This window comes from Anaerobutyricum hallii, from assembly GCF_900209925.1.
Lineage (GTDB): Bacteria > Bacillota > Clostridia > Lachnospirales > Lachnospiraceae > Anaerobutyricum > Anaerobutyricum soehngenii.
This window is the reverse complement of the sequence record NZ_LT907978.1, coordinates 1,376,888-1,492,230: the sequence shown is the minus strand read 5'-3', so window position 1 is coordinate 1,492,230 and position 115,343 is coordinate 1,376,888. Positions and strand designations below refer to the sequence as shown.

Here is a 115,343-nt window from a genome sequence, read left to right as displayed (position 1 = left end):
GCTGCTTTTAGGATTCCTGTTTGTCTGGTTTGGAAAAAAACTGTGGAACAACGCAGCTAAAAAAAATGAAGAATATCAGCAGCGTTACACAGGACATACCACATTGCGTGTAATCAGAGTAGAAAAAAATGAATGGGAAGAAACAAATTCAAACGAACAGGGACCAGAAAGCAGAATTTCTGTTACCTCTTATACTCCAGTTTACGAGTATAGGGTAAATGGTCAACGATATGAATATCATACCCGTATAGGAAGTTCTATCGATCAGTATCCTATCGGAAAAGAATACCCTGGATATTATAATCCAAAAAATCCAGCGGATGTAACAGAAACCTTAAACGATATAACAGGTGGAGGTAATCGTTTCTTTAGTTTGTTGTTTTTTGGAATCGGAGTACTGGCTATTATATTTGCACTGATAAGAATATCGGCAGTTATAACGATCCTATAAAAGCAAATGAAGGGAAGGCTTTGGAAATTCATTTCATAAAAAGGGGGAATTGAACATGTTAAACAAAAAAAGTGAACAGGAATTAAAGAATCTTTTATATTTCATCTTTGGAATCCAACGAATCTTTTTACTTATCCCACTTTTAATTCTGTGTCTGAGTTTCTCTGCTCCGGCACAGGCAAAAGGAACCTGGGATCCTAATTTACAAATGTGGCTTGATACGACCCGGATTGCTGATTTAAAAAATATGTATCCCGGTGATTACAATGTAATTATTGCGAAAATAAATGATCCAGATGTGCAGAGAGTCCCATCCTATAATGTACTAGTTACTTCCTCTGATCCTTCCGTTGTGGATATTTTTGGAGTAGACAACATGGATTTTGGTTCTTATGATCCTGATATGGATGTTGGTATTCAATTATCTGCAAAAAAAGTTGGAACGGCTGCGATAACTATTAAGTACAAAACGATTACTAAAGTTATCCATGTTACGGTAAAAAAGTCCATTGCTTCTTTTAGTGATAAAACGGGTACAATGACAAAGGGACAGAAATATTCTATCCGTCATTTTATTACATTTCGAGGAAACAAACCTGAGATAAAGAAAATAAAATCAAGCAATAAAAAAATTATAAAAGTATCTGGTGAAAAACTAATTCCTAAAAAAGCTGGAAAAGCAACAATCACTGCTACTATTAACGGAAAAAAACAGAAAATAAAAATTACTGTAAAAAAGGCGAAGCCAAAACCGAAATTCAGTCAATTAAAGTCGAAAAAGGCAGGACTTGATTACGGAAACTTACATGGAGAATCTACTGTAAAAATTAAACTGACAAATAAAACACAATACCCTATAACCAAAGTTAAGCTGTCTTCTACATTATTCTTTGATGATGTTTTAGATGATTGCCGCCCAAAAAAGACAAAAACACTTACTGTAAACCTAAAACCTGGTAAATCAAAAACTGTTAAAATCTACTTTGGAAAATATCCGGTAAGTAAACCGACAAGATGGACTTATAAGATTCTACAGTTTTGGTATAAACAATAATTCTGATTTGCTACAGGGAGAGTTCTTCATCTGAAGGCATAAATAAAAATTGCTGCGGGAAATCCAAAGATTTCCCGCAGCCTGTGCTTAGAACCGAACCTCCACACGCAGTTTCCCGCAGGTTTTCTACAAGGCTCTGTTAAAAAATTACACCCTTTTTATCTTTTCTTTGAACATAAAACCGATAACGAATAACTTATAACAGATACACTTTAACTCTAAACAAAAACTTCTTGAACCATTATCAATTTAAAGATGCCCTGTACGGAAAGTAATTTTAGATGTCTACTTCAAACTGTACTGTCTGATTGTATTTATCCAAAGCCATCTGCATTTCCATAATGGTCTTGGATACATTCTCATACTCCTGCTTTATTAATTCCAAATCGTAGTTAATATATCTGTACTCCGGAACAGTATTTCTGGATGTATAGGAATGTTGTTCCTGTCTTGATTTCGGAAGCTGTTTACGCATCTGATCCAGTACACCTTTTCTTTTATTTAACTGCGCCATCTTGATAAGAATGGTATCAATGCTCATTTCTGAGTTGCCTACCTGAACCTTTGCAGTTGCATTTGTTATATTTAATGCATGCTTGATGATCGCAATCTTTTCATCAATAGCTGTAATCATGGATGCCACTTCTGAATAATCATATTCTGGTATAACCGGATCTTCATTAATAGCAGCGACATACGTACTTGATGCTGCTTCTTTATTTACCCAGAAAGCCTTATCTTCTTCCAAACTCTTAAGCATTTTATTTGCGTAAGCTGATGTTATTGTCTGCATTTTTCATCCTCCATATCTGCTGTTTTCATTCTTTCTAAAAAAGCTTCTCATCAACATTCCACAGCAACTTTGATGACCCCATCTCTTTTATTTTCAAAGAGTTCATATGCTTCTTCAATCCTACTAAGGGGATAAGTATTTTTACGAGTTATATTCCGGAGATAGCTCGATTGAATTTTCGAAAAATTTATTTAATAATTTGTCCATTACTACAGTATAAACAGAAGCAAATACATTCGCTCCAATACGAAGAATTACTGCTCCAGTCATGCCAAACAGGTTAGAAGCAATAGACAATGCTCCAAAGGTATTAAATACTGTCTGCCATGCATATCCTGCGGAATAACCGACACCGATTCCTCCGATAATTCCAATATATGGATACATTGACTTTGGCAGTACAAGATAAAGGATTACAAAAATCAGAGAACCTAAAATATTATATGGTCCTCTTAGTTTCGCTCTTGCCACAAGATCACTGGAAAATGGCAGGCAAACGGACATACAGGCAATTCCTGCCCACATTGCACGTGGTAATCCTAATAATGACATAATTAGCAAAGCCGTAGAAACAATTACAGTCAGGCGTACATACCACCAGTTTCTTGCGGAACGAAGATTAAATTCTCGGAATAAATCAAGAAAAGTTCTGCGATATGGGCGGTTTTTCTGGTTTTTATAAAATACAGCCATACAAATGATCATTCCAATCAGTAAGCTGGCAATTCGTAAAATATATTCTTCGCCTGTCACATCATATCCTTGTAATAACAAATATCCTAACACAAAAGTCGAATGGTTGAACATAATGATATTATGGCAGCCAAGAATCATTAATAACATAATGAAGACCAGATTCATAAAGAATGCCGGTATCGGGGCTAAAGTGTTAGTAAGTCTTGGTCCTACAATAAGAATTCCAAATATCCCTGCAATGCACAAAAGACCATGTGTTGTTTTAATTCCGAAATCTGCCTGTCGAAGAACAAGTAATGCTAATAAGACAACTACACCAGCTACACTATTTCCGGAACCAAATACTGTGCTAAACAGCGTTACTAAGGCAAAACAGAAGGCTACGACAAGATATACCTTAACATTATAAATTAAGATGTGCCTTCTCTTTTCCTTTGGGTCTGTTGTCTTTTTAATTAATTCTTTTGAACCAGTTGAGCTAAGCTGCAGCTCTTGATAAAATGTCATAAATTTCCCACCTTTTCTCATTTCATAAAATGAATGTATTGTCAAAGTGGAATACAATATACCCCAAGCTACTATAATTTGTCAAGGAAAATTATATGAAAATTATACGATGCTATTATATTAACTCTATTTTTAATCGGTTTAACATTACTTAATATATTTTAATATCATTGGCATAAGCACATTTATATCAATTGGCTTTGCTACATGACCATTCATTCCTACAGAAATTGCCGTCTGTTTGTCCTCTGAAAAAGCATTTGCCGTCATGGCAATAATCGGAACTCTGCTTAATGCTGAATCATTGATTGCACGAATTTGGCGGGTAGCTTCGTATCCATCCATAACCGGCATCTGAATATCCATTGCATCCATGTAAAGTTCCAGCTGCTTTGCATGGATCTGTCCACCGATAATCGTCTTCAGATCGTGAAGCAGATCAGATAAATTGACTTCTGTTTCTTCTAAATGCATCTTTCCACTCTCAATACGGCTCATATCCAAAATATCATTGATAAGAGAAAGTAAATGATTACTAGATGAGAGAATCTTGCTTAAATAGTCCTGTACTTTTTCCTGATTCTTGATGTTACTTACTGCCAGTGTAGTAAAACCGATAATCGCATTCATTGGTGTGCGGATATCGTGGGACATATTGGAAAGAAATGTACTTTTTGCCCGGTTAGCAGTTTCTGCTGCACGTACAGCCTCTGAAAGCGCCTGATTCATTTTTTTATCAGCAGTACGGTCCGACATAACCAGAATATATTTCTTTTTACCTTCTACATTGCTGCCCATTGCAATAATATGAAACCATCGCCGCTCCTTGTTCTTCTGATGAATATATTCAAAATCCCGTTCACACTGTTCATCTGCTAAAAGATTTTCCAGATAATTTGACTTCTCTCCCTCAGAATCTTTCGGATGCAATTTTTCCAAAATACGAATATCCTTCTGAACTTCTTCTACTGTGATACCAAGCAATTTTTCGACATTCGGACTCACATAATCTACTTTCGATGTCTTTGCATCAAGCATAAGGAAAACATCGTCTACATTCATCGATAATTTCTGAAACAATTCGTCTCTGTACAAAATTTCTGTATCTTTTCTCTTCAGCCGCAATCTGTTTTCTTTTAGAATGATTATAATAATAATGACCGCAACACTGAATACAATACCGCCAATAATAAGCATGCTCCTAAACTGTAGATTATTCATACTCGCATTGACTACATCTGCTGGAACAATACCCAGTAATGTCCAGTTCATAATTTCTGCGGCTTCATAAATCAGATAGTATTTCTTCCCATCCAGATTTACAAGCATTGCACCACTGTTTTCCTGTTGAAATTTCTTCGCAAGAGCGAGGATATTCTCTTCGGAAAGATCAGAATGTTCTCTCAGAAATGCCAAAAAGTTATATACATCTTTTTGTGTATTTACAGCATGGTTAATCATGACACGTCCATCCGATTGAATGACATAACTGCTTGTACTCCCATCAAAGGCTGCGATATCCAGTACTTTTACAATATCAGAATTGTTATATGCAACTGCAATAGCATCATATTCAAATCCCTGATAAGTTCCAGAAACTTCAGGGCAGGCAAACACAAGTAACTGTGGCTTTCCAGGCAAGGTTGCGTTCATGATAATATCTTTCTTCTGTGTGATCTGATCTTCAAGATTTCCCTGTAATCCAAGATACCCTGTTTCCCCTGTCACCGTTTGATAATTTCCCTCGGCTGACAGAAAATAAAAGTTGGAAAACTCCGTCTCTTTCTGCGCTCTATCTATGTAATCACGAATTTCACTTTCACTTGAAGTATTCTGTAAATATTCACTCCACATATGGAGATACGTCAGATTTTTATTGACTAACTCATTTAATGCACTGTTTGATTGATGAAAAATCTCAGTCAAATGAGAAACACTTTCATGATAAACCGTCTGCGATACAAAATTAAAATACTGGATGCTGACCGTAACAATTCCAATAAGTAAAACAATAGCAGCAAATAAGGCTCCTGCTCGTTTGCTTTTGAACGGTTTCTTCATTTTCATACTATACTTCGTATCAGTCATCTTTATTCCCTCAAAGTAATATATTGTTCAGGCTCTGCAAGTACAGCATTACCTTGTAACACATAATTCACCCACGTATCTTTTACCCGTTGTTTCTCTTCTGTAAACCCATGGTTCTCATCTGTAAGAAAAGGAGCCATATTATTCTCTGTCGCAAGGCAAGTCACAGTAAATGTATCATCTTCTTTAATCTGCTTTCCGTCTTTCTTAATCCTAAGCAGCGTATACTTTCCATTCTTTTCCTTTACTTCAATAGAAACTCCACTGACAACAGGTAAGGAACCTTTATTAAAAGGCTGGAAACCTCCCTCTGTACCTTCCACAAAAGATTGAACTGTTTTTAATAATTCTGCACCATTCATTTTCTTTTTATAAGCACACAGACCATTCGGCATAATCATATTTCCTGCCATCTTTTCTGTATAATCTGCCTGAAGCACACTGCCGGTAAAACTATTACCGGTTGCAAGTAAGACATCACTTTTATAACATCCGCGCAGTGTATTAGCCATTACGGAATACGATTCATTTCCTCCGTCACTATGAAAATAATTAGAATATGATTTCGTGGAGTTCAAAACTACTTTTTCGTTAGAAGTATCTTCCGATTGCCGAAGCATGGAATCAAAAGCTTTGTATGCCTGCTGAGAGTTATATTCACCTGTAATCATCTTTGAAACCACATCTTGGGAAACACTGAAAAAATCATTAGAAGCAATACGAATATACATATGATTCTCTTCGATTACTGATTTTACATCCTTTAGATAATCTGTAAGACGAAGAGGCACATCCTGGCTGTAACTAAGCGTATCCTGTCCGTCAGCAATTATATTCTGTGCCTTTGCAGAAAGCATCACCTTAAGAACCTTCATCGCATTATCTTTGCGTGTCTCGTCTTTTTCCAATTCACTGTTTAAAGCAACCTGAAAATAAGGAGTAGTCATTATCCACTTTTCTCCATTCTGTTCAAAAAACGGCAGAAATACGGTATCTATTCCCTGATCTTTATACTTCTTAACTCCGGCAGAACTTCCAAAGTACATAGCAAGTTTCCCATTCTGGTATAAATTATCTACCGTATCATAATCAAGCTTAAGATCATCCGGTCCAAGTTTTGTATCTTTAATAAATTGTTCCATCCGATCAAAAGCATCCGGCCAGACAACATTATCAAGTCCAACTTTTTCTGTACTTGCCGGATCACTATATGCTGTTCTCCACTTGCGTCCATTTGTAGAGGAAAGTTCTGAGGCAGACAGTCCCTGCAGCGTTTCCATACAAGTATAATCATAAAAATAGTCAGCAGCAAATCCTCGAATTCCTACCTTCTCAAATGCCTGACATGCAGAAACAAAGCTTTTATAATCTGTAGGAAGAGGAATATTATATTTCTCAAAAAGTGCTTTATTAACAACAAAGCCATGCGCATCCGCACAAACCGGAAGCCAGTTCACGCTGCCATCCTCATTCATAAAGCTGTTAAGATAAGAATTATAGACAGCTCCTGCCTCATTCGTAGTAGACAGGTCCATCAGACTGTTTTGTAATGGCAGCGCATCATGCAGGGAAAAACGGCAGCAGGTAATAATATCTGGCATACCATCATTCTCCTGAAGAAACTGATAAAAATCAAGATCATTGTTTCCCACTACAAATTCAATATTTATATCTGGAAGCTGAGACTGGATATACGGTGCGTATTTCTCATACAGACTCGTACTCCATAAATACACCCGGATTGTTTCTTTATTTTCCTGTTCTGTGCTCTTTTTCCCACAGCCTGATAAAAGCGATGCTGCCATCACCGCTAACAACACTACAGCGAACACGCTGTTCCATTTTTTCTTTTTCATACATCGTCTCCCTTTATTTCTGAAAATACCCCTGCAAAAACAAAGATGCACTGTCTTTTCAGACAATGCATCTTAAACGTAGCAGCTTACTACCATGTTACAGGCCCTCTAGCTTTGCGTCTCAGACTTTCGACTGATCTGCCCATAATTCGTATTTTACTCATTATTAATTATACTCATTATACATTTTTTGTAGTTATCTGTCCATCTCTTTTCAGAAATATTTGGTAAAATTTCTGTTAAATATTATTTTTCTCCCCATTTTAACAATAATACTGAATTTATAATAATGATATTTTTATCATCTTCCCATTATTTTTCCAATTATACAATTTATAAAAAAGAGAATCAAATCAAGAATTACTATAGTTGCTCCTACAGGTGTAGAGCATAAAATAGAAAGCACAATTCCAAAAAATGCACCAATAACAGAAAGAATCGCTGCATAAACAACCACACCTTTGAAAGACCGGGCTACACGCATCGCAGAAAGTGCCGGAAATATAATAAGTGCTGATATTAAAAGGGAACCGACCAGACTCATTGCAAGTACAATGATTACTGCGGTAATTACTGCAATCATCAGATTATATCCTTCTGCATTTTTTCCAATCGCTTTTGTAAAGTTCTCATCAAACGTAACTGCAAAAATCCGATTATAGAACAAAATGAAAAATGCAACGACCAATACAGACATAATAATACAGCTAATCACTTCCCCTTCCGTTAATGTAAGAATCGTTGTAGAACCAAATAGCGTTGAACAGACATCTCCCGATACATTTGCCGATGTAGAAAAAATATTCATAACAAGATATCCTACTGCCAGTGCACTTACGGAAAGCATCGCTATGGCAGCATCACCTTTTATCTTCGTATTTTGCCCGGTCCTAAGAAGTAAAATCGCCGCAATGATCGTTACCGGCATAATAAAAATAGTATTATTTACCAGTTTAAAAATAGTAGCAATTGCCATAGCTCCAAAAGCGACATGGGAAAGTCCATCTCCAATAAAAGAAAAACGCTTCAACACAAGTGTTACTCCTAAAAGAGAAGAACACAATGCAATTAAAACTCCGACAATCAATGCATATCGCACAAACGGGTAGGATAGATAAAAAGAAAGCTCCTGCAAGATGTGTGTCATTTTTTCTCTCCCCCTATTCTGTCTTCTTCTGTGTTTTTAAATAACTTCCACTTATCACTGTTCATATATTCTTCTTTTGTTCCGTAAAAAGAATCTCTTTGATCCATATGAAGAATGTGTGTTGCATAAGTAAGTGCCTGCACATCGTGGGAAACCATAATAACTGCGATTCCCTCCTCATTTAAATCTTTTGTTACCTGGTAAAATTCCGCTGTTACCTTTGGATCAAGACCGGTAACCGGCTCATCTAATAAAATCACCTTACTCGTGGCACATAATGCTCTTGCCAAAAGAGTTCTCTGCTGCTGCCCTCCGGAAAGATTTCGGTAACAGGACTTCCGAAGATTCCAAACATCCATTTTTTTCATTTTTTCCTCTGCCATACGTTTTTCCACTTTACTGTAGAAAGGACGCCATCCGCATTTTGCAAGCGTACCGGAAAGAACGATTTCTTCTACAGTTGCCGGAAAATCTTTCTGAACAACTGTTTGTTGTGGCAAATACCCTACTTCGTAAGCTTTTAATCCGTCACCAGCCATCACTTCTCCACTGATCGCATCCTGTAGATGAAGAAGTGTTTTAATCAATGTACTTTTCCCTGTTCCATTTTCCCCTACAATACAAAGATAATCACCTTTTCCAACTTTAAAATTCAAATCTGATACAATGGCATGTCCCTCATATCCTAATGTTAAGTTTTTACATGTAAGATAAGCCATCTCTATCCCCTCTTTCCCCGAAGAATATTGCTTTTCTATTTTTTAATAGCAATATTTTGATACAATATTTACAACATTTCAATCTGCCTTTTTCAATTAAAGAATACTTCTTTATTTAATTTAATGCCTTTGATAAAACAGATAAGTTCTCACGCATTACTTTCAAATATGTGATTCCATCTAAAAGCTGTTCGTTTGTAACGGATTGCAAAGAATTCATTACCAGCATACTCTGATCTTTCTTTGCTGTATTCGCTTTGATTGATTCCGCAATCCGGCCATCCGAATTCTCTATTGTTAATATGACTGGCAAATGCAACGTATCTACCTTTTGAGCAAGAAATGTTACCGTTTCAAATCCTGCCATTGTCTCTGCACTACAGCCAGCAAACGCCGCATAATACTTTAGTTGATAATCATCCGCAAGATAGCGAAATGGGAAACGGTCTCCAAATAAAATTGCTTTATACTTTCCGTTTTTTATCGTAGCTGCGTATTGTTTATCCAAGTGAGCAAGCTTTTTAATATAGGAGTCCGCGTTTTTCTCATAAATTTCTGCATTTTGGACATCAATATTTGCTATTTCCTGCGCAATATTTTTAACAAGGATTTCTGCATTCCGGATAGAAAGCCAAATATGCTCATCATATTCTGGTTCTTCTTCCACATCATCTGTTTCTTCCCCTTCTTTATGAGAATGTCCTAAAAAGCCCTTTTCTTCCTGCATTCCTTCTACAACTTCCTCTTCCTTTACAGAATTGCCCAAAACATCCATAAGATTAATTGCTTTTAAATCTTTATTCTTCGCTTCTTTTAAAGCATCCCTAACCCATGCATCGGATTCTCCTCCGACATAAATAAAAAGATCTCCGGAACCGGCAATTGCAATATCACGTATCGTAGGCTGATAACTATGCATATCCACACCATTATCCAGTAATAATGTTATATCAAAACGCTTCTCTTGATTTCCGATAATGTTTTTCACCCAGTCATATTGTGGAAAAGTAGTACAGACAATTGAAATCTTATTACTAGAAACCTTCTCCATAACATCTTCTTCTGCATTGCTATCTTTTTTTTCATTGACAAAAATATTCGGAGTCTCTGCTGCGTTATTTTTTATCACAGAACAACCTACCGATAAAAAAAGACACAGAAAAAGACTCATCAGTAACAAAGAACTTGCAGATAACGTTCTTCTCTTTTTAAATAACCGTTTCATAAATTGCTTTCCCTTCCTGTCCTTTAACTAGCTTTTCTATAGTATTATCACTTTGTAATTCTATTTTTCCTTATAATCTCAAAAAACGCAAGTCGATTGCAATTTCATATTCTAGACATTTTCAAGAGAAAAGTCAAGAAGAAAATACAAATGAGTTGCGTTTTTATGTGAATCCTATTATTTTATTTTATCGATAGCTGGTATTCCATTTCCGTTTATTAAAGCTTTCTTTGCAAGCTGATCAACCTGTTCATTATAATAATCTCCGGAGTGTGCTCTTACTTTCTGGAATATAACTTCCATCTTCTCCTGCATATTTCTCATAAATGCAGCATATTTCTTCGTATGTGGATTCTTCGCACTCCATACACCCGTTGCCCATTTTTCAATTCCCTCATAATCATAATGAAGAACAATGGAAGAATAACCATTTTCAAATGCCCACTGTACTGCATACATTGCTCCATACATTTCTCCGGCCACATTACGAATAGCCAGAAGTTCTGGCTCCTCACCATTTCCGTATCGCTCGAGGATTCTTCCATCTTCCAGTAAAATAACACAGCCAAAAGAATATTTTTGAAGATTTACGTCGAAACTTCCGTCTACATAAACAACAAGCCGGTTAGATGTTGAGGTTGTCAATGGACTAGAATCTATCCTTGTTGCTGCTGTTGAAAAATTTTTACCAGTAGCTGTCTTAACAGCTCCAATATTTAAAAAATCTTCTGCTTCTTCCTTCGTTAAAAATCCCTTATATTCTGCTCCAGAATAGCCATGCACTGCTTTTTTACATTCATCCCATGAATAAAATAATCCTGTTTTATTTCCTTTTCTTACGGCGTAAATTTTCTTTTTTGCCATCATTCTTCCTCCATTTTTCCATTCTTACATAACTATATCGAGGAAAATTAGGAAAGTCAATCCATTGTTTTCTCAAAAAAACTGTATTTTTATCACATTTTATGGTATTTTATTTATAGAAATTTTTATCACAATAATAATTTTTCTGATTGGTAAATAATTATCAACTCCACTATAAAGATGTTAGGGTGAAAGGAACCGTTATGTTAGATTTACTTTATTCCTATAAAACCACTGTAAAGTTTTTAGGCAGCGTATTAGGCCCGGATTATGAAGTTGTTCTTCAGGACCTATCCAATAAGAATCATTCTGTAATTGCAATCGAAAATGGTCATATCAGCGGAAGGACTATTGGCAGTCCCCTTACAAGTGCTGTATTTCAGATGCTTTCCTCCAAAGTATATGAGGAGAATGATTTTGTTGCCAATTATAAAGGTGTTGCGGAAAATGGACATATTCTCCGTTCTTCCAGTATGTTCATCAAAGACTCTAACGGGAATCCGATTGGTCTTTTATGTATTAACTTCGATGACAGCCGATATATGGAACTGCATGAGAAGTTATTCTCACTGATTCATCCTGGGAATTTTGTTAAAAATATATCTTCGGGACTTTCAAATAGTACGGATAATATAAAAGATTTATCCAGCAGTATTACGGAAAACTTTGCAATAGACGTTGCAGCTCTACGAGAACAGATTTTCAATGATGCAACTACCAATCTTAACACTCCGGTAGATCGTTTAAACCAGAATGAGCGAAAAGAGATTATGATAAAGCTTCATGAACAAGGTTTATTTCAATTAAAAGGCTCCATACCTTTTGTCGCAAAAAGATTCTCCTGTTCACAGGCAACAATTTACAGATACTTAGGAGAAATAAATAATTAAATCCTGATTTGTAGATTTGGTAATAGACGAAAAAAGAAACAAATAATACATCCCATCTGCTCTGTAGTCGCTGTATTTAAGATGCTCACCCGCATCTTAAATACGCTCCCAAGCCGCATCTGGGATGTATTATTTGTTTCTTTTTTCTGACTATTCTAAATCTACAGTTTAATAACATGGACTACACCAGAAGCTTATGACATTCCGGGAAATTAATTTCTAAAGGACTGACATTTAAATTGTTCTATGTTGCTGAATTGCATTAAGGTATCTAAAGAAAAGAAAATTTTTATAAGTTTGATTTTGTTCCGTTGCGCCAAACGCTCCATTTTTCCTCAAAAAACGAGGGGATTCTCCAAAAGTCTACAATTTCTATTCGAATGGAAAACTCCAGAAGAATACGTCAATCCTTTAGACTTTAATTCCCAGAGAATCCATAACCTTCTGAAAAATCCCCATTCTCGCCAACTGTAGATTTAGATAGCCAGAAAAAAGAAAAAATGATATATCCCAGATGCGGCTTCGGAGCGTATTTAAGATGCGGACGAGCATCTTAAATACAGCGACTACAGAGCAGATGGGATATATCATTTTTTCTTTTTTCGTCTATACGAAATCTACAAATCAGGATTGTTCTGATTTTGGTAATACCAGATTTAAAAATACTGCGGTGATTGTTGCTAATACTACCGGGGACTTTCCAAAGATTGTTGTTACCCATTCCGGGAAGGTTGCCAGTGCCGCATTAGCCTGTGTCACACCCATTCCAAGGGCAATTGATAAACCAACTACCGTTGTATTTCTAAAGTCCATCGGAGCTGTAGTAATTAACTTAATTCCTGTCATTGCAATTGATGCAAATACAGAAACGGTTGCTCCACCGAGTACGCAGTATGGGATTGTTGTCAGTACTGAAGAAAACTTCGGAATTAATCCTGCGATAAGGATAATAATTGCAGAAGTTTCAAATACTCTTTTTGCAACAACTTTTGTGGAACCTACGATACCTACATTCTGACTGTATGTAGCTGTTGGAAGACCACCAAATACCGCACAGAAAATATTGCTTAAACCATAGCCTACGATACCACCGCTTAATTCTTCATCTGTAGGCATACGGTCAAGCCCTCCTGTCGTTGTCGCAGAAAAGTCTCCGATTGCCTGAATAGAGTTGATTGCAAATAATACTCCAATTGCTACACAAGAAGAAGGTTCAAACGTAATACCAAAATGCATTGGTTTTGGTAACGCAAACCAGGATGCATTTACTACGGCAGAAAAATCAACCATTCCAAAGAATAATGAAATGATATATCCTGCAATAATTCCAATTAATATGGATGCCAGTTTCCAGATTCCTTTTCCATAATGATTGAGTACCGTTACGATACAGAGTGTAATAATGGCTACAAGCCAGTTCTGCCAGGAACCATAGCTTTCATTACTTGCTCCACCAGCCATGTAATTAATTGCTGTCGGATATAACGAAAGTCCAATAGCAAATACAACTGTACCAGTAATTAATGGTGGAAAAAACTTACGAATTTGTTTGATAAAAATACCAACGATAACCGCTACGATACCTCCGACAATCTGCGCTCCTAAAATGGTTGCAATATCAAAGGTTCCTGCAATTGCCTGCATTGTTGGCACATAGGCAAAACTGATACCCATAATAACCGGAAGCCCGGAACCAATCGAAACTTTACCTGTTCTAAGTAGTGGGACTACCTGAATAAGTGTTGTGATTGCTGACATTGTCAGGGCTGCCTGAATTAAGATAACCGAATCCTGTTCGGATAATCCACCTACACCAGCTACAATAATTGCCGGTGTAACACATCCTACAATCATGGCCACCACATGTTGCAGGGCAAGCGGAAGGGTTTCACCAACTGATGTCTTTCCATCCACTTTGAATAGTTCTTCTGACATATTGTTCGTCATTCTACTCATATTACCTCCTAATGATTTTCTATTATCTTGCTGTTTACTATATTATTTACAGATTGTTTTATACCTTTACTTATAAACATATACATATAAGTGTAGATTAGTGAAATTGCCTTCTTTATTATAAATTATAAAAATTATGCTCTGATTATGCAATTTATCTGCTGTATACCTGCATAAATAATAGAAAAATTAATATTTTACCGCATTTATCTTAACATTTTCTGTCGAAAAATGCAATTCTTAATCCTTAGGAGTATATAAAGTTTTAAAAGTAATAGCATTTACATGATTTCTTCCACAGTCTTACATCGCATGAAACCACTCATTATACATGCTCCCGCTGCCCCTGTCTTCCTGACGGACTCAATGTTCTGTGAAGAGATTCCTCCAATTGCATATACCGGAATTCTAACCGCTTTGCAGATTTCTTCTAAAAAAGAAAGTCCTCTTCCCGGTAATCCTTTTTTACAGTCAGTGAGGAAAATGTGTCCGGCAGTAATATAGGTACACCCTAAATCCTGTGCTTCCTTTGCTTCTTCTAAAGAATGACAAGAAGCTCCAATTATTTGAAAATGTGATTTTTCTTGCGGTGTCATTTTTTGAAGTAATGGTAATGGCATATGCACTGCCACTGCCCCAAGTGCACTTGCTACATTAGAAAAACTATGGAGGACACACTGTGTTCCATGCTTCTGACAAATTTGCATTACCTGTCTGGCTAATTGCTCATATTCTTTCTCAGAAAGATCTTTCTCTCTTAATACAATAGCTTTTGGATGCGCACTGGCAATCATTTCTATCTGGTCTAAAAAGTTATTGCTACAAAGTTTCCTGTTTGTGATACATATAAGATCAGACATAAAGGTAATCGTTTAAGACCGGCTGCAGACCTTCTTCTGAAATATCTTCGTACATTTTCTTAAAACTTCGTTCATCATTGATCTCAAACTGTTCATCGCCCTGCTCGCCGTCCTCCTCCTTTCCGGTATATTTACTTTCGTGGTCACCGATTCCTGTAGAAACTCCGGCGGATACTTTTGTTGCCGCAATCTTTACAATACCATTTCGAAATGTTTCACTTTCTCTGGAAGAAACCGTAATTCCGACAAATGGAAGGAAAATACGATAAGCGCATAAAACCTGACAAAGTTGTTTTTCTCCTACATCTAAAGGATTGATCTTGTCATTATTGATGATTGGACGAAGTCTTGGACAAGAAAGGGAGAGTTCTGCCTGTGGGTACTTTCTTTGTAGATAATAAACATGCAATGCACTTGCCAGAGCATCTTTTCGAAAATCGGATAAGCCAAGAAGAGCTGAAAATCCAGCACCTCGCATTCCTCCCATAAGAGCTCTTTCCTGTGCTTCAAAACGATATGGCCATACCCTCTTATGTCCCATCAAATGTAACGTCTCGTATTTATCGGAATCATAGGTTTCCTGAAAAACTGTAACATAATCTGCGCCACATTCATGCAGATAACGATATTCATCTGTATTTACCGGATAAATTTCGAGACCGACCATACGAAAATACTTGCTGGCAAGCTTACATGCTTCTCCAATATATTTGACATCACTTTTTGCCCTGCTCTCTCCTGTAAGTATCAAAATCTCTTCCATACCGGAATCAGCGATTACTTTCATCTCATGAGCAATCTGCTCCATATTAAGCTGCATGCGGTTAATATGATTATAACAGTTAAAACCACAATAAACGCAATAATTCTCGCAATAGTTTGCTATATAAAGCGGAGTAAAAAGATATACCGTATTTCCAAAATGTTTGCTTGTTTCTATCTTTGCTTTCTGTGCCATCTGCTCTAAAAATGGTGCGGCAGCCGGAGATAATAATGCTTTAAAATCTTCAATAGAACAGGTTTCATGTTCTAACGCTGCTTTTACATCTTTTGCTGTATACTTTTCGTAATCATAAGAATGCATCTGACTCATCACTTTATCCATGACATCTGATTTGATCTGTTCCATTCCTTCCATATATTCCATATGATTCTTTCTTGAGGAAGGGTCTGTTTCCAGGCGATGTTTCTTCTCTAGAGCTTCTTTCGATAAGTATTCTGAATCGATTAAAAACTGGTTTTCCATTATAATACCTCTTTTCCAGCAACGCTTTTAATGTAAAAATCCTGTCAGTGGGTCTGATGCAGCTGCTCCTCTTGTAAGTACACGTCCCAAACCGGATAAATATGCCTTTCTTCCTGCTTCGATTGCCTGACGAAAAGCTGCAGCCATCATCGGAAGATCACCGGCAGTTGCCAACGCAGTATTTGCCATAATTGCTGCTGCACCCATCTCCATTGCCTCACATGCCTGTGAAGGCTTACCGATTCCTGCATCTACGATAATCGGAAGATCAATCTCATCAATTAAAATCTGGATAAACTCTTTCGTAGCTAAACCTTTATTAGAACCAATTGGAGATGCTAATGGCATAACGCAGGCTGCTCCTGCATTCACAAGATCTCTGGCAGCATTTAAATCCGGATACATATATGGCATAACAACAAATCCTTCTTTTGCAAGAAGTTCTGTAGCTTTAATTGTTTCCTGATTATCCGGAAGCAGATACTTACTATCACGCATAATCTCTACTTTTACAAAATTTCCACAGCCAAGTTCTCTTGCTAATCGTGCGATCCGCACTGCTTCCTGTGCATTTCTTGCTCCGGAAGTATTTGGTAACAGTGTAACATCCTTTGGAATATAATCTAAAATATTTTCATGTTCTTTTGTATTCGCTCTTCGAACTGCTAACGTAATAATCTGTGCTCCGGCATCTCTTACCGCTGCTTCGATCAGTTTCATAGAATACTTCCCAGAACCGAGAATAAAACGAGATTCAAATTCATGACCGCCAATGATTAACTTATCTTCTTTCTGCATAATAAAACGCCCTTCTTTCTAAACTGGTTTGTGACTCTTCTAAACCAACCTGCATTAATAAATTGATTCTGTATAATTTCATCTCTTTTTTAATAATTCATAAAAATTATTAACATCCACCACCCATAAAACTGACGATTTCGACTTCGTCTCCATCTTTAAGAATGGTCTGACCATACTGTTCTTTTGGAATGATCGTAAGATTGTACTCCACAACAATATGATTTACATTATAATTCTCCGCTGCAAGATACTCTGCAACTGAAATCCCTGCCTTATCACAGTCCTGTCCGTTAATTTTTACCATGCCTTCACCTCCTGTAACATAAAAAAACGAGAAGTAACCGATTCGGTAACTTCCCGTAAAAATATACAAAAATATATATGCTTCCCTACGTTGGCATTATCCAAATCAGGTTAATGGGTCGAAGGTCATACCTTCCTCTCAGCCTGTAATACAAGCTCCCCTTTTGTTCAATTGTATTTATAATACGCTTATCTTAACAAAAATGCAAGACAAAAATGCTACTTCATTACAATTAGCTCATAATTTCTGCTTCCGAGATGAATCTTTTCTGCATGTTCCAGACAGGTTTTGTATTCAGACTCAGGTGTAGTATTTTCAAAATGATCATGATGATCACAGAACCCTTCCTTGTGCATATTTTCAAACAGCTGACTGTTTGGAAGCGGCTGCATCTTTAAGCAGGCATCTACACATGCCTGATCCAATGCTAATGGATCAAAAGATGCAAACATTCCGATATTTGGAAGAATCGGTGCATCATTTTCCGCATGGCAGTCACAGTTTGGGGATACATCAACAACAAGTGAAATATGGAAATTCGGTCTTCCATCAATTACTGCTTTTGTGTATTCTGCCATTCTGCAATTTAAATCTTTTGTTGCCGCCCAATTTTCAAATTCAATCGCATCAAAGTTACATGCGCCGATGCATCTTCCACATCCTACACAATTCGTTCCATCAATGTGCATCTTCTTTGTCTCTTCATCAAATACAAGACCATTATTCGCACATTCTCTCATACAGCGACGACATCCACGACATAATTCTTCATGAATCGTTGGCTGACCATTCGTATGCTGTTCCTTTTTTCCTGCACGAGAGCCACAGCCCATACCGATATTTTTAATCGCTCCACCAAATCCGGTTGTTTCATGTCCTTTAAAGTGACTTAAACTAATAAAAATGTCTGCATCCATGATTGCTCGTCCAATCTTCGCTTTTTCTATGTATTCGCCACCCTCAACAGGTACCTCAATATCATCTGTTCCTTTTAAACCGTCTGCAATTAAAATAGGGCATCCAACCGTCATTGCTGTAAAGCCATTCTCCCAGGCACACTGCAAATGCTCTAATGCGTTCTTACGGCTTCCCGGATATAACGTATTACAATCTGTTAAAAATGGCTTTCCACCTAATTCTTTTACTACATCAGCAACCGCTTTGGCATAATTAGGACGTAAAAAACTTATGTTACCAAGTTCTCCAAAATGCATTTTAATAGCTACAAATTTATTTTCCATGTCAATTTCGGAGATTCCAGCCTTTTTCAGAAGTCTTTTTAACTTCATTGGAAGTCCCTCTCCTAACTTTGCCCTAAAGTCAGTAAAATATACTTTTGATTTTTCCATGTTCATAATCCCTTTCTAAATTTAAATTTAAAATGAAATATTTTATCATTACAAATATACTTTATCTCTTTTTGGACATGATTTCAACCAAAATATTATTTTACAATTTAGAAATATTGGCTGTATATTCTTCAAAATAATTTAATGTTCATATATGATTTTTCCACCAAGCATCGTCATATCTACCTTAGCTTCTAAAATCTCTTTCTCTGAAACTTCGAACAAATTTCTGTCTATTACAATAACATCTGCCAATTTTCCTTTTTCCAGACTTCCCAATTCATTTTCTCTGCTATATGCTTTTGCTGCTCCATAAGTATATGCTTTTAAAGCTTCTGCCATACTGACTTTTTCCCATGGATTGTAACTTGCTGGACTTCCATCCTTATTTTTTCTTGTTACTGCTGCATATATATTTTCAAACGGATTAATTTCAACTACGGGATAATCTGTACCAAATGCCATTTCATGACAATCATCTAAAAGTGTTTTTACCGGCCATTCATATTGTATTCGTTTCTTTCCTATTCGATTAATCTTTCCATGTGCATCTAAAATTAAATGTATCGGCTGCATCGATGGAATTACTTTTAATTCTTTAAAACGATGAATATCCACAGGATCAATATTTTCAATATGCTCGATTGTATTTGCTAAATTATTTTTATTAACTTTTGCTGATTCTTCAAATGCATCTAATGCCATCCTTACAGAACCATCTGCGATACAGTGAATTCTTACCGGCAAACCGGCTGCATTTGCCTTAATCACAGAACGGTTTAGTTCTCTCTGTGATTTTACAGGTACTCCAATCCCTCTCGTATCTGGATTATCTGTATAAGGTTCAAGAAGTAATCCTGTATATGTTTCTGTTACCCCATCAATAAATCCTTTTACTCCGGAAATCCTCATATAATCGGAATCAAATTCTTTTTGTAATTTTAATGCCATATCATAATTTTCACAATCATAAAGTTTAGGAAAAATATGGAGTCTTATATTAAAATTTTTTTCTTTTTCAAGCTCTTTTATAATAGTATAACGTACATAATTTTCTTCATTATAATCTGCTGGCATCATCTCGCTTAAACTTGTAATACCATTCGCCGCCGTCTTCTTAATAAAATTTATATAGATATCTTTTTGTTCTTCTTTTGTAAAAGATCGGTACATTTTATCAGCTGGTTGTAGCGCCTCTAATTCTACCAGCATCCCACTGAGCTCTCCATTTTCAAGTTTTCCTATATACCCACTACTCACCTCCATATCTTTTGTAATCCTGCACTCCTCTAATGCTTTAGAATTACACCAGTAACTATGGCAATCCGCTGCCTGCAGATATACTGGAATATCTGGAAAGGCTTTATCAAGACTTTTCTTTGTTGGAAGTGGAGCATCGCCCCAGTTTGTAATAAACCATCCTCTTCCTCGAATTCGTTTTTCTTTTGGATGAGCCTTTGCATATTGAAGGAGCATTTTTACGCATTCTTCTTCAGAAACTGAATTTACAATATCCTCGCATACATGCTCACTTGCTGATAATGCTCCTGAGAAAAAATGAGTATGCGCATCTACAAATCCAGGCATGATCAACTTATTTTTATAATCTAAAACAATAGTATTTTCATCTATAAATTTATCCTTCATTTCAAAAGGAACCACATCTATAATGCGGTTCTTTTTAATCAATATGCATGCCTCTTTTGTTTTTTCCTCGATTCCTGTAAATACTGCTGAACTTTTTAAACAATAATCTGCTTTCACCTACAACACTCCTTCCCCTCTCTCACCTGTTCTGATACGAATAGCATCTTCAATATCACGAACAAAAATTTTACCATCTCCCACATTTCCCGTAGGTATTTTGTCACAGATATCCAAAATAATCTCATTTACTGCTGCATTTTTTACAACAACATCTACCCGGATTTTCGGAAGAAGATTAATGCTTGTATGCATTCCTTTGACAACACTGCCTCCGTCTGCATATCCTAATTGTGTTCCACATCCCATTACAGTAGAAATAGTCATACCTCCACAATGATGTTTATCCGCAATCTCTTTAATCTGCTCTATTTTTTCTGGTTTAATAATAATGGATATTTCTTTCATTTTGCTTTACCTCCAATAGCAGTATTTCAATGAACTAGGCTGCTTTTTTCATTTTTTTAATCTGAGACTGTGTATTCATACTAATGATAAAAATAATAATAAAAGTAATAATCGTTGAAAGCGCATTTACCTCCGGCGATACGCCATGTTTAACCATCTCGAGAATCTTTAATGGAAGCGTTGTACTTCCGGGACCACTGCAAAAAAAACTAATAATTACATCATCTAATGAAAGAGATAATGCAAGAGTTGCTCCTGATATCACTCCCGGCATAATTAAAGGGAGCGTAATTTTCATAAACGTCTTGAAACGATTTGCCCCAAGGTCCATGGCCGCTTCTTCTAGATTACCATCAAACCCAGACAATCTTGCCCTAACAGATATCACAACAAACGGAATGCAGAATGTAATATGTGCAATCGTCATTGTAGTCAATCCAAGTGGCACCTGTAATAATGTATAAATAGAAAGCATTGCAACACCAAGTACAATTTCCGGTATAACAATTGGTACATATAAAAGCATATCTACAAGTTTTTTCCCTTTAAATTCATACTTCCCAAGTCCAACTGCACCTATAGTCCCAATAATGGTTGAAATAACAGTAGATGCTGCCGCAATAATCAATGAATTATAAAATGACTCCATTAACGTTCTGTTCTGAAAAAAACTACCATACCACTGAAATGTAAAACCTTCAAATACAATGTTCATTTTTGATGTATTAAACGAAAATAGTATTACTACGAAAATCGGTATATATAAAAATATAAACACTAAAGCAATACATATATTTTGGAAGGTATTCATTCTCTTTTTCTTTTTATCTCTCTTCATCTTCCTGCCTCCCTTTACATTCCGCTAAGGTCATCCATACTTCCGCCCGCCTTCCGATACATTTGTAGCATAAGCAACGTAATGAGCATTAATATAACCGACATTGCTGCTCCTAAAGGCCAGTTTCTTGCTGTAATAAACTGATTTTTTATAAGATTTCCAATAACAAGTGTTTTACTTCCGCCCATTAAATCTGTAATAAAGTACAGTCCCATAGATGGAATAAACACCATAACACATCCTGCAAAAATTCCTGGTTTTGTAAGAGGAAGTGTTACTTTTAAAAAAGAAATAACCGGCTTAGCACCAAGATCTTGCGCTGCTTCTAATAGAGAAGCATCCAATTTTTCAATAGAACTGTATAATGGGAGAATCATGAAAGGTAATAACATATAAATGAGTCCTATTAATGCTCCTGTCTGGTTATATACCAATTTAAATGGTCCAATACCAAATGTACTAAAAAAATTATTTATTACACCGTCTGTTCTAAGAATATTTACCCATGAAAATAATCGTATGATCATGCTGACACAAAATGGAATCATAATCATACTCATAAAAATTGTTTTCTGAATCTCTGTTTTCTGAGATACAAAATAAGTAAAAGGATATGCAATAATAAGACAGATCAAGGTGACAATGATAGACATACCAATTGATTTTGCAAAGGTCTGTAAATACAATGGATTTAAAATATCTTTATAATTTTGCAATGTAAAACCTGCAACAACTCCTCCATACGTTCCTTTATGCATAAAACTAATTGCAATAATATAAAGGAAAGGAATAGCTACTAATAAATACATCCATAATGTGATTGGTCCTATCATACAATATTTTGCCAAAACAGCACTCAAGCTTTTATGTTCTCTTTTTTTCATAGTATCATCACCTCTTTAGTCTCCCTGTGAAAAACTCATGTTTTCAATCACATTAAATACTTCATCACTTCGAGATTTGATAACTACTGCATCTTCCGGTTCCCAATAAAGATACACTTTTGAATTTTCTGCAATCATTTTATCATTGGAAAATGTATTCATTTTTATCTGGTTTCCATTTGACAACGAAATAATAGTTTTCGTTACTTGTCCCACAAAAACGTGTTCTATTACTTTTCCAGATAAAGAAAAGCCTTCTACTGGTTCAAAGGATATCCTGATATTCTCTGGACGCACTGAAACATATACTATTTCGTTTTCTTTTACCTGTTTTGATTTTGCCAAAATTGTTCCATTTTCAAGATTAATATTCAGAATTTGATTTTTCTGTTTTGTTACCATTCCATAGAATAAATTAGATTCTCCAATAAAATCTGCTACAAATTCTGTTGCCGGATGCTCATAAATATCTTTTGGAACAGACAACTGTTCTAGATTTCCTTTATGCATAATGGCAATACGATCACTCATCGTAAGTGCTTCTTCCTGATCATGCGTGACATATATAAAAGTAATTCCTAATTTTTTCTGAAGCCGTTTTAATTCAAACTGCATCTGCCTTCGTAATTTTAAATCAAGCGCTCCTAGCGGTTCATCTAAAAGAAGTACTTTCGGTTCGTTAATTAATGCTCTTGCTATTGCTACTCTCTGCTTCTGTCCTCCGGATAGCTGGTCCGGCTTCCGGGTTTCAAACCCGGAAAGCTGAACTAATTCAAGCATATCAATAACTTTCTTTTTTATTTGATCTTTAGGAAGCTTTTTCATAGTAAGTCCAAATGCTACATTATCGTAAATGGTCATATGTGGAAATAAAGCATAATTTTGAAATACTGTATTTACTTTTCTTTCATAAGGTTCCTGATTTCTGACATCATTTCCCTCGACATATATTTTTCCGGATGTGGGGATTTCAAATCCTGCAATCATACGTAATGTTGTTGTTTTTCCACATCCTGAAGAACCAAGAAGGGTTAAAAATTCACCTTTATAAATATCAATATTTAAATTACGTACAACATGATTGTCTCCATATGATTTATTTATATCTGCCAATCGTACTATAACTTCTTTTTCTGTCATCTGCATCTACCTCTTGTTCCTATTTGTTTTTATATGTCCTATCCCTTAATCTTCGTCCATAAATCAACAATCTTAGAAATATTATCTCCTATATCTGTTAATGTACATGCACGATTAATTACATCATCTGCAGGATTTGTTAAAGGATTTTCACTATATTCCGTTCCCAGTTTTTCAAGAGCTGCCTTATTTGGATTAATATATGGAAATTCTTCTGAAATCTTTGCACTGACATCACCATCCATAATATAATTCATCAGTTCATAAGCATTATCTTTATTTTGTGCATCTGCTGTGATCATTAAAGAATCAGAACCCAGATAAACACCTTCTTTTGGATAATAGCATTTAATTGATGAAACTTCTTTCTGCGCAAGCAGGGCTTCTGCGCCATAAATCAATCCGATTGGACATTCTCCATTGATCATTAATGTTTTCGGACTGTCACCATCAAATGCATGAATATTTGGCAATAATTTTGTCAGATAACTTTCTACTGCTTTTAATGTTTTATCACTCGTGTCATTAGCATCGCAGCCCTCTGCCATCGCAGCCATACTGTATACTGCTCTGGAATCTTCAATGATAACTATTTTATCCTTGTATTTACTATTTAGTAAATCAGCATAACTTTCAATCTTATCTTTAATTACATCGGTATTTACTGCAATCACTGCACTGGCAAACATATATGGGAAAGAATATGTGTTATCTGGATCATTTTCTCTTCCTAAATATTTAGAATCAATATTTGTATAATTAGGAATTTTATCTCGATCAAGTTTTTCAAGTAAATTCTGTTTACTAAAAATAGGAGCATAGTTTTCCGGAGCAATAATCAAATCGTATGTACCTGCCTTTGAACTTTGTACTTTTGCAAGCATATCATCTGGAGAAGTATAGGTTGTCATATTTACTGTGATTCCCTTCTCTTCTTCAAATGAAGAAATAACATCATCCGGAAGATATTCTGACCAACAAATTACATTTACTTCTTTTTTTGCAGAATCTCCTGATTTCGATCCGCATCCAGTTAATATTGTTGCTGCCATTAGACCACTTAATATAATTGCTGATAATTTTGTTAACATCTTTTTCATCATAGTATTTGTCCTCCTTTGCTGCTGTGGATATAAAAATGCAGATAATTTATAAACTAAATCATCTGCATCTTTGCAATTATCCGATATTATGCTATAAGTCTCTTTTTATAGAAAAAGAAATAAAAAGAGCACTGCTTTTCATCAACAGCGCCCTTACTTTTGATAAACAAACTATACCTTGTTTCTAAAAACATTACAAGTGAATCTTTTTACCATTTTAAATACTACTTTTATAGAACTTTATACTACTAAAGTAGTTCATTTTTACTTTTTTTAAATTATTTTTGTATTACCTTGCTTTATTTTCACTCAATTTTTTGTAGATTTCTTTTTCTACTTCTGACAATGAAATGTTCTTTTCTTTCGCGATTCTTGCCATATCTTCATATTCTGGTTTTTCCTTTACAATACCGTATCCGGAAGCAGCTTTGACATGAACCGTTCCATATATAGTTTCTATTTCTTTGATTTCTCTTTTCAGTCCATAGCGTTTACAGTTATATTCACGAACCCCCAGTGTGGTTGTATGTTTTAAAATAAGCGTAAGAAACTTCTCTCTGTCTTCTTTGGCACACATACAGGTAAGCATGATTGCCGGACGGTTTTTCTTCATCTGAATATTTGTCGTATAAACATCAAAAGCTCCTTCTTTCATCAAAAGTTCTGTGACAAATCCAATCTTTTCCGGAGTCATATCATCAAGATTACAACAAAGTTCTATAATGGAATCCATTTCCTGTGGTTCACCATGACACCCTGTATACTCTTGTTCTTCTATACTTTCTCCGATAATCGCACGAAGGCAGTTTGCATCAGTAAAGTCTTTCATTCCCATACCATAACCTGTCTTTTCTACAGACATCATTGGCATCTGACCAAAAGATTGAGCAAAATGTTTTAAAAGAGCTGCTCCGGTCGGTGTGCAAAGCTCTCCTTCAATTCTTCCACCATAAATAGGAATTCCCTGCAGAATATGTGCTGTTGCAGGTGCCGGGATTGGAAGAATACCATGAGCACAGTGAATCTGACCATAACCAACATGAACAGGAGAAGCTATGATCTGTTCCGGAGCAAGTTTATAAACTGCAAGACAAACCCCGACAATATCTGCTACTGCATCCATGGCTCCAACTTCATGAAAATGTATTTCCTCCACCGGACATCCATGAGCATGGCTCTCTGCATCTGCAATTAATTTATATACGGCAATCGCATCCTCTTTTACCTTTTCTGGTACATTCAGATGCCCGATAATATGCTCAATATCTTTCATACTCGTATGATGATGACTGTGTCCATGTGTGTGCTCATGTACATGGTCATGCCCATCGTGGTGATGTTCATGCACATGGTCATGCTCCTCATGGTGATGTTCATGCACATGATCATGTCCCGCATGGTGATGTTCATGTATATGATCATGATCTTCATGATGATGTTCATGCATATGCAATGGCACATCAACACTTTTTTCTTCTTCTCCATTTACGGTTACTTCCATATGCGTTCCCATAATACCGCATTTTGCTATTGTTGTTCGTTTAATCTTTACCTGAGGGATCTGTAAATCATTCAATTGCTGCACAAAAGCATCCGGATCAGGCATTAATTCCGTAAGTGCTGCCATAAGCATATCTCCGGCAGCTCCCATATTACATTCCAAATATAATGTCTTCATATTATAACTACTCTCCTTTACATTTCTATCTTTTATAGTAGGCTTTGTTTTTTATGAATGTTCATGTAAATGATGTGGCTGCATTCTTACGTTTTCTGGATTTTTCACAGAGACATGATTAATCATACTTGCCATATAACCAGCACCAAAACCATTATCAATATTGACAACACTGACTCCGCTTGCACAGGAGTTAAGCATTGATAAAAGAGCGGACAAACCTCCAAAAGAAGCTCCATATCCAACACTGGTCGGTACCGCGATAACCGGACAATCCGCGAGTCCTCCTACCACACTGGCAAGAGCGCCTTCCATTCCGGCAATAACAACGATAACCTGGGCACTCATTAAATCTTCGGAATAGGCTAACAGACGATGAATACCTGCAACACCAACATCATAAATTCTTACAACTTCATTCCCAAGAATTTCAGCAGTTAAGGCAGCCTCTTCCGCTACAGGCAAATCGCTTGTCCCACCCGTTGCAATGACTATTTTTCCATTTCCGTCTTTCTTCGGAAGTTCTCCTACAATACCAGTTTTACTAAGTGCATTATAATGCAACGGAAGACTTGCGCCCACAAGATCTGCCGCTTCCTGGCTCATTCTTGTAATCAATACGGCATTATCGCTTTTTTTTCGAAAAGCTTCTGTAATCTTTCGTATCTGTTCCGGAGTTTTTCCGGCACCATAAATTACCTCTGCCGCTCCCTGACGAATCTTTCTGTGATGATCAAGTTTTGCAAAACCAAGATCTTCAAACGGCTCTGTCTTCAACTCTAATGCAGCCTTTTCTACACTGATATCACCGGAAGCCACTTGATGTAATAATTCCGTTAATTTCGTATGTTCCATAATATTTCACCTCATTTACTCCCTAAAATCAATTTATACATGATGTAAATCTATCCATAAAATAAATTCAAGAATACCATGGCATTCTTGAATTTATTTTACTATTCTGCGGTACAAAAAAGAAGTAACAAATGTTATATCATCAGATATGAAATGACTACATCTATAGATAGCAAGAATGTCGCTAGTCACTAATCAATTCCTGTACAAAGGCATTTGCCGGATGGGAAAGAATCACTTCCGGTCTATCTAACTGTACAGCTCTTCCCTGATTCATGACAAGCACACGATCACCCAGTTTCATTGCCTCTCTGATATCATGTGTAATAAAAACGACAGTCAAACCTAACTTTTTATGAAGTGCCAGCAGTTCTTTCTGCATCATTTTCCGGGTAATTTCATCTAAAGCTCCAAAAGGTTCATCCATCAGCATAATTTTAGGTTTTGCAGCCAAAGCTCTTGCAATACCTACACGCTGCTGCTGTCCACCGGACAGTTCCGATGGACGACGTTTTAAAAGAGATTCTTCAAGTCCTACCAAATTTAAAAGTTCTAAAACACGCTTTTGGTTTTGCTTTTTATTTTTCTGTCCACTAATAGTTAAAACATAAGCGATATTATCTTCTACTGTCATATGTGGAAAAAGTCCCTTATTCTGAATCGCATAACCAATGCTTCTGCGCAAAGCTATATGATCTGTTTTGGTAATATCATGCCCCTGCACATAAACAGTTCCCAAAGAAGGAAGAAGAAGCGCATTGATCAACTTTAGCATCGTTGTCTTCCCACAGCCGGAACAGCCGATTACTGTAAGAAATTCTCCTTCTTTTACATGAAGATTAAAGTGATGCAGTACTTCTTTTTTTCCGTAACTATACGATACATCTTCCATTCGTATCACTGCGACACACCTCTCTTCTTTACATAATTTTCAAGTATTCCAAGCAATAAATCTGCAATCAGTGCAAGAAGGGCGATCAATACACTTCCGGCAAAAGTAAGCGCTGGATTATAGATTGTAATTCCTCTGTAAATGGCAACGCCTAATCCTCCGGCACCAATAAATGCCGCAATCGCTGTTACTGACAATGTCATAACCACCATGTTTCGGACACCGGCCAGAATAACACCGAGCGCTAAGGGAAGTTTAATTCTACACAAAATCTGGATATCTGTACTCCCCATCCCTCTGGCAGCCTGTATAATTTCCTGACTGACTCCACAAATACCGGTGTATGTATTTCGAATCATTGGCATCAATCCATATAGAGTCAAAGCAATGATCGCTGTTTTATCTCCGATTCCGGTAAAAGGTATTAAAATTCCTAATAAAGAGATAGATGGAATCGTATAGAAAATATTTGCCAGTGTTAAAATAACCGGAGCCATAAATTCTTTCTCCGCAATAAATATGCCAAGAAGTAAGCCCATAATACCAGCTAGTACTATAGCAATTCCCGCAATTTTGAGATGTTGTCCAAATAATTCCAGAAACCATTCTCTGCGTTCCATATAAATTTGCAAAATTTCTTTTAATAGTTCCATTATGTCGATCCTTTTATTCTTCTATCGCTGTCTGAGATTATTATTTAATAATTCCTTTTTCTGTAAGGTAATCTTTCGCTACCTGTACATCTTCTTTACCTTCCACTTCTACTTTGTAATTTAGAGAAGCCATTTCTTTGTCAGTAATCGAATTATCTAATTTCATAATCGCTTCTTCTAATCCAGGATGTGATTTTAATGTATCATTTCTTACAACATTAGAACAAAAATAATTTACCTGCAAATGCTTGTCATCTTCTAGAACACGAACATTATCATTACTTAACTGTGCATCTGTTGTAAAACCATTTGAAACATCAATATCTCCCTTTTTCAATGTTTCATATTTAAGACCAATATCAATATCTTTTACATCTTTAAATTTTAATCCATAGGTATCACAAAGAAGATGGAATCCATCTTTTCTTTCAATATAATCAGAATTACCACCAAAAACCAGCTCATCTGAAACATCTGCCAGTTGAGATGTTTTTGTCAGGTTATACTTTTTCGCAGCTTCTTCTCTTATAATAAGCGCATACGTATTGTTAAAACCATACTGACCAATCCAGGACATATCATATTTATCCTTATACTCTTTCTGAAGCTGTTTCCACATATCTTCATCACTTATGCCATCGGAATCATGTTTTAATACCATGATATATCCAGAAGAAGTATATTCCGGATATAAATCAAAGTCACCGGATTCCATAGCCGGCATAATATTATTTGTACCGCCTCCGATTCCTTTTGTAAGTTCCACAGAATAATCCGTAGTATCTTCAATAACTAATTTTAACATTTCGCCTAAAATAAACTGTTCTGTCATCGGTTTTGTTGCGATTTTGATTGGCGCAGCTGCCTCCTGTTTTTTCGCAGCTTCCGTTGTATTTTCTGAACCAGCATGTTTACTGTTACCACAACCAGCAATACCCGCCATCATACTAAAAGTCATTCCTAGTGCAACCCATTTTTTCCATGTTTTTTTCATTTTTTACACTCCTTTTTATGATATATTTTATATTATATCTTATTTTATGTCATTATTGTATCATAATCGATACTTTTTATGTAAAAAAATGAATATATTGCACAAAAAAGATTATGCAAAGTATACTATTACTTCAACTCCTGTATCATACTGTTTCTGGCTGACACAAATTTCTCTTTTTCCTTTTCTTATAAACTGGTATAATGGTTTTCGAAATCTACAGAAAGGCTATTTTATTATAAATGAAAAAAACATTTTTTTCTCACGATAAAAATTTTTATGCGGCATTATTTCCATTACTTATTATTATTTCGTTGCAGAATCTTATTTCTTACAGTGTGAATATGGCAGATAACATCATGCTTGGGGCTTACAGTCAGAATGCTCTTTCTGGTGCAGCTTTGGTGAATCAGATATTTTTCCTTATCCAACAGGCAGCGGTTGTGATCGGTGATGGGCTGGTTGTTATTTCCTCACAATATTGGGGACAAAAACGAATGGAGCCAATCCGGCAGATTACGGGAATGGTCTTGAAGATCGCACTAGGCTTGGGAATCTTTTTGATTATTTTATGCTCGCTGTTTCCAGAAGCAATGTTAGGCTTTTTTACGTCCGATGTGGCAATTTTATCTGAGGCAGGAAGTTATTTACAGATTATAAAGTATACATTTCTTTTGTATCTTGTAACACAGGTACTTCTTTCTGCACTTCGCAGTGTTGAAACGGTACGGATCGCGTTTGTAATATCGTGTGTTTCTTTAGTAGTCAATGTAAGTATTAACTATATTTTAATCTACGGACGATTTGGCTTTCCAAAGTTGGGAATTCGTGGGGCAGCAATTGGCACGATGCTATCGAGATGTTTAGAGTTCCTTATTGTACTTATTTATGTAGCAAAAATAGATAAAAAGTTGAAGTTATTTTCAGATAGAGCAGTATTTCACATTGATAGATTATTACGTTCAGATTATGTGAAGGTTGCTGTTCCGGTTTTTATATCTGGAATGTTGTGGGCGATTTCCGTACCGATGCAGACCGCAATTCTCGGGCATTTAAGTTCCGATGCGATAGCTGCAAATTCTGTTGCAAGTACATTTTATCAATATATGAAAGTTGTTGTGCTTGCTATGTCTTCCGCTTCTTCTGTCATGATGGGAAAAGCAGTTGGCAGGGGAGATTTAGATGAGGTAAAAGCCGCAGCAAGAACGCTCTCTGTACTTGATGTAGGTGTTGGAATAATTCTTGCTGCTATTCTTTACTTTACAAAAGACTTTCTTTTAGCACAATATACCTTAAGTCCAACCGCTTCTCAGCTTGCAGAGCAGCTTATTATCATTATGGCGGTAATCATGGTTGGTATGGCATACCAGATGCCCGTTGGCTCGGGAATCATTCGTGGCGCTGGAGATACAAAGTTCTCTCTTTATGTAAATATGATTAGTACATGGGGCATTGTACTTCCACTGTCTTTAGCCACTGCTTTTTGGTGGAGATGGCCAATTGCTGCAGTAGTTATCTGTTTACAGTCTGATCAGATATTTAAGGGGATTCCGATATTTTTAAGATTCCGAAGTTATAAGTGGATTCACAAGTTAACGAGAGTTTAACTCTTACCTCCGATTATCTTTTACTGTTATACCAACTAATCACGCCCTGCAGATTCTGTATCCTGACACGTTCACCACCATGCAACATCATATCCTGCAGAAAAATAGTAAGAATCGCTCTGTCACATGAGTGACACCTATCGTGTCATCAGCTAGAAGACTCGACTTTTACCCACTAAAAATAATATTTCCTATCGTCCGCCTTCACCTTCTGACAGCAATGTAATAAAATAATAAATAATTCCAAATACAGCTATACTTCCCATCATAATACCAATCATCTGATTTACACTTACCACATTTCCATGAAATACCGGATTACAATCAAGAGTTTCTCTTATCACTTCAATCATTTCACCCGGATAATGTTTTCTCTCCATCTCCCTGAATACTCCTTGAAGCATATGATTTTTAATCAATGAAGTGGCATATGTACTCGGAAGATAAGACAGCACCTTCTGAAGACCTGACCCAAAATTTGAAATTGGCATATAAGCACCACATATAAAACCATATCCTGCACTGACAATTGTACCTACAGCCGAAAGCTGTCCCTGTGTTGTCAACGGAAAGCTAATGATACTTGAAAGCGTACTTCCAAACAGGACGAGCAATATCATATCAAATAAAACCCATAATACGTCTGCTGCATTCATATACCATCCCATTTTAAATAAATATCCCAGGCATAATACAAATGCAAGTCCATTAACCATCAAAGAATTAGCTGCTGTTGAGAGGAAATATCCTAAATAGATTTCCCCACTGCTGACCGGTGAAACATTAAAATCCTTCCTTATTCCATTTGCCTTGTCCTGCACCATAGTCAGATTCACACAAAATGTTACAGTGATACAGCTCACTGCCATAAGTGATGCTGTCAGCTGTGCTGCTACAGTTCCATTAATGAGCTTATCCGAAATCGTGATCATATCCGGAATTGCAGCTGTAAAAGAATCTCTGAAAACCTTTGCAAGAAACGTAGCATACAGAACAATCAGAACAACGGGTGTGATCATTGATGTAAACAACATACCTTTATCTTTAAAAAACAGTTTCCTATTCCTGTTCATTAATGCCAATACTGTTCTCATCAGCGTTCACCTCCAATCTTTTCCCTGTGACTGCAAGAAATACATCATCCATACCGCCTTTTACTACTTCATAATCTGTGAATAAATCCTGATGCTCTACAATAAGCTTCGTAGCTTCCTTCGTATTTCTTACTTTTATCTGATATCCGTCACGAATTTTTTTATATTCTCTGTTCAATGACTTTATTTCATCTTCGGAAACACCATAAACAGACACGATATCCTGTACATAATCATTTTTAAGTTCAAACGGTGTACCTTCCGTTGCAATACTTCCTTTGTCAAGAATCATAACATATCCGGCATTAGCAGCCTCCTCCATATAATGGGTGGTTAAAAATACTGTCATATTTTCAGTTTTCTGAAGCTTCTCGATAACATTCCAGATTAACTGCCTCGTCTGCGGATCAAGCCCGGTAGTAGGCTCGTCAAGAATCAAAATTTCTGGTCTGTGCAATAATGCACGGGCAATATCAATCCTTCTTCTCTGACCTCCCGACAGCTTACCTACAGGTCTGTTTAAAAACTCGTCAAAATCCAAAATCTCGACCAGCTCCATTAATCTCTTATCAAAAGCCTTTCTTGTAATGCCGTACAAAGCAGCTCTGCTCATTAGGTTCTCTTTCACTGTAAGCGGTTTATCAAGTACGCTATCCTGAAATACAACACCAAGCATTCTTTTTGTCTGTGCACCGGCTTTGTCAGTTTCTATTCCGTTTACCAGAACAGTTCCACTGTCTTTTTTCAGCAGTCCACAGAGAATAGAAATGGTTGTACTTTTCCCTGCACCGTTTACTCCAAGAAATGCAAACAATTCTCCTTTTTTCACATGAAAGCTCAAATCATTTACCGCTTTTACTTCGCCAAATCTTTTATTCAGATGGCTGATTTTAATTATATCTGATTCCATATTTGCTCCTTATGTTTTCATTTTTCCTTAAATGCTGCAGCATACGTTGGATTTACCTTTTTTATTAGAATCCATATGTTAAAAAATAATATGAATGCAAAAAACTTACTGCACTCATATCTGCATGTGAAGTGGATATTCGCAATCCACTTCACTAAAATAATTGCCCCGGTAGTTTTTTCTTCTCTTTATAAGGAAACAACTTATCAAATTCTTCAGCTTTCTTTTCATCTACAAAATATCCTCTGGTGTCGCATACTCTCCTGTAATACCGTTTAAATATCCAGGAATCAGCTCTTTGCACAGAAAGAAAGATGCATCCTCCCCTTCTTCCAGTCCATGATAACGAATGTTAAATTCGCTTGCCGGTCTGAATCCACTTTTTCCATAAAAATCAATGTTTCCCTCAAAGCAGACTGCACCACAGCCAAGTTTCGCTGCCTTATCCAATGAATAATCAAGTAATGCTTTTCCATACCCCTGTCGTTTTAATTCTGGAGTAATGCAAATCGGTCCCATCGTCATAATTGGAATATTTCTTCCATCATCTGATTTAATAGTTGTTCTCATAAACATATTCTGACCGATTAGCTTACCCTCTTCACCATTTTCATTAAGAAACATCACAAAATCCAGTTCTGGAACAAATGCCGGATCATTTCGGAGCTGATGCAATACATAATGCTCAAGGCATCCTGGACGATACACATTCCAAAAACTTTCTCTTACTAGATTTTCTACTTTCTGATACTCTTCCTTTTTCTCTAAACGAATCATAATATTACTTTTTTCCATTTCTTTTATGTCCTCTCTTATTATAATATTTCCTCTTTCCTATTACCCATGCACATTTCCTCTAAATAAATAAACGACCGTTTACATTTATATAATAGTAAACGGTCGTTTATTTGTCAAGACTTTTCTTTTTGCTTATATTATCTCTTTTTATAAACCGCCACTTCTTTATTTTCTTAATAAATTACTCAATTTTTCTGAGTATATTTATTCAGCTACATAATTCCAAGCAACCCACTGTACTCAATTTTAGCATCATTGTTCTTATTCTGCAAAAACTCTCCCACTTTCTCTGCTTCCTTGGATTTTATATCATCCAAAACATGTGTATCCACCTTTCCATATAAGTATTGCATTTTGCAGGCAGTATAAAAATCCTTTCGATTTTACAAATGTCGCAGATTCACACGATATTCTCTTAAAGACGCTTCATCGGCATTGGAAATCTGGTATTCCAAATGCTTAATCAATTTTTTCTTGTCGGCTGGCAGATTGCCCCGAACCTGTATTAGATTGGATGCACCATCAGTCACAATTCTTGTGTTTATTGTAAGATTTTCAACAAGTGTCTTTAATTCAATAAGTTTTTCTATTTCACTTTCTTCTTTCCAGTTTCCCTTTTGAATCTCTTGATACAATTCAGATGTCTTATAAATCGTCAACATAGAAGATTCAATGATTTTAGGATTTAACTCTAAGTTCTGCCCATTGAAGCTGATCAAAACAATTCCTGTCATCGCAACAATAAATCCAATGAAAAATTGTATTTTCAGATTGTTCAAAATATTTCGCCATTTTATTTTTCCATAGAAAAAGACTCCGAAACTTTCATAACAACTAGAAAATAAAGTAATTATAAAACTTTCGGAGCCTCCACATATTCTGTATATAACAAACATTCCTATTTTTTAGCGTGCGTCAGGAAGTTTCTGTTCCTTTACAGCATTTCCGCTCACATAGTAAAATAGGCAGCTATTTCTTCTTAGCTGCCTACCCGCCAATGGAATATTTGGATTCGGGCATTACCCATGCCTTCCTACGGTCTATGATTAAATTAGCACATAAGAATTAAATCATCAACTGCCTTTTTCAAAAAAATCACAGATATATACTATTACTTTCTTTTTTTCTTAAAATCGGCTTATATATAGGAGCAAACATTCTTAGAACAAGTTTCGCAATGTCAGACAAAAATCCTCCTGGATTTTGTCCGCCTTGCAACTTGATGGGGATTACGACTCTACGTTCCACTCCAATCGATGCTAAACTATGTTTTCAGGACAGCCCCTTGCTATTTTACATCTTTTTTCAATCTGTCGTATAATATATGTTCTGACCCATCAATAAGATTTCTTTTTTTCTTATATAAGAGAGTCCATGAAGCTTGATTCTTTGTATAATCCATTTTCTCCTCTGGGAAAAAAGAACGACAAAAATAACTGTCATCTCTTGCATTAGATAAAAACAAAAATAAATTTTTTCCTTCCATATGATTTTTCATCAGATAATCCGCTTTTATCATAGAATAGACATTCGCCTTTTTATTATACTTAAAAACCGTATCATTACTATCAAGCATTTTCTCAAGCAGCGGAAGAAAATGCACTCTGTCTTGTATTTTATGATAGAAATCCGAAGACTCTATATTTTCCCTTTTTATAATACCGTTCTGAATTTCATCAAATATTTTTCCTCTATCACGTCTTAACTCTGGTCTATCCGTAAGATATTGTAATCCCATCAAATGAAAACAGTCCTTCTTATCAAACGTTATTATAAGTTTAACCGCAACATTTTTTCTTCCCAGAACAATTTCATACTCTGTTGATAAGAGAGGAATAAATGATGATACACAATCAACAACTGTTCTCATCTATATTTTCCGCAACTCCCTTTATTTCATAATAAAATTAAGAAAGGCCCTGCACTTGGCAGAGCCTCTCAGCATTTTCTTTTGGGAGCTTTTGCTCCCTAGCCAGATTGTGGTAAATGCTAAACCCTTATAAAGCTGGTAAGGCACTGCCCTCTGGCACAACACCTTACTTCAACGCTTGACAGACACTCATGTTGCCTGTTGTTACTATTATATTAACTTACCACCACGAATATGTCAACTGAATTTCAATAGTCATTTTTTCATTTTTACTTTCGTCATTTCCTTTTTCCATAGGAAAAGGCTCCGAAAACCTCATAATCACTAGAAAATATAGTGTTTATGAAGCTTTCAGAGCCTTTGTATATTCTGGTTTAATTTATAATATTAATATTTTAAGGAATTATTTACCAGCCATCTGAGCTGCCACTTCAGCTGCGAAGTCCTCTTCTTTCTTTTCGATTCCTTCTCCAGTTTCCATACGAACGAAACCTTTGATAGCAATTTTAGCATTGTTAGCCTTAGCTACTTCCTCAACATATTTGGATACAGACTGTTTTCCGTCTTCAGCTTTTACGTATACCTGATCCATTAAGCAGATTTCTTTTAATTCTTTGTTAAGACGTCCTTTAACCATACCTGTGATAATCTTATCGTTAGCATCTGGTTTTTCATTCTTAGCTGCTGCTGTAAGGATTTCTTCTTCTTTTGCAAGATAATCCTGATCAACTTCAGAACGATCTGTATACTTAGGATTTAAAGCTGCAACCTGCATACATACGTTTTTAGCCATCTCTTCGATTGCATCGTTTACAACATCTGTTACAACGTCTACTAAAACACCAATCTTTCCACCCATATGTGTATAAGAAGCTACAAATCCTGCATCTTCTTTTACCTGCTGGAATCTACGGATGTTCATGTTCTCTCCGATGATAGCGATCTGTCCTGCTAATGCTTCGTTTACAGTCTTAGTCTCATCGAATTTCCATGTTTCAGCTAAGAAAGCATCGATATCTGTTGTTTCTGTTTCCATTGCCTGTTCTGCAACCTGTGCAACATAAGCCTGGAACTTTTCGTTCTTTGCAACGAAGTCTGTTTCAGCATTAACTTCTACTGCAACAGCTTTCTTCTTGTCATCAGATACGATAACTTTAACAAGACCTTCTGCTGCAACACGTCCTGCTTTCTTTTCAGCAGTTGCAAGACCTTTTTCTCTTAAAAATTCAATTGCTTTATCAAAATCGCCTTCTGTAGCTGTAAGAGCTTTCTTACAATCCATCATTCCGGCACCTGTCATCTCACGTAACTCTTTTACCTGTTTTGCTGTAATAGCCATTTCGATTCCTCCAAATTCATCTCTTTTATGTGGTCATATAGATTTTGCACAAAAATGCCCCGGCCTGTACTAACGGTGCAGGCTGAGGCAATATTGCAAACAGAATTAAGCTTCTGCTTCTTCAGCAGCTTCTTCCTCTGCTACTTCTGCATCCTGTCCCTGATTTCCTTCGATTACAGCATCTGCCATCTTGGAAACGATTAATTTAACTGCACGAATAGCATCATCGTTACCTGGAATTACGTAATCTAATTCTTCAGGATCACAGTTTGTATCGCAGATACCAACTAAAGGAATACCAAGAGTTTCTGCTTCCTGAATACAGATTCTTTCTTTTCTAGGATCTACAACAAAGATCATATCAGGAATATCCTGCATCTCTTTAATACCACCTAAGTTCTTCTCTAATTTTTCCTGCTGTTTCTTCAGGTTAATTACTTCTTTCTTAGGAAGTACATCAAATGTTCCGTCTGCCTCCATAGCTTCGATTTTCTTTAACTGGGCAATACGGCTCTGAATTGTTTTGAAGTTTGTGAGCATACCACCTAACCATCTCTGGTTTACATAGTACATTCCACATCTCTCAGCTTCGTTCTTGATAGAATCCTGAGCCTGTTTTTTAGTACCAACGAAAAGAATCTTTCCACCGTTAGCAACACAGTCTCTAATAGCGTTGTACGCTTCGTCAACCTTACCTACAGACTTCTGTAAGTCGATAATGTAGATGCCATTACGCTCTGTGTAGATGTAAGGAGCCATTTTAGGGTTCCATCTTCTTGTCTGATGTCCAAAATGAACACCTGCTTCGAGTAACTGTTTCATTGAAATTACACTCATGTCAAATCTCCTTTTTGTTTGTTCTTCCGCTGCTTTCTTATTCCTCAGCCACCTTTCTTACAGGCACTTCGACCGACAGAATCCGGCAACGTGTTTTTTACTTAATTTACCGAACGAAGTATATCATATATTATAAGGTTTTGCAAGAAAAAATTATAATGTTTTATAAAAATCTCTGATTTCTGATGCCATCTGTCTGCGTCGATCGGCTAAGATCTGTATTACATCTGTTTCATTGGCAGTAAATATAGTTTCTGTGAGACCATTTTCTTTTAATGATGTACAAATCTTCTCTATGCCGATTGCTTTTTCCAGATCCACTTTATAATCTACAGGGGACTTTTTCCTAATAATATCTTTTGTTTCTTTAGAAATGTAAGTAAGATTGGCAACCTGTCCATAAATTTCCCTTGTTTTATATCCGCATTTTGCCAGATAAGCTTTCGGAAGAATCTGATAAGATTCTGTTTTATTTTTATAAAGTTCTTCAATTGTCACATCGCTGTAAAGAGAATGCACGCCTCTTGCACACTGTGTAGCCACATACGCAAGAAACGGTGCTGTACGTGCTGTTGTTGATGTAAACTTCTCCGGTAAAATATTGTTATAAAATTCATCTGTAAGTTTTAGTTCTTCAATCTGTGCTAAGTAGGAAGCAAAACCTTCTTCCTGTGCGTTGGCATAATCTTTTTGTACGGTACTCTCCCCACCACTTTGATAATGTCCGGTAATCATCGCCATCGTTATCCATTTTGAAAGAAGAGATTCTCTTTCTTTTTCTCCGATTCCCTGACGGTACATCAGAAGGTACATCGCATAGCAATAATTTAAAACGGATTGAGAATATAGTAAACGACTACAACTATATCCCGCTTTTTTTAATGCTTTCTGGAATCCCTGAAAGTTCTCTTCACATACAAACGCTTTTACTCCGGCACCAAGTTTTTCAAAAGCTTCTTCGGAAACTTTTTTTGAAATTTCTTTTTTAGAAAAGATTTTTTTCTCTCCATCTCTTCCTGATAAAAGATGTACCAGATCACCGATTCTTGTCTTACCCAAATAAGAAATTAGTACAACTTTTAAAACATCAGCGTAGGATGGAATATATAAACTTTGTTCTTCATTCTGGCACCAGGTCAGTGCTTTTCCATATTCTGAATTAAAAAATTCTGTCTCATTTTGCTGCAACACCTGATAAAAAGATGGTTCACGTAATAAATGGCAAAAATAGTCAATGCAATTCCTTATGTAATCACCGCCATACTGTTCATTGACAGAAATTTTAGACATAACGAAGTCTTCCTGATTCAAAGGCTTTCCCTGTAAATTAATACGAATAAATATTTCTGAAACAACATCAATATCTAAAAGGAATGATAATTCAATTACACCAACCTGATGTTTTACAATTTCTTTTAATGTATCTACAGATTCTTCTAATGGTGTAAAATCTTCATCTGGATTCGCCTCTTTATATTCTTTTTCAAACTGTCGGAAAGAAAAATCTCTTCTAAAGAATATCGAAATATCAGGAATCCATCTGCTATCTTCTTCATGCTTCGTATCACAGACGACAAATCGTTCTTCTCCTTTGTCGGCTAATGGATTAAATGCAATCCGGATCCGATGGGATTGATATTGCTCATCTAACACTTCTTTTCCAAGGAGTGCCGCCATTAAAGCTGTGACTCTCTGCTGTCCATCAATCAGTATTTTCTTTGTTCCGCCTTTTCCAAAGTTGCGTACACGAACCTGGGAATTCTGCCATACGATCAAATATCCTATAGGATATCCCTCATATAAAGAATCAATCAAAGCTCTTACTTCTTCTCCCTTCCATACAAATGGTCTTTGTATTTCCGGAATAGCAATTTGAGAATTTTCGACATATCCCAGGATACTGCTGACAGAATATTGTGTTATTTTATAATTATCCGCTCTCATTCTTTATCCTCCATCGTATATGCGAACATTATTTAAAATGCAATTAATGTTTCATCTTCTTTAATTCGTCAAAGACCACATCGTTAAGCACTTTAATATAAGTTCCTTTCATACCGGAAGAACGTGACTCAATAACACCGGCGCTTTCAAACTTTCGAAGTGCATTCACTATAACAGATCTGGTAATTCCCACTCTGTCAGCAATCTTGCTGGCAACAAGAATCCCTTCCGATCCATCTAATTCATCAAAAATATGTTGAATTGCTTCTAACTCTGAAAATGATAACGTGGAGATGGCAGACTTCACAATGGAAACCTTACGGGTTTCTTCTGCATTCTCCTCATTAACAGAACGCATCATTTCAAGGCCGACAACAGTTGTCCCATATTCAACAAGAATGATATCATCAATTTCATAATGATGTTCTTTTCTGTACATAAATACCGTTCCCAATCTTTCTCCTGCAATATCAATCGGAGTAATAATTGCCTGATAACGATCTGTTTCTGTATGTTCAAAACCAAGTGTTTCGAGGTTTACATTCTCTTTTGTAGAAAGTACACCTAATAAACGCTCATTAAGAAGTGTATCAACGTACCCGCCAACTTCGTTATTGATCAACTCATCAATCACTTCAATATCCTGACGATTCTTGATTCCAAGTACTTTACCTTTTCTACTGATTACCAGCACATTAGATAATAAAATATTACTCAAGACTTCACAGATATCATTAAATACTACTTTATGCGAATTATTATTGTGCAACAATTTATTTATTTTTCTTGTCTTATCAAGCAATTGAACACTCATAAATACCTCCATCCTAACTGTCAAAATTAACAGACAATTCTTTATCTTTGATAAGTTTAACATATCTTCCCGCCAATCTCAACGGTATTATCTAATATTTTTAGTACTTTTTTAAATTAATTTAGAAGTTTGTACAATTAAAATAATTTAATTCTATAAATCGGATATATGAAAATAAAAAAGTATAGCTTTATATCCATAAAGATAGCTGTTACAGTTAAAATACTTATCCTATTCTTCCTGCAGCAACAATCTTTACAGCTATAAACCTATACTCTTTCTAAAGTTCTCTTTTTTTATTCAAATGCAGATAAATTACTTTTCCTCTTCCTTGTCTGTAACATAACCACATTCTTTATCTGCGCATACAAGCTTCTTTCCTTTTTCTACCATATATCCGCCACATTCTTTACATCGAACAGCAGACGGTTTTTGCCAGCTCATAAAATCACATTCCGGATTATTGATACAACCGTAATACTTTCTGCCCTTCTTTGTCTTTTTGAGAACGATATCTTTTCCACACTTTGGACAGCTTACACCAATCTTCTCATAGTATGGTTTTGTATTACGACAATCCGGGAATCCCGGGCATGCAAGGAACTTTCCATGTGGACCGTATTTTACGACCATGTTCCTTCCACATTCTTCACAGACTTCTTCGGATACTTCATCTGCAATCTTTACTTCTTCTAATTCCTTTTCCGCTTTCTCAACTGCCTGTATCATATCAGGATAGAAGTTTTCCACGACGGTCTTCCACTTTACTTTTCCCTCTTCAACACTATCTAAAAGAGATTCCATATTTGCAGTAAAGTTTACATCGACAATTGTCGGGAACCCATCTTCCATCATATCATTCACCGCTTCACCAAGTTCTGTAATATAAAGATTTTTATTCTCTTTTACAATGTATCTTCGTGCCAGAAGTGTAGTAATTGTCGGTGCATACGTACTTGGACGGCCAATTCCTAATTCTTCTAATGTTTTTACAAGAGAAGCCTCTGTAAAATGTGCCGGCGGCTGTGTGAAATGCTGCTGAGGCTTTAATTCTGAAAGTGTGATTTCTGTATCTTTTGTAATCTTTTTCATGGCAGCATTCATTGTAGACTTTTCAGTATCGTAACTATATACCGTCATAAAACCGTCAAACTTTACTCGGGAAGCCGCAACATTAAAATGATATTCTCCTGCTTCAATCTTAACAGATGTCGTTTCGTATACCGCTTCTGCCATTCTGCTTGCCACAAATCTTGTCCAGATTAGCTGATAAAGACGGAATAGATCTCTTGGAAGCTGCTCTTTGATCATCGCCGGAGAAAGGCTGCTGTCCGTTGGACGAATCGCTTCGTGTGCATCCTGAATCTTTCCGGTCTTTGTTGTCTTTACTGACTTTTTATCCCCAACAAACTCTTCTCCGTACTGCTGTCCGATATACTCCCGACAGTTTGCATCTGCTTCTTCTGAAATACGTGTCGAATCTGTTCTTAAGTAAGTAATAAGACCAATACTTCCTTTTCCTTTTAAATTCACACCTTCATAGAGTTCCTGCGCAAGCCGCATTGTCTTTTGTGTAGACATATTCAAACGTTTTGATGCTTCCTGCTGTAATGTACTTGTTGTAAATGGAAGCGGTGGTTTCTTTCTTCTCTCTCCATTCTTTACAGAAAGTACTTCAAACTTTTCATTTTTCAGTTTGTTTACTAACTCTTCAACTTCTTTTTGAGAATGAAGTTCAACCTTTCCATTTTTATCTCCGGTAAAGTGTGCCTCCAGGGGTTTCTTTGCTCCAGGCACAAGAATATCGGCTGACAGACTCCAATATTCCTGCGAGATGAACTCATCAATCTCTTGTTCTCTGTCACAGATAATACGCAATGCAACGGATTGAACGCGACCTGCCGATAACCCTCTCTTAATCTTAGACCAGAGAATCGGACTGATCTTATATCCCACAATACGGTCTAATACTCTTCTTGCCTGCTGTGCATCTACAAGATTCATATCAATATCGCGGGAATTCTTAATAGATTTCTTTACGGCATCTTTTGTAATCTCATTAAATGTAATCCTACTGCATTTTTTATTCTCCAATTTTAATGCATGATATAAATGCCATGAAATCGCCTCTCCCTCACGGTCCGGGTCAGTTGCAAGATATACTTTGTCTGCTTTCTTTACTTCCTTACGAAGTTGAGCAAGAATATCTCCCTTCCCACGAATCGTAATATATTTCGGCTCAAAATCATTATCAACATCAATGCCCATCGTACTTTTTGGTAAATCTCTTACATGTCCGTTCGATGCGACAACTTTGTATGACTTCCCCAGAAATTTCTGAATTGTTTTAGCCTTGGCCGGCGATTCAACAATAACTAAATTTGCTGACATTCCCCAAAACACTCCTAACTTTTAAATATTATATTGCAATTTATTGTTTTTTATCACCAATAAATTTACTATTTCATAAAACAATTATACATCATACACTATTTCGTTTTGCCGCGCAAGCAGAAAAAATTAGATTTTCCTCAAGTATACATTTTGTTCTATTTGATAAATTATGTTTTTTAATTCAAATTTCATGAGAATATGTTGTAACTCAAAGGCAGAAAAATCGCTATTTTCCAAAAGATTTTCAAAAGTTACCGGTCGAACTTTATCTATGAGATTGAATATCTTTTCTTCATTTTTATTCTCACAAAAAAATTTTTGCAATTTAAAATTCTCACTTTCTTTTTTCTCCATATTCGGCCTTGTATTTCCTATTTTTTCCTCTTTCACTATAATTTCTGCGATATCTTCTGGGGAACGTACCAGAGTAGCCCCCTGACTAATCAAATAATTACAACCTTGACTGTAACGATCCGTAATTCTGCCTGGAAGTGCAAATATATCCTTTCCTTGTTCTAATCCCTGATCTGCGGTAATCAATGACCCACTTCTTTCTCCTGCTTCCACAACAAAAACTCCGTCAGCCATTCCGCTGATAATACGATTTCGCATAGGAAACATTCCTTTTTGTGAAGGAATTCCAACATTATATTCTGATATGATTCCTCCTGTTCTACAAACATTCTGATATAAGTTAAAATTCTCTCTCGGATAAATGCTATCAATTCCCCCACCCAGAATTCCTGCGGTATAACCACCTGCATCCAATGCACCTAAATGACTTGATGTATCTACTCCTGCCGCCATCCCACTGATAATCTGAATACCGTATCCAGTTAATTCAGAAGCAAATTCCCTCGCCATATTCCTTCCATATATAGTAGCTTTTCTTGCCCCTACCATCGCTAGAACAGGCTTTGAAAAATCAGGAAACCTTCCTTTATAATATAATAAATCTGGTGGCATATATAGTTGTTTTAATCGTTCCGCATACTCAGGAGATTCTCTGTGAATAAAAAAGATTCCCTCTTCCTGTAATCTTTGAACTTCTTTTTCTGATTTCTCCCGGTTTTTAGAAAACGGAAACCTTTCCCACTGTCTTTTTGTAAGAAATACTTTTATCTCAGAATCTGAAGCTTCATAAACATACCTTGGATGTGCAAAATACTCAAGAAGCTTCTTTCGTGTTTTCAGTCCTATCCCAGGAATATTAGCAAACCAATACCAATAAAAATCATTATCTTTCATTCAAATTCCCCTTTTCTTTCTGACGAAAATATAACGCTTCTTCCAAATGTCTGGCTCTTATATCCGGACTTTGTTCTAAATCCGCTATTGTTCTTGCAGTTTTTAAAATCTTAAAATAAGAACGTCCGGTAAGGGAAAAAGCAGAATATGCTTTCTTCATAAGTCTTTGTCCCTCTGCATCTAACTGGCAATACTGTTCTACTTCGCTTTTTGTCATGCGTCCGTTAAATATCGTAGAACTTTCCGCAAAGCGTTCCTTTTGTATTACCCATGCAGCGGAAACTCTTTTTTGAATAGAGGAAGAAGATTCTTCTTTAGAGGATGCGGTCAGTACATCATATCCAATCTCCTCACATCGTACAAATAAATCCATACGGTCAAGTATTGGTCCGCTGATTCTATTTTGATATCGGAGAATCTGCCTGCTTGTACAACGGCATTTATCCATGGGATAGTACCCACAAGGACATGCATTCGCCGCTATAATAAAAAGAAAATCCGCCGGAAATATTAAAGTTCTCTCTTGTCTGATAACTGAAATAGCATGATTCTCAAGAGGAATACGAAACATTTCTATTATCTCTCTTGCATATTCAGGAAATTCATCTAGAAAAAGGACTCCATGATGCGCTAGAGAAATCTCTCCCGGTTTTGGAACGATTCCTCCTCCAAACATTCCGGCTGCAGTAATTGCAAGGGACGGCGCACGAAACGGTCGTTTATTTATTAAGGTAAAACGTTCCTTTAAGAGTCCCTTTGCACTATAGATCATGGTCGTATCAATCATCTCTTCTTTTGTCATCTGTGGCATAATTCCTGATATACAGGATGCCAGCATCGTCTTCCCTACACCAGGTGGTCCGCCCAACATTAAATTATGATAACCGGCTGCTGCAATTTCCATCGCTCTTTTTGCCATGCTCTGTCCTTTCACTTCAGAAAAATCTGTTATCTGATTCCATTCCCCTAAATTCAGTGCAGCGTTATCTGTTATACTCTCATCTACACATACTATTCCTCTAATGTCAGCCTCTTTCTGCTGCGTAATCTCACCTGAATGTCTGTCTACTATATACCCATGGCGTAAGTAAGAATAGAGTTCTTCAAGACTTTGAAAGCTAACAACTTCCATCTGATCTACAAATGCTGCCTCCTCTATATTCTCTTTCGCAACGATACACCGATCTATTCCACTCTTTACAGCGGAAACAACGATTGGCAATACACCGGATATCGGTCGAATCTGTCCATTCAATGATAATTCTCCAATAAATAATGTATTCTTTACATATGTTTCCGGGATCAGATTCATTGCAAGAAGAATTGCTACTGCAACGGCAAGATCAAAAAAAGTCCCACACTTACGAAAATCTGCCGGCGCAAAATTAACTGATATTCTTTTCGGTGGCAATGCGATTCCTATATTATGAAGTGCTGTACGAACCCGTTCTTTTGATTCCTTTACTTCGTTTGATAAATATCCTGTCATATAAAAATTAGGAAGCCCATTACTAATATCTGCCTGTATCTGTACAATCTGCCCCTCTATCCCCTGTATCATTCCACTAAAAACTTCTGCTACCATTCCACTCTATCCTACTTTCTATTATTGTATATTCAGTAATATTTTGTAAATATAGGTTATTTATAGCATATTTTTTCCATATTTGCAATAATTTTTTTCATTTACAAAAGTATGGAATAAAGGCAGACTCCTAACATATCCTTGCGGAACTTTTTTTAAAACAAAAAACAGGTATCGAGAATACTTTCTCAAATACCTGTTCTGCTTATCAATGTTATTACTTCTGGATGTTCTCTCCACTATCTAACATCTTCTTTAACTCATTCATAAAAGTTCCTACATCCTTAAACTCACGATATACCGAAGCAAAACGTACATATGCTACCTGTTCGAGAGTCTTTAGATGCTCCATAACAACTTCTCCGATCTGTTTACTTTCAATCTCTTTATATTCTAAATTAAACAGTTCATTCTCAATCTGATTCACCATCTGTTCAATCTGTTCTACAGATATCGGCCTCTTATGGCAGGCACGTAAAATTCCGGACATAATCTTAGAACGATCGTAAGGTTCTCTTGTTTTATCTTTCTTTATCACTGTGAGAGGCATAATCTCTACTCGTTCGTATGTAGTAAATCGCTTTCCACATTCATCGCAAAGTCTTCGCCGTCGTATGGATGAATTATCATCTGCAGGTCTTGAATCGATTACACGGGTATTATCCAATCCACAAAATGGGCACTTCATATCTTATCCTCCAGTATTCTAGCTTTTATGATTTCATTTATTGTGCCGACTATTATAACAGAAAACCTATTATTTTACAAGACATTTCTTTTCATCGATATCGACAAGAATACTATCAACTCCCACTCGGATTACTGCTCCAACCGGAATCCGATATTCCGATTTCTTTCCAATACATCCGCAATATTTTCCACCCGTAGGCACATAAATATCTGTAACACAAAATCTGCATACATCAATTTCTAAATCTCCCACACAACCAAGGCGATGACCATTTTTACAGTTAATCACATCTTTATTTCCAAGTTCCCAAAAACGCATAAAAAAAGCCCTTTCTTTTATTTTATGAGGGCTTTTTTGAATAATTCTATTTTCATGACTTGAATGTTCTTTTTATATCTCATACTGTTCATTAAGATGCAGCTTCATCCACTGCAAAATATCTATATATACAGCTTCTTTCCTTACTTCATCACAAATATTATGCCGCATTCCTTTATAAAGCCGCATTTCCACTCGATGACAGCTATCTTCCAGATAGCGGTGTACTTCTTCAATCCCTTTTCCAAAGTTACCTATCGGATCTTCCTGTCCTCCAATCAGCATGATCGGAATCTCTATATTTACAGAGCGGTACCACTTTTTAGAAGAAACAAGTGCAAGCATTTTTAAGATATCTTCATAAGCTGCTACAGTAATCGGGACGTATTCTTCGTAAATTCTTGAACAGTTCTTTCGTTCTTTTTCATCTTCTACAAGCCACGAACAATTATCCCTCTCTCTTAGAAAATGATGGTTCAAACGCTTTTCTAAATCTTTTTGAAGATAAACACTTTTATGTTGTGCTCCCAGAATCCGCTTTAATATTGCGATAAATAAAAGCCTTCTGCGGCAATATTTCCGTCTTCCGCTAGTTCCAGATAAAATTACACCATTGATTCCCTTTTCATGAATACAATCCATTCGGACGATCAACGAACCCATGCCATGCCCATATATAAAATACGGAACATCCGGATATTCCTTTTTCATGTAATGTGTTAACTTTTTTGTATTTTTTATCAGATAAGCCCAACCATTCTTTTCACCAAAATATCCATAGTCTTCTTTCTTGGAAGAACGTCCATGTCCAATATGATCGCATCCACACACCATAATTCCATGATCAGTAAAAAAGCGGATAAAACTTTCATTCCGTTCTATACAATCTCCAAAATCATGCACGATCTGTATGATTGCTCTAAGATCTGTTTCTGGTTCGTAAATATAATAATGTATTCTGTTTATATGATCTGAACTCTGATAGGTTCCAGTAAATTTCTGATAAGCCATACGAAAGCCTCCTAGCTTGTCTGCTTCAACAGCAGATTTCTTTTCCAAACTACTATACAGGAAAAATGTGAAGAAAAAAAGATGATTTCTCTTGCATTTTCGTTAAGAGAAATCATCTTTTCTTTCGTTTTTATTAAATTTCTTACATTTTATCTAGACTATAGTCTGATCTATACGGACTAAAGAATAATCTTTGCAGGACATTTCTCTGCACACTTTCCACATCCTGTACATTTACTGTAATCAATTTTAGCAATATTATTTTCAACAGTAATTGCATCTGCTTCACAGACACGAGTACACATCTTACATCCGATACATCCTGCTGAACATACTTCTTTTACTGCTTTACCAAATTCTTTGGAACTGCACTGTACTTTGTGAGGAGCTGCATATGGAACAAGCTCAATTAAAGACTTCGGACAAGTTGCAACACATTTACCACAAGCAACACATTTTTCCTTATCCACTACTGCAACACCGTTAATTACATGAATGGCATCGAAGTCACAAACTTTCACACAGCTTCCAAAGCCTGTACATCCAAAACTGCAGGCTTTTGGTCCGCCACCAGGTACACTCATGGCAGAAACACAGTCTTCATTTCCTGAATATTTATATTTAGACTTTGCTTTATCACAGGTACCTGCACATTTTACAAATGCAACCTGTTTTTCACCTGCATCCGCTTCTACACCCATGATTGAAGCAATTTTATCTGCTACTGGCTGTCCGCCTACCGGACATGCACCCACCGGAGCGTCTCCGGCTGCAATTGCCTTAGCGAGGGCATCACATCCGGCAAAACCACAACCACCACAGTTGTTTCCCGGAAGGCACTCTCTTACAGCAACTTCTTTTTCGTCTACCGGCACTTTAAATTTCTCGGAAGCAATGCCCAGGAGAATGGAAATAACAAGTCCGGTTCCGCCGACAACTACTGCCGCAAGAATAATTCCACTTATACTCATTTTTATTCCTCCTAATTAAATGATTCCTGAAAAACCAAAGAATGCAATAGACATAAGTCCTGCTGTTACCATTACGATAGGCATTCCCTGCCAGGACTCTGGAATGTCGTTGTATTCCATTTTTTCACGAATTCCAGCCAGGATAACAATAGCAATTGTAAATCCGACAGAAATACCAAAACCATAAACTACAGACTGTAAAATATTATATCCATACTGTACAGAGTTTAAAGCTACACCAAGTACAGCACAGTTTGTTGTGATCAGAGGAAGATATACACCCAGAGATTCATACAAAGCTGGCATAGATTTCTTTAAAAACATCTCTACGAACTGTACAAGAGCTGCAATAACAAGGATAAAAACGATCGTCTGCAAATAAGTTAACCCAAGTGTTGCAAGAATAAATTTATAAATTAATGATGTCACTAAAGAAGCAATTGTGATAACAAAAATTACAGCTGCTCCCATTCCACCGGCAGTCTCTACCTTTTTGGATACTCCGAGGAAAGGACATAATCCTAAAAACTGGCTCAGTACAACGTTATTAACGATAGCTGCACTGATAATCAATAATATTAATTCTTTCATAATCCTTCCCCTTTCTATTTATTCTCTGCTTTCTCATCAGAAGCAGTTTTTGTTTCTTCTTTTTTATTGTCTACGGACATATCAAAGAAACTCTTACTTGAACAGCAGGTATTACCACAGGAAGAGCAGTCACCACATCCTGCAGGGATCTCTTCCATTTCGCCATTCTTTACTTTGCGGTTCATAATCTTGTTTCTTGCAGCTACTAAGCAGGCAAGTACAAAGAATGCACCAGGTGCAAGAATGAAAATAGTGATCGGTGTATAGAAAGATTCTGCCAAAACAGTTTTTCCAAAAATTGTTCCTGCACCAAGTAATTCACGAAATGCACCTAAAATAGTAAGGGACAGTGTAAATCCAAGACCCATTCCAAGACCATCAAAGAAGGAAGAAACAGGACCGTTTTTACTTGCATAAGACTCTGCACGTCCTAAGATAATACAGTTAACTACAATTAACGGAATATATACACCAAGAGCATCATTTAACGCTGGTACATATCCCTGTAAAAGGAACTGTACTACTGTAACTAAGGATGCAATAATTACAATGTATCCAGGAATACGAACTCTATCCGGAATAAAATTACGGAGAATAGAGATAATCATATTAGAAAACATTAATACTACTGTTGTGGAAAGTCCCATACCTGCACCGTTGATTGCGGATGTTGTTACCGCAAGTGTAGGACACATACCTAAAATAAGAACTAAAGTAGGGTTTTCTTTAATAATACCATTATAAAGTCTTTCTAAAGCGCTATTATTTTTCATCTTAGTTACCTCCTTCTAATGACTGGAAATAAGCAAGACAGCTATTCATAGCACCAGTAACTGCTTTACTTGTGATAGTCGCACCGGAAATGGCATCGATTTTCGCGTCATCACCGGAACCAGAACCGTCTTTTACAACGGAGAAAGATTCTACTTTCTTTCCTGCAAACTGTTTACCCCAGCTAGGATCATCCTTGGCTTTCATACCAAGACCTGCTGTCTCACTGATAGAGAGTACAGAATATCCACTTACCGTTCCATCAGACTGGATACCAACAGTAAGCTGGATGTCTCCACCATATCCCTTAGAGGTTGTAATATTGAAAATATAACCAAGTGCCTCCCCAGAAGCATCTACTGCTTCTACTGCGGAAGAAATAACATCACTGTCATGTCCTTCAATTGGATTCTCGTTTGCTGCAATAATCTTAGAAGCTGCTTCTTCGGAAAATCCATCAACTTCTTTAAAGTCACTTGCCTTTGGAAATACTGTTTTATAAGCTTCCATCTGTGCCTTTGCTTCCTGATCAGCAATCGGTCCCTTTGTGATTCCATATACTGCACCGAGAACAAGACCTGCAACGACGGTAATAATAACGAGTTTTAAAGCATCTTTTATTAAAGCGTTCATTATTTTTTACCTCCTTTTCCAAATGCGGTAGGAGTTGTAACTTTTTCAATTAATGGCACTAACAGGTTACAGAAGATGATCGCATAAGATACGCCCTCTGCAGAACCACCGAATAAACGGAAGATTCCTGTCAGAATACCAAGTAAGATACCAAATATAAGCTGTCCCTTTGGTGTAATAGGGGATGTAACATAGTCTGTTGCCATGAAAAATGCACCAAGCATTAATCCGCCACCACACAACTGCTCTGCGAGATATGTCATATCGAATCCCTGTCCGCCAAAAAGAAGAACAAAGATACCAAGTGTTACAATATAACATACAGGAATTCTCCAGCTTATGATTTTCTTTGCAATCAGATAAATTCCACCAAGAATTAATAAGATAGCAGAAGTCTCACCAATTGTACCAGCGGTATTACCAAGGAACATTGCCTTTAAGTTTACAGCTTCTCCTGCCTTTAAAGCTGCAAGAGGGGTAGCACTTGTTGTTGCATCAAAGCTTCCGCCAAATCCCTTATAAGAGAAATCTGTCATAATTCCCGCAAAAGAAATTAATAAGAAACAACGTGCTCCAAGTGCAGGGTTCATAAAGTTCTGACCCAGACCGCCAAAAAGCTGTTTTACAACAATAATCGCAAATAATCCACCGATAACCGGAATCCAGAATGGTACTTCCGGTGGAAGGTTTAATGCTAATAATAAACCGGTAAGTGCTGCACTGAAATCTTTAACAGTTACTTTCTGGTGCATACAACGCTGCCATACATATTCTGCAAGTACACAGACAGCAACACAGATTACTGTGTTGATAATTGCTTTTACTCCAAAATTCCAGAAACCAAATAAAGTAGCTGGAAGAAGAGCAATAATTACATCGAGCATAATGCTATGTGTAGAAGCCTTATCCCTTACATGAGGATTGGCTGACACGTTATAAAATTGTTCGTTCATTTTTTCACCTCTCCTTATGCTATTTCTTCTTTCTACGAAGAGCCATCGCTTCACGACGCCCTGTCTTCATAGACTGGGTTAATCTTCTCTTTGCCGGGCAGATGTAAGAACAGCATCCACATTCAACACATTCACATCCGTTCAGCTCGTCAAATAATGCAAAATCTCCATGATCCGCGATCTCTGAAAGCTTTGTAGGCATAAGACCTGCAGGACAAACAGAAATACAACGACCACAGCGAATACAGTTACTTGGTTCACATGCGGCAACTTCGTCTTTTGTAAAACATAAAAGAGAAGAGAACGTTTTTGCGCAAGGAACATCTAATGTAGATAAGGCCATACCCATCATAGGACCACCAGAAATCACTTTCTCTGGCTGAGACTTAAATCCACCGGCTGCTTCTACTAATTCTGCTGCATTTGTTCCATTTTTCACCTTGAAGTTACCAGGATTTTTAATGGCATCTCCCGTTACTGTTACCACTCTCTCGTAAAGAGGTTTTCCAAGGGTAATTGCCTCATGAATGGCAATTGCTGTTGCAACATTATCTACGATACATCCTGCATCTGCCGGAAGCATAGAGGAATTAATTGCACGACCTGTCACAGCATAAATTAAAGAACGCTCTGCACCCTGTGGATACTTTGTCTTTAATGCTGCTACTTCAATATGGCTTTCACTTTTACACATTTCTGTCAACTTAGCAATCGCTTCTGGCTTATTATCTTCAATACCGATAACACCTTTTGCTTTCGGGAATAAAGAAAGCATAATATTAAGACCAGAAATAAGCTGTTCAGGAATTTCCATCATACAACGATAATCTGCAGTGATGTATGGCTCACATTCTGCAGCATTAATAATGATCGTATCAATTTTGTCCGGTTCCTTTGGAGACAGCTTTACATGCGTAGGGAAACCGGCACCACCAAGTCCGACAATACCCGCTTCTTTTACTGCATTGATAATTGCTTCATTTGTTTTTTCTGTTACTGGTTGAAAAGAAACAGTTTCATACTCGCCATCATTCTCTACAACAACAGCGTTTACCTTATTACCGGAAACTGTCATTCTAGGTTCAATCTTCTTTACCGTTCCAGAAACAGAGCTATAGATGTTGGCAGAAACAAATCCTCCAGCCTCCGCGATTTTCTGACCGACTAATACTCTGTCACCTTTCTTTACACAGGCAACGGCAGGAGCACCAATGTGCTGACTTAAAGGGTATACCAGCTCTCCCTGTGGTAAATATTCAGTAATTGGTTTATCTTTACTTAACTCTTTACCATCATACGGATGAAGGCCACCTTTAAATGTTAGTAGTCCCATTTTTTTACCTTCTTTCTAAAATTTTTTAAATCAAATAGTTCATGCACAATATCGTAAGTTTTCGCATAGATTCTTACAAAAGCATTTCAAATTTGATATAAAATTCATTCTATATAATATAAGAAAAAAATGACAAAATCAAGAATCGTCATCTTTTTAACGATTGGTAACTTTGTCATTTTCCTTAATATACACAAACAAAATTCGCTTTTATCCGATTGTTCGAGTATTATTTTGTGTAGTTTTACAATACTGTATTTGAAATAGAACAATATTGTATCCAACATACTATATTATTGTTAAATAATAAATTATATCAATTTAAATTACTTGCTGATAATATCTATCTGATTCTCTTTCTGCGTTCCATCCTGATCAACCACTTCAATAACAACTTTATGAGGCAGACAAACAATGGTCTCACCCTTTTTACTGATTGCGGCATGATTTACACAAATCTTATCAGGACAGTCGGCTTTTATCATACTGACCTTTCCATTCTTTATCTCAAGAATATTCTCCCAGTCATCTTCTTCAATACGAATCGTCTGATTTTTATTTAAAGAATAGCTTCCAAATTCTTTATTATTCACACGAACCTTTACCAAGGCTCCACTCTTACCATGTAGCTGCATAAAAGAAAATGTTCCCAGCCCGATGATTAGAAAGAATAATATCAGAAAAATATCATTCTTATAAGACTTTTTAGTTAAATCCGATCCATTTCTGAGCAATCTTATATCCTCCCATCGTGAGCTTATGACTCAGCTTATTGTGGGACTTAGAAATCTTTCCAAGAACCGAACTTTTCAATGCCTTATAGCCTTCTGGAGATTTTTCTTCCAGATAATGCCACAAATCATCTCTCATCTTCTCTGATTCCGGTGTATTCATCTTCATCAAAAGTACAGATGTCACCATCTGAATCGTTTCAAGATAATGGAGCATATACTCTTTAAGCTGCGGGCAGGAAAATGTACTTTCATGCTTCGCATAAAGATCAATCATAATCTCATTCACCCGAATCTGCTGATCGATTCTTGAAATCATGACCGTTTCATTAACAGACTGGTCATCGCGTCCAATAAAATATCGATAAAAATCCACATCAAGATAATACATCTTCTTTACGTATGGCAATGGCCAGTACACAAAAATATTATCTACATAAAATGTATGTTTTGGTAATTCAAAATGAAAACTTCTCAGCAGCTCTGTACGGTAAATTACCGAATGCATCAAAATATTCTGACTGGCATGGAAATGTCCAATCTCATCCCATCCAAAATAACGATTCTCCGGCAGGATAGAATGATACTGAATCACTTTTTTATGCTTCGCTCCTACCTTTTCATATACATAATTAGAAAGAAGCATATCTAGCGGTTCTTCTTCCTTTATCGCCTCTTTTAAAAAGGCAAGTATCTTCTGATAAGATTCCGCATCTACCCAGTCATCACTATCTACTACTTTATAAAAGAAACCGGTCGCGTTACGGAGCCCAGCATTCACTGCCTCTCCATGACCACCGTTTTCCTGATGAATCGCACGTACAATACCAGGATATTTCTCCTGGTATTCATCCGCGATCGCAGGAGTATCATCTTTTGAACCATCATCAACAATCAATATTTCCACATCTTCTCCACCAGGAAGAAGACTTTCAATACAGTTTCGCATATAATCCATAGAATTGTAACTCGGAATTGCAATTGTCAGGATCTTCATGAATTACCTCCTTTGGTATCCGTATTATTTCTCAAATCCATGATAGATGATATCATCTCTTCCAGGACCGTTAGAAACCATAGTGATTGGATATCCAATATGTTCTTCTACGAATTCAATATATTTACGGCAATTCTCCGGTAAATCTTCGTATTTCTTAATTCCGCGGATATCACACTTCCATCCCGGAAGTACTTCTAACACAGGTTTTGCCTTCTCTAACTGGTTTGTTACAGGGAATTCTGTTGTTACTTCTCCGTCAATCTCATAACCTGTACATACAGGAATCTCATCAAGATATCCAAGTACATCAACTACTGTAAATGCAACATCTGTTGTTCCCTGAAGGCGGCATCCGTACTTAGAAGCAACGCAGTCAAACCAGCCCATTCTTCTTGGTCTTCCGGTTGTAGCTCCAAATTCTCCGCCATCACCACCGCGAACACGAAGTTCCTGTGCTTCATCACCAAAGATTTCACTTACAAACGCACCTGCTCCTACAGCACTGCTGTATGCCTTACAAACAGTGACAACCTTCTTGATCTCATATGGAGGGATACCTGCTCCGATTGCTCCATATGCAGCTAAGGTAGAAGAAGATGTTACCATTGGATAAATTCCATGATCAGGATCTTTTAATGTTCCTAACTGTCCTTCTAATAAAATATTCTTGCCTTCTTTGATTGCCTTATCTAAGTAAGCAGATACATTGCATACATAAGGAGCAATCATCTCTTTATATTCCATTAATGTATTATACAATTCATCTGTATCAATTAACGGTTTATGATAAAGGTGCTCTAATAAAATATTCTTCTGTACGATTACACGCTCAATCTTCTCTTTCAGTTCTGCCTCTTCTTCAAATAATTCACTTACCTGAAAACCTACTTTAGCATACTTATCAGAATAAAATGGTGCGATTCCGGACTTTGTAGAACCAAATGACTTACCAGCTAAACGCTCTTCCTCATATTCATCAAAAAGAATATGATACGGCATTACGATCTGTGCACGATCAGAAATTAAAATCTTAGGTTCAGGTACTCCCTTAGAAGTTATTTCCTTTAACTCGTTAAAAAGTACAGGTATGTTCAATGCTACTCCATTACCGATGATACTTGTTGTATGATCGTAGAAAATACCTGATGGTAATGTGTGGAGTGCAAACTTTCCATAATCATTTATAATTGTATGGCCTGCATTGGCGCCACCCTGAAAACGGATAATAATATCAGAATCCTGTGCGAGCATATCAGTAATCTTACCTTTACCTTCGTCTCCCCAGTTTGCGCCTACAATTGCTTTTACCATGAGCTCATTCCTCCCAGCTTTAAAAACTTAGTATTTTATGGGCATGGCCTGACCCAGTGCCCAAACACATTTCATTATAACTTACTTTCTTTTATAAGTAAAGAATAATTCTAATTACAATAAATTACTTTTCTTTGCCATTCTGACAAGCAGATGTCCTTTTGGAAACTTTCGAAGCTCTGCTTCTGTAATTCCCTTTAACTTTAATTCCAGAACAAAATATACGATAACTGCAAATACCACAGAAATCATAAGACAGATAAATACCAATATCCTTAAATGAATAAAACTTCCCAGTACTCCTGATAAGATCAGATAAATACCCTGGTAGAAAATATAACATAAAATACCCATTATCGCAGAGCAGATTACTGGAATAATAAATGTCTTTTTCATTTCCTGACGATATCCCAGATACTTACGCACACTTAAATTATTCAGTAAACACATAAGGAATGCATAGAACATCGTAGCAAGCACAAGGGCATATAAATCTAAATCTGTAAAGTATAACAGTGGAGCAAGCACCACCACATGCAGGAAAAGAGCGATGGCTGCATTCCGAAGAGGAATGTTTACTTTTCCGATTCCCTGCAAAACACCATTACTTACTGTAGAAAGTGCATAAAAAATAATACTGATACATCCCACACGTAAAATACTTACCGCCAGATCAATCGTTGCCTTTTGAGGAAATAAAACTTCCATGATTGGATAAGCAAGCGCTCCCATCCCGATTGCTGCCGGAATGCTGATAATCATTGTAAAATGAATAGCTTCCTTTACATGTGTATTACATTTTTTATAATTCTCCAGTGCATAGCTTGAAGAAATCGCCGGAATCATTGCCGTAGACATAGAATTGGCGATAGCGACAGGCATATTAATAAGAACTGTATATTTTGTCTGAAATACACCATATAAAGATGCTGCAATTCGGGAATTCATCTTTTTAAATCCCATAACATCCATAAATAATGTCTGATCAACAACCGTACTGATATTATATACAAATGTACTTAATATCACCGGAGTGACCATTAAAAAGATAATTTTAAAAATATCTCTGTAAGAACTATCTACGCCAGAACTATCCTTCTGTATCTCTTTTCTAAAATACTTTTTATTACAGGAATAAATAAACAGCATAAATAACAGTCCGGTAATTACTCCCGCACCGATACCCGCTGCACTTCCCATCGCACCAAATACTGGAACTTTATCTGCGTCTCCTCCTGCAAATATATGGATGAATAAAAGAGCTGCTCCAATACTGATGACGGCATTCGCTACCTGTTCAATAATCTGAGAAAGAGAGGTCGGAACCATTGTTCCATGTGCCTGAAAATATCCTCGGAATACCCCTAAAAATCCAGAGAAAAAAATGGTTGGCGCTAAAATTCTAAGAACAGGAATTGCTTTGGGCTGATTTGAAGGAATTAATATGGAAGCACCAAAGAATGTAATGAGACTGGCAATCCCTCCTACAACCAAAACATACATAAGGGCACATTTAAATACTTTATGTGCATTACGATACTGGTGTACTGCTAATTTAGATGAGACAACCTTAGAAACTGCCATCGGAATACTGTAAGAAGATACTAATAATATCATCGTATAAATATTCACTGCAATACCATAATATCCGTTTCCTTCATCTCCAATAACACTTGTTAACGGACTTCGGTATAATACCCCTATAATTCTTGTTATAATGCCTGCAACCATCAATATCGATGCCTGCGCAAGCACATTTGTTTCTTTTGTATCTTTGTTATTCAACTGACAACCACCTTTCCAACTTCAAGGGTTCCTTCTCCTGTTACTTCATTCTCACATAATTTAAGGGTTATCGTTACCGATAACCCTTAGTATTATACGTATTTCTTTATAGCATGTCAATGCGAAGTTTACACATTAATCTCTGCTTTCATTCCAAGAATATCTTTATTCTCATCAAGCACAGGCTTAACATATTCGCTGACAAACTCCTCTGTTTGTTCTGGAGCTCTTCCTACAAAGTTCTCTGGTTTCATAATTGCCTGAAGCTGATCCATTGTCATTCCAAAAGCTGGGTCTGCTGCAATTCTTTCAAGAAGATCATTATCTTTTCCTTCTTCTTTAACAACACGTCCTGCTGCCATGGAATGCTGGCGAATTCTTTCATGAAGTTCCTGACGGTCTCCGCCGGCCTTTACTGCATCCATCATGATATTCTCTGTTGCCATAAATGGAAGTTCTCTCATAAGATGTGCTTCAATTACCTTTGGGTATACTACAAGACCATCTACAACATTAAGATAAAGATCGAGAATACCATCGATTGCAAGAAATCCTTCCGGTACAGAAAGACGTTTGTTTGCAGAATCATCCAGTGTTCGTTCAAACCACTGTGTGGATGCCACAAGCGCAGGATTCATTGTATCAGACATTACATAATTCGCCAGAGAAGCAATTCGCTCACTTCTCATTGGATTTCTCTTATATGCCATAGCGGAAGAACCGATCTGATGCTTCTCAAATGGCTCTTCGATTTCTTTTAAATGCTGTAAAAGACGAATATCATTAGAGAATTTATGTGCAGACTGAGCGATTCCAGAAAGTACGTTCAATACACGACTGTCAACCTTACGGGAATATGTCTGTCCGGAAACAGGATAACATGCATCAAATCCCATCTTCTCTGCGATCTTTCCATCAATTTTACGGATTGTCTCATGATCACCGTTAAATAATTCTAAGAAACTTGCCTGTGTTCCCGTTGTTCCTTTAGAACCTAAAAGTTTCATTGTACTGATAACATAATCTAAATCTTCTAAGTCAAGCATAAGATCATGTAACCATAACGTTGCTCTCTTACCAACAGTTGTTGGCTGTGCCGGCTGAAAATGTGTAAATGCGAGTGTAGGAAGATCTTTATACTTCATAGCAAAGCTGGAAAGCTCTGCGATTACGTTAACCAGCTTGCTTCTTACTAACTTAAGAGCCTCTGTCATAACGATAATATCTGTATTATCACCTACATAGCAGGATGTTGCTCCAAGATGAATGATTCCCTTTGCATTTGGGCATTGCACACCATATGCATATACATGGGACATAACATCGTGGCGCACTTCTTTTTCCCTTGCTTTTGCAACATCAAAATTAATATCATCGGCATGTGCCTTCAGTTCCTCAATCTGCTCCTTTGTCACACTGGAAAGACCTAATTCATATTCTGTTTCTGCCAACGCAATCCAAAGCTTTCTCCATGTTTTAAACTTTTTGTCTGGAGAGAAAATATACTGCATTTCTTTGCTGGCATATCTTTCTGAAAGAGGGCTCTGATATTTGTCGTACATTGTTTTTACCTCCTGTGGTAACTTAATTGTTATCGCTTTTCTTCTCTTTATATTCTAAATTATAAAATAGAATCTATATTTTCATTCACTACTTCTATGATGATTTTGGAACTCTTTAACCCTGTTCTCCTCTGATGTCCTGTGTCGGTGGCTCGATTGGATAATTTCCACTGAAGCAGGCATCACAGTATGGTAAGCCCTCGTTTAACTCTTTTAAACGATCCATATGAAGGTAAGCTAAAGTATCCGCTTCGATACTTTCACAGATTTCATCCAGAGTCTTGCCATATGCAACAAGCTGATCTTCTGACGGAATATCTGTTCCAAAATAACAAGGATGTAAAAATGGAGGAGAACTGATTCTTACATGAACTTCTTTGGCTCCCGCATCCTTTAACATACGAACAATACGTCGGCAGGTTGTTCCACGCACGATAGAATCATCAATCATGACAATTCTCTTTCCTTTTACAGCATCCTTCAATACGTTTAACTTTACCTGCACACTACTCTCACGCATACTCTGTTTCGGCTTGATAAAGGTTCTTCCAACATAAGAGTTCTTAATGAAAGCTGTTCCGTAAGGAATCCCTGATTCCATGGCATAACCCTGTGCTGCCGGATTACCTGATTCCGGAACACCAACAACCATATCTGCATCTACTGGCGAATCCATTGCAAGGAACTTTCCAGCTTTAATACGACTGGCATACACACCAACGCCATCAATTACTGCATCTGGTCTTGCAAAATAAATATATTCAAAAATACATCTTGCCTGCTTCGATGGATCTTTAAAACAAAGTTCTTTGTTAGACTCAATTCCCTTCGGAGTCAGAGTAACTACTTCTCCAGGTTCTACATCTCTTACAAATTCTGCACCAACTGTATCAAGGGCACAGGTTTCTGAAGTAAGGAAATATGTATTATCTCTTTTTCCGATACAAAGTGGGCGGAAACCAAATGGATCTCTTGCACCGATCAGCTTTCGCGGACTCATTACGATAAGAGAGTAGGCTCCCTTTAACTTACGCATTGCTGCCAGTACTGCTTCCTCTGCTGTCGCAGCAAAAATTCTTTCTTTTGCAACATGATACGCAATTACTTCAGAGTCAATCGTCGTCTGAAAAATAGCGCCTGTTCTTTCAAGCTCTTGACGAAGTTCGAGAGCATTCACCAGATTACCGTTATGCGCAAGCGCAAGCGTACCTTTATAATAATTCAGTACTAATGGCTGTGCATTCTCTCTGGTACTTGAACCTGCGGTTGAATATCTGACATGACCTACACTGATATTCCCCTTTAACTTTTCAAGGTTCTCACTGTTAAACACTTCGTTTACAAGGCCCATTCCCTTATGAACCTGAATGTTCTTTTTAGGCCCATTGGTATCCGAAACTGCAATACCACAGCTTTCCTGTCCTCTGTGCTGCAGAGCAAACAACCCATAATACACCGTTGAAGCGATATCATTACCATCAAAATCATATGCTCCAAACACTCCGCACTCTTCGTGAATTCCAGAATCCACACATTCTTCAGAAAACTGTTCTTCCATATCAAACGCCATTTTCTTCCTCCATAATTTCATTAGTGAATTAATTTAATTAGCATATTAAAACGATTGTATACTAACATAAAATAAGTGTCTATACAAGCCATTTCTCATAATTCAGAACCATTCACAAATTTTTCGTATATTTTACATAGTATTTTTTATGAATCCTACAGATTACTTTCCTTCATTATGCCGGAATAACTTTGAACTTTCAGGGAGAATCCCTCTTTTAATCTTTACGGAAAGGACACGACCTGCTGCCTCATCAATCTGACTTTCTGATAAAGTCCCATCTTTAACTGCTTCTAAAACACCTTCAAATGCCTGCTCAAAATTATCCGGCATAAGAATCATATCGTTTCCTGCTTCGATCGCCATGACAGCAGCCTGGTCCGCATCATAAAACTTTGTAATAACTTTCATATTCATAGCATCGGTAATAATGACATTATCAAACTGCAGCTCTTCTCTTAATATATCAGTTACCATAAGCTTTGTCAGGGATGCCGGTGTTTCTTTTCCCGTAATCTGGCTTACCGCTACATGAGACATCATAACCATATCCGCACCAGCAGAAATTCCTGATTTAAACGGAAGGAATTCCACATCACGCAATTGGTCAATGGTTGCATTCAGTTCTACATATCCTTTATGTGTATCTTCTCCGCACTGTCCCTGTCCCGGAAAATGCTTCAATGTAGCACTTACTCCCTGTGCCTGTAATCCTTTCACTTCCTGAGAGACCATATCAGCTACTGTTTTTGGCTCAGAACCAAAACTTCTATTTCCTATCTCGGTATTTTCAGCATTTGTATTAATATCTGCGACTGGTGCAAAATCCAGATTAAATCCCAGTTCATAAATTTCTTTTCCAATGGTTTCCCCTACGTGATATGCATTTTTGCTGTCTCCGGTCTTTCCGATTTCTGCCATAGCCGGAAACTTTGTCGTTTGCATATTTTTAGAGTTCGCAATTCTTGCGACGGAACCACCTTCCTCATCTACTGCTGTAAATAATGGGATTTCTGCGGTTTTCTGCATATCTGAAATCATTTCTTTTATCTGGGTACGATTTTTTAAATTATAAGAAAAAAAGATTACCCCACCCGGTTTATATTCCTCAAGATTCTTTCTCATCTTCTCTGTTACTTCTGTTTCTGCATTAAAATCAAGAGAGTCTGTACAGACAACAAACAACTGACCGATTTTTTCTTTTAATGTCATCTTAGAAAGGGCATCGGAAACCATTCCATCAAGAGTAATCTCATCCACAGCCTTATCTTCAGAAGATTTCGTACTATTTTCAGATTTATCTTTTCCCTTTTTACTCCATCCACACCCTGCAAGTGCCCCTGTTAAAAGCATGATACACAGCAACAGCACTACTCTTTTATAATTCTTCATTCTGCCTCCTGCGGTGAAAATAGTGGGTCAAATGTACGCTTTTTGCGTACTTTTTCTTTTGATTCATTTGCAGCGGCTATCGCTTCTTCACAAAACGTTTTCTGTGCTTCCACTGCTTCTTTTCCACGTCGGTCTACTTTTCGGTACGTACCATCTTCTAAAAGACAATGTGCCTTTAATGTATCCCGAAGCTGTACATCCAGTATATGTTTTGCCTTTTCTTTTAAATCCGGTGCTTCAATCGGAAAGACAATTTCTACTCGTCTGTCAAGATTTCTAGGCATCCAGTCAGCACTTCCCATATACACTTCTTCATTTCCATCATTATAAAAATAGAAAATTCTTGCATGTTCGAGAAATGTACCTACGATAGAACGTACTCTGATATTTTCACTGACTCCCGGCTTTCCTGCAACAAGACAACAGATTCCACGTACAATTAAGTCTATCTGTACTCCGGCACAGGAAGCCTCGTATAATGCAAGAATAATTTTGCGGTCACAAAGAGAATTGCATTTTGCAATAATCCTTGCCGGCTTTCCTTCTTTTGCATTCTGTGTTTCCCTGGCGATCATCTCAAGAAAACGTTTTTTCATCCAGATAGGCGCTACGATCAACTGATTCCAGTTTGCAGGTTCAGAATAGCCGCTTAACATATTAAATACTGCTGTAGCATCTTCACCTACAGCATTTCTGCATGTGAACATACCGGTATCTGTATAAAGCTTTGCCGTAGAATCGTTATAATTTCCTGTTCCAAGATGCACATAACGGCGAATTCCATCTGCTTCTCTTCGTACAACAAGCGCAATTTTACAATGCGTCTTTAATCCAACCAATCCATAAATAACATGACATCCCGCTTTTTCCAGTTTTCTCGCCCAGTTAATGTTATTCTCTTCATCAAATCGGGCCTTTAATTCTACTAATACTGTAACCTGCTTTCCATTCTCAGCCGCCTGTGCAAGTGCTGCTATAATAGGGGAATGTCCACTGACACGATAAAGTGTCTGTTTAATAGCAAGAACATTTTCGTCTTCAGCGGCCTGTTTAATAAAAGCAACGATTGGATCAAAACTCTCATAGGGATGATGCAGCAATACATCGCCTTTTCGAATCTGATTAAATATATTTTTATCTGCCCGCAGCTTTTTATTTTTCTGCGGAATATAAGGAGCCTCTTTCAAGTCTTCAAACCCTTCAATCCCATAACATTTCATAAGAAAAGTAAGGTCAAGCGGTCCATTAAATGCGTACATATCACAGGAATGGACTTTAAACTGCTTTTTTAAATATTTCACAAGACGTTTATCCATACGCTCTTCATATTCAAACTTAATAACTTCTCCCCACTGTCGCATTTTTAACGACTTCTCGATTTCTTTTAATAAATCTTCCGCATCATCTTCGTCAATTGATAAATCCGCATTTCTCATAATACGGTAAGGCGCTGAACAGATAATCTCGTGATTGAGGAACAGGACATCTAAATAATGTTCTATTACATTTTCCAATAAAATGACTCTGCATTTTCTCTTAGGTCCGTCTTTCTGTGGAAGAAGAATTACTCTTGGAAGAACAGAAGGCACCTGCACTGTTGCGATATCATATTCTTTCTTTTCCTTTTTATTTTTATTGCGGCTTTTTATCAATGCGGCAATATTCAATGTTTTATTCTGGATTAAAGGAAACGGTCTTGAAGAATCAATCGCCATCGGTGTAAGAACCGGATATATATTTTTGTGAAAATATTCTTCGAGAAAGTCCATTTCTTTTTCTGAGAGTTCCGAAAAAGAAATAATTTCCAGCCCTTCCTCCGAAAGTTTCGGTAACAATGCACGATTATAAGTTGTATATTGTTTCTCACAAAATGCCTGCATTTTTTCATTAAGTGCACGTAACTGTTCCTGCGCAGTCATTCCGGCAATATCTTTCTTCTGATATCCTGCATTCACCATATCTTTTAAAGATGCGATACGTACCATAAAAAATTCATCCAGGTTAGAGGCAGTGATACTTAAAAACTTCATTCGCTCAAACAAGGGATTTTTGCGGTCTCTTGCTTCTCCAAGAATACGCTGATTAAATTCCAGCCAACTTAATTCTCTGTTTGTAAAGTTATCTGGTTGATCAAAAACGTTTTTGTTCATATTCTACCTCCCCTATAATGCTCTTCGCTGCTTCAATACTGGTGTGATGCCTGTAAATTCGCTAAACAACTCCGCTTTTTTAGAAAATCGGGTAATCTCGAGTGTAATATCCTGATTCGTTTCTAATGTGATAATCAGTTCTTGTCCTTTTCTCATCATAGAACAATTTTCAAACTTTTGCTTATGTCCACGATCCAAAGCATTTGCCAGCCTCAAAATAGAAGAAAGTTTGGCAATACGAAGATATTCTTCTCTCCAAAAAGCGGTTTCAAGCTCATCCGTATCCGGTAGTTCCTGCGTATTATAGAGAACAATATTTGCAATTTCTTCCCTTTCCCGGTGGGAGAGTCCCATGATTTCTGTGGACATGATTAACTGATATCCATTCTTTCCCGGATCATTTAGATTTACATATTTTCCAATATCATGAAGAATTGCTGAGATTTCAAGAATCAGCCGGTCTCTTTGTGTAAGTCCATGAAACCTTTTTGTTTTATCAAATATTTCCAATGCAAGTTCCGCGATATACTGTGCATGAATCTTACTGTAACGATACCGCTTACCAATATATCTGGCTGAAGCGATAATATCCTGATAGAAATCATGCGAAACTTTTATCTTTTTCATTTTTTGCGCATAATCTACCACACTGCCGTCACACAAATTCGTAGAACAGATATAAATCGTGTCTGCCTTTGATCGTTCTAAAAATGTTTTATAAACGAGAACTGACGGAAGTACCATCCGCGCATCTTCCATAGAAAGTCCATACTTTATAGCAATATCCTGATAGGATGCCTTTTTAATCTTTTTATAAATATACTGAATCTGCTCGTAACTCATCATATCCTCAAGATGGAGTTCCGGCACAAGACGATTAATATTCTTGATTTCATCCCCGATGGCAATGACATTCTTAATATCCTTATCTTTTAAGTAGCCACTCTTAAACATATCTACTTCATATTGAATATATTCTTCCAATACAGAAATGTAATCCAGTACATTATTTCCAACAGATTCTGAGAATTCCCGCACCTTCGCTGTACCAATATCAAGGTTCTGTGTCATGTAAAGCACCTGTTTATCAAACAAGGATATCTGTACACTACCTGATCCAATATCTAAAATTGCGGTATTCTTTTCAATAATCTTATTGAAATCCAGCTTTAACACCTGTATTCCCTTATACATAAGAAAACGGAGTTCTGAATTGCTGAGCATGATAACGTCAATTCCTGTACGAACCTTAATCTGATTCAGAACAGATACCTGATTTTTAGCATTTCGAATCGCACTTGTTGCATAACAATGAAATTCTGTAACGTCATACTCTTTCATTCTCTGTTGATACTGTTCTAATACACTGCATATTTCTTCAATCTGAGCAAAAGTGATCTTTCTTGTAAAATACGCTTCTTTTCCAAGTTCATATTCATAACGGATTTCATCTATCGTACGAATTCCTTTTGCAGCGGAAATTTCATATACTTTCATAAGCATATTTTTAGAACCTATCACAATCGCTACATATGGACTCACTCTCATTTGCGCCTCCTTTTCCGTATCATAAAACAGATTCTGCCTTCAATTCTTTCCCTTTCTATTTTTTCTGTTTTTCATCCAGATAAAAGAAAGAATCCACTGTATGTTTTGTATCGATTAAATTATTATATTGTAATATCTGATACTCTTTTACCATATCGCTATAAGGCGATTCAACGCAGACTCATAATATTTACCATTCTTATCAAAGCATCCCATTGCCGTAAGAACAGGAAGTTTTTTACGAAGTTTTAATAAAAACTTCTGATAAGGGCTAGTCTCTAAGCCCGCTTCTTTCATTACATAAGAGCTTAAATAATTGGCACTCATCTTATCAATTGTTGTTTCTTTTATATCATAGTTTGCCCAAATAATAAATGGCGTTCTGTACTTATTCATGAGTTCTTCATTTGTAAGGCTTCCGGCATTCTTTCCAAACAAGCTGTCATAAAAACTACTCTGCACAGCCGGCTGATGATCGCCAAACATAACAATGATCGTAGGTTCTTTTACTTTTGAAAAATAGTTTGTCAACTGTTTAAAAGCGTTATCCGTTTTCTTCACAAGAGACAGATACTGTTCAGCCTGCTCATTTTTATGGCTGTCAGTAATCTGGATATCATTATGAAAATTCGTATATGTCTTGTCAAATCCTCCATGGTTCTGCATCGTGACATTAAACAGATAGAATGGTTCCTCTTTCTCTGTACGGTTCTCATATAATTCTTCTATCTTTTTAAAATCAGACTTATCAGATATATATTTTCGGAACATTTTCGGATTTTTAAAATCGGTTTCCGAATAGAAATGATCAAATCCCATATAATCATAAACCTGCACACGATTCCATCCGGAAGCAAGATATGGATGAAGTGCCAGATTGCCTTTGTATCCCTGTCCTTTTAAAAGATATGTCATATTAGGAAGTTTTGCCTTTACAACCTGCGTGTAGGCGATAATTCCATTCTGCAGGAAAGACATACTGTTTCCTGTCAAAAATTCAAACTCAGAATTACAGGTTCCTGAACCAAAGATTGACATGTATAAAGAACCTTTGATCGTATTTTTCTTCAGACTATGAATATACGGCATATAATCTTCATTTGTAGAAAATTCATTAATGACACTCAAATCAGAAAATGCCTCATTCATAATGCCGATCACATTTGGTTTTGTCCCATCAGCAGTTTGAAGGCGGCCTTTCTTCTTTCCAGAATCATCATTTGCAAACTTCTCTTCATATTTTTCTGCAATGTCCTGTGCCGCTTCCACAGAATAATCTGAAGGTTTTTCCTGTACAAGTGAGTTCATATTTAAAACAAAACCAAAAAACAGACCATTTTTAGCATATCCTTTTTTCTGATCCCACACATTATTTTTAATTCCAAAGCTCTTTAACGTTTTTTGTTCTATGACAAAATGTCCGAGTACAGAACTAAGCAGACCAATTACTACCAGCATAACAATACGCTTTTTCCAGGTCAGCTTCTTTGAAGACGGACAACGCCATAATACAGCCAGATACAATAGCAGGAATAAAACATTCCATACAAAAATTGGCTGTATGCTGTATGTGTAATTTTCCGCCACGTTCGCTGCAGTCTGTGCCGACATAATATCTGACGGAACAATCGGCGCTCCTTTAAAGCTTAATACATAGTAATTGGCGATTCCGATAATACACCACAAAATGCTTCCAACCGTAACGGATACTTTTCTTGAATTAAATATAAGATATAATAGTCCAAAAAAGAGATAATACACCAGTATATTCAGCCAGAACTCCGCTTGTCTCATTCGAAGGATCGGATTATCTGTAAATCGTTCCACAAACCAGAATGTAAATAGTGGTGCAGCAAAAAATAAAATCTGTCCTAATACTTTTTTTGCTGCCTCCGGTGCCGGTAATACAAACCATAAAAGGAAAAGCACTAATGCCATCATTACACAGATTCCTGCCCACTGCCGATAAATTGTTACCGGATAATATAATTTAGAAACAAGGTATTTGCCCTGTTCTTCCTGATTGATCTTTAATTTACCACGAAAACCACTCTCTTTTGTTGTCCACTGAAATATTAATGGTTCTTTTCCGGATTCTGCCCCACTTGTCGTAAGCTGAATACTGTACTCTTTCTTTTTCGTAAGCTGAAGATTCGTCTTAAACTCTGTATAATCATTATTTACCAGATCACCGATATTCTTTTTAAGCTCCACCAGACTCTTTCCGGTATCTAAATCAATAATATTAAGAACTACTTTTCCTTTTGCCTGTCCGGAATAATCATTTCCAAAATAAACTTTTACTGTTTTTAAATGCTTATGCTTTGCCACAAATTTCTGACTCACTATAGAATTGGATGACAACTGGCAGACCTGATCAATCCGATATTTATTTACCTGATTTGTCGCATTCTTCTGATATTCCATAAAATGAGTACATACATACCCGGTGAGGAAAAGAAGAAACACTGTAATTATTGTCTTTAAAACCAGTCCTATAGGATTTTTCTTTTTCACATGCTTATTTTTTACTGTTTCACTCATGTACTCTCCGCTCCTTTTATAGACCGTTTAATAGTTTCCTAAAATTTTAAAATCTGCAACTTCCGTACGAACACCCTGAAGTGCATTTTTCACTGCCGGATCATGTAAGTTCCCGCTGATATCAATATAAAAACGATATTCCCACTGCTGATCCGGCAGCGGAACAGATTCAATATGACTTAAGTTCAAATCATTATATAAGAAATGAGACAATATATTATAAAGTGTTCCACTCTCATGAAGCAGAGAAAAAGAAATGCTGATTTTGTTTGCATTCTGTGTATATTGTCTTTTTTTAGAAAGAATCACAAAGCGTGTGACATTATTTTTATCAAAATTAATACCTGCATCTAAAATATCAAGGCCATAGAGTTTTGCAGCGCGGCGGCTTGCGATCGCTGCCTGTGTCATAATCTTTTCTCTGGCTACTCTTTCTGCTGCAATGGCAGTATTCTCTACACTGACTTTCTTTACATCAAGCTTTTCTAAATAAGGAGTACACTGCATCAAACCCTGCGGATGAGAGAGAACAAGTTCTATATCTTTAATCTTGCTGCCAGGACAGCCTAAGAGGCAATGCTCGACTTTTACAAAAACTTCTCCCACCATACATACATCATTCTCAAGCAGGATATCATAAACACCAGTAACATCTCCTGCGGAGGAATTCTCGATCGGGAGTACCCCGTAATCTGCATCTCCGTTATTTAAAGCCATTGCAACATCTTTAAAATTAACAACTGCATAATGGTCAACATCTGCTCCGAAAAACTTTTCACATGCCATCTCTGAAAAAGAGCCTGGAACACCTGGATATACCACTCTCGTGTCCGGAAACATGACAAGTTCCGGAACTTCCGTAAAATAATTTTCAATATAACGGTCTCTCTGATGTACCATATGATATTGATACTTTCGACTAATAGACATCATCTGAATAAAAATTTCTTCCAACCCTTTTACGACAAATGGATTAGAACGATTCTTTGTAATATCAGACATCTTTTCATCTTCTTTATTTTTATTATAAATGGATTCGCCGGAGGCTTTTTTAGAAAGCGCTAATTCTGCCGCAAATCCCATTCTTTTCTCAAACAGTTCTGCAATTTGATAATCTATCTTACTAATATCATCTCGTATATCATCTACTTTTCTTATTTCTTTATCCATTCTATAACTGCTTCCTTTATTGTTCTTTTCCTTTTAAATCCTCTAAAATATCTGCGTATCTTCTTCGTTCTAACGGATGTATTCCTCTTGGATATAACATGCATAGCGGTTCTAATACAAAAAGCCGCTTTGTCATCTCCGGATGTGGAAGGGTTAAATCTTCATCTTCCGTTACCAGATCATCATATAAAAGAATATCAAGATCTAATGTTCTTGGTCCCCAGTGGATTTCTCTTTTACGGTTTGCTTCATTCTCAATCTGGTGAAGCTTGTCAAGAAACTCTTCCGGAGTATAAAGGGTTTCTATATAATATACTGTGTTTAAGAACTTTCCCTGCTCGGTATAACCATAAGGCTCCGTCTCGATAATGGAAGCAGACTTAAAATTTCTTGTCTTTGGCAATCCACTTACCCGTTCTTTTGCCAGTTTCATATATTCTTCCCGCTCTCCAAGGTTCGACCCAACACCAATATATACTTTATGCCAGCTCCTCTTAATTTTAACGGAAGCATAATCCATATGCATTAATACTGGCGCCCATGGCTTTTTCACTTCAATCTCTACTTCATTTATCTGTGGAAATTGTAAAAGAATACATTCGGCAAGACGTTCAGCCACTCTTTCTAAAAGCTTATCATTTTGCTTTGTCATCTCTTTTTTTACACACCGGCAGATATCTCCATAACTTACGGACAGATCAAGTTCATCTGTTTTCCCGGCTTCTCTTGTATCCACTTTAGAAATAATATCTACCAGAAACTTCTGTCCAAGAACGTTCTCTTCTTTATACACCCCATGGTGACAGAACACTTCCAGATTCTTTACACTTATCTCGTCCATTTATTTTGCCTCCAGAATTGCCTCAATCATTTTCATTTCTCTGTAATTTGTCTTTACATCATGTACACGAAAAATAGAAGCCCCTTTCATTCTTCCAAGAACCGTTGTTGCAGCAGTTCCCTCTTCTCTTTGATCTACCGGTAAATCCAAAGCAAGACCAATCACAGACTTTCTCGAAGTGCCCAGAAGAACCGGAAGCCCCCATCTTGAAAAAACGTCCATATGCTTCATAATAGAAAGATTCTGTTCAAAGTTCTTTCCAAAACCTACCCCCGGATCAAGAACAATTCTTTCTTCCTTAATTCCTGCTTTTTTTGCGATAGCAAGCGTTTCTTCTATATCTGAGCAAAAATCTTCAATAAAATCCTTATATTCATGATTATCTCTGTTATGCATCAGACAACAGGCAACCTCTTCTTTCGCAAGCAGCGGAGCAAGCCTTTCATCCCATTTTAATCCCCAGATATCATTAATCATATCCGCTCCCGCAGCAATTCCTGCTTTAGAAACTTCGTATTTATAAGTATCTAAGGATATCGCAATATCAAAATTCTTTTTTATGGCTTCAATAACCGGTACAACTCTTTCTATTTCTTCCTGATCTGTAATCTTTTTGTGTCCTGGTCTTGTAGATTCTCCACCGATATCTAAAATAGCTGCACCTTCATTTATCATTCTTTCTGCCTGCTTTAATGCAAGATCCACAGACTGAAACTTTCCACCGTCTGAAAAAGAATCCGGTGTCACATTTAAAATTCCCATGATATACCCTTTATGTAAAAGGTCAAATTCGTACTTTCCTATTTTCACAATATATCCTCCATTTCTTCCATAAAAGAAAGGGATCCACAAGCCACAAGTACATCATCCGGCTTAGCGGTATCCAGTGCCCGAAAAACTGCTGCATTTACATCTGATTCAATCGTGACGGAAACATCTGCCACTTCTTTTATCGTATCTGCTAAAATCTGCGCTGACAACCCTCTTTCATTTTTGGGCTTAAATACATAAACTTCTTTTGCCATCGGCATAAGATATCGGAGCATTTTTTTATATTCTTTATCCTTTAACACTCCCATTATATAAATGATTTTCTTATTTGTAAAATATTTTTGTAAAAATGCAGCTAATTTCTTAGCTCCATCCGGATTGTGCGCCCCATCTCTGTAAAATAGGGGTTCTTTTTTTAGGACCTCTAATCTTCCCGGCCAGCACGTTCGGATAATCCCTCCCTGCTGTGCTGATTTCACATTCATCTTATCTAGTTCTTTAGCAATAGCTTTCCTTGCATTATTTTTCTCATAATCTTTACGAAATAAATATTCGGATGCGGCAAGTGCTGTAACCGCATTTGAAACCTGATGTCTCCCCGGAAGCTTTGTCTCATACCTTTGTTCTTTCCACAAAAACGTACTTCCATAAGGGGTCTCCGATAGCACTTCATAGTCCGTCGGTTCTATCTCAATACATTTTACCTTTTTCTTCGTTGCTTCCTGCTCTATGACTTTACAAACTTCATCCGAATTCTCAGATAAGATAACCGGACAGCTCTCTTTTATAATTCCGGCTTTTTGCCAGGCAATCTCTTCTAAAGTATCACCTAAAAATGCCTGATGATCATAGCTGATTGATGAAATAACAGTAAGTTCTGGATGCTTGATTACATTTGTCGCATCCATTCTTCCACCCATTCCGACTTCAATCAGTGCATAATCCACTTTTTCTTCCTTAAAATACAAGAAAGAAATTGCTGTCTCCACTTCAAAAAGCGTTGGTTTTAGACCTGTTTTTTCTTCTTCTCTTTTCATTGCTTCTTCTACAATATTATATAACCGCGCTAACTTATCTTTTGTAATATATTCCCCATTAATCTGAAATCTTTCTTCATAGCAGGAAATGGTAGGAGAAATATATCTTCCAACCTTAAAGCCTGCTGCTATTAATATAGAAGAAAGATAAGCAAAGATGGAGCCCTTTCCATTCGTTCCGGCAATATGCACAATCTTTAAATTATCTTCCGGATGCCCAAGTTCTTCTAACAAACCCTCAATGGCATCAAGTCCCGGAACACTGCCCCTTTTTTTTAACTCTTCTATTAAAGAAATGTAATTCATCCCTGACGCTCCTTCATTTTACTGCGTATACAATCGAGGATTATCATAGCACACTATGAGAAAGAAATCCAGCGTATGATTTGATTCATAAGATGGAAATCAGAAAAAACGAACCCCGAAGATACGATATACTACCTTCGGGGTTCGTTTTTTAATTTATTTCTTAGTCTGTTTCTTAAACTTCAAAGATTAAATCACCATAACTTGGGAATGGCCATGCAGATTTTGCAACTAACATTTCAAGCTTATCTGCTGGTTTTCTTAACTCATCCATTGCTGCAAATACAACATCATGATAATAATGACCCTGTTCTGCACCTTCTTCCATTTCTTCTGCTTTATTCGTTACTTCTTCAAGATGTGCAAGAGCTGCGTACATCGCCTTTAAGTTAGCAGAAATATCTGCCATTAATGCTTCCTGTACAGAAGTATCTACAGCACTGCTTGCTGCCTTAATCGCATTAACAGATTCTGCTAAGCTTGTCTGATACTTAATTGTTGCAGGAACGATCTGTTTCTTTGCCATATCAATCATGGTTAATGCTTCAATATTGATTGTCTTAGCGTATGTCTCATACATAACTTCTGCACGAGATTCCATCTCAGCCTTTGTATATACACCATGTTTTTCAAAGATTTCAACTGCATCCTCTTTTACTAAAGCAGGAACAGCATCTACCATACATTTGATATTTGGAAGTCCTCTTCTCTCAGCTTCAGCAACCCATTCATCAGAGTAACCATTACCATTAAAGATAATTCTGTTATGTGCTGCAATTGTATCTTTGATCATGTCATGAATAGCCATTGGTAAGTCATCGGATGCTTCCAGACGGTCTGCCATGTCAGATAATACTTCTGCAACAATTGTATTAAGTACTGTATTCGGGTCTGCAATAGACTGTGTAGAACCAACCATACGGAATTCAAACTTGTTACCAGTGAAAGCAAATGGAGATGTTCTGTTACGGTCAGTAGCATCCTTCTGGAAATGTGGAAGAGAATGTACACCAGAGATATATTCTTCTCCCTCTAAAGAACTTGTAGCTTCTCCATTATCTACGAACTGTTCTACAACGTCCTCTAACTGTTCTCCTAAGAAGATAGAAATAATTGCAGGAGGTGCTTCATTCGCTCCTAAACGATGATCGTTACCTGGAGTGGAAGCAGAAAGACGAAGTAAATCTGCATGTTCATCTACTGCACGAAGAATTGCAGCAAGGAATAATAAGAACTGCATATTTTCGTGTGGTGTTTCACCTGGATCTAAGAGGTTCTCTCCTTCATCTGTACAGATAGACCAGTTATTATGTTTACCAGAACCATTAATTCCTGCAAATGGTTTTTCATGTAAGAGGCATTTCAGACCTAATTCATCTGCAACACGCTGTGCTGTTTCCATTACTAACTGATTATGGTCAGTAGCAATGTTGTTCTGATCATAAATTGGAGCGATTTCGTGCTGAGCTGGTGCAACTTCATTATGCTGTGTTTTTGCAGAAATACCAAGCTTCCATAATTCCTCGTTGAACTTCTCCATGAATTCAAGAACTCTTTCTGGAATAACACCAAAGTAATGGTCGTCCATCTCCTGTCCTTTTGGAGGCATCGCACCAAATAATGTTCTTCCTGTAAAGATTAAATCTTTTCTCTTTAAGAATTTTTCTTTATCAACAAGGAAATATTCCTGTTCCGGTCCAACGGATGTTGTAACATGTTTTGCTGTTTTATTTCCAAATAATCTTAAAATTCGAAGTACCTGTATCTCTAATGCCTGCATGGAACGAAGAAGAGGTGTCTTCTTATCAAGAGCTTCTCCTTTATAAGAACAGAATGCTGTCGGAATACAAAGAATAGTTGAATGTGGTGTTTCCTTAATGAAAGCAGGTGAAGTACAATCCCATGCTGTATATCCTCTTGCTTCAAATGTTGCTCTTAAACCACCAGATGGGAAAGAAGAAGCATCTGGCTCACCTTTGATCAGCTCTTTACCGGAAAAACGAAGTAAAGTTGTTCCATCGCCCTGGGGATCAATAAATGCATCATGTTTCTCAGCCGTAATACCTGTTAATGGCTGGAACCAGTGAGTAAAATGTGTTGCTCCCTTTTCAATAGCCCATTCTTTCATCTCATGTGCAACAATATCAGCTACTTCCGGATCAAGTTCCGCACCGGCATCAATGGTAGCCTTCATCTTCTTATATGCAGCTTTAGGAAGTCTTTCTTTCATTACTGCGTCATTAAAAACATTGGAACCAAAAATTTTCTTCACATCTGTTTTCATAATTATTACATCCTTTCATGTGTATTCTTTTCATCGACAATTACTAATTTTTGCTCGAAGATTAAAAAATATAAAAAGCGCCCGAGAATCCTTGTGATTCGCGAACGCCATTGTTCTCATCGAGATTGAATTATTTACTTTTTGCAATTGCTAAATATAAAATACCTCTATTTGTTAAAAAATGCAAGTAGTTTTTCTGTTTTTTTTCACTTTCATGAAATTAGACAAAAATAACTTGGTTTTATAAATCAAATTCCTATATTTTAAACAATCGACTTACTTTTTACTTAATTTTGTTAATCCAATCCCAAATATCCCACAAAAAAAGCCCCGCAAAAACCATTGGCAATATGTTGTTCAGGTTTTTGCGGGGGATGACGTCCAATTATCCCGCTGAGTATTTTGTAAAATTCTTACTAATAATTGAATTTTTCAGCGAAGTAATCCTTCAAATCTTCAATCTTAATTCTTTCCTGTTCCATGGTGTCACGATCACGTACTGTAACCGCACCATCTTCTACTGAATCAAAATCATAAGTAATACAATAAGGTGTACCAATCTCATCCTGACGGCGATATCTCTTACCGATGTTTCCTCTGTCATCAAATTCGCAGTTATAAATCTTACTTAATTCATGGTAAATCTTTTCAGCACCTTCATTAAGCTTTTTAGAAAGTGGTAAGATACCTACCTTTACAGGTGCGATTGCCGGGTGGAAATGCATAACATTTCTCACATCACCATCTTTAATCTCTTCCTCATCATATGCTGCACATAAGAATGCTAAGGTTACACGATCTGCACCTAATGATGGCTCAATAACATAAGGAATATACTTCTTCTTCTCTTCATCATCAAAGTAAGTAAGATCTACTTTAGATACTTCCTGATGACAAGTAAGGTCATAATCTGTACGGTCAGCAATTCCCCATAACTCACCCCATCCAAATGGGAATAAGAATTCAATGTCGCTTGTCGCTTTAGAATAGAAAGATAATTCTTCTTTATCATGATCTCTGATTCTTAATTCTTCATCTTTTAATCCTAAATCTTTTAACCAGTTTACACAGAAGTCTTTCCAGTATGCAAACCATTCTAAGTCTGTATCAGGCTTACAGAAAAACTCCAGCTCCATCTGCTCGAACTCTCTTGTACGGAAAGTAAAGTTACCTGGTGTAATCTCGTTACGGAATGACTTACCGATCTGTCCGATACCAAATGGAATCTTCTTACGGGAAGTACGAGCTACATTCTTAAAGTTTACAAAAATACCCTGTGCCGTTTCCGGTCTTAAATAAACCGTATTCTTTGCATCTTCTGTAACACCCTGGAATGTCTTAAACATCAGATTAAACTGTCTGATATCTGTAAAATTATGCTTTCCACAGCTTGGACATGGTACATTATTATCATCAATGAACGCTTTCATCTTCTCCTGAGACCATCCATCTACAGAAGATTCTAATTCAATATCATGTTCCTGTGCAAAGTCTTCGATAATCTTATCTGCACGAAATCTTTCTTTACACTCCTTACAATCCATTAACGGATCAGAGAATCCTCCGAGATGACCGGAAGCAACCCATGTCTGTGGATTCATCAGAATCGCACAGTCAACACCTACGTTATAAGGGCTTTCCTGAATGAACTTCTTCCACCAGGCTTTTTTAACATTATTCTTTAATTCTACGCCAAGATTTCCGTAGTCCCATGTATTCGCCAGACCGCCATAAATTTCAGAACCCTGGTATACAAATCCTCTCGCTTTTGCAACTGCAATAATCTTGTCCATTGTTTTTTCCATGATTTCTACCTCATTTTCTTTATTCGATATATTCTCGTCTTTTATTCTACCCTGTCTCTTCTGCCAATGCAAGTCCTTTTTGTCAGACATAAAAAAGATTAATTTAAAAATGACAGAACCTTCCTGTCTAAGGAATACAGTTTATAATATAGCAAGCATTTCTGCTGACTTAAATTTATGTTCAACATGAATTGTAAAATAACGATTCACTATCCACTCAAATTCTTTTTCAATCGTTTCCTTCAAGGCAAAAGAATAGAGCTGATTTAAAGGAACAGAAGATACAAACTGTAAAACGTAAAGCACAGACGGATCAACTTCTCTTCCCTGTCCTTTTGCTGCACACGTGCTGCAAAGCATTCCGCCATCTTCAAACGAGATTCGGATCAGTTTCTCATCATTCCCACAGTGAACGCATTGAAAACACTGAAGACCAAATCCGGCAAACTGTAATATCTTTAATTCATAAATTCTTCGTATCAAAGATAATGGTATCAGTTTCTTTTTCATTGCAAGGAAAGTCACAAATAAAAGATTCAGTATATTTCTCTCATCCTGACCTTCCATTGTAAAATATTCTGCTACTTCTGCAAAATAGGAACTATAATAAATATCCTCTAAATTATCTTTTAAAAAATGAAAATAATCTTTACATTCTGCAGAATTTAAATATGTATAATTCCTTGTATCCGTAACCATAAATTCACAGTATATAAGCGGCTGTGTTACACCAAACAACGGATGCTTTGGTCTCCGGCTTCCTCTTGCAAATACCTGTAACTTTCCTCTTTCCTTTGTAAGAATCGTAAGGCGTCTGTCATTCTCCCCGACAGGGTAAACTGACAGAATGATTCCTGTCACCTTCGTCTGTTCACTCATCGCTGCCTTTTACAGTTCTTTCTTATTATATCCATAGTTTTTAAGAAGGATATCACTGTCTCTCCAGTCTTTTCTGACCTTTACCCAAAGTTTTAAATTCACCTTCGTATCAAGCAGGTTCTCCATTTCCTCTCTTGCCTGTGTACCGATTTCTTTAATCATGGAACCTTTTTTCCCAATGATGATCCGCTTATGAGATTCTCTTTCACAGACAATAACTGCCTCAATATCTACAATATCTCTGCCTTTTCTATTCTTCATTCTCTCAATAACGACAGCAATACCATGAGGAATCTCCTGACTTAACAGACGAAGCGCTTTTTCTCTGACAAGTTCTGCAACAATCTGTCGTTCCGGCTGGTCAGTAACCGTATCTTCATCATAGTACATCGGACCTTCTGGAAGATAGTTAAAGATAGAGTGTACCAGATCGTCGGTATTATTCCCTTCTAATGCACTTACCGGAATGATTTCTGCAAAATTACACTGATCTTTATATGCAACAATCGCCTTTAACACTTCTTCCTCTGAAGCAATATCTGTTTTGTTGATAACAAGGAAAATCGGTGTCTTTACATTCTGAAGCTTTTCGATAATATACTGTTCTCCTCCGCCAATAAACGTTGTCGGCTCGACTAACCATAAAATCAGATCAACTTCATTCAATGTGCGCTCCGCAGCCATAAGCATATAATCTCCCAGCTTATTCTTTGCTTTATTAATTCCTGGTGTATCAAGGAAGACAATCTGCCCTTCCTCACTTGTATATACTGTTTGAATCCTGTTTCTTGTTGTCTGTGCCTTACTTGAAGTAATAGCGATTTTCTGGCCGATCAATTGATTCATCAACGTAGACTTTCCGACATTTGGACGGCCAATAATAGTTACAAATCCTGATTTAAAAACTCTGTTCATATTTTCTTTTTCCCTCTCTATTGTGTCAGGCTGCTTACCTGCTTAAATAATTCTTTCTCTTCTTCTAATTTACGATCATTACCAATCGCACATACTGTTCCTGCATCCATCATTGTCTCAATATAACCTGCAAGAGAACGAATCGTTTCTTCCGTAGCATCAAGAACCTGATTTCTCTCTTTTTGAATCATCTCTACTGTAACACCGGACTGGTATGCATGGAAAGAACGATCTCCTAATGCAGCCGGCTCTAATGGCTGATCGATTCCACTAATCGTTCCGATAATATATTTTGTCATATCACGCTGTCCTGCTTCAAAATTCTTTACATACTCTGCTGCCTTTTTATATACATCAAGAGTCGCAGATAAATTCGGATCTCTATAGGAAGTAAAGAAGCCGTATCCATTTCTGGAAAAGCTGCACATACATCCATATGCCCCTCCTGTTACGCGGACATTCACCCAAAGATAATCATAGGAAAAAATTGTTTTTAATACTTTTAATGCTCCGGTATACTCCTGTCCTTCCTTTTCAAAGCAGCCACCGCTTGCTACATACTGTACCTTACTTGCTGTTTTAAATCCTTCATTCTTTTTCTCCATATTGAACGTCGGAACTGCTTTTACACAAGGCATCTCGTAAAGCATACGGTTAAACTGTAACATTTCCCCTTCAAGAAGAGACTTAAAATTAAATTCTCCTGTAAGAGACAGTGTCAGATTCTCTTTACGGAAAATACACATCTGGGCTCTCACCAGCTGTTTAACCAGAAGTTCTGCATTACTGTCAAAGTTCTTATCAAGCTTCTTTATAAATTCATAAAAACCGATTCCCTCAGCCGTATCTTTATATTTCATCATCGGGTCAACGTAAGAAAGCGCACGATTAGCCGCATAAACATGGCCTGATGCCGGAATTCTCGTATCCATCTTTGTACGAAGTTCAGAGATAATCTCTTTTAAACGCTTTTTATTATCTACTTTTGAATTCAGAAGAACTTCTTTAAGCAAAGCCATTCCATCAGCAACCTGTTCTTCCATACACTTCATCTGGACACTAAAATAAGGACGATATCCATCTTTTTTCCATACAAGTACATTCATACCTGTCTGGAATGACAGCCCTCCGATTTTCAAATTAATCTCTGTTGCCAGATCATTATAAGAAAAATGCTCTGTATCTACATAACGATAAATCTCTGTCAATAATGTTGCGTATGGAATCAACTCCTCAGGAAGTTCTGACATATCAAAACAAAAATCCGAATAAACAATTCCATTTGTATGATATTCATGTACAACCGCTGTTGTATCTCCAATCACCATCTCTTTATTTTTAAATGGACGCACCTCTCTTGAAATATCACTCAGGCTCAGAGTAGGAATCTTTTCTAATTCTTCCGGTGTCGATGGTGTTTCTTGAAATTCCTTTAACTTTTTCGTATCTTCAATCAGATAATTTAACTGCTTGCTATTTAATTTATTCTTCATGTTAGCAAGCTGTGCTTTTAATTCTTCTTCCAGACGTTCATTCTTTCCTTCTTCCGGATACAGATATACATAAGCTTTATGTGTGTTATCTAAAAAACTCTCTTTAATAAGCTGTTCAAAATAACCCGTATCTACCTTTTCTTTTAACGCAGCAAGTGGAGTCAGGGAATCCGCAAGCTCCAACGCTTTGGTATCATCATAAAGCCAGCTGTTTAAGAAATTGAGACCATAGATCAGCCCCTTTGGGAAACGCCCAAAATCTGCTTCTCTGTACTTAAATTCATAATTATTGATTGCAGAATAAATTGCCTTTTTATTAAGACCCTTTTCCACCTGTTCCTTCAAAGCTTCCTCTACAGTCTGAACAAACAGATCTTCCTTTCCTTTGCCGGCATTCTTTACGATAATAGAAAATAAAGGCTGCTGAATTCCTCCATCGTAATAACTATCCACATCTTTTCCAAGACCAGCATCAATCAGCTTCTTTCTGACCGGTGCTCCAGGCATAGTGAAAAGTACATAATCAAGAATCTGCATAGCAAGTCCGCGTTCATTATCACAACTGTCCCCTGCAGCTACATTATAACTCAAATATACACCCTCTTCTTCCTCTTCAGAAACAGAGTACGTATCTTTCAATGTCTCCGGAGTTAAGAAAGGTTTCTGTAATGTAACTTCAGAATCAATCACTTTCTTTCCATAGTGGCTTAAATACTCTTCATCAATAAATTCCAGTTCTTTTGCAAAGTCAACATTTCCGTAAAGATAAATATAACTGTTCGATGGATGGTAGTACTTACTGTGAAAATCTAAAAACTTCTCTCTCGTAAGTTCAGGAATCGCATCCGGATCACCACCGGACTCATATGCATATGGCGTATCTTTTAAAAGTGCTTCCTGAATCTTTCTTGCCAGAACATCATCCGGCGAAGAAAATACTCCCTTCATCTCATTGTATACAACACCATTAAACTTCAGTTCGTCATCTCTGTCAGCAATCTCATAATGCCAGCCTTCCTGTTTAAGGATCTCATCTCTCTTATAAATATTAGGATGAAAAACTGCATCAAGATAAACATGCATTAGATTATGATAATCCTGATCATTACAACTTGCGATCGGATATACCGTCTTATCCGGATATGTCATCGCATTTAGAAATGTATTCAACGATCCTTTTGCCAATTCAATAAAAGGATCTTTTGATGGAAACTTATCTGAACCACATAAAACGGAATGTTCCAGAATATGAGCAACTCCGGTATCATCTGCCGGCGGAGTACGGAATGCAATACTAAATACCTTATTCGTATCATCATTCTCTACCAGAAGAACTCTGGCCCCGGTCTTCTTATGTTCCAATACACAGCCATATCCATTCAGCTCTTCTATTTTTTCCTTTTGTATAAAGGAATAATTTTTAAAATCTGTTTCTTTTAGCATTCGCTATCTTCCTCCTGCTTTTTATAATTTACAACTATTCAGAACCATATATAGTATGTCCCTGTTTTATGGCTTCCTATTCCAATATGCCATTATGCAATGCATTTTAAACACGCAGTGAATTTACAAATGCATTGCAGACTATTTAATATCATAACACAAGTAAACAAAAAAAAGAAGGTCTTACCGAAGTAAAACCTTCTTTCCATTTTTATAAAATATTCAGCAAATATGTAGGTGACATTTCAATTAGTTGTTGATAAGCTGATCTTCATCACTCCAGCTATACAGCTTACGGATATCTGCACCAACTTTTTCTGATGGATGCTCAGAAGCAAGCTTTCTCATAGCTTTGAAGTGTACCTGAGATCCTGCATCAGACATATCAAGTAAGAAGTCTTTTGCGAATGTACCATCCTGAATATCGGAAAGAATCTGTTTCATTGCTTTCTTTGTCTCAGCTGTTACGATCTTAGGACCTGTGATGTAGTCACCGTATTCAGCTGTATTAGAGATGGAGTATCTCATTCCAGCAAAACCTGACTGGTAGATTAAGTCTACGATTAACTTCATCTCATGGATACATTCGAAGTAAGCATTACGTGGATCATAACCAGCTTCGCAAAGTGTTTCGAAACCAGCCTGCATAAGAGCACAAACACCACCACAAAGTACTGCCTGCTCACCGAATAAGTCAGTTTCTGTCTCTGTTCTGAATGTTGTTTCAAGAAGACCTGCTCTTGCTCCACCGATACCAGCACCATAAGCTAATGCAAGTTCCTGAGCTTTTCCTGTGTAATCCTGCTCTACAGCAACAAGACAAGGTGTTCCCTTTCCAGCTAAATACTCAGAACGTACTGTATGACCTGGAGCCTTAGGAGCGATCATTGTTACATCAACGTTAGCAGGTGGTACGATACATCCGAAGTGAATGTTGAAACCATGAGCGAACATTAACATATTACCTTCTTCAAGGTTTGGCTCAATACTTTCTTTGTAAAGTTTTGCCTGTTTCTCATCGTTGATTAAGATCATGATGATATCTGCCTGCTTTGCAGCTTCTGCTGCTGTATAAACTTTTAATCCCTGCTTCTCAGCTTTTGCCCAGGATTTACTTCCTTCATAAAGACCAACGATAACATCACAACCAGATTCTTTTAAGTTTAATGCATGAGCATGTCCCTGGCTACCATATCCAATAATCGCAATTTTTTTTCCGTCTAATAAAGATAAATCACAATCTTCCTGATAAAAAATTTTTGCTGCCATTTTTTGTTCCTCCTGTAATAATTATAAAAATTAATTTATTCAATTATCAAAATTGATTTCATCTCTTCTGATAAGAATTTCAATCGTTATAATACTCCTCTTTATTTCATAAATCAAGGTAATTTTGAGTATTTCTTAAAAAAATTTTGTTAAAAATGAATTAAACTACCCATTTCCCTTCATTTGGCTAAAAAATACTACGAATTTTCATCAAAAAAAGAAGGGATATTCAAATATCCCTTCTTAATACAGAAAACCCTTCTGTTTAAATATCTTTTATATCACACAGGAATTAATTTAGTGTGCTGACACCTCGTCCAAGTCCTGTAATTCCGGTACGAACCATCTCCAGAACCTCAAAATCGGCCATAAGATTTAAAAATGCATCCAGCTTATTCTGATTACCAGTCAGTTCGATCATAAGTGAGTTCGCTGCCACATCCACAACCTTTGCGCGGAAGATATCTGCGATAGCGATAATCTCCTGCTTCTCTTTCTTATCCGCCATCACTTTTACAAGTACTAGTTCGCGGCATACGGAATGATTATTCTCAAGCTCTACAATCTTACGTACCTCTACCAGTTTTGCAATCTGATTACGAATCTGTTCAAGAATCTGATTATCACCACTTACAGCTACTGTAATACGAGTGTACTTCGGATCATTCGTGATACCGGCTGTAATGCTGTCAATATTATAACCGCGTCGGCTGAAAAGAGCCGCTACTCTTGCTAATACACCTGGATTATTATCTACTAAAAGAGATAAAACAATCTGTCTCATATATTCTTCCTCCACATTAGTATGTAGAGATACCTTCCGTCTTCTCCGGATAGTATCCATCTATAAATCTGTCGTTACCAATTCCATAGGAATCATTAATTCCCGGATCTTCTCCAATACCAAAAACAAAGTACTGCAATGCTTTTTTATTGGCTTCATAATCTACCTGCATTACCCATGCGCCGTTGCCGCTCAGGCGGCCTTCTGTATAAGATCCTTCATATGGGATACGAAGCTGATCTACCTCTGTTGCTCCCATCGTGATAACAGACGTTAACAAACTTCTTATCTGCTTTTCGGTAAGGTCTGTTGTCACATGCTTAAGCGCCTTCATACAGATATTGGTAAGTGTCATGATATCTTCGCCTTTTAATTCATTAAATACGGAAATAAGAATCTTACGTTGACGGTCCGTACGTCCAAACTCACCAGTAACATCCTGACGGATTCGACAATATGCTAATGCCTGATATGGTGTGAGCATATTCTCTCCTGCCTTTACATTCTTCTCCCCATGTTTAGAATTCACATAGGCTGTTTTTAAGAAGTAAGCTTCTGCTTCTGTTAATTCCATCGGCACGCCGCCAATCAGATCAACTACATCACGAAACGCTTCCATATCTACTTCAACATATCCATCAAGCTTGATTCCAAAGTTCTCTGCGATCGTCTCATATTCAAGCTGTACGCCTCCATAAGAATAGGCTGCATTAAACTTATGATAACCATAACCAGGAATATCAATATACATATCTCTCATAAGAGAAGTAAGCTTTAACTTTCCATTCTTCAAATCAATCGTGGCGATCATTGTAGAATCGGAACGTCCCGCTTCTGTCTCATCTGCTCTTTTATCACATCCGATCAAAAGAATATTAACTACATCCTGGTCATACTCAAGATCTGCATCTACAACATCTACATTCTTTAACGCTGTTTTCGTATCTGTTGTAATTGTATTCGTAGCCGCTTTATAGTAAGCAGCTACCGCTCCACCTGCGGCAGATGCCACAAATGCTACTGTGAGAAGAAAACACACGAAAATCTGTGCAGCGATTCTTCCCTTTCTTCCACGTTTGCGAGCTTTTTTTTCTTTTTTTACCTTTTTTTCTTTCTTCGCTTCTTCTTTGTCTATGTTCATATCTTTATTTGTGTCTTCCAAACTTTAAAACCTCCTGTACAAAACTCTTTTTATACATTATACTAATTTTTCCTCTATTGCAAGTTAAAATTTCTTAAAGTTCATTTTCATTTCCAGTACCATGGATTCAACGATATTTTAAGAATCCATTTCTTTGGAAGCTTTTTATAACTTTTTCCAAGACGATATCCAATATATTTTGCTCCATTTTGCGTAATAATCTTTGGAATATAATGGAACTGGCCTTTTTTAATAAAATGCAGCAATGTCATCTTTACAAGACGAATTCCTTCGGATTCAGACTTCACTTTTGTAAACAGCCCACCTGCATCTACCTGGGATACTGCCAGGTCAAAGTTTCTCTTTAACTGTTCTTTTGCTGTATAATTATGCCAGTGCCACACTTTCGCATCTGCCACATAGGCAATCTTTTTTCCTTCTTCAATTAGACGGGAGGCAAAAATCATATCTTCATTAAATATTGTGTGCAGGGGGAATCCTCCCAATGCATCATATTCTGATTTACGATAAGCAGCACAGACATTTGAACAGAAAAAAGTTTTAATTCCAAGTTCTGGCAAATCTTTTTTGCTCTTGATCCTGCTTTCCTTTGGATAATTAAAAATTCTTGTATATGCTTCAATTGGATTATCTTTTTTATCTGCCATCTGTCTCCCGTAAGCAGCGCAGACTTCTTCATCCTCAAATGGCTTGAGCAGATTTTCAATAAGATACTCATCTGCTGGAATCGCATCCTGCGTCAAAAGGATCATAATCTCCCCGTCACACATTCTTGCCGCCTGGTTCCTTGTTCCGCCATGATCAAACTCTGGTTTTGTTATGTGGACAATTTCTCCCTGTTTTAATGTCGGAAACACTTTACTGTGAAAAAATTCTTCTTCTGTATTAATTAACAGAATCCGCTGAGGCTGTATTGTCTGCCTTTTTAACATACGAAGACATCGTTCCAGTTTTTCATCCGGATGATATGTTGGAATAATTACATCGATCTTTTTGGTCTTGTTCATTCGCACCTCCATCAACTTCATACTCATTTTAGATTAGCGCAGGTATCATCAGCGCACGAGTATCTTGATATAGTAACATTTTACTCTGACAGAAGCTTTTTGGCAAGACGTACTGCATCTGCGGCATCTTTAGAATATCCGTCCGCTCCTATTTCATCTGCAAAACTCTGTGTCGTTACCGCTCCGCCAATCATTACTTTTACATCAAGATTTTCTTTTTGTTTTAATGCGATCGTATCCTTCATGCGCATCATTGTTGTTGTCATCAACGCGGATAACACGATAATTGATGCATTATGTTCTTTTGCTGCCGCAATAATCTTATCTGCCGGTACATCTTTCCCAAGATCAATTACCTCATAGCCATAATTACGAAGCATTAATGCGACAAGGTTCTTTCCGATATCATGAATATCACCTTCTACCGTCGCAATAATAATTGCAGGCATCTTTTCATTTGTTCCACCCTCTTTAAGAAGCGGCTCTAAGTATTCCACTGCCTGTTCCATCGTGTTTGCACTCGAAATCAACTGTGGCAGGAAATAAATCTGTTTATCAAACAAAGTACCAACTTCATTAATTGCTGGTATCAAAAGACCGTCAAGAATCTCTCCTGGTTTTGTTCCCTGAGAAAGTTCTTCTTTTACAAAATCGACAATACCGTCTTTATTTCCTTTTAATACGGCTTCAAATACAGGATTTTTCTTTTTGTCTGCCTCTTTAGCAGTACTTTTGTTATCTGTCTGCTCTGTTTTTTTTATGCCATTGTTTCCTGCGCTTTGTGCCGCTTTTGCCATTGCTGCTTCTTTTAATGGAGCCATACGCTGAATCTGTTCAATATAGGCAATATCAGCGCCTTCTTTATTACGCAGAAGATCAGAAGCAAAAGAAATTCCCATCAAAAGCTGATTCGATGGATTAGCAATCGCCATAGTAAGTCCACTTGCAATTGCCATTGCTGCAAATGCACTGTTTACATATGGTCTTTCCGGAAGTCCAAAAGAAATATTAGAAAGACCCATTGTCGTACATAGCTTTAAATCTTCTTTACAGTAACGAATGGTTTCTAATGTCTCTATTGCCGCATTTTTATTTGCACCAACTGTTGCCACTAAACCATCTACGATAATCTGATTTTTTGAAATGCCCAGTGCCTTTGCTCTTTTCAATATCTCATTAATAATTGCTTTCTTTTCTTCAAGACTCTTTGGAAGTCCCTTGTCTGAAAGAGGAAGAAGAATAAACATTGCTCCATATTTTTTTGCTAATGGAAGAAGTTTTTCAATCTTTTCTTTTTCAAGAGAAATAGAATTAATGAGAGCACGTCCCGGATACGCACGAAGTGCCGCTTCCATGACTTCTACATAGCTTGTATCAATACAAAGGGGAAGGCTGGAAACCATTGTCACTTTAGAAATCGCTTTTAACATCATTTCTTTCTCATCAATACCATTTGTTCCCATATTGATATCAAGAATATGTGCCCCCATTTCTTCCTGCTGCTCTGCCATTTCCTCTACAAGATTCATTTTACCTGCACGGAGTTCTTCCTGTAATTTCTTCTTTCCGGTTGGATTAATTCTTTCTCCGATCACAAGGAACTTTCCGTCTAATGCAATTTCCTGACTCTTTCTTTCCGAGGCAAGCATGACAGGATGTTCATTATGCGGAGCTTTCGTTGTAAGTCCGGCTACCTTCTGTGAAAGCATTCTGATATGTTCTGGTGTTGTTCCGCAGCATCCGCCAATTAATCCAGCACCTGCTTCAATAAACTCCGGTCCCCAGGATGCAAATTCTTCCGGAAGCATCGGATATACTGTAACTCCATCCTGCAGAACAGGAAGACCGGCATTCGGCTTTGCAAGAAGTGGTACTTCCGCATATTCTTTCATTTTACGAATAACCGGAATCATTTCTTTTGGACCGGTAGAACAATTCACTCCAATAACATCTGCACCAATACTCTGTAAAACAACAACTGCTGTTACCGGATCGGTACCATATAATGTCCTTCCGTCCTCCTGAAATGTAAGAGATGCAATTACCGGCAAGTCGCAAACTTCTTTAATTGCAATTACTGCTGCCCTTGTTTCCGCAAGACTCATCATCGTCTCCACAACAAAAAGATCTACCCCAGCCTCTACCAGATATCTTGCCTGTTCTTTATAAATATCGATCAGTGTTTCAAGCTTCATCGGTCCTACAGGCTCTAATGCGATACCGGTCATCGTCATATCACCTGCCACAAGAGCTTTATTCCCTGCCGCTTTTTTACTTAATGCAACCAGACGTTTATTTATTTCTTCAGCGCGTTCTGAAAGACCATATTCTTCCAACTTAATGCGGTTTCCCGAAAAAGTCGGCGCATATAAAATATTCGTTCCTGCCTCTACAAATGCCTTCTGCAAAGCAATTAACTTATCTTCATTTTCCAAAATCCATTCTTCCGGACACACACCTGGTTTCATTCCTGCTTTTTGAAGATTTGAGCCTGTCGCTCCATCCAGAATAACTGGCTTTTGCTGTATCATTTTGTAAAATTCGTTTATCTTCATTTTTATTCTTTCCTTTGCTATTTGCTTCTTTTCTCATTTTATCTGAAAACTCTGAAACCACCCCTTGTCCGAAATCAATCCATTGATTCCAGATCCTTATACATATTCCAATATAGACTTCACTAATGAAACTCTGTTAAATGGTGTCATAAAGTAAAATCCAGCACCTACCTCTTTTCCCATTTCAATGATTTTCTTTGAAATTTCAACAGCAGCTTCCTCATATTCTTCTCTTGATGCATTTTCTTTATATTTTTCTACCACACGATCCGGCACATAAATTCCCGGCATCTCATTTTTAATAAATAATGCGTTTCTTCTGCTGACAAGAGGCATAATCCCTATTAAAATCTTCGCTCCTGTTCTTTCTTTTAAGAATGCAAGGCGTTTTATACCCTCCTCGTCATAAACCGGCTGCGTAAGAAAATAACTACATCCTGCTTCTATTTTTTTTATCATTCTTCCTGCAATATTTTCCGGACTTGCTCCATTTTGATTTAAAGCCCCGCCATAAAAAATCATATCATCTGCAAATATTTCCTGGTTCATACTCTGTGCAAACTTCATTAAACGGATAGAATTAAAATCAAAGACACTTTTAGTAAATTCCCGGTCTTCTCTTGCCACTGGATCACCAGTAACAAACAGATAATTACGAATTTCATTTACATAACTTCCAAGTAATCCACTTCGAATCGCAATACGATTTTTATCACGACAGGCAAGATGCGGCATCACATCCATTCCTGTCTGCATTTTTATTTTTGCTGCCATCAAAGAAGCATCTGCTCTTGAACGAGCCAGCGGCGAATCCGCAATTGTAATAATATCTGCCTTCGTAGAAAGAAGTGCCTTCGCACCATTTACTAACTTTGTATCATTCGCATCAAACGGGGGATCGAGTTCAACTGCACAGACAAGTTCCCCTTTCTCCAGTTTCCGGCGAAATGTATTTACTACCTGTTCTTTTTTTATCGTCTTATTCTTTCCTTCTGCACTTTTTATATGCGCCAGCTGTTCTTGTCGTTTCTGTATTCTCCCTGCTGCATCTGTCCACACGATTCTTGTCGGAACTTTCAAAGTATGTTCGGCCTGAAAAAGAGTTCGGTATATTTCCCCGATATATTCCGGGGTTGTACCGCAACATCCTCCCAGAACACGAACACCTAATTCCGAAACTTCTTTAATCTTCTCACCAAAATAAGTAACACTATCTGAGTATATCACATGTCCTCTTACAATCTGGGGATATCCACAGTTTGGAAGCGCAGTAAGAATCATATCTTCCGGCACTCCGTATTCTTCAATATAGGCCTCTAAAAATCTCTTCATATGTGCTGCGCCAATACCACAGTTTAAGCCTGCACCATCAAGAAGTCCACTTTGTACGGCATCTCGTAAAATCGTTTTATAGTGAAAACCTGTCCGGCTATAACCTGTTGGTGTCAATGAAAACTGTCCGATAATAAAAGCTTCCGGACAAATTTGCCGGATATATTCTGCCATTTTTAAGACATATTCCGTATCAGGAAAAGTTTCCAGCACAAAAATATTGGCACCTGCTTCTAGAAAGCTGTCACATATTTCATAATATTGCTGTAGGATATCTGTCTCTTCACTCTCTTTTTCTTCTAAAATAGGTCCAATATCCGCTGCTGGAAATACTGGATAACTTTCAGAATACGCTTCTCTCGCAACTTCCTCTGCTAGTCGATAACCTTTTGTCACAAGTTCTTTCAAACTTACATTTTGAAACTGTTCTGCTCTGTTTTGCTGTAAAGACAACAAAGTTTCTCTGTTTGCCAAAAAAGTATTACTTCTTAATAATTGTGCACCCTTTTTCACATAATTTTTATGAATCTGTCGTACCAAAGACGGGTTGGTAATATTGGCTTCTTCAGAACAGATATAATTCTCTTTCTCTACCGTATCAAAATATGTCCCCATCGCTCCGTCTGTCAATAATTTATGATTTTCCAAATATTCTCTTATGTTCATCTCATCCATCCCATCATTTTTCATTCTGTGATTTCCTGCTCTATGAAATTGCCATAAATAGTTACAAAAAAATCCTGCAGCTTCTGTCAGGAGCAATATCGCTTATCAGAACAGCTACAGGATCCTTATCATTTAAACTTCTGTTACTTTACCTTCGTATTCCAGAAGCAATCTGCCCTTCATTCCACAGGCGATTGCAAGCTTTCTCATGCAACGCATCATAGAACGATTATCATCTACTCCGTAACGATCAATAATATCTACATACTTATCAATCGCATCCATCGCATTCTTATCAGAAAGATAAAATGTCTCGATAATCTCTTCTATATTGCTTCGCTTTGATGTCGTAAAATATAACAGTGTAATCTGAAGACCGGTAAAAACATTATATAATTCTCTATTATAATCTGCCATACCAGACTTCAAAAATGCATATAAATCACTCAAACGCATCGTATCAATATCATCAATATGCATATCGTAACTTCTCAGTTTGTTCTCCACATCAATATCCATAATAATGGAGCTGATCATCATAGCTACCTGAAATCCATCAATATCATTCTTGCTCTTTGCACTTAATACTGGTGCATTATTACTCATCTGCTGACAATAAATGATATCACGAATCAAAGCATTTTCAAAGAGGGAATCTTCCAAAGTATTATCTACTTTAACAATAAATTCTTTCTTTCCGGTATCCATTGCTACCGGACGGCTGCAATCTTCCTCATTCTCAGGGTCTAACTTTACAATTTTAATCGGATAGATCAGACCTTCTGTAATATCTTTATAAATAGCCTCTGTCTTCTCAGAAAGCGCCTTTCCTAAAATTTCCATTATCCTTCTTCCTTCCTTTTCGTATCCTATAATAAACTTCTCATATTTTAACAAAATACTTTCCGTCATGCAAGGAAGATTTTTGTTCTTTCCCTTCCTTCCTCTGCTCTCTTTTTACCATTATCTGTTCGTTTTTCTACCATAATAGACTTCTGCTCTTCCAGATATCTCATTATAAAATGCTGCTTCTGCTGCATATCGATATGGATTAATAAAAATAAAACCGATTCCTAATGTTAAAATACCAAGAATATCCCATCCAATAAAACTTAATCGCAAACAAAAAAGCTCCCATTTATGCTTCTTCATGATCTGTTTTGATGCCCGAAATGCTTCTCTTGTTGAAAAGCCCTTCCGTTCTTCAAGAATATATGGCACCATCGCATACGAATACTTCGCAACAACTCCTGGTATAATAAACAGAATATATCCCAGTGACAAAACAAAAAATAATGTAATCTTTGCACAAAGAACTCTCCACCAGTCTGACATTCTTCCTGTCAGGCAGGCAATCCCGTTCTTTCTTCTATCCAGTAACGCCAGGTTAAAATCAATATATCCAAGGCGTACAGTCCCTCCAATAAAAAAGTAGATCAGTGCGATCGCTGTTGTTCCAATAAATAAAATCGGATAAAACCCCGGAAGAAATTCGAGAAAATAAATCAGAATTACTGCAATGAATGCGTATTTTGCAATAAATAAGAATGAGGATGAAAACACGCCAAGCCAGTTGGCAAATAATCCCGCCACCGCTGCTTTCACCCAGTTTCCCTTTAGCGCATCTAAAGCAATTTCTTTATATGTTCCTGAACCCAGTCTCATGTCTATCTCCTTCTATCTAGTCTCTTACTTCTGCTGTATCTATGTTATATACCTAACAGAAAAAAGCCATCCCTTTGAGGACAGCTCCTTCTTCCTATACACTTATCTGCTAGATATTCCACATCTCTTTAATTCTTACAAGTTCATTCAGCGTCATATTCATAAACGCCTCATTCTTTGGATTATTACTGAAAGCATTCGTTTCTTTACGGTAAATGATCTCTTCTGCAACATCTTCTGCCGTAACTCCTTTCGCTTTCAAAATCTGTGCTGCTTCATAACCTCTCATAGTAAGCCTCCCATTTTATTTAAAATAAATTTCTGTATTCATTATAGAACAATCTCTGTAAATAATCCACCTATTTTTATCAGATATTATGAAATCGATCCTGATCTTTTGCATCTTCGCCAGCACCAAAGCCAAGCTCGTCATACTTTGACTTCACTTCTTCCCATGGCAAAGTATCTCTCTCTTCTTTTAAATAAGAAAGAATATCCGCAATTCCTTCACCGGTATAAGCACTGGTATAAAATATTTTCTTACATCCTGCTAATTCCAGCCATGCTGCCGCCTGTGCTGGCTGTGCTGCCCAATGGTCAATCTTTGTAACAACCCCCACAACCTCTCTGTTACAGACAGGTGTAAGATTCGGTGAATACAGAGAAAAAGCTTCCGTAGCATCCATCAAAAGGCCGATTACATCTGCTTCTGCTGTAAAAACTGCCAAAGCAGAAATCAGATTCTTTGACTGGAGATATTCTCCTGGTGTGTCAATAATAACATCGTAATGATTTACATATTGTGTTTTATGGTAGGTGATCGTCTTCCCCTTCATCGCCTGAGATAAAGTAGTCTTTCCCGCTTCACTTCGTCCAATAAACATAATCTTTCTCATAAGTACCTCTATCCTTTAATTTTTTTTGGTTTCGAATAATCACTATAATAAATGCGTCCATTTACAGATTTTAATGTTCGAATCTTAAAATAATATTTCTTTTTAGATTTTAATTTTTTCTTTATGACTGCTTTTCCTTTCATGGAATTCACAGTTGCTATTTTTTTATACCCTTTGTTTTTCTTTGTAGAACAGAAAACCTGAACCTTTATTCTATTCCCCTTCTGATTCCAGAAAACTTTTACCTTCTTCTTTGCCGCTTTTACAGTAATCTTTGCCGCAGGAAGCATAAGAAAATTAATATCTACAGCTCCGTTAATTCCATTTACCGTTCCTCTATTCGTCGCCTGCCACATCTGATAACTTCCCTGATAGGTACACTTTGTACTCCAATGTGCCACCCATTTCTCACATTGGTTAAAAGAAGCTTCCGGGAGTTCTTTTTCAAACCAGCTTTTCGGTGCAAATACACCAACAGAATACCCTGCTTTCTTAATAATACTCGTAAAAGTCTGTATAATCTTCTGGCGCTGCTTTGCATTCGTATGGCTTAAAATATAATTATCTTCAAGATCATAGTAAATCGGATAGGTAATCTTATGCCCTCTTACCAGACGAAGAACATGTGCTGCCTCGCTCTTTGCTTTTGCTACAGTATCTGCATAAGAATATAAATATGCCCCATAAGGAATACCATATTTCTCACATTCTAAAACATTATCGAGCCACTGTCTGTCATCCTGTTCCCTCTGATTCGCACCATAGCCGCAGCGGATAATTGCAAAATCCACACCATCTGCCTTTACCTTCTGCCAGTCGATCACTCCCTGATTATGACTGACATCAATTCCTCTTGCTATTGCTCCCTGAATAATCGAACCATTACTACTTCGATACTTTCCTGCAATCTTCTTCCATGCATTCGGATAAACATCTGCAAATGTTGATGCCTGCATTGCAGCTTGTCCATTCTCATAACGGAAACTATTCGCCTGATCTCCGCTTTCTTTTGCACAAACAGGTACTATCGCAGTTACTGCCATAATAAGAGCACACGTCATTCCAAGTACTCTTGTAAACATCTTATTCTTCATCATATTCATCCCTTCCCAAAGCTTTTTTCACTTTGTCTCTTTCCGGCAGAAAACTCTACTCTATCATAAGTCTTACTTAGAGTCCTGCTTATATGTAAAAACTCTTAACTTATTTATTATAACAAATTACTCTCTGTTTATAAACCATTTATTGCTGAAAATAGAAAACCAGAAAGGTTTCTTAACCTTTCTGGTTTTCTATTTTTCATGACAGATAAAAATCGGTATTTTTTAGAATAATCCTCCGATACTGAGGAATAATGGAGCAAATACTAATGATACGATCGTCATAAGTTTAATAAGGATATTGATAGAAGGTCCTGATGTATCTTTGAATGGATCACCTACCGTATCTCCTACAACTGCTGCACGATGTGCTTCGCTTCCTTTTCCACCATGATTACCATCTTCAATATATTTCTTCGCGTTATCCCATGCTCCACCGGAGTTAGACATAAAGATAGCGAGCATAACACCTGTTACTAAAGCTCCGCCAAGAAGTCCGCCCAGTGCTGCCGGTCCAAGTACAACACCGATAAATAACGGTGCAAGAACTGCCATCACACCAGGAAGAAGCATTTCTTTTAAAGCTGCCTGAGTAGAAATAGCTACGCAGGATGTATAATCAGGTTTTCCTTTTCCTTCTAAGATTCCAGGAATTGTTTTAAACTGTCGTCTTACTTCCTCGATCATCTTGTAAGCTGCCTTAGATACAGAATCCATTGTAAAAGCAGAGAAGAGGAATGGAAGCATACCACCTACAAACATACCAACGATTACTTTATAATCCAGTAAGTTGATTCCGGATTCAAATAATCCAACTGCCTGTGCATAAGAAACGAATAATGCTAATGCTGTAAGAGCGGCAGAACCAATAGCAAATCCCTTACCCATAGCTGCTGTTGTATTACCAACGGCATCAAGTTTATCTGTAATGTTACGAACTTCAGATGGAAGACCAGACATTTCTGCAATTCCACCGGCATTATCCGCGATCGGACCATATGCATCTACCGCTACTGTAATACCAGTTGTTGAAAGCATACCTACGGCTGCTAATGCGATTCCATAAAGACCACTGAAAGAATATGCTCCGATGATTCCAATTGCAATTAAGATAATCGGAACAGCTGTGGACTGCATTCCTACAGCAATACCACTGATTACCGTTGTTGCCGGACCAGTTTCAGACTGCTGTGCAATCTTTTTAACAAAACCATAATCCCCAGAAGTATACACTTCTGTGATCACACCGATCAAAAGACCAACGATAAGACCGAAAATAATAGCTATCGCTTCTTTAAATCCATTAAAGAACACTTTACTTAAAATCAAAGAACCAATCATCACTACGATTGCTGCGGAATAACTTCCGTACTTCAAAGCTTTATGCGGACTGGAATTCTCATCACCTTTTACAAAGAAACATCCAATAACAGATGCTAATACACCAAGTGCTGCGATAACTAATGGGAAAATAGCTCCACTTTCTTTCGCATAAACAACACCAAGGGTAATCGCAGATACTAAAGATCCTACATATGACTCAAATAAGTCAGCACCCATTCCGGCAACATCCCCTACGTTATCTCCTACATTGTCAGCAATAACAGCTGGATTACGAGGGTCATCTTCCGGAATACCAGCTTCTACCTTACCTACAAGGTCTGCTCCAACATCGGCAGCCTTCGTATAAATACCACCACCTACACGAGCAAATAATGCGATAGAAGATGCTCCTAACGAAAATCCGGAAAGAACATCTGGATTTTTAGTCAAAGCATAGATAACTCCTGCTCCAAAAAGGCCAAAACCTACTACTGCCATACCCATGACAGCACCACCGGAAAATGCGATTGATAACGCTTTATTCATTCCGCTGTCTTTTGCTGCTGCAGCGGTTCTTACGTTTGCTTTTGTAGCAACATTCATTCCGATATAACCGGCTACTGTAGAGAATAATGCTCCAACAAGAAAACATACTGCTGTTACCCAGTTACCAATTCCTACACCAATTAATATAAATAATACCGCAACGAATACAATAAGAATCTTATATTCTGCTGTGAGGAAGGCTCTTGCTCCTTCGTGAATAAATGCTGCAATCTCCTTCATTCTGTCTGTTCCTGCATCCTGTCTTCCTACTTTTTTTGTAAGATAAAACGCAAAGAGTAACGCGCAAATTCCAAGAATTGGCGCGCAAAAAATTAAACGTTCCATACTCATCCTCCTATGACTTATTTTTCTTTATGAAATATTAATTTTATTATCTAAAAAATGCTTTTGTTTGTAAATGTTTTTTATTGTTATAAACAAGTTTATAGACGGTTTTTCTTGTTTTTTAGTTATTTTTTCAATAATATCCCCGTTAGTTTTCTATTTATTGTATATTTTTTCTCAAAAAGAACTTTTTTCTCTTTATATAACTTACATTATACTTTTCATTTGAAATCACATTCTTTTCTTATCCGAAGGCTAACCTGTCGAAAAAAAAGGAGGGGATCACTTTACATAATCCTCTCCTAACTTCATTTCTTATTTCAAACCTACTTATCGCTTAGTTCCTACTGTCAATTCACAAATAAGCGGATCTGATACTATTAACAGGGAAATAAATCTCCCCATAATGAAATTACTTTCTTACTTTAATGTGTACTTCCCGAAGCTGCATTTCAGAAACTTCATTTGGTGCTCCGCACATAACATCCTGTGCATTACCATTCATAGGGAATGGAATAACCTCACGAATATTTTCTTCATTGCGAAGCAGCATGATCATACGATCTACACCAGGTGCCATACCGGCATGTGGCGGCGCACCATACTGGAATGCATTGTAAAGTGCACCAAATTTCTCTTTTAAATCTTCCTCCGTATATCCTGCGATTTCAAAAGCTTTTACCATGATATCAAGATTATGGTTTCTTACCGCTCCAGAAGAAAGCTCTACACCATTACATACGATATCATACTGATAAGCAAGTAATTCCAATGGATCCTTTGTTGTTAACGCTTCTAAACCACCCTGTGGCATAGAGAATGGATTGTGAGTAAAGATGATTTTTTTCTGTTCTTCATCATACTCATACATTGGAAAATCATTAATAAAACAGAAGCGGTATGCATTCTTCTCTAATAAATCAAGACGCTGTCCTAATTCATTACGAAGCTGTCCTGCATAAAGAGCTGCCTGTTTTTCTTTATCTGCGATAAAGAAAATCGTATCTCCACCTTTAAGACCAGCGATTTCACGAATCTCTGCCTTCATATCATCCGGAATAAACTTATCGATTGGTCCTTTATAACTTAAATCTTCTTTTACTTCAAGATAGCCAAGTCCGCCCATTCCAATCGATGTCGCGAACTTAAGAAGTTTCTCATGGAAACCTTTCGACATCTTATTTGATACTTTAATTGCACGAACAGTCTGACCATGGAATGGTTTAAATGTACATCTCTGGAAGAAATCTGTCACATCTACAATACGAAGCGGATTTCTTAAATCCGGCTTATCAGAACCAAACTCAAGCATTGCCTGCTTGTAGCTGATTACCGGATAAGGAGCTGCTGTTACAACACTTCCTTCTGGTGCAAACTTTTCAAATGTTGCTGTAAGAACTTCTTCTCCTACGCGGAATACATCTTCCTGTGTTGCAAAACTCATTTCAAAGTCTAACTGATAAAATTCTCCTGGAGAGCGGTCTGCTCTGGCATCTTCATCACGAAAACATGGAGCAATCTGGAAATACTTATCAAATCCAGATACCATAAGAAGCTGCTTATACTGCTGTGGTGCCTGTGGAAGCGCATAAAACTTCCCTTTGTATTTTCTGGATGGCACGATATAATCTCTTGCACCTTCTGGAGAAGAAGCGCAAAGAATTGGAGTCTGAATTTCCAAAAATCCCATATCTGTCATCTTCTGTCTTAAAAAGCTGATAACTTTAGAACGGAAAATCATGTTATCTTTTACTTTTTTATTTCTCAAATCAAGATAACGATATTTTAAACGTACATTCTCATGATTTTCTTTAGAAGTCATGACCTCAAACGGAAGCTGCTTATATACCTTTCCAAGTAAGTCTACTTTGTGTGCTTCTAATTCAATTGTTCCGGTCGGAATCTTTGGATTATATGTTTCCTCATCTCTATGCTCAATCACACCTTCAAGAGAAATGCAATCCTCTTTATTGATTCCTTCTAGTAAAGTAGTATCTCTCATTACAACCTGAAGGACACCATACATATCTCTTAAATCAATAAAAGATACCCCACCATGATCTCGGATATTCTCTACCCAGCCTGCCACGCGGACAGTTTCGCCAACATTCTCTTCATTCATCATATCAAGAGTTCTGTCTCTGTAAATGTTTGATATGTTCATTTATCTAATCTCCCTTCTTATAATACAACTTTTAATACAACTTTATTGCTTACTCAAGTCTTCTTGACTAGGACAAAACAAAAAAACGTCCTGAACTATAACTAGTTCAGGACGGATGATTCCGCGGTACCACCTGAATTACTGTCTTTATATAAAACAGTCACTCAAAACCAACTTCTGTCTAACGCACAGTTACGGCGCACCTACTGATCAGTCTGCTCGTGTCCGTTTTGCAGACCTTTGTTCAGATTGCGGCTGGTAAAGTGTTATTCATGAAAATTCATTCTGCAGGGTTCTCACCATCCCCCACTCTCTGAAAGCGATAATTCTCACTACTTCTCTTCGTCATTGCCTTTACATCAAATCTTACTCAGTCTACCACAGCTTAAAAAAAATGTCCAGAAATTTTTTCTTATATTTCAAGTGGATTCTTTATCGCATACTCCAAAGCCTCGATAAAAGCAGTCGTTGCTGCCCGGCAGGCAGATTCTGTTCCAGCAAGCACTGCCCCACTTGAGTTTGCGTGTGACGGCGGATACCAGTATCTTGCTACCCGGGTATTGCCTGCCTTTAACGCCTTATCCAATGCATAGTTTGTCTCAATCGGACCTCCTACAAGATATGCATAAGATTCTCCTGGTTTAATATCACACCATTCCTGAAAATACTTTCCCGGTCTTGGAATCGTCTGTGCATAGAACGCTGTTCCCTCATCTCCATCAAAGTTACAAAGTTCCGAATGATTCTCTATAAAATCTTTTATGTAGCGAAGTCCACTCTTCACGTCTTCTACCTTCGGACCGGAAAAAAGAACAAATACACTTCCGCCGTACTTACTCCAGGAACAAATAGAACCTCCGTAATACGTCTGTGCATGAATCAGCTTAATATTTGCCTTCTTGCTTGCATCATCTACTGCAAGATACCCAATATCATCATTATCCGTAGAAAAGAAACCAACACTTGTATGTCCTTCCGGTATATTATATACTCTTGCAAACTCAGCCGTCACATTTGCAATCACTTTCTGGCTGAGCATATGTGTCTCCATCTTTACAATCTTCATAAATTAAATCCTTTCATTACTATTCAAGTCGGGCCGTCACTCACCACCTGAAAGAGGTGGGAGTCTTCTCGACTGAGATAAAATCTCTGTTTTCCACAAAAATCTCACTCTATATCCATTGGATGAAATGCACAGTACTCTACCCCTTCAACAAATGCCTCAACGGCAGAACGACAGGCAGATTCCGTTCCATAAACAATTGCTCCACCCGTATTAACACGCGAAGGAATCTCAGATAATTCCGCAATCTTTACATCTGCTGCTTTTAATGCTTTATCTAAGCCATACATGCTCTCTACCGGTGCAGATACCAGATATGCTATGGATGTTCCCTCGCTAAGTCCTAACGATTCCTGATAATACTTTCCGATTCTTGGAACATAATCCACATAGTATCCTAACGTACCATCTTCGTTCAGATGATAGTTTCCTGATTTATTCTCTATATAATCTTTCGCATAATGAAGACCACTCTTTACATCCGCAACTTTCTCTCCGGAAATAATTGCTGTAATCTCTCCCCCATATCTGCTCCAGGAATGATCAACACCACCATAGACTGTCTCAATCTGAATGACCTTGATCTTAGCCTTCTTTGTTGCATCATCTACCGCAAGCCACATAACATCCTCACAATCTGCAGAAAAAACAGCCATACTTTCATGGTCTTCAGGAATGTCATATAACTTCCGATATTCTTCTGTAATTCGTGGAATAATCTTTTCCATCACTACATGAGCATCTATTCTCCTTCTCATATTGTACTCCTAACAATTCAATTCTCTAATCTAACTAATAAAACGCAGCACTGATGCTTTTCAATCATGATCATGCAGCAGCTCTTAATAATTACCAGTTTATCATAAATCACTTTCCATGAACATAAACTATTTTTTACTTTGGCTGTGAATTTATGTTCTTTTCTTTACTTTTTATTATACAAATCTTGTAATATTTCTTTTGCTGTTTTATTCTGATATAAATCCGGATCATCTAACACGCTTCCCTTGCCTGTTGTCCAACGGAACTGAGCATAATCCGTAAGATAACTCATTCCCCTTCCACAGGATGGATAGCGGCGATACCAGGACGGATAATACTTCTTCATATATGCCTTTGCTAATCTTACAGCTTCGCTTCCTGCTTTCCCCTGTCTGTTCGGAGTACCTGACAAACGAACACCTGCCGGACTTGAATGTACTAAAACAACACTCCCATCCTGACAGCTTCCCACAACAATATAGACATGGGTAGATGAACTCATAACATCACCGGCTTTAAAGTCTTTGATCCCTGCTGCGCTTTTATAAGTCCCCCATCCATACTTCGCAAAAGATGATGCCATCTTCGATGCCTTCATAACATAACCATGCCCTGGCTTTCCATTCTTTGTTTTCATTATATTATAGATGCTCCAGCCAACAAAACCGGAGCAATCAAGCCCTGCACCAAATTGATATCTGTGTCTCCTGTAGTTATAAGATGCCTTCTGTTTCCCGCAAAAATTACGCCAGTTCGGATTCAGACCGATTAAAACTCCATCCTTTCCAGCTCCGGTATCTTCTTTATTCCAGCCACCACCCCATATATACATTGTTGATCCAACCGGAGTAATTGCCGTTGTCAAAAAGTTCTTAATAGTAGATGTTGAATCCTTTGCTGTCATCGTCTCCACCTTTTTCCCGAACTTTCCGTAAATGACCTTCTTTTTCGTTCGATATGCTCTTACTTTGTATTGATACCTTCTGCCTCGTGCTTTTTTCTTTAAAACGATCTTCCTCTTTTTCGTTACTTTTACCTTTGTAAACGTTTTCTCTCCTTCTGCCTTTTCAAAAACTTCATACCCATCCGCTTTTTTTACCGGTTCCCATGAAATCACGACTCGATCTTCTACTCCATTCGCAAGAACCCCCTGTGGTTTTCCCAAACGTTCCTTCGCCATAACCGTCTCTCCACAAACAAGTAACATTGTTATCAAAAATATTATTATAACCGGATACTTCTTCACCGTACACAGCCTCCTTCTTCTAGCTTTATGCAATATTAAAAAAAACATTCATGTTATGATGTTAGGATTAAAAGGTATTTTCCCTAACATCATAACATGAATCTATTTTTTATCCAATATGCTTTTTATATTCCGATATCGATCATGCAGGAAATCAGGATAGTTAAAATAATTACAAAAAATTTAATATGTAATGTTTTCCTTGAAAAAATTTCTTAATTTTTGCTGTAAAATGTGTTACAATTTATTATAAATTACATATGAGGAGATGTATCACCAATGAACACGAACAAACACTCGAAAAAAGTTGTGCATCTGCCATTATTTATTCAAAAGAATCATAAGGCAATACTTTTTTCTCTTCTTCTTTTTCTGATGCTCCCAACAACTTTTGTTCACGCACAACGGCTGTATACTACTGACGGAGTGAATATACGAGCCAAGCCAAATGGCTCTTCAAAGATTCTCACTTCTGTTTCTGCCGGGACAGCTGTAACTAGAACAGGCAGTAAAGGTAACTGGATTGCGGTTAAAGTAGATGGAGTAAAAGGATATATTTATAAAACATATCTTAAGAGTTCCAAAAAGGCTTCTGCATCCTCTGCAAATAGCACATCTTACCGCGCAGTAATCACTGCCAGCAGCGTAAACATGCGTGCGAAGCCCTCCTTTTCCGGACGTATTAAAGGAAGCTTGTCCGCAGGTCAAAGCGTTACTGTCTGCACTACAAAAGGTGCATGGAAAAAAGTGAAAACTTCTGCCGGAAAAAAGGGTTATGTTTATGGGATTTACGTTGGAAAAAGTTATACTCCAGTAAAAAAAGCAGCTAAAACTTCCCCTACTGTTTCTACTGGTAACTACCGCTCAAGAGCAATCTCTTATGCACATACCAGACTTGGGAACAAATACAGTCAGGCAAGACGAGACCAGAAAGGCTATGCCGATTGTTCCAGCCTCGTACGTGATGCCTATAAAAGTGCAACCGGCAAATATATCGGTAACACTACTTATGAACAACTTGAACTCATGGATTCTTACTTGTATTCTGTTTCCTCTGTTCATAATGTTACCGTCGGAGATTTGGTATTCCACCGAGGTAGTTCTAATCACGTTGGAATCTATCTTGGAAACGGAAAGGTTCTCCACGCTTCTCAGACCGCTGGAAAGGTAAAAATCAGCACATTTAGCCGAAGCAGTACCTACTGGGATACCGGGTGTAATGCCGCAGCTTACTGCGCTTCTCGCTAATAAAAAATATGGCAGGAATTCCTGCCATATTTTTTTACCTATCACGCTTAATTCATACATAAATATGCAAAATATCCTGCATATGCTAACAGCATTATAATTCCACAGGGTCTTCTAAGTTCTTTATTCTTTATCGTTCCAAGCCATAAAATAACACCTGCAGCTACTGCTACCGCTGAATCAACCAAAAACTTACTTTCAAATGGTACATTACAGATTAATGCAGTTGTTCCAATGACAAAAAGAATATTAAATATATTACTTCCTACGATATTTCCGATCGCAATTCCAACATTTCCACTTTTGGCTGCTGTTACGGAAGTAACAAGTTCCGGAAGGCTTGTTCCAAACGCTACGATCGTAAGTCCAATGAAACGTTCACTCATTCCAAAGGTTCTTGCTATTGCCGATGCCGAATCAACTACAAGGTCACTTCCCCATACAACCATGATTCCTCCGGCAATGATGGAGATGATACACTTTAAATAAGACATATCACACTGGGCTTCTTCTTCTGAAACTTTATTCTTTTTTGACATAACAAAAAGATAAGCAAGAAATGCGATAAATAATATCCAGAAAATCACACCTTCTACAAAACTAACTGCCTGTCTGGTCATTCCAAAAAAAATCATCAGCAATGTAACCAGTATCATGAACGGAATCTCATAATATAATGTGGATTTCTGAATCGCAACATTTGTAATAACTGCTGTAATTCCAAGAATCACAAAAACATTCATAATATTACTGCCAACAACATTTCCGATTGTAATTCCTGCATTTCCTTTTAAACCAGATGTAATACTGACGGCAGCTTCCGGAAGGCTTGTTCCCATTGCCACAATCGTAAGTCCAACGATCAACTGAGGTATCCCCAGCTTCGCCGCAATTCCGGCAGCTCCATTTACAAAAAAGTCTGCACCTTTTACTAAAAATACAAACCCTAAACATAAAAGTAAAATCTGAAGTATCATAAATATCTTTTCCTCCTAAAATTACTGAAGGTGATAATGTGGAAGATCTGCTGGTTTTTTAAATGTTTCTTTGTGAAGCGCATCCATAACCTTTTCTACTGGACAGATGTCATGTTCTTCTCGAAGGAACTCAAAAATCTCATCAATTCCTTCTCCTGTATAAGAACTTGTAAAAAATATCTTTTTACATCCGGTTAACTTTAACCATTCCGCTGCCTGCTGCGGATTAGCTGCCCAGTGATCTATTTTAGTTACAATTCCCACTTCATCTCTATTTCCAAGTGGTGTTACATTTGGAGGATATAAAGAATACGGTTCTGTCGCACTTAAAACAATTCCTACCACATCGGATTCTGCCGCATATAAATCAATCGTATGTGATAAATCCATATTTTCAGCATACTCTCCCGGCATATCAATAATACAATCATACTGGCTGACATACTGTGTCTTCTTATAAGTAATCTTTTCTCCACGTAATACCTGTTTTAACGTTGTCTTCCCACTTTCACTTCGTCCAATTAGCAACATCCTTCTCATTAATAACGTCCCCCTGTTTTCAGTTCCTTATTCACATAGGTTCTCTCCCCGTCCCAATCATATACTGTATGTGAATAAATTTAACATATCAGATCAAGAATACCAAGGCATTCTTGAATGTATCGCAACTATACTCCCATAAAAAACATTAAGGCTGCCCAGGTATAAAGAGGATAATACATACCATGTTCATCTCTTCCTTTGCAAAGATAGTCTTGTGCATCTTCTTTGCTCACCAGACGAAATCCTTCAAACACTTCCGAACCTTCTGCCCCATCATGATTCATCTTTGGCATCTCGTCACGATTGATTGATATATATACTAAAGCATTCCCCTCATCTGTCATTCCCGGAGTACTGAATACACATGGAGATATCACCTTAATCTCATCGGATTCTTCCACTTCAATTCCGGTTTCTTCCTTCAGCTCTCGAATTGCTGTAGCTGTAAGAGCATTTGGATTGTCCCAGTCTTTTTCGTCAATAAGACCTGCCGGTACGCTTAACATATACTGTCCGACCGGATAACGATATTCCCAGTTTAAAAGAAGCTTCTTCGGCTGTCCCTTGATATTTAGTACAACAAAACAGCTTACTGCATCTGCCTGCATTGTCTTACATTCTTCATCCGGTGTCAATGCAACCATTCTATCTTTCTTCCTTCTGCTGGCACAATAATAGTGTCCGCCTTCTCTATACTGTAAATCATAGAGGTTCATATATTCCGACTCGTAAATTGTCTCCATCTTTCCGTTATACATATTCTTGTCACCTTTCTTAAAATTTCAAGTCGAGCAGCCGCGAGACTTGGCGCGTGATTCTGGTCAGCGTAAGCTGACATATTCTTTACAGAATCACTGCGCATCCTCGCGGAGCGTTTATCTCAGTCGGAGATTAGACTCCCACTGAGACAAATTTGCTGTCACTCACCACCTGAAAGAGGTGGGAGTCTTCTCGACTGAGATAAAAAATCCTAAAAGAAGACGCTGTTTTACATAAGTTTTACATAAAAACAGTATATTCTTTTAGGATATATTGTCATACATTTAAAGAGCTTTGTCAAGGCGATTCTTCGGAAGAATACGATGTACAATAACACATAAAACAGCCGTAATCACAATATCCGGCAGCGTATAACCGATAACAATGTCAACATGCATCAATACTCGATATAAACTAAGACCAATCAGCCATACTATAAGATTCGTCCAATCCCATTCTTTTGTCACACTCCGCTTTTTATTAAAGAAAAAATCTGCAATCATAACCGCGATCATCGGTGCAAATACAGAGTTTATCAAATAAAGGAAGTCTTCTATGTTATCCATCGGATAAAGGATCGCCGCAATCGTACCGATGAGAACTACAAGAACAGAAAGATATTTTCCGTTAATATGTTTTGAAAAACTTTCTCCAATAACTTCTCCTGAAACACCAGCAGAATGTGCTGCCAGAAAGTTCGTTGTAACCGTAGAAAAAAGAATAATCAAAAGGCCTACTACTCCAAGCCCAGCACGAAGAGAAATCTGCGCAATATCAGGAGTTCCCATACCAATCGCAGCAGACATTCCAATCAAATACATCCAACAGCTTACCAGACAATAAACAATGGTACTTACTACAGTAGCCTTTACCGGTTTTGTACTGTTAGATGTATAATCACTGATTACAGGAATCCAGGATAATGGCATGGCTGCTGACAGCTCAATTGCTGCACCAAAAGTAAGTGCATCCTTATTCGCACTGCTGCCATTGAAAAGCGTTCCGAAGTTTCCTCTCGTCACAATTACAAAACATAATACTAACGTCATTAAAAATAATGCTGTCATTGCAACCATATTAATCTTCTCGAGACGTTTTAATCCTACCAGAACCCACAGGAGTAATAAAATGCCGATTACTGCACACCATACGCCCGCTCCTACAGAAAAAATACCATTCGCAGCAAGTGCTCCATCGTAATTTAAAATAGCAAGCCAGCCTGCCAGCTGTAAAATATTTAAAACAGAAAAAGGCAGATTACCTTTTCGTCCAAAACTAACTGCAACGGTTTCCATCGCATTATTTCTCGTTTTTGCTCCAAGATATCCTGCTAAAAATAATAAGATACCTCCAATGATATGACCAATTAAAATAGCGAACAGACCCGTTTTAATCCCAAGCGGTGCAAAATACGTCCCTGTCAGAATTTCTGACATGGAAACTCCGGCTCCAAACCAGATTAATCCATTACTAAAGACCGATGTTTTATTTTCTTCCATACGAAATCATTCCTCCTTGTAAAAATATCTGAAACAAGTATAATATTATAGTACACTTTAACCATAATTAAATATCCAATTTAGATAAAGCCAGTATGGTCAGAATATATATCAGGAGAATTCTATGCTAACTTATTCTTTTACAAACTTAAAAAATGAATCTCTATACACGCACCTATACCAATGTATCCGTCAGGATATTATAGATGGAAAGTTAATTTCAGGAGAAAAACTGCCTTCCAAAAGAAGTTTTGCGAAAAATCTCGGAGTAAGTACAATTACTATCGAAAATGCTTATGCACAACTTTTATCTGAAGGGTATATTTATTCCATTCCTAAAAAAGGCTTCTATGTATCAGATTTTAAAAATAATGCGATAAAACCAGTGAAATTAACAACAGAAAATGTAGAACTTTCTTCCGGATATTCTGATTTTCTTGCTGATTTTTCAAGTAACCAGACCCGTCCGGAAAACTTTCCGTTTTCAATCTGGGCAAAACTGATGCGCGAAACTTTTAATACAAATAGCCCAGACCTTATGACAAAGCCTCCATGTGGAGGCATCATCGGTCTTAGAAAGGCTATTGCCACACATTTAGAACAATTCCGGGGAATGCATGTCCAGCCGGAAGAGATTTTTATTGGTGCCGGAACAGAATATCTTTACGGACTGCTCATTCAGCTCCTTGGATTTGACAAAAAATATGCTATTGAAAATCCCGGCTATGAAAAGATTGCCGCCATTTACAATAGCTATAACGTAAAATACCATTATATTCCAATGGATGAAAAAGGAATTCTTGTCAACGAATTAGAAAATAGCGGTGCAGATGTGGTACACATCTCCCCCTCGCATCATTTTCCCACAGGAATCGTTACTCCTATAAGCCGCCGTTATGAACTTCTTGGCTGGGCTGCTGCTTCTGCTAATCGTTATATTATTGAAGATGATTACGACAGCGAATTTCGCCTTACTGGAAAGCCGATTCCGTCTTTACAAAGTATGGATATCACGCAAAAGGTTATCTATATTAATACTTTTACAAAGAGTCTTTCCTCTACTATGCGAATCAGTTATATGGTACTCCCGCCGGAACTTTCCAATCGTTTTCTAGAACGGTTGAGCTTTTACTCCTGTACCGTTTCAAACTTTGAACAATATGCACTAATGCGTTTTATTAACGAAGGTTATTTTGAAAAACACATAAACCGTATGCGTAACTTTTACCATAAGCAACGGGACATCTTATTAGATGCTATAAAAAGAAGTCCTCTCTCGTCCCATGTCACTATTATGGAAGAAGACTCCGGACTTCATTTTCTGTTAAAATTAAAAATGGAACTATCCGATAAAGAATTCATGCAGCGCGCACTTCAAAAAGGGGTGAAACTGAACAGTCTGTCCGCTTATTATCATGACAGTCCTGACGACTTTGCTGCTCACACCTTTATTATCAACTACTCTTACCTCAATACAGAACATTTAGCAGAAGCAATAAAAGTACTATATGACTGTATAAAAAAATAGATGAAAGGGGCTGTTTTTTGTGCCCCCTTCATCTACGATCTACTCTCGAAATCTTTTTGGTATATTCCAATAAATTATGCTTTATTTCCAGTATAAAGCTGATAGTATCTTCCCTTTTCTTCTATCAGATCATCATGAGATCCTCTCTCGATAATCCTTCCCTGTTCTAATACCATGATACAATCACTGTTTTTAATCGTCGAAAGACGATGCGCGATTACAAAAGTAGTTCTTCCATTCATCAGACGATCCATTCCTTCCTGTACGATTTTTTCGGTACGGGTATCGATTGAACTAGTTGCCTCATCAAGAATTAATACTGGAGGATCTGCGATTGCTGCTCTTGCGATAGAAAGAAGCTGGCGCTGACCCTGACTTAAGTTTGCACCATCTCCAGTAAGAATCGTATCATATCCCTGTGGAAGTCTTTCAATAAAACTATCGGCATTAGCAAGCTTTGCTGCTGCAATAACTTCTTCATCTGTTGCATCCAGCTTACCGTAACGGATATTGTCTTTTACGCTTGCAGTAAATAAATGAGTATCCTGTAATACCATTCCAAGAGAATGTCTTAAATCTGCTTTTTTTATTTTATTAATATTAATACCGTCATAACGGATTTTTCCGTCCTGAATATCATAAAAACGATTGATCAGATTTGTAATCGTTGTCTTTCCGGCTCCGGTAGAACCTACAAATGCGATTTTCTGACCTGGTGTAGCAAACATTTTAATATCATGAAGAACAATCTTCTTCTCATCATATCCAAAATCCACACCAAGAAATTCTACATCACCAAGAAGCTTTTTATACGTTGTTGTTCCATCTTCTTTATGAAAATGTTTCCATGCCCAGATACCGGTATGTTTTTCGGTTTCATGAATCGTTCCATCTGCATCTTCTGTTGCGTTCACAAGAGTAACATATCCTTCATCAACTTCTGGTTTTTCATCAAGAAGTGTAAAAATTCTCTGTGCTCCGGCAAGCGCCATCGCTACGAAATTCACCTGCTGGCTAACCTGGCCGATTGGCATATTCAAACTCTTATTAAATGTAAGGAAACTTGCCAGCGCCCCAAGTGTAAAACCACCGATTCCATTAATCGCAAGAATACCACCGATGATTGCTACGATAACATAACTGATATTTCCAATCTGTGCATTAGCAGGCATAGCAATATTGGCAAACTTGTTTGCATTATCAGCACTGTGGAACAATTCATCATTTAATTTTTTAAATTCTTCAATACTTTTTTCTTCATGGCAAAAAACTTTTACAACCTTCTGTCCCTGCATCATTTCTTCAATGTAACCATTTGCCGCACCGAGATCTTTTTGCTGCTGTATAAAGTATTTTCCGCTTAATGTTGCAAGACGTTTAGAAACATAAACCATAACACCGACCATGACAAGGCTGACTACCGTTAACAGAACATTTAACATGAGCATGCAGACAATGATGCTGACTACCATGATTCCACTGTTAAAAAGCTGCGGAATACTCTGGGAAATCATCTGTCTTAATGTATCAATATCATTCGTATACACAGACATGATATCACCATGAGCATGTGTATCAAAATATTTAATTGGAAGATCCTGCATATGAGTAAACAAGTCATCTCGCAGACTTCGTAATGTTCCTTGTGTAATATTTACCATGATCTGTGAATATAACAAAGTTAATACTACACCAATCGCATAAAAACCAGCTACGCGTGTAATTGCATGAGCAAGACCGGAAAAATCATGATTTCCGTCTTTTAACATCGGGACAATGTAATTATCAATCAATGTCTGCATAAACATCGTTCCCTGTACATTACAGACAACGCTGATCAAAATACAAAGCAATACTATTATGAAGGCAGCACCGTAATGCTTCATGATATATCCCATGAGACGTTTTAACAATGCTCCGGGATTTTCTACTTTTTTCCCATTTTTCATATTCATACGAGCCATCTTATTCACCTCCATTCTCATCGAAGTCTCCGCCGCCCTTTGTCTGGGATTCGTATACTTCTCTGTAAATCTCATTTGTCTTTATAAGGTTTTCATGACTGTCAAAACCGGAAATTTCTCCATTATCCATAACGATAATTCGATCCGCATTCTGTACACTAGATACTCTCTGGGCAATGATAAGTTTCGTGGTGTTTGGAATCTCCTTTGCAAAAGCTTCACGAATCTTTGCATCTGTTGCCGTATCTACTGCACTTGTACTGTCATCAAGAATAAGTATCTTTGGCTTTTTAAGAAGAGCCCTTGCAATACAAAGTCTCTGCTTTTGTCCACCAGACACATTAGAACCGCCCTGCTCAATATATGTATGATATCCTTCCGGCATCCTGTCAATAAATTCATCTGCACAGGCAAGACGGCAGGCTCTTTTACATTCTTCCTCTGTTGCATTCTCATCACCCCAGCGAAGATTATCAAGAATTGTCCCTGAGAAAAGTACATTTTTCTGTAAGACAACGGACACTTCATCCCTCAGTGTTTCAATATCATACTCCCGCACATCTTTGCCACCAACAAGTAATCTTCCGTCAGAAACGTCATACAGACGGCTGATCAGATTTACAAGACTAGATTTCGCACTTCCGGTTCCACCAATAATACCAATGGTTTCCCCTTCCTTCACAGAAAAACTGATATCATTTAATACATTCTTCTTTCCGTCTTTATTATAACGGAAGGAAACATGGTCAAATACAATACTTCCATCTTTTACTTCATAAAGCGGATGGTCTGGATTTACAATATCCGGTGTTTCATTTAATACTTCTGACACACGCTCTGCACTTGCCACACTCATAGAAAGCATAACAAAAACCATGGAAAGCATCATAAGATTCATTAAAATACTCATACAGTATGCAAGCAGCATCATAAGCTCCCCTGTTGTAAGAACAGACTGTACGATCATCTTTGCACCAAGCCAGCTGATTCCAAGAATACAGGAATAGACGGTAAGCATCATAAGCGGTGAGTTAAATGAAACGATTCTCTCTGCTTTTACTGCCATACGATATACGTTGTCGCTTGCCTTTGTAAAACGGCTCTTTTCATATTTTTCACGCACATACGCCTTTACTACACGAATAGCAGAAACATTCTCCTGCACACTTGCATTCAGGTCGTCGTACTTCTTAAACATTGCTGTGAAATAACCCATGGCTCTCCAGATAATGAGTGCAAGGAAAGCACCAAGAATAAGAACTGCTACAAGATAAATACTTGCAAGCTTTGCATTTACCGAAAATGACATGATCATCGCACAGACCAAACTAAATGGGGCACGTACACACATACGAAGAAGCATCTGATACGAATTCTGTAAGTTTGTTACATCCGTTGTCATACGGGTAACCAGACTCGGTGTACTGAACTTATCAATATTAGAAAAAGAAAATGTCTGAATATTCTCAAACATCGCCTGCCGTAGGTTCTTTGCAAATCCAGTTGATGCCCTCGCACCGTACTTTCCTCCCATAACACCAGCAAACAGACCAATGCCTGCCGCCACAACCATCCATATACCAATAATATAAATATGATGAATATCTCCTCTTTCCACGCCATCATCAATAATCGATGACATTAAAAGCGGAATGATCATTTCCATGATTACCTCTAGAATCATGAAAAATGGTGTAAGAATAGAATCTTTCTTAAACTCTTTCACTTGTCCTGCAAGAGTCTTTATCATTCCATCCACCGTCCTTTCTTTTTAAATTTAAATATTTTCATATCACAAATCTGCGATATTACTGTTTAACATATTACTGCTTCTTGCGTCCACTGCATTTTCCACTGCAATGCTGCAGTTCCTCCAGATTATTACGAATCTTAACTGCTACTTTTAAAAAAGTCTGCAGCTCTTCTTCGCTGACTCCCTCACGAATCTCTTCTTCTATTTTTTCGATATTTTGAAGAAAACGTTTATGAATCTCTTCTCCCTTTTCCAAAAGACACAGACGTTTTAAACGACAGTCTCTCTCTACTGCCACTCTGGCTATATATCCTTTTTGTTCCATCTGTTTTACAAGGCAGGTTACTGTAGAGCGCGCAATATAAAACTGCGCTTCAATATCTCTTTGAAAAATCTCTTCCTCCTTATGGTCATATAAATATCCCATAATCCATCCCTGCATCACCGGCATCATACCATTCTTCCCTGAACCCTCATCACTCATTGCCATTGCCTTCCTCATCAGCATATTATCTATAGAACGGATATTAAATCCTATCGTATCTTCCCTTTTCACGCAATCTCCTTCTCTGTTTGTTTCTTCGCCCTATGCCTTCCGCTTTCCAACTTGTTCGAATAGAAACTGTTTAATATTGAATTGTTCAGCATTAAACAGTTTTGCTTTACTATTATATCCTTTTTCCTTCATTTGTCAAGAAGTTTTACTATTTCATTCTTTAGAGGGAACAGACGAAAATAAAAAGAATAGACTATAGCAAATGTAAAGATATCACTGCGCAGAAAATGCCTGACCGGCATTTTTACTTGCTCTCACATTACATTTGCTATAGTCTATTCTTTTTATTTTCTGCTTGTTGGCTCCAGAAGGAATGAATGCAATAGTTTTTGGGAGAGATAAGGGGGAGAGGTCAGAAGTCTTCTGCCTACTCGGAAGGTATCTCTGTCATGGAATTTTATTTATCTGCTCTCCATTACATTTGCTATAGTCTATTCTTTTTATTTTCTGCTTGTTGGCCCCAGAAGGAAGGAATGCAATAGTCTTTGGGTAAAATAAGGGGGAGAAGTCAGAAGTCTCCTGCTTGCTCGAAAGGTATACCATCCAGAAGAGAAAAATGATATATTGCCACAATATAGTAGTGAATTTATCGTATACAATGATAGCTGCGATATCATCTTATCAGCATTGACAGCATCGCAGAGACAGTATCAGAATAAGTCACAACCTTCTGTCCCCTTCCCCATCTCTCTCCTCAAAGACTATTGCATTCATTCCTTCTGGAGCCAAAACACAGAAAAAAGAAACCATACCATATCCCAGATGCGGCTTCGGAGCGTGTTTAAGATGCGGATGAGCATCTTAAACGCAGCGACTACAGAGCAGATGGGATATGGGATAGTTTCTTTTTTCGTCTATTCTATTGATGCCATATTAAAATCCTCCAAATGTCATATTGGTTGCATAGTACAACTATATACCTACTTTGTCAATAGGTTTGTATGCTGTTATAAATTTTCTTTAACAAAATCAAAGATAGTGCTATAATTAAAAAATCAATATTATAAAAGGAGATTTTTACATGGATTACAGACGTTTTAAAGATACTATCTATCTCCGCCTTGACCCCGGCGAAGAAATCATAGAACAGATTGAAAAAATAGCAAAAAAAGAAAAGATTCATCTTGCACAGATTAATGGATTAGGCGCACTCAATGACTTTACTACTGGTGTTTTTGATACCTCAGAAAAAAAGTTCTATCCTGTTCATTTTGAGGGAGCTTATGAAATTGTTTCCTTAACAGGAACTGTCACAAGACAGGACGGCGAAGTATATCTCCACCTTCACATGGCTGCCGGTGATAAAGATGGCCATGTATTTGGCGGGCATTTAAATATGGCCTATGTCAGTGCTACTGCTGAAATCCAGATTCAGATTATTGATGGAACAATTAATAGAAAATACGATGAAAAAATAGGACTAAACTTGTTTGATTTTACTATTTAATTCATTAGGGAACAAACGAAAAAAGAAATAATACCATATCCCATCTGCTCTGTAGTCGCTGTGTTTAAGATGCTTATCCGCATCTTAAACACGCTCCGAAGCCGCATCTGGGATATGGTATTATTTCTTTTTTCTGTGTTTTGGCTCCACATGAAATGAATTCAATAGTTTTTGGGCAGGATAAGGGGGAGAAGTCAGAAGTCTTCTACTTGCTCGAAAGGTATATCGCCACAACATTCTTTTATATCTTATTTTGTAAATCTATGTCAACGAACATAACTCCCATACTTTTTTAATTCTTTCCCCATTCTTTTTCCATTGTAAAAAACTTTATAAACGATTATAACGCAAATAAAATCCCAATTACTGCGTATATGATGTGCAATAATTGGGATTTCATTTGTGTGTTTTACTTTATTCTTATATATGTGTTTATATGTGTCGTGTGTTATTGTTTATTTATATTTCTTTGTGTTTACGTTCGTATTCTTATTCTCCAAATACAGCTTTATAATCTGCCTGGAATTTTTCGATTCCCTGGTCTGTTAATGGATGCTTTGTCATCTGTTCGATTACTTTGTAAGGAACAGTAGCGATATCAGCGCCTGCAAGTGCACAATCTGTTACATGGATTGGATTTCTTACAGAAGCTGCAATAATCTCTGTGTCATATGCATAGATATCAAAAATTTCTGCGATCTGTCTGATTAAATCAACTCCTGGCTGGTTAATATCATCTAATCTTCCAATGAATGGGGAAACATATGTAGCGCCTGCATTCGCAGCAAGGATTGCCTGGTTTGCAGAGAAGATTAATGTAACATTCGTCTTGATTCCTTCTTTAGAAAGAACTTTCACTGCTTTTAATCCTTCTACTGTCATAGGAATCTTAACAACCATGTTCGGATGGATTGCTGCGATTTCACGACCTTCTTTAATCATTCCTTCTGCATCTGTTGTTGTAGCTTTTACTTCGC

General features: G+C 37.2%; 96 protein-coding genes, 2 riboswitches and 1 other annotated feature (2 of these 99 running past the window's edge). Of the genes, 7 read left to right on the top strand and 89 right to left on the bottom strand.

Annotation, left to right across the window (positions count from 1 at the left end):
- Both EHLA_RS06820 and EHLA_RS06815 read left to right on the top strand, forming a co-directional pair.
- Positions 1–451: the 3' portion of a DUF3592 domain-containing protein gene (locus EHLA_RS06820; RefSeq protein WP_157908557.1), read on the top strand. Its footprint begins 44 nt before the window's first position; only the last 451 of its 495 coding nucleotides appear in the window; its start codon lies off the left edge, out of view; the stop codon is at positions 449–451.
- Positions 452–506: 55 nt separating this feature from the next.
- Positions 507–1,505: a hypothetical protein gene (locus EHLA_RS06815; RefSeq protein WP_096239951.1), complete on the top strand. Its 999-nt coding sequence runs from the start codon at positions 507–509 to the stop codon at positions 1,503–1,505.
- A gap of 277 nt (positions 1,506–1,782) precedes the next feature.
- Here EHLA_RS06815 and EHLA_RS06810 read toward each other — a convergent pair whose 3' ends face one another.
- The 8 genes from EHLA_RS06810 to EHLA_RS06775 all read right to left on the bottom strand — a co-directional run bounded on the left by EHLA_RS06810 (position 1,783) and on the right by EHLA_RS06775 (position 11,400).
- Complete coding sequence (locus EHLA_RS06810; protein WP_096239949.1) at positions 1,783–2,298, bottom strand: hypothetical protein; 516 nt, start codon at positions 2,296–2,298, stop codon at positions 1,783–1,785.
- A gap of 141 nt (positions 2,299–2,439) precedes the next feature.
- Positions 2,440–3,501, bottom strand: a complete 1,062-nt coding sequence (locus tag EHLA_RS06805) for an FUSC family protein (protein ID WP_096239947.1) — start codon at positions 3,499–3,501, stop codon at positions 2,440–2,442.
- Between the two features lie 147 nt (positions 3,502–3,648).
- On the bottom strand, positions 3,649–5,589 hold the full coding sequence (locus EHLA_RS06800) for a histidine kinase dimerization/phospho-acceptor domain-containing protein (protein WP_330399935.1): 1,941 nt from the start codon (positions 5,587–5,589) through the stop codon (positions 3,649–3,651).
- 2 nt (positions 5,590–5,591) lie between these two features.
- Positions 5,592–7,445: an ABC transporter substrate-binding protein gene (locus EHLA_RS06795; protein WP_096239945.1), complete on the bottom strand. Its 1,854-nt coding sequence runs from the start codon at positions 7,443–7,445 to the stop codon at positions 5,592–5,594.
- 77 nt (positions 7,446–7,522) lie between these two features.
- Positions 7,523–7,598: riboswitch (cyclic di-GMP riboswitch) on the bottom strand.
- 148 nt (positions 7,599–7,746) lie between these two features.
- Positions 7,747–8,592 carry a metal ABC transporter permease gene (locus tag EHLA_RS06790; RefSeq protein ID WP_096239943.1) on the bottom strand — a complete coding sequence of 282 codons (846 nt, stop codon included), beginning with the start codon at positions 8,590–8,592 and terminating at the stop codon, positions 7,747–7,749.
- Positions 8,589–9,311, bottom strand: a complete 723-nt coding sequence (locus tag EHLA_RS06785) for a metal ABC transporter ATP-binding protein (protein ID WP_021907556.1) — start codon at positions 9,309–9,311, stop codon at positions 8,589–8,591. Before EHLA_RS06785 ends, EHLA_RS06790 begins: the two co-directional genes overlap by 4 nt.
- A gap of 115 nt (positions 9,312–9,426) precedes the next feature.
- Complete coding sequence (locus EHLA_RS06780; protein ID WP_242970683.1) at positions 9,427–10,536, bottom strand: metal ABC transporter substrate-binding protein; 1,110 nt, start codon at positions 10,534–10,536, stop codon at positions 9,427–9,429.
- Between the two features lie 177 nt (positions 10,537–10,713).
- On the bottom strand, positions 10,714–11,400 hold the full coding sequence (locus EHLA_RS06775) for a viroplasmin family protein (protein ID WP_096239941.1): 687 nt from the start codon (positions 11,398–11,400) through the stop codon (positions 10,714–10,716).
- A 203-nt stretch (positions 11,401–11,603) separates the two neighbouring features.
- Between EHLA_RS06775 and EHLA_RS06770 the strand changes: the two genes are divergently transcribed.
- Entirely contained in the window at positions 11,604–12,290 is a 687-nt protein-coding gene (locus EHLA_RS06770) for a helix-turn-helix transcriptional regulator (RefSeq protein WP_096239939.1), read from the top strand.
- A gap of 624 nt (positions 12,291–12,914) precedes the next feature.
- On the opposite strand, the gene EHLA_RS06765 is transcribed toward EHLA_RS06770, so the two are convergent.
- The 17 genes from EHLA_RS06765 to EHLA_RS06685 all read right to left on the bottom strand — a co-directional run bounded on the left by EHLA_RS06765 (position 12,915) and on the right by EHLA_RS06685 (position 29,955).
- Positions 12,915–14,225: a uracil-xanthine permease family protein gene (locus EHLA_RS06765; RefSeq protein WP_416791026.1), complete on the bottom strand. Its 1,311-nt coding sequence runs from the start codon at positions 14,223–14,225 to the stop codon at positions 12,915–12,917.
- A gap of 302 nt (positions 14,226–14,527) precedes the next feature.
- Positions 14,528–15,106 carry a thiamine phosphate synthase gene (locus EHLA_RS06760; protein ID WP_096239935.1) on the bottom strand — a complete coding sequence of 193 codons (579 nt, stop codon included), beginning with the start codon at positions 15,104–15,106 and terminating at the stop codon, positions 14,528–14,530.
- Positions 15,099–16,352, bottom strand: a complete 1,254-nt coding sequence (gene thiH / locus EHLA_RS06755) for a 2-iminoacetate synthase ThiH (RefSeq protein WP_096239933.1) — start codon at positions 16,350–16,352, stop codon at positions 15,099–15,101. The genes EHLA_RS06760 and thiH overlap by 8 nt, the downstream gene beginning before the upstream one ends.
- A 27-nt stretch (positions 16,353–16,379) precedes the next feature.
- Positions 16,380–17,150, bottom strand: coding sequence for a thiazole synthase (locus EHLA_RS06750; protein ID WP_096239932.1), 771 nt, complete (start codon positions 17,148–17,150; stop codon positions 16,380–16,382).
- 109 nt (positions 17,151–17,259) lie between these two features.
- Complete coding sequence (thiS, locus tag EHLA_RS06745) at positions 17,260–17,457, bottom strand: sulfur carrier protein ThiS (protein ID WP_096239931.1); 198 nt, start codon at positions 17,455–17,457, stop codon at positions 17,260–17,262.
- A gap of 65 nt (positions 17,458–17,522) precedes the next feature.
- Positions 17,523–17,629, bottom strand: a riboswitch (TPP riboswitch).
- 46 nt (positions 17,630–17,675) lie between these two features.
- Positions 17,676–18,806, bottom strand: coding sequence for a DUF362 domain-containing protein (locus EHLA_RS06740; protein ID WP_096241578.1), 1,131 nt, complete (start codon positions 18,804–18,806; stop codon positions 17,676–17,678).
- Between the two features lie 141 nt (positions 18,807–18,947).
- On the bottom strand, positions 18,948–20,570 hold the full coding sequence (locus EHLA_RS06735; RefSeq protein ID WP_096239929.1) for an amidohydrolase: 1,623 nt from the start codon (positions 20,568–20,570) through the stop codon (positions 18,948–18,950).
- A complete protein-coding gene (locus EHLA_RS06730) occupies positions 20,571–20,918 on the bottom strand; it encodes a P-II family nitrogen regulator (RefSeq protein ID WP_096239927.1) in 348 nt (115 codons plus the stop codon).
- A 34-nt stretch (positions 20,919–20,952) separates the two neighbouring features.
- Positions 20,953–21,756 (bottom strand): ABC transporter permease, encoded by an 804-nt coding sequence (locus EHLA_RS06725; protein WP_096239925.1) that lies wholly within the window; start codon positions 21,754–21,756, stop codon positions 20,953–20,955.
- 14 nt (positions 21,757–21,770) lie between these two features.
- On the bottom strand, positions 21,771–22,640 hold the full coding sequence (locus tag EHLA_RS06720) for an ABC transporter permease (RefSeq protein ID WP_096239924.1): 870 nt from the start codon (positions 22,638–22,640) through the stop codon (positions 21,771–21,773).
- A 15-nt stretch (positions 22,641–22,655) separates the two neighbouring features.
- Entirely contained in the window at positions 22,656–23,780 is a 1,125-nt protein-coding gene (locus tag EHLA_RS06715) for an ABC transporter ATP-binding protein (RefSeq protein WP_096239922.1), read from the bottom strand.
- A gap of 38 nt (positions 23,781–23,818) precedes the next feature.
- On the bottom strand, positions 23,819–24,883 hold the full coding sequence (locus EHLA_RS06710) for an ABC transporter substrate-binding protein (protein ID WP_096239920.1): 1,065 nt from the start codon (positions 24,881–24,883) through the stop codon (positions 23,819–23,821).
- Positions 24,884–25,172: 289 nt separating this feature from the next.
- Positions 25,173–26,561 carry a nickel pincer cofactor biosynthesis protein LarC gene (gene larC / locus EHLA_RS06705; protein ID WP_096239918.1) on the bottom strand — a complete coding sequence of 463 codons (1,389 nt, stop codon included), beginning with the start codon at positions 26,559–26,561 and terminating at the stop codon, positions 25,173–25,175.
- Between the two features lie 51 nt (positions 26,562–26,612).
- Positions 26,613–27,416: a nickel pincer cofactor biosynthesis protein LarB gene (gene larB / locus EHLA_RS06700; protein WP_096239916.1), complete on the bottom strand. Its 804-nt coding sequence runs from the start codon at positions 27,414–27,416 to the stop codon at positions 26,613–26,615.
- 184 nt (positions 27,417–27,600) lie between these two features.
- Positions 27,601–28,308: an ABC transporter ATP-binding protein gene (locus EHLA_RS06695; RefSeq protein ID WP_096241577.1), complete on the bottom strand. Its 708-nt coding sequence runs from the start codon at positions 28,306–28,308 to the stop codon at positions 27,601–27,603.
- 5 nt (positions 28,309–28,313) lie between these two features.
- Positions 28,314–28,961 (bottom strand): ABC transporter permease, encoded by a 648-nt coding sequence (locus EHLA_RS06690; protein ID WP_096239914.1) that lies wholly within the window; start codon positions 28,959–28,961, stop codon positions 28,314–28,316.
- 40 nt (positions 28,962–29,001) lie between these two features.
- Positions 29,002–29,955 (bottom strand): glycine betaine ABC transporter substrate-binding protein, encoded by a 954-nt coding sequence (locus EHLA_RS06685; RefSeq protein ID WP_096239912.1) that lies wholly within the window; start codon positions 29,953–29,955, stop codon positions 29,002–29,004.
- Positions 29,956–30,197: 242 nt separating this feature from the next.
- On the opposite strand from EHLA_RS06685, the gene EHLA_RS06680 reads away from it, so the two are divergent.
- The gene (locus tag EHLA_RS06680) at positions 30,198–31,562 is read left to right on the top strand and encodes an MATE family efflux transporter (protein WP_096239910.1); all 1,365 of its coding nucleotides are present in this window, start codon (positions 30,198–30,200) and stop codon (positions 31,560–31,562) included.
- A 191-nt stretch (positions 31,563–31,753) separates the two neighbouring features.
- On the opposite strand, the gene EHLA_RS06675 is transcribed toward EHLA_RS06680, so the two are convergent.
- From EHLA_RS06675 to EHLA_RS06400, 56 genes are all read right to left on the bottom strand, one after another.
- The gene (locus EHLA_RS06675) at positions 31,754–32,656 is read right to left on the bottom strand and encodes an ABC transporter permease (protein ID WP_096239908.1); all 903 of its coding nucleotides are present in this window, start codon (positions 32,654–32,656) and stop codon (positions 31,754–31,756) included.
- Entirely contained in the window at positions 32,622–33,566 is a 945-nt protein-coding gene (locus EHLA_RS06670; RefSeq protein ID WP_096239906.1) for an ABC transporter ATP-binding protein, read from the bottom strand. The genes EHLA_RS06675 and EHLA_RS06670 overlap by 35 nt, the downstream gene beginning before the upstream one ends.
- Before the next feature lie 231 nt (positions 33,567–33,797).
- Positions 33,798–34,361, bottom strand: a complete 564-nt coding sequence (locus EHLA_RS06665; RefSeq protein WP_330399933.1) for a GNAT family N-acetyltransferase — start codon at positions 34,359–34,361, stop codon at positions 33,798–33,800.
- A gap of 386 nt (positions 34,362–34,747) precedes the next feature.
- Entirely contained in the window at positions 34,748–35,143 is a 396-nt protein-coding gene (locus tag EHLA_RS16580) for a hypothetical protein (protein ID WP_330399931.1), read from the bottom strand.
- 509 nt (positions 35,144–35,652) lie between these two features.
- Positions 35,653–36,234, bottom strand: coding sequence for a PBECR4 domain-containing protein (locus EHLA_RS06655; RefSeq protein ID WP_096239904.1), 582 nt, complete (start codon positions 36,232–36,234; stop codon positions 35,653–35,655).
- A gap of 403 nt (positions 36,235–36,637) precedes the next feature.
- Positions 36,638–37,573, bottom strand: a complete 936-nt coding sequence (gene tsf / locus EHLA_RS06650; RefSeq protein ID WP_096239902.1) for a translation elongation factor Ts — start codon at positions 37,571–37,573, stop codon at positions 36,638–36,640.
- A gap of 105 nt (positions 37,574–37,678) precedes the next feature.
- Complete coding sequence (rpsB, locus tag EHLA_RS06645) at positions 37,679–38,410, bottom strand: 30S ribosomal protein S2 (protein WP_021907933.1); 732 nt, start codon at positions 38,408–38,410, stop codon at positions 37,679–37,681.
- A 153-nt stretch (positions 38,411–38,563) separates the two neighbouring features.
- The gene (locus tag EHLA_RS06640; RefSeq protein WP_096239900.1) at positions 38,564–40,354 is read right to left on the bottom strand and encodes a GmrSD restriction endonuclease domain-containing protein; all 1,791 of its coding nucleotides are present in this window, start codon (positions 40,352–40,354) and stop codon (positions 38,564–38,566) included.
- 43 nt (positions 40,355–40,397) lie between these two features.
- On the bottom strand, positions 40,398–41,168 hold the full coding sequence (gene codY, locus EHLA_RS06635; RefSeq protein ID WP_096239898.1) for a GTP-sensing pleiotropic transcriptional regulator CodY: 771 nt from the start codon (positions 41,166–41,168) through the stop codon (positions 40,398–40,400).
- Between the two features lie 315 nt (positions 41,169–41,483).
- Positions 41,484–43,559, bottom strand: a complete 2,076-nt coding sequence (gene topA / locus EHLA_RS06630; RefSeq protein ID WP_021907930.1) for a type I DNA topoisomerase — start codon at positions 43,557–43,559, stop codon at positions 41,484–41,486.
- A gap of 129 nt (positions 43,560–43,688) precedes the next feature.
- A complete protein-coding gene (gene dprA, locus EHLA_RS06625) occupies positions 43,689–44,810 on the bottom strand; it encodes a DNA-processing protein DprA (protein WP_096239896.1) in 1,122 nt (373 codons plus the stop codon).
- Positions 44,800–46,395 carry a YifB family Mg chelatase-like AAA ATPase gene (locus EHLA_RS06620; RefSeq protein WP_096239894.1) on the bottom strand — a complete coding sequence of 532 codons (1,596 nt, stop codon included), beginning with the start codon at positions 46,393–46,395 and terminating at the stop codon, positions 44,800–44,802. The genes dprA and EHLA_RS06620 overlap by 11 nt, the downstream gene beginning before the upstream one ends.
- 217 nt (positions 46,396–46,612) lie before the next feature.
- Positions 46,613–47,083: a transcriptional regulator NrdR gene (gene nrdR, locus EHLA_RS06615; RefSeq protein ID WP_021907927.1), complete on the bottom strand. Its 471-nt coding sequence runs from the start codon at positions 47,081–47,083 to the stop codon at positions 46,613–46,615.
- A 69-nt stretch (positions 47,084–47,152) separates the two neighbouring features.
- The gene (locus EHLA_RS06610; protein WP_021907926.1) at positions 47,153–47,404 is read right to left on the bottom strand and encodes a YlmC/YmxH family sporulation protein; all 252 of its coding nucleotides are present in this window, start codon (positions 47,402–47,404) and stop codon (positions 47,153–47,155) included.
- Between the two features lie 72 nt (positions 47,405–47,476).
- Entirely contained in the window at positions 47,477–48,415 is a 939-nt protein-coding gene (locus tag EHLA_RS06605; RefSeq protein WP_096239892.1) for an alpha/beta hydrolase, read from the bottom strand.
- A gap of 179 nt (positions 48,416–48,594) precedes the next feature.
- Positions 48,595–49,386 (bottom strand): RnfABCDGE type electron transport complex subunit B, encoded by a 792-nt coding sequence (locus tag EHLA_RS06600; RefSeq protein ID WP_021907924.1) that lies wholly within the window; start codon positions 49,384–49,386, stop codon positions 48,595–48,597.
- Positions 49,387–49,401: 15 nt separating this feature from the next.
- The gene (rsxA, locus tag EHLA_RS06595; protein WP_021907923.1) at positions 49,402–49,977 is read right to left on the bottom strand and encodes an electron transport complex subunit RsxA; all 576 of its coding nucleotides are present in this window, start codon (positions 49,975–49,977) and stop codon (positions 49,402–49,404) included.
- A 14-nt stretch (positions 49,978–49,991) separates the two neighbouring features.
- Positions 49,992–50,750, bottom strand: coding sequence for an electron transport complex subunit RsxE (gene rsxE, locus EHLA_RS06590; protein ID WP_021907922.1), 759 nt, complete (start codon positions 50,748–50,750; stop codon positions 49,992–49,994).
- A 1-nt stretch (position 50,751) separates the two neighbouring features.
- On the bottom strand, positions 50,752–51,381 hold the full coding sequence (locus EHLA_RS06585) for an RnfABCDGE type electron transport complex subunit G (protein WP_021907921.1): 630 nt from the start codon (positions 51,379–51,381) through the stop codon (positions 50,752–50,754).
- Entirely contained in the window at positions 51,381–52,334 is a 954-nt protein-coding gene (locus tag EHLA_RS06580; protein ID WP_096239891.1) for an RnfABCDGE type electron transport complex subunit D, read from the bottom strand. Before EHLA_RS06580 ends, EHLA_RS06585 begins: the two co-directional genes overlap by 1 nt.
- Before the next feature lie 19 nt (positions 52,335–52,353).
- Positions 52,354–53,667 (bottom strand): electron transport complex subunit RsxC, encoded by a 1,314-nt coding sequence (gene rsxC, locus EHLA_RS06575; protein WP_096239890.1) that lies wholly within the window; start codon positions 53,665–53,667, stop codon positions 52,354–52,356.
- 326 nt (positions 53,668–53,993) lie between these two features.
- Positions 53,994–54,401 carry a NusG domain II-containing protein gene (locus EHLA_RS06570; protein ID WP_096239888.1) on the bottom strand — a complete coding sequence of 136 codons (408 nt, stop codon included), beginning with the start codon at positions 54,399–54,401 and terminating at the stop codon, positions 53,994–53,996.
- Positions 54,373–55,395 (bottom strand): glycosyltransferase family 2 protein, encoded by a 1,023-nt coding sequence (locus EHLA_RS06565; protein ID WP_096239886.1) that lies wholly within the window; start codon positions 55,393–55,395, stop codon positions 54,373–54,375. The genes EHLA_RS06570 and EHLA_RS06565 overlap by 29 nt, the downstream gene beginning before the upstream one ends.
- A 24-nt stretch (positions 55,396–55,419) precedes the next feature.
- Entirely contained in the window at positions 55,420–56,709 is a 1,290-nt protein-coding gene (locus EHLA_RS06560) for an adenylosuccinate synthase (RefSeq protein ID WP_096239884.1), read from the bottom strand.
- A 114-nt stretch (positions 56,710–56,823) separates the two neighbouring features.
- The gene (locus EHLA_RS06555; protein WP_021907915.1) at positions 56,824–58,494 is read right to left on the bottom strand and encodes a putative polysaccharide biosynthesis protein; all 1,671 of its coding nucleotides are present in this window, start codon (positions 58,492–58,494) and stop codon (positions 56,824–56,826) included.
- Positions 58,495–58,622: 128 nt separating this feature from the next.
- Positions 58,623–60,056: an adenylosuccinate lyase gene (purB, locus tag EHLA_RS06550; RefSeq protein WP_021907914.1), complete on the bottom strand. Its 1,434-nt coding sequence runs from the start codon at positions 60,054–60,056 to the stop codon at positions 58,623–58,625.
- Between the two features lie 115 nt (positions 60,057–60,171).
- On the bottom strand, positions 60,172–61,626 hold the full coding sequence (purF, locus tag EHLA_RS06545; protein WP_242970682.1) for an amidophosphoribosyltransferase: 1,455 nt from the start codon (positions 61,624–61,626) through the stop codon (positions 60,172–60,174).
- A 162-nt stretch (positions 61,627–61,788) separates the two neighbouring features.
- Complete coding sequence (locus EHLA_RS06540) at positions 61,789–63,018, bottom strand: glycoside hydrolase family 3 protein (protein WP_096239882.1); 1,230 nt, start codon at positions 63,016–63,018, stop codon at positions 61,789–61,791.
- Positions 63,015–65,168 carry an RNA degradosome polyphosphate kinase gene (locus EHLA_RS06535; RefSeq protein ID WP_096239880.1) on the bottom strand — a complete coding sequence of 718 codons (2,154 nt, stop codon included), beginning with the start codon at positions 65,166–65,168 and terminating at the stop codon, positions 63,015–63,017. The genes EHLA_RS06540 and EHLA_RS06535 overlap by 4 nt, the downstream gene beginning before the upstream one ends.
- A 12-nt stretch (positions 65,169–65,180) precedes the next feature.
- Positions 65,181–66,716 (bottom strand): HD domain-containing protein, encoded by a 1,536-nt coding sequence (locus EHLA_RS06530; RefSeq protein ID WP_096239879.1) that lies wholly within the window; start codon positions 66,714–66,716, stop codon positions 65,181–65,183.
- Between the two features lie 147 nt (positions 66,717–66,863).
- Positions 66,864–69,260, bottom strand: coding sequence for an LTA synthase family protein (locus EHLA_RS06525; RefSeq protein WP_096239878.1), 2,397 nt, complete (start codon positions 69,258–69,260; stop codon positions 66,864–66,866).
- Between the two features lie 27 nt (positions 69,261–69,287).
- Positions 69,288–70,430, bottom strand: a complete 1,143-nt coding sequence (locus EHLA_RS06520) for a bifunctional chorismate mutase/prephenate dehydratase (RefSeq protein ID WP_096239877.1) — start codon at positions 70,428–70,430, stop codon at positions 69,288–69,290.
- 16 nt (positions 70,431–70,446) lie between these two features.
- Positions 70,447–71,271 carry a 2-amino-4-hydroxy-6-hydroxymethyldihydropteridine diphosphokinase gene (gene folK / locus EHLA_RS06515; RefSeq protein WP_096239876.1) on the bottom strand — a complete coding sequence of 275 codons (825 nt, stop codon included), beginning with the start codon at positions 71,269–71,271 and terminating at the stop codon, positions 70,447–70,449.
- On the bottom strand, positions 71,272–72,081 hold the full coding sequence (folP, locus tag EHLA_RS06510; RefSeq protein WP_096239875.1) for a dihydropteroate synthase: 810 nt from the start codon (positions 72,079–72,081) through the stop codon (positions 71,272–71,274).
- On the bottom strand, positions 72,078–73,385 hold the full coding sequence (locus EHLA_RS06505) for a bifunctional folylpolyglutamate synthase/dihydrofolate synthase (protein WP_096239874.1): 1,308 nt from the start codon (positions 73,383–73,385) through the stop codon (positions 72,078–72,080). Before EHLA_RS06505 ends, folP begins: the two co-directional genes overlap by 4 nt.
- 175 nt (positions 73,386–73,560) lie before the next feature.
- A complete protein-coding gene (locus EHLA_RS06500; RefSeq protein WP_096239873.1) occupies positions 73,561–75,669 on the bottom strand; it encodes a glutamine synthetase III in 2,109 nt (702 codons plus the stop codon).
- 416 nt (positions 75,670–76,085) lie between these two features.
- Complete coding sequence (locus tag EHLA_RS06495; RefSeq protein ID WP_096241574.1) at positions 76,086–77,474, bottom strand: glycine--tRNA ligase; 1,389 nt, start codon at positions 77,472–77,474, stop codon at positions 76,086–76,088.
- Positions 77,475–77,615: 141 nt separating this feature from the next.
- The gene (gene recO / locus EHLA_RS06490; protein ID WP_096239872.1) at positions 77,616–78,353 is read right to left on the bottom strand and encodes a DNA repair protein RecO; all 738 of its coding nucleotides are present in this window, start codon (positions 78,351–78,353) and stop codon (positions 77,616–77,618) included.
- Between the two features lie 9 nt (positions 78,354–78,362).
- Positions 78,363–79,268 carry a GTPase Era gene (gene era, locus EHLA_RS06485; protein WP_096239871.1) on the bottom strand — a complete coding sequence of 302 codons (906 nt, stop codon included), beginning with the start codon at positions 79,266–79,268 and terminating at the stop codon, positions 78,363–78,365.
- Between the two features lie 17 nt (positions 79,269–79,285).
- On the bottom strand, positions 79,286–82,204 hold the full coding sequence (locus EHLA_RS06480) for an insulinase family protein (protein WP_096239870.1): 2,919 nt from the start codon (positions 82,202–82,204) through the stop codon (positions 79,286–79,288).
- Between the two features lie 249 nt (positions 82,205–82,453).
- Positions 82,454–83,473 (bottom strand): ketol-acid reductoisomerase, encoded by a 1,020-nt coding sequence (gene ilvC, locus EHLA_RS06475; protein WP_005346657.1) that lies wholly within the window; start codon positions 83,471–83,473, stop codon positions 82,454–82,456.
- A 292-nt stretch (positions 83,474–83,765) separates the two neighbouring features.
- A complete protein-coding gene (gene ilvN, locus EHLA_RS06470; RefSeq protein WP_021907898.1) occupies positions 83,766–84,257 on the bottom strand; it encodes an acetolactate synthase small subunit in 492 nt (163 codons plus the stop codon).
- Positions 84,258–84,273: 16 nt separating this feature from the next.
- Positions 84,274–85,419, bottom strand: coding sequence for an LCP family protein (locus EHLA_RS06465; RefSeq protein ID WP_096239869.1), 1,146 nt, complete (start codon positions 85,417–85,419; stop codon positions 84,274–84,276).
- Positions 85,420–85,505: 86 nt separating this feature from the next.
- Positions 85,506–86,426 carry a glycosyltransferase family 2 protein gene (locus EHLA_RS06460; RefSeq protein ID WP_096239867.1) on the bottom strand — a complete coding sequence of 307 codons (921 nt, stop codon included), beginning with the start codon at positions 86,424–86,426 and terminating at the stop codon, positions 85,506–85,508.
- Between the two features lie 80 nt (positions 86,427–86,506).
- Entirely contained in the window at positions 86,507–88,981 is a 2,475-nt protein-coding gene (locus EHLA_RS06455) for a homocysteine S-methyltransferase family protein (RefSeq protein ID WP_096239865.1), read from the bottom strand.
- 96 nt (positions 88,982–89,077) lie between these two features.
- On the bottom strand, positions 89,078–91,003 hold the full coding sequence (locus EHLA_RS06450) for a bifunctional homocysteine S-methyltransferase/methylenetetrahydrofolate reductase (protein WP_096239863.1): 1,926 nt from the start codon (positions 91,001–91,003) through the stop codon (positions 89,078–89,080).
- A 108-nt stretch (positions 91,004–91,111) separates the two neighbouring features.
- Entirely contained in the window at positions 91,112–91,822 is a 711-nt protein-coding gene (locus EHLA_RS06445) for a hypothetical protein (RefSeq protein WP_123864847.1), read from the bottom strand.
- Positions 91,823–91,942: 120 nt separating this feature from the next.
- Positions 91,943–92,644, bottom strand: a complete 702-nt coding sequence (locus EHLA_RS06440; protein WP_096239859.1) for a DUF975 family protein — start codon at positions 92,642–92,644, stop codon at positions 91,943–91,945.
- Between the two features lie 109 nt (positions 92,645–92,753).
- Complete coding sequence (locus EHLA_RS06435) at positions 92,754–92,933, bottom strand: hypothetical protein (RefSeq protein WP_096239857.1); 180 nt, start codon at positions 92,931–92,933, stop codon at positions 92,754–92,756.
- A gap of 79 nt (positions 92,934–93,012) precedes the next feature.
- Positions 93,013–93,540, bottom strand: a complete 528-nt coding sequence (locus tag EHLA_RS06430) for a EutP/PduV family microcompartment system protein (RefSeq protein ID WP_021907890.1) — start codon at positions 93,538–93,540, stop codon at positions 93,013–93,015.
- Positions 93,541–93,548: 8 nt separating this feature from the next.
- The gene (locus EHLA_RS06425; protein WP_242970681.1) at positions 93,549–94,637 is read right to left on the bottom strand and encodes a glycoside hydrolase family 25 protein; all 1,089 of its coding nucleotides are present in this window, start codon (positions 94,635–94,637) and stop codon (positions 93,549–93,551) included.
- Between the two features lie 228 nt (positions 94,638–94,865).
- The gene (locus EHLA_RS06420) at positions 94,866–96,860 is read right to left on the bottom strand and encodes a sodium-translocating pyrophosphatase (protein ID WP_408608974.1); all 1,995 of its coding nucleotides are present in this window, start codon (positions 96,858–96,860) and stop codon (positions 94,866–94,868) included.
- A 406-nt stretch (positions 96,861–97,266) separates the two neighbouring features.
- A complete protein-coding gene (aspS, locus tag EHLA_RS06415; protein ID WP_096239855.1) occupies positions 97,267–99,018 on the bottom strand; it encodes an aspartate--tRNA ligase in 1,752 nt (583 codons plus the stop codon).
- Positions 99,019–99,122: 104 nt separating this feature from the next.
- Positions 99,123–99,376, bottom strand: a binding site (T-box leader).
- Positions 99,377–99,430: 54 nt separating this feature from the next.
- Positions 99,431–100,084 (bottom strand): BMC domain-containing protein, encoded by a 654-nt coding sequence (locus tag EHLA_RS06410; protein WP_021907886.1) that lies wholly within the window; start codon positions 100,082–100,084, stop codon positions 99,431–99,433.
- A 104-nt stretch (positions 100,085–100,188) separates the two neighbouring features.
- Positions 100,189–100,842: a BMC domain-containing protein gene (locus EHLA_RS06405; RefSeq protein WP_096239853.1), complete on the bottom strand. Its 654-nt coding sequence runs from the start codon at positions 100,840–100,842 to the stop codon at positions 100,189–100,191.
- Between the two features lie 167 nt (positions 100,843–101,009).
- The gene (locus EHLA_RS06400; RefSeq protein WP_096239851.1) at positions 101,010–102,092 is read right to left on the bottom strand and encodes a hypothetical protein; all 1,083 of its coding nucleotides are present in this window, start codon (positions 102,090–102,092) and stop codon (positions 101,010–101,012) included.
- 279 nt (positions 102,093–102,371) lie between these two features.
- Here EHLA_RS06400 and EHLA_RS06395 point away from each other — a divergent pair, with 279 nt between their 5' ends.
- Positions 102,372–103,340, top strand: coding sequence for a C40 family peptidase (locus EHLA_RS06395; protein ID WP_096239849.1), 969 nt, complete (start codon positions 102,372–102,374; stop codon positions 103,338–103,340).
- Between the two features lie 47 nt (positions 103,341–103,387).
- Here the strand turns inward: EHLA_RS06395 and EHLA_RS06390 are convergent, their stop codons facing one another.
- From EHLA_RS06390 to cytX, 4 genes are all read right to left on the bottom strand, one after another.
- Entirely contained in the window at positions 103,388–104,317 is a 930-nt protein-coding gene (locus EHLA_RS06390) for a calcium/sodium antiporter (RefSeq protein WP_096239847.1), read from the bottom strand.
- 21 nt (positions 104,318–104,338) lie between these two features.
- Positions 104,339–104,857 carry a EutP/PduV family microcompartment system protein gene (locus EHLA_RS06385; RefSeq protein ID WP_021907881.1) on the bottom strand — a complete coding sequence of 173 codons (519 nt, stop codon included), beginning with the start codon at positions 104,855–104,857 and terminating at the stop codon, positions 104,339–104,341.
- A gap of 128 nt (positions 104,858–104,985) precedes the next feature.
- Complete coding sequence (locus EHLA_RS06380; protein WP_096239845.1) at positions 104,986–105,618, bottom strand: NUDIX hydrolase; 633 nt, start codon at positions 105,616–105,618, stop codon at positions 104,986–104,988.
- A gap of 285 nt (positions 105,619–105,903) precedes the next feature.
- Entirely contained in the window at positions 105,904–107,118 is a 1,215-nt protein-coding gene (gene cytX, locus EHLA_RS06375; protein WP_096239843.1) for a putative hydroxymethylpyrimidine transporter CytX, read from the bottom strand.
- A gap of 124 nt (positions 107,119–107,242) precedes the next feature.
- Between cytX and EHLA_RS06370 the strand changes: the two genes are divergently transcribed.
- Positions 107,243–108,646, top strand: coding sequence for a PLP-dependent aminotransferase family protein (locus EHLA_RS06370; RefSeq protein WP_096239841.1), 1,404 nt, complete (start codon positions 107,243–107,245; stop codon positions 108,644–108,646).
- A gap of 74 nt (positions 108,647–108,720) precedes the next feature.
- Here EHLA_RS06370 and EHLA_RS06365 read toward each other — a convergent pair whose 3' ends face one another.
- The 3 genes from EHLA_RS06365 to EHLA_RS06355 all read right to left on the bottom strand — a co-directional run bounded on the left by EHLA_RS06365 (position 108,721) and on the right by EHLA_RS06355 (position 112,919).
- The gene (locus EHLA_RS06365) at positions 108,721–110,610 is read right to left on the bottom strand and encodes an ABC transporter ATP-binding protein (protein ID WP_096239839.1); all 1,890 of its coding nucleotides are present in this window, start codon (positions 110,608–110,610) and stop codon (positions 108,721–108,723) included.
- 1 nt (position 110,611) lies between these two features.
- Positions 110,612–112,360 carry an ABC transporter ATP-binding protein gene (locus EHLA_RS06360; RefSeq protein ID WP_096241572.1) on the bottom strand — a complete coding sequence of 583 codons (1,749 nt, stop codon included), beginning with the start codon at positions 112,358–112,360 and terminating at the stop codon, positions 110,612–110,614.
- Positions 112,361–112,433: 73 nt separating this feature from the next.
- Positions 112,434–112,919 (bottom strand): MarR family winged helix-turn-helix transcriptional regulator, encoded by a 486-nt coding sequence (locus EHLA_RS06355; RefSeq protein ID WP_096239837.1) that lies wholly within the window; start codon positions 112,917–112,919, stop codon positions 112,434–112,436.
- Between the two features lie 1,021 nt (positions 112,920–113,940).
- Between EHLA_RS06355 and EHLA_RS06350 the strand changes: the two genes are divergently transcribed.
- Positions 113,941–114,366 (top strand): PPC domain-containing DNA-binding protein, encoded by a 426-nt coding sequence (locus tag EHLA_RS06350; protein WP_096239835.1) that lies wholly within the window; start codon positions 113,941–113,943, stop codon positions 114,364–114,366.
- 489 nt (positions 114,367–114,855) lie between these two features.
- Here EHLA_RS06350 and fsa read toward each other — a convergent pair whose 3' ends face one another.
- Positions 114,856–115,343: the 3' portion of a fructose-6-phosphate aldolase gene (gene fsa / locus EHLA_RS06345; protein WP_021907023.1), read on the bottom strand. The gene runs 166 nt beyond the window's last position; only the last 488 of its 654 coding nucleotides appear in the window; its start codon lies off the right edge, out of view; its stop codon occupies positions 114,856–114,858.

Bases quoted from the DNA above. Each gene is read 5' to 3' on its own strand.
- EHLA_RS06410 (WP_021907886.1), bottom strand. From the start codon at position 100,084: ATGAAGATTGTAAAGATGGAGACACATATGCTCAGCCAGAAAGTGATT.
- EHLA_RS06690 (WP_096239914.1), bottom strand. From the start codon at position 28,961: ATGGAACTATTAAAAGAAATTTTGCAAATTTATATGGAACGCAGAGAA.
- EHLA_RS06620 (WP_096239894.1), bottom strand. From the start codon at position 46,395: ATGGTAGCAGAAGTTTTTAGTGGAATGATACAGGGGATAGAGGGGCAG.
- EHLA_RS06715 (WP_096239922.1), bottom strand. From the start codon at position 23,780: ATGACAGAAAAAGAAGTTATAGTACGATTGGCAGATATAAATAAATCA.
- EHLA_RS06665 (WP_330399933.1), bottom strand. From the start codon at position 34,361: ATGGAAAAAAGTAATATTATGATTCGTTTAGAGAAAAAGGAAGAGTAT.
- EHLA_RS06800 (WP_330399935.1), bottom strand. From the start codon at position 5,589: ATGACTGATACGAAGTATAGTATGAAAATGAAGAAACCGTTCAAAAGC.
- EHLA_RS06540 (WP_096239882.1), bottom strand. From the start codon at position 63,018: ATGAAGAATTATAAAAGAGTAGTGCTGTTGCTGTGTATCATGCTTTTA.
- EHLA_RS06720 (WP_096239924.1), bottom strand. From the start codon at position 22,640: ATGAAAAAAAGAGAACATAAAAGCTTGAGTGCTGTTTTGGCAAAATAT.
- EHLA_RS06685 (WP_096239912.1), bottom strand. From the start codon at position 29,955: ATGAAAAAAACATGGAAAAAATGGGTTGCACTAGGAATGACTTTTAGT.
- EHLA_RS06560 (WP_096239884.1), bottom strand. From the start codon at position 56,709: ATGGTAAAAGCAATTGTAGGCGCAAACTGGGGAGACGAAGGTAAAGGT.
- EHLA_RS06770 (WP_096239939.1), top strand. From the start codon at position 11,604: ATGTTAGATTTACTTTATTCCTATAAAACCACTGTAAAGTTTTTAGGC.
- ilvN (WP_021907898.1), bottom strand. From the start codon at position 84,257: ATGAGACAGATTGTTTTATCTCTTTTAGTAGATAATAATCCAGGTGTA.
- EHLA_RS06795 (WP_096239945.1), bottom strand. From the start codon at position 7,445: ATGAAAAAGAAAAAATGGAACAGCGTGTTCGCTGTAGTGTTGTTAGCG.
- EHLA_RS06565 (WP_096239886.1), bottom strand. From the start codon at position 55,395: ATGAAGATCCTGACAATTGCAATTCCGAGTTACAATTCTATGGATTAT.
- EHLA_RS06805 (WP_096239947.1), bottom strand. From the start codon at position 3,501: ATGACATTTTATCAAGAGCTGCAGCTTAGCTCAACTGGTTCAAAAGAA.
- dprA (WP_096239896.1), bottom strand. From the start codon at position 44,810: ATGAAAGATAATGATTTTTATTGGTATTGGTTTGCTAATATTCCTGGG.
- EHLA_RS06430 (WP_021907890.1), bottom strand. From the start codon at position 93,540: ATGAGAAAGATTATGTTTATTGGACGAAGTGAAGCGGGAAAGACTACT.
- aspS (WP_096239855.1), bottom strand. From the start codon at position 99,018: ATGAACATATCAAACATTTACAGAGACAGAACTCTTGATATGATGAAT.
- EHLA_RS06450 (WP_096239863.1), bottom strand. From the start codon at position 91,003: ATGAAAAATGATGGGATGGATGAGATGAACATAAGAGAATATTTGGAA.
- EHLA_RS06785 (WP_021907556.1), bottom strand. From the start codon at position 9,311: ATGGCTTATCTTACATGTAAAAACTTAACATTAGGATATGAGGGACAT.
- EHLA_RS06500 (WP_096239873.1), bottom strand. From the start codon at position 75,669: ATGAAAACAGATGTGAAGAAAATTTTTGGTTCCAATGTTTTTAATGAC.
- EHLA_RS06455 (WP_096239865.1), bottom strand. From the start codon at position 88,981: ATGAAGATAAACGAATTTTACAAAATGATACAGCAAAAGCCAGTTATT.
- EHLA_RS06605 (WP_096239892.1), bottom strand. From the start codon at position 48,415: ATGGCTTATCAGAAATTTACTGGAACCTATCAGAGTTCAGATCATATA.
- EHLA_RS06360 (WP_096241572.1), bottom strand. From the start codon at position 112,360: ATGATAAAGACTCTTGCAGGACAAGTGAAAGAGTTTAAGAAAGATTCT.
- era (WP_096239871.1), bottom strand. From the start codon at position 79,268: ATGAACAGAGTTTTTAAATCAGGATTTGTAACTATTATTGGCCGTCCA.
- ilvC (WP_005346657.1), bottom strand. From the start codon at position 83,473: ATGGCAGCAAAAATTTTTTATCAGGAAGATTGTGATTTATCTTTATTA.
- purF (WP_242970682.1), bottom strand. From the start codon at position 61,626: ATGGCGTTTGATATGGAAGAACAGTTTTCTGAAGAATGTGTGGATTCT.
- purB (WP_021907914.1), bottom strand. From the start codon at position 60,056: ATGTACGACAAATATCAGAGCCCTCTTTCAGAAAGATATGCCAGCAAA.
- larB (WP_096239916.1), bottom strand. From the start codon at position 27,416: ATGGAACATACGAAATTAACGGAATTATTACATCAAGTGGCTTCCGGT.
- EHLA_RS06730 (WP_096239927.1), bottom strand. From the start codon at position 20,918: ATGAAAGAAATATCCATTATTATTAAACCAGAAAAAATAGAGCAGATT.
- EHLA_RS06675 (WP_096239908.1), bottom strand. From the start codon at position 32,656: ATGAGAACAGTATTGGCATTAATGAACAGGAATAGGAAACTGTTTTTT.
- rsxA (WP_021907923.1), bottom strand. From the start codon at position 49,977: ATGAAAGAATTAATATTATTGATTATCAGTGCAGCTATCGTTAATAAC.
- EHLA_RS06670 (WP_096239906.1), bottom strand. From the start codon at position 33,566: ATGGAATCAGATATAATTAAAATCAGCCATCTGAATAAAAGATTTGGC.
- EHLA_RS06370 (WP_096239841.1), top strand. From the start codon at position 107,243: ATGCTAACTTATTCTTTTACAAACTTAAAAAATGAATCTCTATACACG.
- EHLA_RS06495 (WP_096241574.1), bottom strand. From the start codon at position 77,474: ATGGAAAAAACAATGGACAAGATTATTGCAGTTGCAAAAGCGAGAGGA.
- EHLA_RS06525 (WP_096239878.1), bottom strand. From the start codon at position 69,260: ATGAGTGAAACAGTAAAAAATAAGCATGTGAAAAAGAAAAATCCTATA.
- larC (WP_096239918.1), bottom strand. From the start codon at position 26,561: ATGAAGACATTATATTTGGAATGTAATATGGGAGCTGCCGGAGATATG.
- EHLA_RS06440 (WP_096239859.1), bottom strand. From the start codon at position 92,644: ATGAGACTGGGTTCAGGAACATATAAAGAAATTGCTTTAGATGCGCTA.
- EHLA_RS06425 (WP_242970681.1), bottom strand. From the start codon at position 94,637: ATGATGAAGAATAAGATGTTTACAAGAGTACTTGGAATGACGTGTGCT.
- EHLA_RS06740 (WP_096241578.1), bottom strand. From the start codon at position 18,806: ATGGAAAAATCAAAAGTATATTTTACTGACTTTAGGGCAAAGTTAGGA.
- EHLA_RS06765 (WP_416791026.1), bottom strand. From the start codon at position 14,225: ATGTCAGAAGAACTATTCAAAGTGGATGGAAAGACATCAGTTGGTGAA.
- rsxE (WP_021907922.1), bottom strand. From the start codon at position 50,750: ATGAAAAATAATAGCGCTTTAGAAAGACTTTATAATGGTATTATTAAA.
- topA (WP_021907930.1), bottom strand. From the start codon at position 43,559: ATGTCAGCAAATTTAGTTATTGTTGAATCGCCGGCCAAGGCTAAAACA.
- EHLA_RS06460 (WP_096239867.1), bottom strand. From the start codon at position 86,426: ATGAACAAGACCAAAAAGATCGATGTAATTATTCCAACATATCATCCG.
- EHLA_RS06760 (WP_096239935.1), bottom strand. From the start codon at position 15,106: ATGTCTGATCTTATATGTATCACAAACAGGAAACTTTGTAGCAATAAC.
- EHLA_RS06435 (WP_096239857.1), bottom strand. From the start codon at position 92,933: ATGAGAGGTTATGAAGCAGCACAGATTTTGAAAGCGAAAGGAGTTACG.
- EHLA_RS06535 (WP_096239880.1), bottom strand. From the start codon at position 65,168: ATGAACAAAAACGTTTTTGATCAACCAGATAACTTTACAAACAGAGAA.
- EHLA_RS06710 (WP_096239920.1), bottom strand. From the start codon at position 24,883: ATGATGAAAAAGATGTTAACAAAATTATCAGCAATTATATTAAGTGGT.
- EHLA_RS06405 (WP_096239853.1), bottom strand. From the start codon at position 100,842: ATGAGAAGGAGAATAGATGCTCATGTAGTGATGGAAAAGATTATTCCA.
- EHLA_RS06445 (WP_123864847.1), bottom strand. From the start codon at position 91,822: ATGGAAATTTTAGGAAAGGCGCTTTCTGAGAAGACAGAGGCTATTTAT.
- EHLA_RS06420 (WP_408608974.1), bottom strand. From the start codon at position 96,860: ATGAGTATGGAACGTTTAATTTTTTGCGCGCCAATTCTTGGAATTTGC.
- EHLA_RS06600 (WP_021907924.1), bottom strand. From the start codon at position 49,386: ATGAGTATAAGTGGAATTATTCTTGCGGCAGTAGTTGTCGGCGGAACC.
- EHLA_RS06585 (WP_021907921.1), bottom strand. From the start codon at position 51,381: ATGAACGCTTTAATAAAAGATGCTTTAAAACTCGTTATTATTACCGTC.
- EHLA_RS06810 (WP_096239949.1), bottom strand. From the start codon at position 2,298: ATGCAGACAATAACATCAGCTTACGCAAATAAAATGCTTAAGAGTTTG.
- EHLA_RS06780 (WP_242970683.1), bottom strand. From the start codon at position 10,536: ATGAAACGGTTATTTAAAAAGAGAAGAACGTTATCTGCAAGTTCTTTG.
- EHLA_RS06790 (WP_096239943.1), bottom strand. From the start codon at position 8,592: ATGACACACATCTTGCAGGAGCTTTCTTTTTATCTATCCTACCCGTTT.
- EHLA_RS06480 (WP_096239870.1), bottom strand. From the start codon at position 82,204: ATGCTAAAAGAAACAGATTTTAAAAATTATTCCTTTATACAAAAGGAA.
- thiS (WP_096239931.1), bottom strand. From the start codon at position 17,457: ATGGTAAAAATTAACGGACAGGACTGTGATAAGGCAGGGATTTCAGTT.
- tsf (WP_096239902.1), bottom strand. From the start codon at position 37,573: ATGGCTATTACAGCAAAACAGGTAAAAGAGTTACGTGAGATGACAGGT.
- EHLA_RS06655 (WP_096239904.1), bottom strand. From the start codon at position 36,234: ATGAGAACAGTTGTTGATTGTGTATCATCATTTATTCCTCTCTTATCA.
- EHLA_RS06530 (WP_096239879.1), bottom strand. From the start codon at position 66,716: ATGAGAGTGAGTCCATATGTAGCGATTGTGATAGGTTCTAAAAATATG.
- rsxC (WP_096239890.1), bottom strand. From the start codon at position 53,667: ATGGGACTACTAACATTTAAAGGTGGCCTTCATCCGTATGATGGTAAA.
- codY (WP_096239898.1), bottom strand. From the start codon at position 41,168: ATGAGTGTTCAATTGCTTGATAAGACAAGAAAAATAAATAAATTGTTG.
- EHLA_RS06695 (WP_096241577.1), bottom strand. From the start codon at position 28,308: ATGGAAGATGTATCGTATAGTTACGGAAAAAAAGAAGTACTGCATCAC.
- thiH (WP_096239933.1), bottom strand. From the start codon at position 16,352: ATGGAAAACCAGTTTTTAATCGATTCAGAATACTTATCGAAAGAAGCT.
- cytX (WP_096239843.1), bottom strand. From the start codon at position 107,118: ATGGAAGAAAATAAAACATCGGTCTTTAGTAATGGATTAATCTGGTTT.
- EHLA_RS06365 (WP_096239839.1), bottom strand. From the start codon at position 110,610: ATGGCTCGTATGAATATGAAAAATGGGAAAAAAGTAGAAAATCCCGGA.
- recO (WP_096239872.1), bottom strand. From the start codon at position 78,353: ATGAGTGAACAGACGAAGGTGACAGGAATCATTCTGTCAGTTTACCCT.
- EHLA_RS06380 (WP_096239845.1), bottom strand. From the start codon at position 105,618: ATGTATAACGGAAAGATGGAGACAATTTACGAGTCGGAATATATGAAC.
- EHLA_RS06640 (WP_096239900.1), bottom strand. From the start codon at position 40,354: ATGAGAGCGGATAATTATAAAATAACACAATATTCTGTCAGCAGTATC.
- EHLA_RS06725 (WP_096239925.1), bottom strand. From the start codon at position 21,756: ATGAAGAGAGATAAAAAGAAAAAGAGAATGAATACCTTCCAAAATATA.
- EHLA_RS06520 (WP_096239877.1), bottom strand. From the start codon at position 70,430: ATGGATAAAGAAATAAGAAAAGTAGATGATATACGAGATGATATTAGT.
- EHLA_RS06350 (WP_096239835.1), top strand. From the start codon at position 113,941: ATGGATTACAGACGTTTTAAAGATACTATCTATCTCCGCCTTGACCCC.
- folK (WP_096239876.1), bottom strand. From the start codon at position 71,271: ATGGACGAGATAAGTGTAAAGAATCTGGAAGTGTTCTGTCACCATGGG.
- EHLA_RS06390 (WP_096239847.1), bottom strand. From the start codon at position 104,317: ATGATACTTCAGATTTTACTTTTATGTTTAGGGTTTGTATTTTTAGTA.
- EHLA_RS06815 (WP_096239951.1), top strand. From the start codon at position 507: ATGTTAAACAAAAAAAGTGAACAGGAATTAAAGAATCTTTTATATTTC.
- EHLA_RS06395 (WP_096239849.1), top strand. From the start codon at position 102,372: ATGAACACGAACAAACACTCGAAAAAAGTTGTGCATCTGCCATTATTT.
- rpsB (WP_021907933.1), bottom strand. From the start codon at position 38,410: ATGAGTGTAATTTCAATGAAACAGTTACTCGAAGCAGGTGTTCATTTT.
- EHLA_RS06775 (WP_096239941.1), bottom strand. From the start codon at position 11,400: ATGGCAAAAAAGAAAATTTACGCCGTAAGAAAAGGAAATAAAACAGGA.
- EHLA_RS06750 (WP_096239932.1), bottom strand. From the start codon at position 17,150: ATGCAGAAAGAAGATAAGTTAATCATTGGCGGTCATGAATTTGAATCT.
- EHLA_RS06580 (WP_096239891.1), bottom strand. From the start codon at position 52,334: ATGAACGAACAATTTTATAACGTGTCAGCCAATCCTCATGTAAGGGAT.
- EHLA_RS06680 (WP_096239910.1), top strand. From the start codon at position 30,198: ATGAAAAAAACATTTTTTTCTCACGATAAAAATTTTTATGCGGCATTA.
- EHLA_RS06385 (WP_021907881.1), bottom strand. From the start codon at position 104,857: ATGAGAAGGATGTTGCTAATTGGACGAAGTGAAAGTGGGAAGACAACG.
- nrdR (WP_021907927.1), bottom strand. From the start codon at position 47,083: ATGAAGTGCCCATTTTGTGGATTGGATAATACCCGTGTAATCGATTCA.
- EHLA_RS06505 (WP_096239874.1), bottom strand. From the start codon at position 73,385: ATGAATTACATTTCTTTAATAGAAGAGTTAAAAAAAAGGGGCAGTGTT.
- EHLA_RS06610 (WP_021907926.1), bottom strand. From the start codon at position 47,404: ATGCGTTTTTGGGAACTTGGAAATAAAGATGTGATTAACTGTAAAAAT.